The 111,784-nt window shown below is 73.5% G+C and carries 102 protein-coding genes and 1 riboswitch (2 of these 103 cut by a window edge); of the genes, 25 read left to right on the plus strand and 77 right to left on the minus strand.

The genetic code is table 11. From position 1 onward, the window contains the following. Both purH and purN read right to left on the minus strand, forming a co-directional pair. Positions 1-355: the start of a bifunctional phosphoribosylaminoimidazolecarboxamide formyltransferase/IMP cyclohydrolase gene (purH, locus tag ACF08D_RS14440; protein ID WP_392222922.1), read on the minus strand. The gene continues 1,199 nt to the left of window position 1, outside the view; the window shows 355 of its 1,554 coding nt (coding positions 1-355); its start codon is at positions 353-355; its stop codon lies off the left edge, out of view. Then, the gene (gene purN, locus ACF08D_RS14445) at positions 342-968 is read right to left on the minus strand and encodes a phosphoribosylglycinamide formyltransferase (RefSeq protein ID WP_392222923.1); all 627 of its coding nucleotides are present in this window, start codon (positions 966-968) and stop codon (positions 342-344) included. Before purN ends, purH begins: the two co-directional genes overlap by 14 nt. A gap of 250 nt (positions 969-1,218) precedes the next feature. Here purN and ACF08D_RS14450 point away from each other — a divergent pair, with 250 nt between their 5' ends. Beyond that, complete coding sequence (locus ACF08D_RS14450) at positions 1,219-2,022, plus strand: hypothetical protein (RefSeq protein ID WP_392222924.1); 804 nt, start codon at positions 1,219-1,221, stop codon at positions 2,020-2,022. 48 nt (positions 2,023-2,070) lie between these two features. On the opposite strand, the gene ACF08D_RS14455 is transcribed toward ACF08D_RS14450, so the two are convergent. Continuing rightward, positions 2,071-3,759, minus strand: coding sequence for a DUF6350 family protein (locus ACF08D_RS14455; protein ID WP_392222925.1), 1,689 nt, complete (start codon positions 3,757-3,759; stop codon positions 2,071-2,073). Positions 3,760-3,875: 116 nt separating this feature from the next. Between ACF08D_RS14455 and ACF08D_RS14460 the strand changes: the two genes are divergently transcribed. Then, entirely contained in the window at positions 3,876-5,126 is a 1,251-nt protein-coding gene (locus tag ACF08D_RS14460) for a sigma factor-like helix-turn-helix DNA-binding protein (RefSeq protein ID WP_392222926.1), read from the plus strand. Between the two features lie 212 nt (positions 5,127-5,338). Here the strand turns inward: ACF08D_RS14460 and sucD are convergent, their stop codons facing one another. From sucD to ACF08D_RS14490, 6 genes are all read right to left on the minus strand, one after another. Beyond that, complete coding sequence (gene sucD / locus ACF08D_RS14465; protein WP_392222927.1) at positions 5,339-6,223, minus strand: succinate--CoA ligase subunit alpha; 885 nt, start codon at positions 6,221-6,223, stop codon at positions 5,339-5,341. A gap of 20 nt (positions 6,224-6,243) precedes the next feature. Further along, positions 6,244-7,422 (minus strand): ADP-forming succinate--CoA ligase subunit beta, encoded by a 1,179-nt coding sequence (gene sucC / locus ACF08D_RS14470; RefSeq protein ID WP_392222928.1) that lies wholly within the window; start codon positions 7,420-7,422, stop codon positions 6,244-6,246. Positions 7,423-7,738: 316 nt separating this feature from the next. Continuing rightward, a complete protein-coding gene (locus ACF08D_RS14475; protein WP_392222929.1) occupies positions 7,739-8,965 on the minus strand; it encodes a VWA domain-containing protein in 1,227 nt (408 codons plus the stop codon). Further along, positions 8,962-12,009 (minus strand): DUF5682 family protein, encoded by a 3,048-nt coding sequence (locus tag ACF08D_RS14480; RefSeq protein ID WP_392222930.1) that lies wholly within the window; start codon positions 12,007-12,009, stop codon positions 8,962-8,964. Before ACF08D_RS14480 ends, ACF08D_RS14475 begins: the two co-directional genes overlap by 4 nt. Next, positions 12,006-13,139: an AAA family ATPase gene (locus ACF08D_RS14485; protein ID WP_392223199.1), complete on the minus strand. Its 1,134-nt coding sequence runs from the start codon at positions 13,137-13,139 to the stop codon at positions 12,006-12,008. The genes ACF08D_RS14480 and ACF08D_RS14485 overlap by 4 nt, the downstream gene beginning before the upstream one ends. Positions 13,140-13,263: 124 nt before the next feature. After that, positions 13,264-13,686 (minus strand): MmpS family transport accessory protein, encoded by a 423-nt coding sequence (locus ACF08D_RS14490; protein ID WP_392222931.1) that lies wholly within the window; start codon positions 13,684-13,686, stop codon positions 13,264-13,266. A gap of 134 nt (positions 13,687-13,820) precedes the next feature. On the opposite strand from ACF08D_RS14490, the gene ACF08D_RS14495 reads away from it, so the two are divergent. The 4 genes from ACF08D_RS14495 to ACF08D_RS14510 all read left to right on the plus strand — a co-directional run bounded on the left by ACF08D_RS14495 (position 13,821) and on the right by ACF08D_RS14510 (position 20,472). Continuing rightward, complete coding sequence (locus ACF08D_RS14495; protein WP_392222932.1) at positions 13,821-15,197, plus strand: SWIM zinc finger family protein; 1,377 nt, start codon at positions 13,821-13,823, stop codon at positions 15,195-15,197. Positions 15,198-15,213: 16 nt separating this feature from the next. Next, complete coding sequence (locus ACF08D_RS14500; protein WP_392222933.1) at positions 15,214-16,845, plus strand: DUF5691 domain-containing protein; 1,632 nt, start codon at positions 15,214-15,216, stop codon at positions 16,843-16,845. Between the two features lie 1,179 nt (positions 16,846-18,024). After that, positions 18,025-18,843 carry an esterase/lipase family protein gene (locus tag ACF08D_RS14505; protein ID WP_392222934.1) on the plus strand — a complete coding sequence of 273 codons (819 nt, stop codon included), beginning with the start codon at positions 18,025-18,027 and terminating at the stop codon, positions 18,841-18,843. A gap of 222 nt (positions 18,844-19,065) precedes the next feature. Continuing rightward, positions 19,066-20,472, plus strand: a complete 1,407-nt coding sequence (locus ACF08D_RS14510) for a M23 family metallopeptidase (RefSeq protein WP_392222935.1) — start codon at positions 19,066-19,068, stop codon at positions 20,470-20,472. Positions 20,473-20,614: 142 nt separating this feature from the next. Here ACF08D_RS14510 and pcrA read toward each other — a convergent pair whose 3' ends face one another. After that, positions 20,615-23,074 carry a DNA helicase PcrA gene (pcrA, locus tag ACF08D_RS14515; protein WP_392222936.1) on the minus strand — a complete coding sequence of 820 codons (2,460 nt, stop codon included), beginning with the start codon at positions 23,072-23,074 and terminating at the stop codon, positions 20,615-20,617. 210 nt (positions 23,075-23,284) lie between these two features. Further along, a riboswitch (cyclic di-AMP (ydaO/yuaA leader) is annotated at positions 23,285-23,461 on the plus strand. Between the two features lie 7 nt (positions 23,462-23,468). Here pcrA and ACF08D_RS14520 point away from each other — a divergent pair. Next, positions 23,469-24,944: a C40 family peptidase gene (locus ACF08D_RS14520; RefSeq protein ID WP_392222937.1), complete on the plus strand. Its 1,476-nt coding sequence runs from the start codon at positions 23,469-23,471 to the stop codon at positions 24,942-24,944. A gap of 35 nt (positions 24,945-24,979) precedes the next feature. Here ACF08D_RS14520 and ACF08D_RS14525 read toward each other — a convergent pair whose 3' ends face one another. Then, entirely contained in the window at positions 24,980-25,333 is a 354-nt protein-coding gene (locus tag ACF08D_RS14525; protein WP_392222938.1) for a hypothetical protein, read from the minus strand. Between the two features lie 234 nt (positions 25,334-25,567). Here ACF08D_RS14525 and ACF08D_RS14530 point away from each other — a divergent pair, with 234 nt between their 5' ends. Next, a complete protein-coding gene (locus tag ACF08D_RS14530) occupies positions 25,568-26,590 on the plus strand; it encodes an NlpC/P60 family protein (RefSeq protein WP_392222939.1) in 1,023 nt (340 codons plus the stop codon). A 19-nt stretch (positions 26,591-26,609) separates the two neighbouring features. Here ACF08D_RS14530 and ACF08D_RS14535 read toward each other — a convergent pair whose 3' ends face one another. The 3 genes from ACF08D_RS14535 to ACF08D_RS14545 form a co-directional block, all read right to left on the minus strand. Continuing rightward, positions 26,610-27,986, minus strand: coding sequence for an alpha/beta hydrolase (locus tag ACF08D_RS14535; RefSeq protein WP_392222940.1), 1,377 nt, complete (start codon positions 27,984-27,986; stop codon positions 26,610-26,612). A gap of 115 nt (positions 27,987-28,101) precedes the next feature. Beyond that, positions 28,102-28,809, minus strand: coding sequence for a LuxR C-terminal-related transcriptional regulator (locus ACF08D_RS14540; RefSeq protein WP_392222941.1), 708 nt, complete (start codon positions 28,807-28,809; stop codon positions 28,102-28,104). Next, on the minus strand, positions 28,806-30,092 hold the full coding sequence (locus ACF08D_RS14545) for a PspC domain-containing protein (protein ID WP_392222942.1): 1,287 nt from the start codon (positions 30,090-30,092) through the stop codon (positions 28,806-28,808). The genes ACF08D_RS14540 and ACF08D_RS14545 overlap by 4 nt, the downstream gene beginning before the upstream one ends. A 325-nt stretch (positions 30,093-30,417) precedes the next feature. On the opposite strand from ACF08D_RS14545, the gene ACF08D_RS14550 reads away from it, so the two are divergent. Together ACF08D_RS14550 and ACF08D_RS14555 are read left to right on the plus strand one after the other, a co-directional pair. Next, positions 30,418-31,719 (plus strand): PspC domain-containing protein, encoded by a 1,302-nt coding sequence (locus ACF08D_RS14550; protein ID WP_392222943.1) that lies wholly within the window; start codon positions 30,418-30,420, stop codon positions 31,717-31,719. Then, positions 31,706-31,990, plus strand: a complete 285-nt coding sequence (locus tag ACF08D_RS14555; RefSeq protein WP_392222944.1) for a hypothetical protein — start codon at positions 31,706-31,708, stop codon at positions 31,988-31,990. Before ACF08D_RS14550 ends, ACF08D_RS14555 begins: the two co-directional genes overlap by 14 nt. Here the strand turns inward: ACF08D_RS14555 and ACF08D_RS14560 are convergent. The 4 genes from ACF08D_RS14560 to ACF08D_RS14575 form a co-directional block, all read right to left on the minus strand. Next, positions 31,900-32,418, minus strand: coding sequence for a DoxX family membrane protein (locus ACF08D_RS14560; protein WP_392222945.1), 519 nt, complete (start codon positions 32,416-32,418; stop codon positions 31,900-31,902). The genes ACF08D_RS14555 and ACF08D_RS14560 overlap by 91 nt on opposite strands. Before the next feature lie 88 nt (positions 32,419-32,506). Continuing rightward, complete coding sequence (locus tag ACF08D_RS14565) at positions 32,507-36,688, minus strand: hypothetical protein (RefSeq protein WP_392222946.1); 4,182 nt, start codon at positions 36,686-36,688, stop codon at positions 32,507-32,509. A gap of 108 nt (positions 36,689-36,796) precedes the next feature. Then, positions 36,797-37,642 carry a caspase family protein gene (locus tag ACF08D_RS14570; protein ID WP_392222947.1) on the minus strand — a complete coding sequence of 282 codons (846 nt, stop codon included), beginning with the start codon at positions 37,640-37,642 and terminating at the stop codon, positions 36,797-36,799. A gap of 7 nt (positions 37,643-37,649) precedes the next feature. Then, a complete protein-coding gene (locus ACF08D_RS14575) occupies positions 37,650-38,021 on the minus strand; it encodes a hypothetical protein (RefSeq protein ID WP_392222948.1) in 372 nt (123 codons plus the stop codon). A 275-nt stretch (positions 38,022-38,296) separates the two neighbouring features. Between ACF08D_RS14575 and ACF08D_RS14580 the strand changes: the two genes are divergently transcribed. Further along, positions 38,297-38,809, plus strand: coding sequence for a cupin domain-containing protein (locus ACF08D_RS14580; RefSeq protein ID WP_392222949.1), 513 nt, complete (start codon positions 38,297-38,299; stop codon positions 38,807-38,809). A gap of 31 nt (positions 38,810-38,840) precedes the next feature. On the opposite strand, the gene guaA is transcribed toward ACF08D_RS14580, so the two are convergent. Continuing rightward, a complete protein-coding gene (gene guaA / locus ACF08D_RS14585) occupies positions 38,841-40,424 on the minus strand; it encodes a glutamine-hydrolyzing GMP synthase (protein WP_392222950.1) in 1,584 nt (527 codons plus the stop codon). Between the two features lie 316 nt (positions 40,425-40,740). Here guaA and ACF08D_RS14590 point away from each other — a divergent pair, with 316 nt between their 5' ends. Then, positions 40,741-41,028 (plus strand): chorismate mutase, encoded by a 288-nt coding sequence (locus tag ACF08D_RS14590; RefSeq protein WP_392222951.1) that lies wholly within the window; start codon positions 40,741-40,743, stop codon positions 41,026-41,028. A 514-nt stretch (positions 41,029-41,542) separates the two neighbouring features. Here ACF08D_RS14590 and ACF08D_RS14595 read toward each other — a convergent pair. Then, a complete protein-coding gene (locus tag ACF08D_RS14595) occupies positions 41,543-43,252 on the minus strand; it encodes a peptidase (RefSeq protein ID WP_392222952.1) in 1,710 nt (569 codons plus the stop codon). Positions 43,253-43,610: 358 nt separating this feature from the next. Here ACF08D_RS14595 and ACF08D_RS14600 point away from each other — a divergent pair, with 358 nt between their 5' ends. After that, positions 43,611-44,771, plus strand: a complete 1,161-nt coding sequence (locus tag ACF08D_RS14600; RefSeq protein ID WP_392222953.1) for an LAETG motif-containing sortase-dependent surface protein — start codon at positions 43,611-43,613, stop codon at positions 44,769-44,771. Between the two features lie 116 nt (positions 44,772-44,887). On the opposite strand, the gene ACF08D_RS14605 is transcribed toward ACF08D_RS14600, so the two are convergent. The 6 genes from ACF08D_RS14605 to ACF08D_RS14630 form a co-directional block, all read right to left on the minus strand. Further along, entirely contained in the window at positions 44,888-46,702 is a 1,815-nt protein-coding gene (locus ACF08D_RS14605) for a GMC oxidoreductase (protein ID WP_392222954.1), read from the minus strand. 95 nt (positions 46,703-46,797) lie between these two features. After that, positions 46,798-48,495, minus strand: coding sequence for a succinic semialdehyde dehydrogenase (locus ACF08D_RS14610; protein WP_392222955.1), 1,698 nt, complete (start codon positions 48,493-48,495; stop codon positions 46,798-46,800). 103 nt (positions 48,496-48,598) lie between these two features. After that, complete coding sequence (locus tag ACF08D_RS14615) at positions 48,599-50,683, minus strand: protein kinase (RefSeq protein WP_392222956.1); 2,085 nt, start codon at positions 50,681-50,683, stop codon at positions 48,599-48,601. A 30-nt stretch (positions 50,684-50,713) separates the two neighbouring features. Continuing rightward, complete coding sequence (locus ACF08D_RS14620) at positions 50,714-52,615, minus strand: serine/threonine-protein kinase (RefSeq protein ID WP_392222957.1); 1,902 nt, start codon at positions 52,613-52,615, stop codon at positions 50,714-50,716. 147 nt (positions 52,616-52,762) lie between these two features. Further along, entirely contained in the window at positions 52,763-55,810 is a 3,048-nt protein-coding gene (locus ACF08D_RS14625; protein WP_392222958.1) for a protein kinase, read from the minus strand. 138 nt (positions 55,811-55,948) lie between these two features. Then, the gene (locus ACF08D_RS14630) at positions 55,949-58,414 is read right to left on the minus strand and encodes a protein kinase (RefSeq protein ID WP_392222959.1); all 2,466 of its coding nucleotides are present in this window, start codon (positions 58,412-58,414) and stop codon (positions 55,949-55,951) included. A 316-nt stretch (positions 58,415-58,730) separates the two neighbouring features. On the opposite strand from ACF08D_RS14630, the gene ACF08D_RS14635 reads away from it, so the two are divergent. Then, positions 58,731-59,798, plus strand: coding sequence for a serine hydrolase domain-containing protein (locus ACF08D_RS14635; protein WP_392222960.1), 1,068 nt, complete (start codon positions 58,731-58,733; stop codon positions 59,796-59,798). 173 nt (positions 59,799-59,971) lie between these two features. Here the strand turns inward: ACF08D_RS14635 and ACF08D_RS14640 are convergent, their stop codons facing one another. Beyond that, entirely contained in the window at positions 59,972-61,678 is a 1,707-nt protein-coding gene (locus tag ACF08D_RS14640; protein WP_392222961.1) for a glycerol-3-phosphate dehydrogenase/oxidase, read from the minus strand. A gap of 324 nt (positions 61,679-62,002) precedes the next feature. On the opposite strand from ACF08D_RS14640, the gene ACF08D_RS14645 reads away from it, so the two are divergent. Continuing rightward, the gene (locus ACF08D_RS14645) at positions 62,003-63,244 is read left to right on the plus strand and encodes a nucleotide sugar dehydrogenase (RefSeq protein ID WP_392222962.1); all 1,242 of its coding nucleotides are present in this window, start codon (positions 62,003-62,005) and stop codon (positions 63,242-63,244) included. 136 nt (positions 63,245-63,380) lie between these two features. Next, a complete protein-coding gene (locus tag ACF08D_RS14650) occupies positions 63,381-63,884 on the plus strand; it encodes a hypothetical protein (protein ID WP_392222963.1) in 504 nt (167 codons plus the stop codon). 73 nt (positions 63,885-63,957) lie between these two features. Here ACF08D_RS14650 and ACF08D_RS14655 read toward each other — a convergent pair whose 3' ends face one another. The 4 genes from ACF08D_RS14655 to ACF08D_RS14670 all read right to left on the minus strand — a co-directional run bounded on the left by ACF08D_RS14655 (position 63,958) and on the right by ACF08D_RS14670 (position 68,316). After that, on the minus strand, positions 63,958-65,082 hold the full coding sequence (locus ACF08D_RS14655) for a GuaB3 family IMP dehydrogenase-related protein (RefSeq protein ID WP_392222964.1): 1,125 nt from the start codon (positions 65,080-65,082) through the stop codon (positions 63,958-63,960). Positions 65,083-65,231: 149 nt separating this feature from the next. Then, on the minus strand, positions 65,232-66,734 hold the full coding sequence (guaB, locus tag ACF08D_RS14660) for an IMP dehydrogenase (RefSeq protein ID WP_392222965.1): 1,503 nt from the start codon (positions 66,732-66,734) through the stop codon (positions 65,232-65,234). 149 nt (positions 66,735-66,883) lie between these two features. Then, positions 66,884-67,471, minus strand: coding sequence for a sigma-70 family RNA polymerase sigma factor (locus ACF08D_RS14665; RefSeq protein WP_392222966.1), 588 nt, complete (start codon positions 67,469-67,471; stop codon positions 66,884-66,886). Positions 67,472-67,704: 233 nt separating this feature from the next. Beyond that, positions 67,705-68,316: a response regulator transcription factor gene (locus ACF08D_RS14670; RefSeq protein WP_003948568.1), complete on the minus strand. Its 612-nt coding sequence runs from the start codon at positions 68,314-68,316 to the stop codon at positions 67,705-67,707. Between the two features lie 390 nt (positions 68,317-68,706). Between ACF08D_RS14670 and ACF08D_RS14675 the strand changes: the two genes are divergently transcribed. After that, complete coding sequence (locus ACF08D_RS14675) at positions 68,707-69,027, plus strand: WhiB family transcriptional regulator (protein WP_392222967.1); 321 nt, start codon at positions 68,707-68,709, stop codon at positions 69,025-69,027. Between the two features lie 167 nt (positions 69,028-69,194). Here the strand turns inward: ACF08D_RS14675 and ACF08D_RS14680 are convergent, their stop codons facing one another. Continuing rightward, positions 69,195-70,088, minus strand: coding sequence for a LysR family transcriptional regulator (locus tag ACF08D_RS14680; RefSeq protein WP_392222968.1), 894 nt, complete (start codon positions 70,086-70,088; stop codon positions 69,195-69,197). Positions 70,089-70,168: 80 nt separating this feature from the next. Between ACF08D_RS14680 and ACF08D_RS14685 the strand changes: the two genes are divergently transcribed. The 3 genes from ACF08D_RS14685 to ACF08D_RS14695 all read left to right on the plus strand — a co-directional run bounded on the left by ACF08D_RS14685 (position 70,169) and on the right by ACF08D_RS14695 (position 73,133). Continuing rightward, positions 70,169-70,834: an MOSC domain-containing protein gene (locus ACF08D_RS14685; protein ID WP_392222969.1), complete on the plus strand. Its 666-nt coding sequence runs from the start codon at positions 70,169-70,171 to the stop codon at positions 70,832-70,834. Positions 70,835-71,021: 187 nt separating this feature from the next. Further along, positions 71,022-71,795 carry an SDR family NAD(P)-dependent oxidoreductase gene (locus tag ACF08D_RS14690; protein WP_392222970.1) on the plus strand — a complete coding sequence of 258 codons (774 nt, stop codon included), beginning with the start codon at positions 71,022-71,024 and terminating at the stop codon, positions 71,793-71,795. 273 nt (positions 71,796-72,068) lie between these two features. Further along, complete coding sequence (locus tag ACF08D_RS14695) at positions 72,069-73,133, plus strand: hydroxyacid dehydrogenase (RefSeq protein WP_392222971.1); 1,065 nt, start codon at positions 72,069-72,071, stop codon at positions 73,131-73,133. A 154-nt stretch (positions 73,134-73,287) separates the two neighbouring features. On the opposite strand, the gene groL is transcribed toward ACF08D_RS14695, so the two are convergent. The 3 genes from groL to ACF08D_RS14710 form a co-directional block, all read right to left on the minus strand. After that, positions 73,288-74,916, minus strand: a complete 1,629-nt coding sequence (gene groL / locus ACF08D_RS14700; protein WP_392222972.1) for a chaperonin GroEL — start codon at positions 74,914-74,916, stop codon at positions 73,288-73,290. Between the two features lie 117 nt (positions 74,917-75,033). Further along, positions 75,034-75,342: a co-chaperone GroES gene (gene groES, locus ACF08D_RS14705; protein WP_010471835.1), complete on the minus strand. Its 309-nt coding sequence runs from the start codon at positions 75,340-75,342 to the stop codon at positions 75,034-75,036. A gap of 251 nt (positions 75,343-75,593) precedes the next feature. After that, complete coding sequence (locus ACF08D_RS14710; protein ID WP_392222973.1) at positions 75,594-76,541, minus strand: polysaccharide deacetylase family protein; 948 nt, start codon at positions 76,539-76,541, stop codon at positions 75,594-75,596. A gap of 82 nt (positions 76,542-76,623) precedes the next feature. Here ACF08D_RS14710 and ACF08D_RS14715 point away from each other — a divergent pair, with 82 nt between their 5' ends. Next, positions 76,624-77,823, plus strand: coding sequence for an SAM-dependent methyltransferase (locus tag ACF08D_RS14715; RefSeq protein WP_392223200.1), 1,200 nt, complete (start codon positions 76,624-76,626; stop codon positions 77,821-77,823). Here the strand turns inward: ACF08D_RS14715 and ACF08D_RS14720 are convergent. Genes ACF08D_RS14720 through tsaB form a run of 5 tightly spaced genes read right to left on the minus strand, consistent with a single transcriptional unit; the run spans position 77,804 to position 80,997 of the window. Next, entirely contained in the window at positions 77,804-78,439 is a 636-nt protein-coding gene (locus ACF08D_RS14720) for a hypothetical protein (protein WP_392222974.1), read from the minus strand. The genes ACF08D_RS14715 and ACF08D_RS14720 overlap by 20 nt on opposite strands. A 9-nt stretch (positions 78,440-78,448) precedes the next feature. Beyond that, positions 78,449-78,721 carry a hypothetical protein gene (locus ACF08D_RS14725; RefSeq protein ID WP_392222975.1) on the minus strand — a complete coding sequence of 91 codons (273 nt, stop codon included), beginning with the start codon at positions 78,719-78,721 and terminating at the stop codon, positions 78,449-78,451. Next, positions 78,718-79,818, minus strand: coding sequence for a tRNA (adenosine(37)-N6)-threonylcarbamoyltransferase complex transferase subunit TsaD (tsaD, locus tag ACF08D_RS14730; RefSeq protein ID WP_392222976.1), 1,101 nt, complete (start codon positions 79,816-79,818; stop codon positions 78,718-78,720). The genes ACF08D_RS14725 and tsaD overlap by 4 nt, the downstream gene beginning before the upstream one ends. After that, positions 79,811-80,323: a ribosomal protein S18-alanine N-acetyltransferase gene (gene rimI / locus ACF08D_RS14735; RefSeq protein WP_392223201.1), complete on the minus strand. Its 513-nt coding sequence runs from the start codon at positions 80,321-80,323 to the stop codon at positions 79,811-79,813. The genes tsaD and rimI overlap by 8 nt, the downstream gene beginning before the upstream one ends. A 17-nt stretch (positions 80,324-80,340) precedes the next feature. Continuing rightward, positions 80,341-80,997: a tRNA (adenosine(37)-N6)-threonylcarbamoyltransferase complex dimerization subunit type 1 TsaB gene (tsaB, locus tag ACF08D_RS14740; protein WP_392222977.1), complete on the minus strand. Its 657-nt coding sequence runs from the start codon at positions 80,995-80,997 to the stop codon at positions 80,341-80,343. A 106-nt stretch (positions 80,998-81,103) separates the two neighbouring features. Between tsaB and ACF08D_RS14745 the strand changes: the two genes are divergently transcribed. Continuing rightward, a complete protein-coding gene (locus tag ACF08D_RS14745) occupies positions 81,104-81,667 on the plus strand; it encodes a L,D-transpeptidase (protein WP_392222978.1) in 564 nt (187 codons plus the stop codon). 46 nt (positions 81,668-81,713) lie between these two features. Here the strand turns inward: ACF08D_RS14745 and ACF08D_RS14750 are convergent, their stop codons facing one another. From ACF08D_RS14750 to ACF08D_RS14790, 9 genes are all read right to left on the minus strand, one after another. Next, positions 81,714-81,929, minus strand: a complete 216-nt coding sequence (locus tag ACF08D_RS14750) for a hypothetical protein (protein ID WP_392222979.1) — start codon at positions 81,927-81,929, stop codon at positions 81,714-81,716. Between the two features lie 169 nt (positions 81,930-82,098). Continuing rightward, on the minus strand, positions 82,099-82,626 hold the full coding sequence (tsaE, locus tag ACF08D_RS14755) for a tRNA (adenosine(37)-N6)-threonylcarbamoyltransferase complex ATPase subunit type 1 TsaE (RefSeq protein ID WP_392222980.1): 528 nt from the start codon (positions 82,624-82,626) through the stop codon (positions 82,099-82,101). Continuing rightward, a complete protein-coding gene (locus ACF08D_RS14760) occupies positions 82,598-83,824 on the minus strand; it encodes an alpha/beta fold hydrolase (protein WP_392222981.1) in 1,227 nt (408 codons plus the stop codon). The genes tsaE and ACF08D_RS14760 overlap by 29 nt, the downstream gene beginning before the upstream one ends. Before the next feature lie 24 nt (positions 83,825-83,848). Beyond that, positions 83,849-84,994: an alanine racemase gene (alr, locus tag ACF08D_RS14765; RefSeq protein WP_392222982.1), complete on the minus strand. Its 1,146-nt coding sequence runs from the start codon at positions 84,992-84,994 to the stop codon at positions 83,849-83,851. A 102-nt stretch (positions 84,995-85,096) separates the two neighbouring features. Further along, a complete protein-coding gene (locus ACF08D_RS14770; RefSeq protein ID WP_392222983.1) occupies positions 85,097-86,566 on the minus strand; it encodes an NAD(P)H-hydrate dehydratase in 1,470 nt (489 codons plus the stop codon). Positions 86,567-86,631: 65 nt separating this feature from the next. Continuing rightward, on the minus strand, positions 86,632-87,000 hold the full coding sequence (locus ACF08D_RS14775; RefSeq protein WP_392222984.1) for a holo-ACP synthase: 369 nt from the start codon (positions 86,998-87,000) through the stop codon (positions 86,632-86,634). Next, complete coding sequence (glmS, locus tag ACF08D_RS14780) at positions 86,997-88,844, minus strand: glutamine--fructose-6-phosphate transaminase (isomerizing) (protein ID WP_392222985.1); 1,848 nt, start codon at positions 88,842-88,844, stop codon at positions 86,997-86,999. Before glmS ends, ACF08D_RS14775 begins: the two co-directional genes overlap by 4 nt. An 87-nt stretch (positions 88,845-88,931) precedes the next feature. Next, positions 88,932-89,741, minus strand: a complete 810-nt coding sequence (locus tag ACF08D_RS14785; protein ID WP_392222986.1) for an ABC transporter permease — start codon at positions 89,739-89,741, stop codon at positions 88,932-88,934. Continuing rightward, positions 89,738-90,751, minus strand: coding sequence for an ATP-binding cassette domain-containing protein (locus ACF08D_RS14790; RefSeq protein WP_392222987.1), 1,014 nt, complete (start codon positions 90,749-90,751; stop codon positions 89,738-89,740). The genes ACF08D_RS14785 and ACF08D_RS14790 overlap by 4 nt, the downstream gene beginning before the upstream one ends. A 156-nt stretch (positions 90,752-90,907) precedes the next feature. Here ACF08D_RS14790 and coaA point away from each other — a divergent pair, with 156 nt between their 5' ends. Both coaA and ACF08D_RS14800 read left to right on the plus strand, forming a co-directional pair. Further along, a complete protein-coding gene (coaA, locus tag ACF08D_RS14795; protein ID WP_392222988.1) occupies positions 90,908-91,903 on the plus strand; it encodes a type I pantothenate kinase in 996 nt (331 codons plus the stop codon). Between the two features lie 14 nt (positions 91,904-91,917). Continuing rightward, complete coding sequence (locus ACF08D_RS14800; RefSeq protein ID WP_392222989.1) at positions 91,918-92,856, plus strand: DUF389 domain-containing protein; 939 nt, start codon at positions 91,918-91,920, stop codon at positions 92,854-92,856. A 74-nt stretch (positions 92,857-92,930) separates the two neighbouring features. On the opposite strand, the gene glmM is transcribed toward ACF08D_RS14800, so the two are convergent. From glmM to ACF08D_RS14820, 4 genes are all read right to left on the minus strand, one after another. Next, complete coding sequence (glmM, locus tag ACF08D_RS14805; RefSeq protein ID WP_392222990.1) at positions 92,931-94,289, minus strand: phosphoglucosamine mutase; 1,359 nt, start codon at positions 94,287-94,289, stop codon at positions 92,931-92,933. Between the two features lie 112 nt (positions 94,290-94,401). Beyond that, positions 94,402-94,920 carry a 30S ribosomal protein S9 gene (gene rpsI, locus ACF08D_RS14810; protein ID WP_392222991.1) on the minus strand — a complete coding sequence of 173 codons (519 nt, stop codon included), beginning with the start codon at positions 94,918-94,920 and terminating at the stop codon, positions 94,402-94,404. 41 nt (positions 94,921-94,961) lie between these two features. Then, entirely contained in the window at positions 94,962-95,405 is a 444-nt protein-coding gene (gene rplM / locus ACF08D_RS14815; RefSeq protein ID WP_248632495.1) for a 50S ribosomal protein L13, read from the minus strand. Positions 95,406-95,632: 227 nt separating this feature from the next. Further along, on the minus strand, positions 95,633-97,255 hold the full coding sequence (locus tag ACF08D_RS14820; RefSeq protein WP_392222992.1) for an ABC-F family ATP-binding cassette domain-containing protein: 1,623 nt from the start codon (positions 97,253-97,255) through the stop codon (positions 95,633-95,635). A 55-nt stretch (positions 97,256-97,310) separates the two neighbouring features. On the opposite strand from ACF08D_RS14820, the gene ACF08D_RS14825 reads away from it, so the two are divergent. Next, entirely contained in the window at positions 97,311-98,183 is an 873-nt protein-coding gene (locus ACF08D_RS14825) for a hypothetical protein (protein ID WP_392222993.1), read from the plus strand. Here ACF08D_RS14825 and truA read toward each other — a convergent pair. The 24 genes from truA to rpsC form a co-directional block, all read right to left on the minus strand. Next, a complete protein-coding gene (truA, locus tag ACF08D_RS14830; RefSeq protein WP_392222994.1) occupies positions 98,154-99,020 on the minus strand; it encodes a tRNA pseudouridine(38-40) synthase TruA in 867 nt (288 codons plus the stop codon). The genes ACF08D_RS14825 and truA overlap by 30 nt on opposite strands. 80 nt (positions 99,021-99,100) lie before the next feature. Continuing rightward, positions 99,101-99,586 carry a 50S ribosomal protein L17 gene (gene rplQ, locus ACF08D_RS14835; RefSeq protein ID WP_392222995.1) on the minus strand — a complete coding sequence of 162 codons (486 nt, stop codon included), beginning with the start codon at positions 99,584-99,586 and terminating at the stop codon, positions 99,101-99,103. An 80-nt stretch (positions 99,587-99,666) separates the two neighbouring features. Continuing rightward, the gene (locus ACF08D_RS14840) at positions 99,667-100,689 is read right to left on the minus strand and encodes a DNA-directed RNA polymerase subunit alpha (protein WP_003956430.1); all 1,023 of its coding nucleotides are present in this window, start codon (positions 100,687-100,689) and stop codon (positions 99,667-99,669) included. 120 nt (positions 100,690-100,809) lie between these two features. After that, on the minus strand, positions 100,810-101,214 hold the full coding sequence (gene rpsK, locus ACF08D_RS14845; protein WP_003956432.1) for a 30S ribosomal protein S11: 405 nt from the start codon (positions 101,212-101,214) through the stop codon (positions 100,810-100,812). Positions 101,215-101,279: 65 nt separating this feature from the next. Further along, positions 101,280-101,660 (minus strand): 30S ribosomal protein S13, encoded by a 381-nt coding sequence (gene rpsM, locus ACF08D_RS14850; protein ID WP_392222996.1) that lies wholly within the window; start codon positions 101,658-101,660, stop codon positions 101,280-101,282. A gap of 203 nt (positions 101,661-101,863) precedes the next feature. Then, positions 101,864-101,977, minus strand: a complete 114-nt coding sequence (gene rpmJ / locus ACF08D_RS14855) for a 50S ribosomal protein L36 (protein ID WP_003956441.1) — start codon at positions 101,975-101,977, stop codon at positions 101,864-101,866. A 56-nt stretch (positions 101,978-102,033) separates the two neighbouring features. After that, positions 102,034-102,255 (minus strand): translation initiation factor IF-1, encoded by a 222-nt coding sequence (gene infA, locus ACF08D_RS14860; RefSeq protein WP_003956442.1) that lies wholly within the window; start codon positions 102,253-102,255, stop codon positions 102,034-102,036. A 195-nt stretch (positions 102,256-102,450) separates the two neighbouring features. Beyond that, positions 102,451-103,302: a type I methionyl aminopeptidase gene (gene map, locus ACF08D_RS14865; RefSeq protein ID WP_392222997.1), complete on the minus strand. Its 852-nt coding sequence runs from the start codon at positions 103,300-103,302 to the stop codon at positions 102,451-102,453. 118 nt (positions 103,303-103,420) lie between these two features. Beyond that, positions 103,421-104,080: an adenylate kinase gene (locus tag ACF08D_RS14870; protein WP_392222998.1), complete on the minus strand. Its 660-nt coding sequence runs from the start codon at positions 104,078-104,080 to the stop codon at positions 103,421-103,423. After that, the gene (gene secY / locus ACF08D_RS14875; protein WP_392222999.1) at positions 104,080-105,399 is read right to left on the minus strand and encodes a preprotein translocase subunit SecY; all 1,320 of its coding nucleotides are present in this window, start codon (positions 105,397-105,399) and stop codon (positions 104,080-104,082) included. Before secY ends, ACF08D_RS14870 begins: the two co-directional genes overlap by 1 nt. Positions 105,400-105,818: 419 nt before the next feature. Next, positions 105,819-106,274 carry a 50S ribosomal protein L15 gene (gene rplO / locus ACF08D_RS14880; RefSeq protein ID WP_126886732.1) on the minus strand — a complete coding sequence of 152 codons (456 nt, stop codon included), beginning with the start codon at positions 106,272-106,274 and terminating at the stop codon, positions 105,819-105,821. A 1-nt stretch (position 106,275) separates the two neighbouring features. After that, positions 106,276-106,458: a 50S ribosomal protein L30 gene (rpmD, locus tag ACF08D_RS14885; RefSeq protein WP_041130781.1), complete on the minus strand. Its 183-nt coding sequence runs from the start codon at positions 106,456-106,458 to the stop codon at positions 106,276-106,278. Next, on the minus strand, positions 106,458-107,063 hold the full coding sequence (gene rpsE, locus ACF08D_RS14890) for a 30S ribosomal protein S5 (protein ID WP_005313527.1): 606 nt from the start codon (positions 107,061-107,063) through the stop codon (positions 106,458-106,460). The genes rpmD and rpsE overlap by 1 nt, the downstream gene beginning before the upstream one ends. A 43-nt stretch (positions 107,064-107,106) precedes the next feature. Further along, positions 107,107-107,490 (minus strand): 50S ribosomal protein L18, encoded by a 384-nt coding sequence (gene rplR, locus ACF08D_RS14895; RefSeq protein ID WP_031076680.1) that lies wholly within the window; start codon positions 107,488-107,490, stop codon positions 107,107-107,109. A gap of 3 nt (positions 107,491-107,493) precedes the next feature. Continuing rightward, a complete protein-coding gene (gene rplF, locus ACF08D_RS14900) occupies positions 107,494-108,033 on the minus strand; it encodes a 50S ribosomal protein L6 (RefSeq protein ID WP_064069946.1) in 540 nt (179 codons plus the stop codon). Between the two features lie 21 nt (positions 108,034-108,054). Further along, a complete protein-coding gene (gene rpsH, locus ACF08D_RS14905) occupies positions 108,055-108,453 on the minus strand; it encodes a 30S ribosomal protein S8 (protein ID WP_006347222.1) in 399 nt (132 codons plus the stop codon). A 208-nt stretch (positions 108,454-108,661) separates the two neighbouring features. After that, positions 108,662-108,847: a type Z 30S ribosomal protein S14 gene (locus ACF08D_RS14910; RefSeq protein ID WP_003956452.1), complete on the minus strand. Its 186-nt coding sequence runs from the start codon at positions 108,845-108,847 to the stop codon at positions 108,662-108,664. Positions 108,848-108,852: 5 nt separating this feature from the next. Continuing rightward, positions 108,853-109,410 carry a 50S ribosomal protein L5 gene (gene rplE / locus ACF08D_RS14915; protein WP_073753487.1) on the minus strand — a complete coding sequence of 186 codons (558 nt, stop codon included), beginning with the start codon at positions 109,408-109,410 and terminating at the stop codon, positions 108,853-108,855. Next, entirely contained in the window at positions 109,410-109,733 is a 324-nt protein-coding gene (gene rplX / locus ACF08D_RS14920; protein ID WP_019888758.1) for a 50S ribosomal protein L24, read from the minus strand. Before rplX ends, rplE begins: the two co-directional genes overlap by 1 nt. A gap of 2 nt (positions 109,734-109,735) precedes the next feature. Further along, positions 109,736-110,104, minus strand: a complete 369-nt coding sequence (gene rplN / locus ACF08D_RS14925; protein WP_003956455.1) for a 50S ribosomal protein L14 — start codon at positions 110,102-110,104, stop codon at positions 109,736-109,738. 103 nt (positions 110,105-110,207) lie between these two features. Then, on the minus strand, positions 110,208-110,492 hold the full coding sequence (gene rpsQ / locus ACF08D_RS14930) for a 30S ribosomal protein S17 (RefSeq protein WP_392223000.1): 285 nt from the start codon (positions 110,490-110,492) through the stop codon (positions 110,208-110,210). Next, a complete protein-coding gene (gene rpmC / locus ACF08D_RS14935) occupies positions 110,492-110,716 on the minus strand; it encodes a 50S ribosomal protein L29 (protein WP_031076670.1) in 225 nt (74 codons plus the stop codon). The genes rpsQ and rpmC overlap by 1 nt, the downstream gene beginning before the upstream one ends. Beyond that, positions 110,716-111,135 (minus strand): 50S ribosomal protein L16, encoded by a 420-nt coding sequence (rplP, locus tag ACF08D_RS14940; RefSeq protein WP_126886729.1) that lies wholly within the window; start codon positions 111,133-111,135, stop codon positions 110,716-110,718. The genes rpmC and rplP overlap by 1 nt, the downstream gene beginning before the upstream one ends. 5 nt (positions 111,136-111,140) lie before the next feature. Further along, positions 111,141-111,784: the 3' portion of a 30S ribosomal protein S3 gene (rpsC, locus tag ACF08D_RS14945; protein WP_147987684.1), read on the minus strand. Its footprint extends 190 nt past the window's final position; 644 of the gene's 834 nt are visible here — the last part of the coding sequence; its start codon lies beyond the right edge, outside the window; the stop codon is at positions 111,141-111,143.

Consider the following 111,784-nt stretch of genomic DNA (forward strand, 5'->3'; position numbering starts at 1 on the left):
TGGCCCCCGAGGCGACCGTCTCACGGAACGGGTACAGGTTGACGACGACCAGCTCGAAGGGCGCCACGCCCAGCTCCGCGAGCTGCTCGCGGTGGGCGTCCAGGCGCAGGTCGGCGAGGATCCCGGCGTGCACGCGCGGGTGCAGGGTCTTCACCCGGCCGTCCAGGCACTCGGGGAAGCCGGTCAGCTCCTCGACCTTGGTGACCGGGACGCCCGCGGCGGCGATCCTCCCGGCGGTCGAGCCGGTGGAGACCAGCTCGACCCCGTTCTCGTGCAGCCCGCGGGCGAGCTCCTCCAGCCCCGTCTTGTCGTAGACACTGATCAACGCGCGACGGATGGGCTTATTCACCGACATGAACCTTTCGTCCCTCTATGCGGTAGCCGTGCCGGGCCAGGCGCCCCACGACCTCGACGAGCAGCGAGCGCTCGACTTCCTTGATGCGCTCGTGCAGAGCGGCTTCGCCTTCTTCCGTGTCCTCTTCCACCACCTCGACCACGCCCTGGGCGATGATCGGGCCGGTGTCGACGCCGTCGTCGACGAAGTGGACGGTGCATCCGGTGACCTTCACGCCGTGCGCGAGCGCGTCCCGCACGCCGTGGGCACCGGGAAAACTGGGCAGCAGGGCGGGGTGGGTGTTGACCGTCCGGCCGCCGAACCGGGCCAGGAACTCCCGGCCGAGGATCTTCATGAACCCGGCCGAGATCACCAGGTCCGGCTCGTACGCCGCCGTCGCCTCGGTCAGCGCGCGGTCCCAGGCGTCGCGCGTGGGGTGGTCCTTCACCCGGCACACGAAGGTCGGCAGCCCGGCGCGCTCGGCGCGCTCCAGACCCGCGATGCCGTCGCGGTCGGCCCCGACGGCGACGATCTCCGCCCCGAAGCCGTCCGGGTCGCCGGCGATGGCGTCGAGCAGAGCTTGCAGGTTCGTACCCGATCCGGAGACCAGGACGACGAGGCGGGCGGCGGCCACGGGAAAACCCTCTTCGCGTTGCTTTGTACGGTCGTACGAATGAATCGGGCCCCTCGGAATGGGGAACTCTACGAGAGAGCCGACCGTCAGCAACGATACCGGCACACCGAGGCCGCCCCCACGGGACGGGGGCGGGGCCGGGGGGTAGCGTCTGGGGCAGGGCCGTCCCCGACCGGACGGACACGACGACACGAGACCTCCGCCCGCGCGCTCGCGCCGGGCCCGGGTCTGAGGGGAAGACGTTCACCAGATGCCGGACCGACGCCGCCGCACGGCCATCCACCTCCTGCCGCGGGAACGCCAGTCCACGGAGCCCGGGGGCCCCAAGGACCCCACAAGCGAGGACAACCCGTTCGCGCCCCCGCCGGAGGGCAGACCGGACCAGCCCTGGCAGCCGCGCCGCCCGTCGGGCGGCGAGGGCGACCACGGCGGCTCCGGCGACCCGGACGGTTCCTCCGGGGACCGGGGCCAGGGTCAGGGCCGGCCGTCCTGGGGCAGCCAGTGGAGCCCCCGCCAGCCGGGCCGCTCCTCCGGCGGCTTCGGCAACCGCCCCTCCGGCGACCAGCAGGGCGGCGGCCAGGGCGGCCCCGAGAAGACCACCCCGCGCTGGGACGCGACCGACCCGGCACAGCGCCGCGCGCGGTACGCGCTGCTCGCCGGCATGTGGGCCTTCTTCTTCGCGATCTTCGACTTCCCGGAGATCGGTCTGCTGCTCGGCGCCCTGGCGCTGTACTGGGGCATCAGCTCGCTGCGCGCCAAGCCCCGCCCCGCCGCCGACCGCGCCGCGGCCGTGACCGGGGCGCCTCCCGCCGGCGCCCCCGGCACCCCGGCCGCACCGCCGCCCCCGCCGGGCCGGCCGCAGACGACCGCCGCGGTGAGCGGCCTGGTCACGGCGTCGCTCGCCCTGATGATCGTGGCGGCGACGTTCACCATCCAGCTCGTCTACCGCGACTACTACGCGTGCGTGGACGACGCCCTGACCAAGACGGGCCAGCTGTCCTGCAACGAACAGCTCCCGGAGCCGCTGCGCGACGTGTTCGGGGTGCGCGAGTAGGACGTACGGGACGGCGGGGGCGGGGGCGTACGGGGTACGGGGTCCCGCTCAGGCTCCGGGGCCGGCGGGCCCCTCGGCCTCGGTGGCGGTGTCGACCGCCTCCGGGGCCGTCGCGCTTTCCGGAGCCGGTTCGCTGTCGTCGGTGTCGGTGTCGCCGTGGCCGTCGATGTCGGTGTCGCCGTGGCCGTCGTCGGTGTCGGTGTCTTCGGTGGCGGGGTCGGTGACGGCGGGCGGGAAGGCCGCCATCAGCCCGCCGGACGCCTCCTTGAGGGCGCTCCAGCGGGCCTCGCGGGCGACGGGGTCCTCCCAGGTCGCGGGGAGGAAGTCGTACGGCTCGAAGGCTGGGTCGCCCGGGTCGTCCTCCGGCGGCACGGACACCGACAGGGACGGCGCCGAGAGGGAGGCCGCGGCCACCACGGGCGGCAGCGGCGCGGGCGCCGGGGCGGGGGCCGGCAGCGGGGTCCGTACCTCGACGGCAGCCGCCGCCCGCCGCTCACCGCGCCGCCGCCACGCCCGCAGGGCCACCGCCAGCGGTACGCCGAGGCCCGCCGTCCACGCCATGGCCGCCGCGCCGGTCCGCCACCAGACCGGGCCGAACTCCGCAAGGCGCCCCGTCCCCAGCGGCCCGCCCGCCGCCGCCGCGAGCACCGCCACGGCCGCGCCGGTCAGTGCGGCCGCCAGGAGCGCGGCGACCGCGGTGTCCCGCAGGCCCAGGTCGCGGGCGCCGGGGGCGCGGGTCCGCCACCCGGCGCACCGGCCGATCGCGGCCGCCGCAGCGACCGGGACGACCGCGGCCGTCCAGTGCAGCCAGGTCCCGCGCCCGTCCGCCGGTACCGCGGCCAGCAGCGGGAAGGGCGGCAGCCCGGCGGCCCCGGTCACCCCGAGCGGGGTCGCCACCGCGCCCGTACCCAGCGCGAAACCGGGGCCGAGGCCGTAAGCGGCGCCCCACACGGCGGCGTTCGGGACGAGCGCGAGGGCCAGCAGCAGGACCGCCGTACGCCCCGACCAGACGTCGGAGAGCCCCAGCAGGGACGCCCGCGTCGCTCCCGCGTGCCACACCAGCGACACCCCGACCAGCAGCGCTCCCCCGGCGGCCAGCACGCCCAGCCCGGCTCCGGCGGCGCGTACGGCGACGGTCGTACGGGAGCGGGCGAGCGCCACCCGGACCCACCGGGGCACCCGCTCCGGGAGCGGCCCGGTCGGGCGCCCCTTCGCCGTCCAGACCCCGGCCGCCGCCGCGAGCACGACGAGCGGCGGGACGTGCAGGGCGGCACCGAGCGGGTCGGCGGGCAGCGGCCCGCCCGCCGCGTACCCCACCGCCCCGGCCGCGACCAGCAGATACCCGGCCGTCAGCCCGCCCACCGCCGCGGTGGCGCGCGGCCGGGGCAGGGTCCCGCCGGGTTCGGCGCCGTCCCGGGCGGTGCGGTGGACCAGCCACACCGGAAGGGCGACAAGCAGCAGCGGGACCACCCCGACGGGCGCGGGCGCGCCGGAGAGCGTGCCCGGGCGGACCAGTTCGGCACCGTGGGCGAGGAGCCAGAGTCCGGCGGCGACGTGCAGGGCTCCGGCGGGCCCGCTGTCGGGGTACGGGGAGCTGATCCACGCCACCATCACCAGGACGGTGACGGAACCGAGTCCGAGTCCGGCGGCGAGCGCGCCGCGCACACAGGCCCCGGCCAGCGCGGCGGTCCGGCCGCCCTGCACCAGGGCCGGCGGGTGGTCGGTCGCTTCGGTCACGGCGCCATGCTGCCAACGACACGCGCTTGATCCGCGTAACACCGGAAAGGCCGGTGTGGCGCGCAATATACGGTTATGTACTTTTTCGCCACGCGTGGCCCTGCCGGGGGACGGCCATGACCCCGGACACGGCCACCCACAGTGCTCCTCGTTCCGCCTCGCGGTCGGCGTCCCGTCCGGCGCCCCCGCTGCCGTCCCCCAAGGAGCGGCGGCGGCTGCGTGAGGCGATGTCCATGACGGAGGATCAGGTCGCCCAGCACGTCGGGGTGACCCGGGCGACGGTCCGCTCCTGGGAGACGGGGCGCACGACTCCGCGCGGGCGCAAACGGGAGGCGTACGCGCGGCTGCTGAGCGCCGCCCGGGAGGACGCCCCGGCCGACCCGCGCACCCCGGACGCCCCGGTGTCCACGGAGCCTCCGACGTCCCCGGTGTCCCCGGTGGCTCCGGAGCCTCAAGAGGCGGGATGCCCGAAGGCCGAGGCGCCGGAAGCCCCCGAGGCTCCCGAGACGGCCGGCGCGCCGGGGGCGGGGGCCCCGGGGGCGGCGGCCGCGCCCGCGGTGCCCGCGGTGCCCGCGCCCGCCGACGCGTTCGACGCGCTCTACACGTACGCCGCTCCCCTCCTCGTACAGCAGGCGTATCTGCTCACCGGCCGCCGCCGGCTGTCCCGCGAGGCCGTCGAGTACGCCTTCCACCAGGCGTGGCAGCACTGGCCCAGGGTGGCGGTCGACCGCGATCCGGCGGGGTGGGTGCGGGCGGCCGTGCACGACTACGCGCTGTCGCCCTGGCACCGGCTGCGCCCCTCGCACCGGCAGCCCGACGAGCCCCCCACCGACCGGGCGGCGCGGGCGCTGCGCGAGGCGCTGCTGGAGCTGCCGCCCGCGTACCGCCGCACGCTGCTGCTGTACGACGGCCTCGGCCTGGACCTCCCGGAGACGGCCGCCGAGACGGAGGCGAGCACGCCCGCCGCGGGCAACCGCGTCCTGCACGCCCGTGAACTGCTCGCCGCGCGCGTGCCCGAGACCGCCGACCCGGCGGTGCTGCACCGGCGGCTGGCCGCGCTGCTCGACAAGGGCCCCACCATGGTGCTGGCCACGCCCCGGACCGTGCGGGGCGGCAGTGAGCGCCGGGTGCGGGGGTGGACCCGGGCGGCCTTCGGGCTGACGGCGCTCGTCGTCGGCGCGACCGCGTTCACCCTGGCCACCGCGCCCACCGCGTACCACCCGCCCCTCGCGCCCGGCGAGGCGGTCGAGGGCGTCCCGGTCCTCAGCGGTCCCGAGCGGCTCACCCCGCGCGGCGCGGCGCTGCGTGACCGGCTGCGCGACGAACCGGTCACCGGGCCGCCCCGCCTGGTGCCCGACACCCACTGAGGCGGCCGGGGCCGCACGGCGCGGCAGCGCCCGGAACGCCGAGGGGCCCGCCCCGGGACGTCCATGACGTACGTCCGGGGGCGGGCCCCTCGCCTGTGCGGCCTCCGCGCGTCCGCGGGCTTCGCGGTGCTCGCGGCGTTCGCCGTGCTCGCGGAGTCGGCGTCCGCGTCAGCGTCGGCCGATGCCGGGCTGGTGCCGGTGTTGGGCCGGTGTCAGCCGGCCAGGATGGCGCGCGCGAGCTTGGCCGTCTCGGTCGGCGTCTTGCCGACCTTGACGCCCGCGGCCTCCAGGGCCTCCTTCTTCGCCTGCGCGGTGCCGGACGAGCCGGACACGATCGCACCGGCGTGGCCCATCGTCTTGCCCTCGGGGGCGGTGAAGCCCGCGACGTAGCCGACGACCGGCTTGGTGACGTTGGACTTGATGAAGTCGGCCGCCCGCTCCTCCGCGTCGCCGCCGATCTCGCCGATCATCACGATCAGCTCGGTCTCGGGGTCGGCCTCGAAGGCCGCGAGCGCGTCGATGTGGGTGGTGCCGATGACCGGGTCGCCACCGATGCCGACGGCGGACGAGAAGCCGATGTCACGCAGCTCGTACATCATCTGGTAGGTCAGCGTGCCCGACTTGGACACCAGACCGATCTTGCCGGGCTTGGTGATGTCGCCCGGGATGATGCCGGCGTTGGACTGGCCCGGCGTGATCAGGCCGGGGCAGTTGGGGCCGATGATGCGGGTCTTGTTGCCCTTGGCCTTCGCGTACGCCCAGAAGGCGGCGGAGTCGTGGACGGCGATGCCCTCGGTGATGACGACGGCCAGCGGGATCTCGGCGTCGATGGCCTCGATCACGGCGGCCTTGGCGAAGGCCGGCGGCACGAAGAGGACCGAGACGTCGGCGCCGGTCTCCTTCATGGCCTCGGCGACGGTGCCGAAGACCGGGACGGAGGTGCCGTCGAAGTCGACGGACGTGCCGGCCTTGCGCGGGTTGACGCCACCGACGATGTTGGTGCCGTCACCCAGCATGAGCTTGGTGTGCTTCATGCCCGTGGCACCGGTCATGCCCTGGACGATGACCTTGCTTTCCTTGGTCAGGAAGATAGCCATGGTGTTTCCGACCTCGTCCCTTACTTCGCAGCCGCGAGCTCGGCGGCCTTGTCGGCCGCGCCGTCCATGGTGTCCACGCGCTGCACGAGCGGGTGGTTGGCGTCCGACAGGATCTTGCGACCCAGCTCCGCGTTGTTGCCGTCGAGGCGCACGACCAGCGGCTTGGTGACTTCCTCGCCCTTGTCGGCGAGCAGCTTCAGCGCCTGGACGATGCCGTTGGCGACCTCGTCGCAGGCGGTGATGCCACCGAAGACGTTGACGAAGACGGACTTGACGTCCGGGTCGCCCAGGATGATCTCCAGGCCGTTCGCCATGACCTGCGCGGAGGCGCCGCCGCCGATGTCGAGGAAGTTGGCCGGCTTCACGCCGCCGTGCGCCTCACCGGCGTACGCGACGACGTCGAGGGTCGACATGACCAGACCCGCGCCGTTGCCGATGATGCCGACCTCGCCGTCGAGCTTGACGTAGTTGAGGTTCTTGGCCTTGGCGGCAGCCTCGAGCGGGTTGGCTGCGGCCTTGTCCTCGAGCGCCTCGTGCTCCGGCTGGCGGAAGTCGGCGTTGGCGTCCAGCGACACCTTGCCGTCGAGGGCGAGGATCTCGCCCGAGGCGACCTTGGCGAGCGGGTTGACCTCGACGAGGAGGGCGTCCTCGGCGACGAAGGTCTTCCACAGCGTCACCATGACCTCGGCGACCTTCTCGGCCACGTCGGCCGGGAACTGCGCCTGCGCGACGATCTCGCGGGCCTTCTCGATCGTGACGCCGTCGTTGGCGTCGACCGGGACCTTGGCGAGCTTCTCGGGCGTCGTCGCGGCGACTTCCTCGATGTCCATGCCGCCCGCGACCGAGGCCATGGCCAGGAAGGTGCGGTTGGTGCGGTCGAGGAGGTAGGAGACGTAGTACTCCTCCACGATCTCCGGAGCGGTCTCGGCGATCATCACCTTGTGGACCGTGTGGCCCTTGATGTCCATCCCGAGGATGTCCGTCGCGCGGGCGACGGCCTCGTCCGGGGTGGCGGCCAGCTTGACGCCGCCGGCCTTGCCGCGGCCGCCGACCTTCACCTGCGCCTTGACGACCGACTTGCCGCCAAGACGCTCGGTGGCCTCGCGCGCCGCCTCAGGCGTGTCGATGACTTCACCGGCCAGCACCGGTACACCGTGCTTGGCGAAGAGGTCCCTCGCCTGGTACTCGAACAGGTCCACGCGCGTCCGTCCCTTTTCTGGTGATCGCGGTTCGTTGTCTGCGTGGGCGTGCCGCGGAGGGCAACGTGACTGCGCTGTCACAAGGGAGGCGTACACGGTGTCCGTGGACGCGGCATGTCCGTCTCGCAGGTTATCCCCGGGAGACCGGGGCACCTAAATCGAGGCTCACACCCGGGCGGTGATACCTGTCACAAGCATGCGCCTCCCCCGGGCGGCCCCGCGAGGCACGGGACCGCCCGCCACTGCGGATTCCGCAGGGCCGCCACTGCGGATTCCGCAGGGCCGCCACTGCGGATTCCGTACCCGCCGGGCACCTTCAGGCAGAGGTGGCCTCCGGTATGGGCAGAGGGCGCTTCTCCAGCGCCGCCGCCATCACCTCCGGGAAGAGGTCGGGGGTGCAGGCGAAGGCCGGCGCGCCGAGTGCCGCGAGGGCGGCCGCGTGCTGCCGGTCGTAGGCCGGGGCGCCCTCGTCCGACAGCGCCAGCAGCGTCACGAACTGCACGCCCGCCGCCTTCATCGCCGCCACCCGCTTCAGCATCTCGTCGCGTATCCCGCCCTCGTAGAGGTCGCTGATCAGGACGACGACGGTGTCGGCGGGGCGGGTGATCCGCGACTGGCAGTACGCGAGGGCCCGGTTGATGTCCGTCCCGCCGCCGAGCTGCGTGCCGAACAGCACGTCCACCGGGTCGTCGAGCTGGTCCGTGAGGTCGACGACGGCCGTGTCGAACACGACGAGCCGGGTGTCCAGGGACCGCATCGAGGCCAGTACGGCTCCGAACACCGACGCGTACACGACGGAGGCCGCCATCGAACCGGACTGGTCGATGCAGAGCACCACGTCCTTCTTCACGGACCGCGCCGAGCGCCCGTGGCCGATCAGCCGCTCGGGCACGACCGTGCGGTGCTCCGGGAGGTAGTTCTTGAGGTTGGCCCGGACCGTGCGGTCCCAGTCGATGTCCCGGTGGCGCGGCCGGGTGACGCGCGCACTGCGGTCGAGCGCCCCGGTGAGGGTGGCGCGGGTGCGGCCGGCGAGCCGCTTCTCCAGGTCCTCGACGACCTTGCGGACGACGGCCCGCGCGGTCTCCCGGGTGGTCTCGGGCATGGCCTTGTTCAGCGAGAGGAAGGTGCCGACGAGGTGGACGTCCGCCTCGACCGCCTCCAGCATCTCGGGCTCCAGCAGCAGCGCCGACAGCCCGAGCCGGTCGATCGCGTCGCGCTGCATGACCTGGACGACCGAGCTGGGGAAGTAGGTGCGGATGTCGCCGAGCCACCGGGCGACGGACGGTGCCGACCCACCGAGCCCCGCCGCCCGGTCCCGCCCGGTGCGGCCCCGGTCGTTCCGCCCGCCGCCCTGCGCGTCCCCGTAGAGCGCGGCGAGGGTGCCGTCCATGGCGGCGTCGGTCCCGGTGAGGGCCCGGCCGGTGCCGTCGGCCTCTCCCCCGCCCAGCACCAGCCGCCAGCGCCGCAACCGCTCGTCGCCGGCCCCGGTCCCGGTGTCCGTCTCCGCGCCCCGGGTCCCGCCCGGTGTCCGGTCACCGCTCATCGTCCCGCCCCCACAAGATCGTCGTGTCCGGTGCCGGTGTCGTCGCCGGCACTGGTCCCGGTGCCGTCGCCGGTGCTGGTCCCGGTGTCGTCGCCGGTACTGGTCCCGCTGCCGGTGCTTCCGCCGGCGGCTCCGGCGCCGGCTGGGCCGGTGCCGGTCGTGCCCGTGGCGACCGTGCCAATGTCGGCTGGGCCGGTGCCGGTGCTTCCGCCCGCGGCTCCGGTGCCAGCCGGGCCGGTGCCGATCGTGCCCGTGGCGACCGTGCCCGTGGCGACCGTGCCGGTGTCGGCCGTGCCGGTTCCGGCCGTGCCCGGGTCGTCGCCCAGCAGCAGGCTCAGCAGGGGCAGCACCGCGTCGGCCCGCCGCTCGTCCCGCTCCGCCGCGAAGCCGGGCGGCCACCCCTCGCCCCCGCCCGGTGCCGTGCCCGAGGGACCGCGCCGGACCAGCTCGCCCAGGGTGCGCCGGACGCCCGGTTCGTACGCGCCGAACGTGCGCCGCAGCAGCGGCAGGACGTCGGTGAACGCCTCCGCCGGTACGCCGGTGAGCCAGGCGTCGACCAGTCCGAGGAGCCGCTCGTCGTGGACGAGCAGCATGCCTCCGCCCGGGTTGCCCTCGCCCCCGCCGACGAAGCCCTCGATCCAGGCGGCCGCCTCGGCGGGCGGGGTGCCGGGTGACAGCGCGAGGCCCATCAGCCGGGCGGCCTCGTCCTCGCCGAGCCGCCCGTCGTCCAGCAGCAGCCGGGCGGCCCGGCCCCGCAGGACGCCGGGCACCCGGTCGCGGCCGGCGAGCCTGCCGAGGACGCCGGCCCAGCGCGCGGGCAGGTCCTCCGCCGGGTCCGCCGCCTCCGGCAGGAGCCGGATCGCGGTGTGGACGGCGTCGAGGTGGCCGCGCATCTCGGCGGCGCCGTCGGCGTCGAGCGCCGTGCAGGCGGGCGGCAGCCCGACGCAGATCCGGGCGGCGAGGCCACCGGCGACCTCGGCCAGCGCGGCGGTGTCCGTGGACCGTACGTCGCCGTACCGCAGGGACCGGGCCAGCGCGGGCAGGGCCTGGGCGAGGTGGCCGACGTCCGCGTCGAGCGCCGCCCGGTCGGCGAGCGCCCGCATCACCACGGGCAGCGCCTCGGACAGCCCGGCGAGCAGGCAGCGCTCGGCGAGCGCGGTGACCTCGGCGAGCGCGGTCGCCGCGAGGGCGTCCGCCTCGGCCCGGGCGGTGGCGGCCGTGTGGACGGTGGTGCCCCACACCCCGGCCTCGGCGACCCGCACATGCAGCTCGGGCTCCCAGCGCAGCCGCCAGCCCTCCCGGAACGTGCCGGTGCCGGCGCGCTCCGCGGCCGGTTCCCCCCAGCCGATGCCGAGCAGCCGCAGCCGGTGCAGGAGCCGGCTCTTCGCGGCGTCGGTGTCCTTGCGCAGGTCGAGGTCGAGGTCCCGCTCCGACGCCTCCGGCTTGAGGCGCAGGGTGCGCTGGAGCCTGGTGAGGTCGCGCTGCAACGGCACGGCGGGGGCGGTGTCGGGCACCTCGCCGAGGACGTCCCCGATGATCAGCCGGTCCCGGATCAGGTCCAGCGGCACGTCGGAGCCGTCGCACATCACCGCCCGTATCGCGTCGACCGTCTCGGTCAGCCCGGCCAGGGGGCGTCCGCGCAGGGCGGCGAGCGTCCCGGCGAGCCGGACCGCCTCGATGACATGCGCCGTGGAGACCGGCCGGTCCTCCTCCCGGAGCAGTCCGGCGACCTTGGTCATCCAGCGCTCGACGGGCCGGTCGGGCGCCGCGAACAGGTGGCCGTACCAGCCGGGCGAGTCGATTCCGGCGCCGTACCCGCTGCGGCGGGCGAGGCGGCGGTGCGTCCAGGGCACCCAGGTGATCTCCGTTTTCACCTTGGGCAGCCCCTTGAGGAGGGCCCGGTCCGCCGTGACGGTCGTCTTCGCGGCGAGGGCGGGCACGTGCCAGGCGCCGCAGACCACGGCCACGGCGTCGCCGTGCTCCTTGCGCGCGGCGCGGAGCTGGAGGCGCATGTACGCCTCGCGGACCAGGTCGCGCTCGTGCCCGCCGTGCCCGTGCGTCTCGCGGAGGGCCGCCATGGCGTCGGCGAGGCCGGCGAAGACGGCGAGCGGGTCATGGGCGGGGCCGTGTCCTGAGCCGGGCTCGTCGGAGTCGCGCTCGCCGGGGGCGCGGGGGCCGGGGTCGCTGTGGCCGGGGGCGCGGTCGCCCTGGCCGGCGCCATCGGGGGCCTGGCGAAAGGCGGCTCCCGGGGCGATGTCCGGACCGGCTCCCGGGGCGCGGTCGCCGTGGGCGCTGTGCCCGGGGGTGCGGTCGCCCTGGCCGGGGCCACCGGGGGCCTGGCGAGAAGCGGCTCCCGGGGCGATGTCCGGACCGGCTCCCGGGGCGGGGGCGCCGGGGGCGGGGCGAGAGGCGGCCTCCGGGGCGGCGTCCGAGGCGGTGTCCAGTGCGGCGCCGGGAGCCGTGCCCACGGCGGCGCTAGGAGCCGTGCCCGGGGCGGCGCCCGGGGCGGTGTCCGGCGGTGGGCCGTGCGGGTCGGCCCCGGTCGAACGGTGCTCGACCACGTCCTCCCACCAGCGCTCGGGGTCGTCGTACCCGGCGGTCCGGGCGAGCACGGCGAGGGGGTCGATCCGCAGCCCGTGCCGCCGGTCACCGGCCTCGCCGGGCTCGCCGCCGTCCACCTCCTCGCCCTCGCCGTCCGTCCACGTGGGGTCCTGGGCCATGGCGAGCGTGTGCGCCGCCGGCAGGTCGATGAACCGCACCGCCGCACCGTGGTCGAGCGCCCAGCGCAGGGCGACCCACTCCGGGGAGAATTCCGCCATCGGCCAGAACGACGCCCGGCCGGGGTCGTCCACGGCGTGCGCCAGGAGGGCCACGGGCGGGCTCATCGACGGGTCGGCGGCGAGCGGCAGCAGGGCGTCCCCCTCGGGCGGGCCCTCGATCAGTACGGCGGCGGGCTTGGCCGCGTCGAGCGCGGCCCGCACGGCGCGGGCCGAACCGGGCCCGTGGTGGCGGACCCCGAGCAACAGGGGCCCGGCGGCCGTCATGCCGACACCTCGCGGCACGCCCGGTAGAAGTCCTTCCAGCCGTCCCGCTCGCGGACGACGGTCTCCAGATACTCCTGCCAGACGACCCGGTCGGCCGCCGGGTCGCGGACGACCGCGCCGAGGATGCCCGCGGCGACGTCGCCGGGGCGCAGCACGCCGTCGCCGAAGTGCGCGGCGAGGGCGAGGCCGCCCGTGACGACGGAGATGGCCTCGGCCGTGGACAGCGTGCCGGAGGGGGACTTGAGCTTGGTGCGCCCGTCGGTGGTGACCCCGTCGCGCAGTTCGCGGAAGACGGTGACGACCCGGCGGATCTCGTCGATGCCCTCCGGCGCGGCGGGCAGGTCGAGGGCGCGTCCGGTCTGCTCCACGCGGCGGGCGACGATGTCGACCTCCGCCTCGGGTGTCGCGGGCAGCGGCAGCACCACGGTGTTGAAGCGCCGGCGCAGTGCGCTGGACAGGTCGTTGACCCCGCGGTCGCGGTCGTTGGCGGTGGCGATGAGGTTGAACCCGCGGACGGCCTGGACCTCCTGGCCCAGCTCCGGGATGGGCAGGGTCTTCTCGGACAGGATGGTGATGAGGGTGTCCTGCACGTCGGCGGGGATGCGGGTCAGCTCCTCGACGCGGGCGGTCATGCCCTCGGACATCGCGCGCATGACGGGGCTGGGCACGAGGGCGTCGCGGCTGGGCCCGTGGGCGAGGAGCCGCGCGTAGTTCCAGCCGTACCGGATGGCTTCCTCGGGTGTGCCGGCCGTGCCCTGCACCAGCAGGGTGGAGTCGCCGCTGACGGCGGCGGCCAGGTGCTCGGAGACCCAGGTCTTGGCGGTGCCGGGGACGCCGAGGAGCAGCAGGGCGCGGTCGGTGGCGAGGGTGGTGACGGCGACCTCGACGATCCGGCGCGGTCCGACGTACTTCGGTGTGATCACGGTGCCGTCGGGCAGGGTGCCCCCGAGCAGATAGGTGGCCACGGCCCAGGGCGACAGCCGCCAGCGGGCCGGGCGGGGCCGGTCGTCGGCCGCCGCGAGCGCCGTCAGCTCGTGCGCGAACGCGTCCTCCGCGTGCGGGCGCAGGGCCTCGGCGCGTGGCGTGCTCGTGGCTTCCTGGGTGGCTTCGGTGAGTGCGGGCACGGTGATGGATCCCCCTCCAGATCATGTGCGACCGGGTGTGGAATCCACCGTGCACCATGCCACTGACAATCGGCCGCTCCCGCCGTGCAGGACGGGAAGCGACCGCTCGGCGAACCGAGTTGGCGCGGTGTCAGCCGGCGACCGGCGACACGGCGATGCAGCCGGTCGCGGCGGCCATGCCCTTGGCGGTCTGCTCCTGGATGACCTTGCCCTTGTACGTGATCTTGCAGCTCATCTCGACGCCGGCGGGGTCGACGGCGACCGGGAGGACACCGGGCGGCAGCAGGCCGCGGAGCTTGACGGTCTTCTTCCACGGCAGCGCGGGCTTCTTCACGGACTCGATCTTCGGCTTCGTGGCGTCACCGCCGTCGGCGTGGTAGTCGATCGAGTCGATGCCCTTGCCGGTGATCTCGTACGTCACCTCGTACTGCGCGTTGACCTCCTTGTCGACCTGCTTGGCGGCCTCGTCGGCGATCTCGGAGCAGGCGCCGAGGCCGAGGACGAGCCCGCCGGCGACGAGCGCGGACGCGACGGCGCGACCGGTGCGGTTCATGGTTCCCCCCAGGGAGTGAGTTGCGTGGTGTCAGGCAGGAAACAGTAAAGGGGAGGTCAAGTCAACTCGCGGTCGGTCAGGGTGAAACCGCTGGTCAGAGCTGATTGTCAGTGGGGGCACCTACCGTCGGGGACATGAATCAGCAGGGGGTGCGCTGGACGGCGGAACAGGTGCTGGCACTGGCTCCTGACGACGCCTCACGCAGAGCGGGGAGCCGCCTCGGCACGGCCGGGCCGTGGTCGGGCGGCGGGAGCGACGGCTCGGGGGCCGTGTGGGGCCTGTGCAGGGGCAGCGGGAAGACGCCGTACCGGACCGTCGTCGACACCACCGGCCCGGCCTACACGTGCAGTTGCCCCAGCCGGAAGTTCCCGTGCAAGCACGCGCTGGGGCTGCTCCTGGTGTGGGCCGCCGACGAGGAGGCGGTGCGGGGCGGCGAGCCGCCGGACTGGGCGGAGACATGGCTGTCGGGCCGCCGCGCCCGGGAGGCGAAGAAGGAAGAGAGAGAAGGGAGAGGAGGGAGAGACGCGGGGGACAAGGGGGAAGGAGCAGGCTCCGGCGGGGATCCGGTGGCGGCGCGGCGGCGGGCCGAGCAGCGGGCCGCCCGCATCACCGCGGGCGCCGAGGAGCTGGAGCAGCGGCTGGCCGACCTGCTGCGCGGCGGTCTCGCCTCCGCCGACCGGTCGGGGTACGGGCCGTGGGAGGAGACCGCCGCCCGGATGGTCGACGCGCAGGCCCCCGGGCTGGCGGGCCGGGTCAGGGAGCTGGGGGCGATACCGGGCTCGGGGCCCGGCTGGCCGGTGCGGCTGCTGGAGGAGTGCGCGCTGACGCACCTCCTGGACCGGGCCTGGCTGCGCCTCGACCGGCTGCCCGAGCCACTGGCGGCCACGGTCCGCACCCGCGTCGGCCTGACCGGGCCCGCCGAGGGACCGGCGGTGCGCGACCGTTGGTCGGTCCTCGCCCAGTACGACACCTCGGACGGCCGGCTGACCACCCGTCGCGTCTGGCTGTACGGGCGGAGCAGCGGGCGTACGGCCCTGGTGCTGTCGTTCGGCGCGGCCGGGCGGGCACCCGCCCTCGCCCTGCCCGTGGGCGTGGCGCTCGACGCGGACGTGCGGTGGTACGCGGGGGCGGGGCAGCTCCGGGTCGAGCTGGGCGAGCGGTACGCCGACCCGGTCCCCGACTCCGGTCCGCCGCCCGGTGGTTCGGTGGCCGACGCCCTCGCCGCGTACGGATCGGCGCTGCGGGACGACCCGTGGCTGGACTCCTGGCCGGTGACGCTCACCGGTGTCGTCCCCGTGCCGGAGGGGGACGGCGCCTGGCAGGTGGCCGGCGCGGACGGCGGCGGCGCTCTGCCGCTGACCCCGCAGGCCCTCGCCCGGCCGGGCCTGTGGCGGCTGGCCGCCCTGTCCGGGGGCAGGCCGGTCACGGTGTTCGGCGAGTGCGGGCACCGAGGCTTCACCCCGCTGACCGCCTGGTCCGCGGACACCCCCGAGACCGTCGCGCTGACCTGACGCACCGGAGGACACGATGACCACCACCACCTGGGACGACCTGGTCGCCTCCGCACTGCTCGGCACGGACCGCCGCGCGCCCGCCGCCGACGTCCTGGCCGCGGCGCCCGGCCGGGACGCGCCGGTCGCGCTGCTGGGCGCCGCCGCGGCCCGGACCGTGCGGCGCCGGGCGGGCCTGCTGCCCGGGCCCGCCGCCGCGCCGCCGGAGCCGGCGGCCCCCGACGGGCGGCCGGCGCTGCCGGATGCGGCCCGGCGCCGGCTCGCCCACCTGCTGGCCGACCGTTCCGGCGGCTCTGCGGGCGGGGGCCGCCGGGGTGCGGCGCCCGACCTGATGGAGCTGCTGCCGCAGTGGCTGGCGGCGGCCGGGGAGTACGGCTACCGGGCGCCCGCGTCCCTCCTGCCCGCGCTGCTGGACGCGGCCCGGGCCCGTACCGACCTCCGGCCGGCCGCCCTCGCCCTCGCCGGGCCGCGCGGTCTGTGGCTGGCCCGGCTCAACCCGGACTGGCGGTTCGCGCTGCGCGCCGCCCCGGGCGGCACCGCGCTGCCGGACCCGGACGACGAGGCGGCCGTGCGGTGCCTGTGGGAGGAGGGCCTGTTCGCCGAGCGGGTGGCCCTGCTCGGCGCCGTACGGGCCCACGATCCCGCCGCGGCGGGACAGCTGCTGGCCTCGACCTGGTCCGCCGAACGGGCCGAGGACCGGCTGATGTTCCTCGACTCCCTGCGGAGCGGGCTGTCCGGTGACGACGAGCCGTTCCTGGAGGAGGCGCTCTCCGACCGCAGCCGCAATGTCCGCTCCACCGCCGCCGAGTTGCTCTCCGCCCTGCCCCGCTCGGCGTTCGCCCGCCGCATGGCCGAGCGGGCGTCCACCTGCGTGGGGCTGGACCGCACGGGCGGCGAGGCGGTGATCACGGTGGAGGCCCCGCACGAGTGCGACGCGGGCATGCAGCGGGACGGCGTCCTGCCCGATCCGCCCAGCGGCCGGGGCGAGCGGTCCTGGTGGCTGGGCCAGCTCGTCGAGGCGGCGCCGCTGTCCGTGTGGCCGGCCCGACTGGGCGGGCGCACCCCCGCCGCCGTGGTCGCCCTCCCGGTCGCCGACGACTGGCGCGACGAACTGCACGCCGCGTGGTGCCGCGCGGCGGTCCGGCAGCGGGACCCCGACTGGGCCCGCGCCCTGCTCGGGCCGCCGGCCACCCCGCCCGCGTCCGGCCCCGGCACCTCCTCGCTCGCCGAGCGGTCGAAGCTCCTGTCGGTCCTGCCCGGCGAGGAACGGGCCGCCTGGGTCGCCGGGTTCATCGCGGCGCACGGCCTGTCGGAGGCCTTCCAGCTCCTCGGCGTCTGCGCGGTGCCCTGGGCCGAGCCGCTCGGCCGCGCCGTGGTCGACGCGCTGGACATCGCCCGGGACGCGGGGAGCTACCCCTGGAGCTTCAGCGGGGTGATGGGCCTGGCCGAGCGGTGCCTCGACCCCGGCCAGGCGGACCGGCTGGAGGTCCTGACCGCCGTCCCCGACGAGCCCGAGGACGCCTCCCCGGGAGCGGGGGGCTACTGGTCGGAAGCGTTCCAGCGCCTGGTGGCCACCCTGCGCCTACGCTCCACGATGCTGGCGGAGCTCGCAGAACCGCCCGCGCCCCCGGGCGCCCCGCCCGACTAGGACGGACGCCCCCGGCGCCCATCCGGCGCGGAAGGGCGCTCGGCGCTCGGCACGGGCGGGCGCGGGCGCGGCCGGGGCAGGCCCCCGGGGGCGCGCGGCCCCCGTCCGACCGGGACGGGCGCCCCCGGGCACCTCGGCGCTCGGCGCGGGCGGGTGCGGTTGCGGGCGGGGCAGGCCCCGGGGCGCGCGGCCGGGCGGGCACGGCCGGGGGGCAGGCGCGGCGCCTGCTCCCCCGCCTGACCGGAACGGGCGCCTCGGCGCTCGGCGCGGCCGGGTGCGATTGCGGGCGGGGCAGGCCCCGGGGCGCGCGCGGCCCGGGGGCGGGCGCGGTCCCCGGGCCCCGCGCCTGACCGGGACGGGCGTCCCGGTGCTCGGCGCGGAAGGGCGCTCGGCGCGGGCGGGTGCAGCCGGGGTGCCCGCGCGGCCCGGAGGTAGGCCGGCCGGGGGTGGCCCGTGGGCGCCAACTGCCCCGGCTGCCTGGCGCCTTGGTCGCCAGGGTGGTTCGCCCACGTACGGCGCGGCCCGCTCACGGGGCGCACGCCCGCGTGGCCGGGACGACCCCGGGGCCCGGGCGGGCCCGCGGGCCAACGCCCCCCAGCCGTACGCACCGCACACGCTCGCGGGCCCAACGCACCCCAGTCGCACGCACCGCACACGCCCCCGGCACCCCGACGTCCCGCTACGCACCGCACACGCCCCCGGCAGCCCAACGTCCCGCACCCACCAGCCCACCGCCCGCGCAACGCCTCCTCCCACGCCCCGGCCTCCGCCCCGGCGCCCCGGCGCCTCCGCTCCGCACCGCCCACGCCTCCGGCACCCCGACGTCCCGCTACGCATCGCAGACGCCTCCGGCAGCCCGGCGCCCCCCGCGCCCGCCGCCCCGCACCACACACGCCCCCTCCCACGCCCTGGTGCCTCCGCCCCGCACCGCACACGCCCCCGCCTCCGTCCCGGCGTCGTTTCGCTCGGGGCGGCGAAGGGCACATCACCCGTGGGACAAGTTCGTTCGCCACGCGTCGTATCCGCGTCGTACCGCCCCTCAGCCGCGGGGGCGGCCGGGACGGTCGCCTTGGGAGCCGCGACGAGGTCGCCGTACCACCGTGCCGCCGGCCGCGCGGCGCGGCGGTTCGGCCGCAGCGCCACCCCTCCGGGACGGCACCCCCAGTTCGGAGGTCCGCCGTGAGGGTCCTGTTGCCGTGGAAGCTGCTGCCCTTCTTCCCGTCGCGCCTGTCCGCCGCGCTGCTCAAGGCCACCGCCCTGGAGCTGGCGATCCTCGCCGGGCATCTCGTCCTGTACCCGACCGGGATCGCGGCCGAGCGGCCACGGCTTCCGGGCGCGACCGGACTCCCGGGCGGCTCGGCGGCCCGGCCGCCGACGGTGCTGCTGCACGGCTTCGTCGACAACCGCTCCGTCTTCGTGCTGCTGCGCAGGTCCCTCGCCCGCCACGGGCGGCGCCATGTGGAGTCGCTGAACCACTCGCTGCTGACCTGCGACATCCGCGCCGCCGCCGAGCTGCTCGGGCGGCACGTCGAGGAGATCTGCGACCGGACCGGGCACGAGGAGGTCGACGTCGTCGCCCACAGCCTGGGCGGCCTGATCGCCCGCTACTACGTGCAGCGCCTCGGCGGTGACCGCCGGGTGCGCACCCTGGTGACGCTGGGGACACCGCACGGGGGCACCACCGTCGCGCCGCTCGCGGCGGCCCACCCGCTGGTGCGCCAGATGCGTCCCGGTTCGTCCGTCCTGCGGGAGTTGGGCGAGCCGGCGCCGCGGTGCCGTACGCGGTTCGTGGCGTTCTGGAGCGACCTGGACCGGTGGATGGTGCCGGTGGAGACGGCGCGGGTCGAGCACCCGGACCTGATCGCCCGGAACATCCGGGTCAGCGGCATCGGCCACCTCGCCCTGCCGGTGCACCCGGCGGTGGCGGCGCGGGTCCGGGAGGCCCTGGACGAGGACGGGACACCCGCCGGAACGTCTGATTCCGCGTCAGTGGCGTAACCCGAACCGACCACTCTTCGAACACCTGTCGAACGTAAGGCCAAAGCTCTGCCCACACTCCGCCGAAAGGCGGCCGAATGCCCGTTTCCCGCAGAGCCAAAACCCTCGGAAGATTGTCGCTCGCGCATACCGCCGGGTACAGTCGCGCCCACTGCTTTCCCCTCTGGGGGCCTCACCGGCCGTCCCAGACCTGGTTCTGCTGCCGAGGCGAGAGAGAAGTTGGTGGACGACCAGCACCCCCACGCCGGGTACGTCGGAGACGACGCGTATTCCACCGGCAGCTTCGCCACCGATCCTCTCTTCGGTGCCCTTCCCGGCACCTATGAGCACGCATACGAAAGCAGCACCAGCAGCGGCCAGTACGACACCGGCCACTGGACCGCCGCCACCACCACCGCCGCCACCGCCACCCAGGCGTGGGCGACGACGGACACCACCGGGTACGTCGAGTACGCCGGGGGCCACACCGGGCAGTGGGACGCGGGCGCCTGGAACGAGGCGGCCTCCTACGACACCACCGGCCAGTGGAACGTGGCCGCGGCCCCCTTCGAGACCGGCGCGTACGACGCCACGGCCTGGAACCACGCCGCCGCGGCGACCGAGACCTTCACCGTCCCCGAGCAGTACGACTATGCGGCGGCCGACCAGTCGCCCGTGGCCGACGCCGCCCTCCCGGAGCCCGAACTCCTCGGGGACATCGCCCCGGAGGCGCCGGCCGAGCCGCTGCCCGGGGACCTCGCCGGGGCCGACGCCCTGCACGACAGCCTCACCGAGACCGCGATCGCCCCGGTCGTCCCGGCCGCGGCGGCCGCACCGGCCGGCCCCCGGGCCTCGCGCCGCGCGGGAGCCTCGGGCACCGGAGGCGGCGGCAGCCGCGGCCGGCGCCGTACTCCCGCCAAACGGTCCGCGCTTCTCACCGTCGCCGTGCCCTCCGCCTGCGTGATGGGCGTCGCCGGCATCGCGGCGGCCTCCGTCAGCGGCCTCACCAACGGCGCCCCCGGCGAGACCAAGAGCGACGAGAAGGCGGTGACGGCCGCCGACGCGCCCACCGCCGTGAAGCCGGTCGTCGCCAACAGCGAACTCGACACCCAGCTGGCCGCCCTGAGCGCCGACGCCCGCGACTTCGGCGACCGTGCCAACCGCACCCAGGAGCGCATCGACCTCAAGGCGCGCCAGGAGGCGGAGCGCAAGAAGCGCGAGGAGGAGGCGGCCCGCCGCGAGGCGCTGCGCCCCAAGTTCGCCCTCCCCGTGGCCCTGCACCAGCTCAGCGCGCAGTACGGCCAGGCGGGCGTCAACTGGATGTCCCTGCACACCGGTATCGACTTCCCCGTGCAGTACGGCACGCCGGTGATGGCCGCGACCGACGGCACCGTGCGGACGCAGTGGAACAGCGCGTACGGGAACATGGCGATCGTCACCGCCAAGGACGGCACCGAGACCTGGTACTGCCACCTCAGCAGCACCAAGATCCGCTCGGGCGAGGTCAAGGCGGGCGAGGTCATCGCCTACTCCGGGAACTCCGGCAACTCCACCGGACCGCACCTGCACTTCGAGGTACGGCCCGGCGGCGGCGCCGCGATCGACCCGGTGCCGTGGCTGCGCGGCCACGGCCTCAACCCGACCGGCTGAGACCCCGGCCCACGGCCCCCGGCCCCCGGCCCACAGCCCACGGCCACCGGCCCCAGGCCCTTGGCCGGCCCGGAGCCACCAGGCCCGACCGGCATGGCGCCACCGGGCGGTAGCCACCCGGCGGCGCTGAAGCGCTGGAGCGCTAGAGCTTCTCGACCGGCGCGTACCGCAGCAGGAGCCGCTTGGGCTTCTCGTCGCCGAAGTCGATCGTGGCCTGCGCGTCCGCGCCCGCCCCGGTCACCGCCATCACCGTGCCGAGCCCGAACTGGTCGTGCGTCACCCGGTCCCCCACCGCCAGTGAGATCACCGGCTTGTCGGTCGCACGGCGGGTGGCGAACCCGGACGGGCCGCCGGAACGCCCGCGCGACGACAGCGCCGACGCGATCCCGGACGTCGGCCCGGCGGGCTTGGCCGTGGCGCCCGTGCGCTTCCACTCCAGATACGCCCCCGGGATCTCCTCCAGGAAGCGCGACGGCGGGTTGTACGACGGCTGGCCCCAGGCGCTGCGCAGCGTCGACCGCGTCAGGTAGAGCCGCTCACGGGCGCGGGTGATGCCCACGTACGCCAGGCGGCGCTCCTCCTCCAGCTCCTTGGTCTGGCCGAGGGCCCGCATGTGCGGGAAGACGCCGTCCTCCATGCCGGTCAGGAACACCACCGGGAACTCCAGGCCCTTGGCGGTGTGCAGCGTCATCAGCGTGATAACGCCGGAGCCCTCCTCGTCCTCGTCCGGGATCTGGTCGGAGTCGGCGACGAGGGCGACCTGCTCCAGGAACTCGGCGAGGGTGCCCGCGCCCTCGTCCTCGCCGCGGCCCTGCTCGTACTCCAGGGCGACGGCGGCCAGCTCCTGCAGGTTCTCGATGCGGGTCTCGTCCTGCGGGTCGGTGGACGCCTGGAGCTCGGCGAGATACCCGGTGCGCTCCAGGACGGCCTCCAGGACGACCGCCGGTCCGGCGCCGGACTCGACGACGGTGCGCAGCTCGTCCATCAGCGTGTTGAAGCGCTTCACCGCGTTCGCCGAGCGGGCCGCCATGCCGTACGCCTCGTCGACGCGGCGCAGCGCCTGCGGGAAGGTGATCTTCTCGCGCAGGGCGAGGGCGTCGACCATCGCCTCGGCGCGCTCGCCGATGCCGCGCTTGGGGACGTTGAGGATGCGGCGCAGCGGCACGTTGTCCTCGGGGTTGGCGAGGACGCGCAGGTACGCGAGGACGTCGCGGACCTCCTTGCGCTCGTAGAACCGGACACCGCCGACGACCTTGTACGGCAGGCCGACGCGGATGAAGATCTCCTCGAACACACGGGACTGGGCGTTCGTCCGGTAGAAGACGGCGACGTCGCCGGCCTTGGCGTCGCCCGCGTCCGTCAGCCGGTCGATCTCGTCGGCGACGAACTGTGCCTCGTCGTGCTCGGTGTCCGCGACGTACCCGGTGATGCGGGCGCCCTCGCCGGCGTTGGTCCACAGGTTCTTGGGGCGGCGGCTCTCATTGCGCTCGATGACCGCGTTGGCGGCGGACAGGATGGTCTGCGTCGAGCGGTAGTTCTGTTCGAGGAGGATCGTGGTGGCGTCCGGGTAGTCCTCCTCGAACTGGAGGATGTTGCGGATGGTGGCGCCGCGGAAGGCGTAGATCGACTGGTCGGCGTCGCCCACCACGCACAGCTCGGCCGGGCCCAGGTCCTCGTACCCGGTGCCGACCAGCTCGCGGACGAGGGTGTACTGGGCGTGGTTGGTGTCCTGGTACTCGTCGACGAGGACGTGCCGGAAGCGGCGGCGGTAGTGCTCGGCGACGTCCGGGAACGCCTGGAGCAGGTGGACCGTCGTCATGATGATGTCGTCGAAGTCCAGGGCGTTGGCCTCGCGCAGCCGCGCCTGGTACATCCGGTACGCCTCGGCGAGGGTCTTCTCGAAACCGTCGGCGGCCTGGTCGGCGAAGGTCTCCTCGTCGATCAGCTCGTTCTTCAGGTTGGAGATCTTGGCGCTGAACGACTTGGGCGGGAACTTCTTCGGGTCCAGGTCCAGGTCGCGGCAGACCAGCGCCATCAGCCGCTTGGAGTCGGCGGCGTCGTAGATCGAGAAGGACGAGGTGAAGCCGAGCTTCTTCGACTCGCGGCGCAGGATGCGGACGCACGCGCTGTGGAAGGTCATGACCCACATCGCGTTGGCGCGCGGGCCGACGAGCTGCTCGACGCGCTCCTTCATCTCGCCGGCGGCCTTGTTGGTGAAGGTGATCGCCAGTATCTGGCCGGGGTGGACGTGCCGGGTGGCCAGCAGGTGGGCGATCCGGTGGGTGAGCACCCGGGTCTTGCCCGACCCGGCACCGGCGACGATGAGCAGCGGGGACCCGGTGTGCACGACGGCGGCGCGCTGCTGGTCGTTCAGCCCGTCCAGGAGGGCGGCGGCGTCGACGACCGGACGCGGGGCGCCGTCGCGGTAGTGGCTGTCCCGGGCCGGGGGCACGTCGAAGTGACCGCCGAAGAGGTCGTGCGGGACCTCCTCCGGGGCCGGGCCGTGCCCGGGGCCCTCCCGGTCCTCGGGGGGCGGCGGGGGCTCCTCGGAGGCGTGGTTCCGGAGGTCCGCCAGGAAGCTGTCGTCAAAGAGGCTGCTCATCGCCTATCGAGTCTAGGCGGCCCCACTGACAGCCGTGGACGAACCGGCAAGAGGCCCGAATCGTCACGCTCCGCACCGGCCCGGCGACATCACGCCAAGGTCACGAAAACGTATCGGGCATATCGAACATCATCCTTCACAGCACCACCACAGTTTGGCTAGCGTGCTCGCCCAAGCGGTCCGTTTTCGCATCGGCGAACCACGCCGGTCGGACCGCTTACGCCGAATTCGTGCTGCCCTCCGGGGCAGTTCGGAACCGGGGACCCACCACGTACGACTCGTACGACCGAGGTGAATCGGCCCGCCGCCCTCGGGCACGGCCGTAGGGCACCTTCCGTTCCGCCCGAACCTGACAGCTGACCCGGTAGGCGGTCCACGGAAGGAGATGCCGGCCTTGGCGTCGCATCGCAAGCCGCGCGCAACGCGCACCTTGCACACCCTGCATGCCCACTCGCCCGCCGTCGGGGTCACGACGGCCGCCGCGCTGGCCTCGGTCACGCTCCTGTCGTCACAGGGCGCGACCGCCGCCACCGCCGCTCCGGGCGATCCGGACCGGGGGCCGACGGTCGAGGAGGTACAGAGAAAGGTCGACGACCTCTACCGGCAGGCGGGTACGGCGGCGACGCAGCCCGCGCGGACCGCGCCCCCGCCGCCGCGGGCCGTCCCGCGGCAGCGCACGGGCGGCGGAGGCGGTGACCGGACCGGCGGGGAGGCGCCCCGGGGCGGCGGCGAGAGGCTCGGCGGCCTGCCGGTCGGAAGCGGCCTGGGCGGCCGGAGCGACGTGAGCGGCCTGAGCGACCTGAGCGACCTGAGTGACACGGGCGACCTGAGCAGGACGGGCGGGAGCGGGACGGCCGGGGCCTTCGCGGGCGGGAGCGGGACGGCCGGGGCCGGGACCGGGGTGTACGCGGAGGGTCCCACCCTGGACAGGGCTTTCGCAGACGGGGCTTTCGCGGACGGAACCTTCGGCGACGGGGCGTTCGCGGACTTCGGGGGCGGGCCGCTCACGGACGCGACGCCCGCGGGCGGCACGCTCGTCGCGGGGGCGCCGGGGGACGTCCTGGAGGGCGCCCCGGAGGCGCCCGCGCCCGGCGCGCCGGCGTACGACCCGCTCACCGGCCTGGCGCCGGTACCGCCGATGCCGCCGGCGCCGACCCTGCCGCTCCTGCCCTCGCAGCCCGGGGCCGGGCCGGTGGACGAGCACCTGCCCCCGCCCGTGGCGAGCGAGCGGGTGCCCGAGGCCGACTGGGCGGCACCCGCCACGCACGCGGCGCCCGCCACGCATACGGCGCCCGGGCCCGAGGCGGACGCGGCGTCCGAGGCGCAAGAGTCGCTCCGTACCACCAAGCAGACCACGCAGCGGAAGCTCGCCGAGGCCCGCGCGGTGCTGGCCCGTGCGACGGCCGGGTCCGCACCGGCCCGGCGAACCGAGCCGTGCCACCCCGAACCGAACCGGGCCGAGCCGACCCCGACCGAGCCGAACCGGGCCGAGCCGTGCCGCCCCGGCGCGGAGGCGGGCCGCACCAGCAAGGCCCGCGAGGTGCTGGCCTTCGCCGAGGCGCAGATCGGCAAGCCGTACGTGTGGGGCGCGACCGGCCCCAGCTCGTACGACTGCTCGGGGCTCACCCAGGCCGCGTGGCGGGCGGCCGGGGTCGACCTGCCCCGTACGACGTGGGACCAGGCGATGGCGGGCACCCGGGTCGGCATCGAGGACCTGCGCCCGGGCGACCTGGTCTTCTACGACGAGCTCCGGCACGTGGCCGTGTACAAGGGCGACGGCCGGATCATCCACGCCCCGAGGCCCGGCGGACACGTCTGCGAGGAGGATCTCCACTCGATGCCGGTCGCCGGAGGGGTCCGCCCGGTCTGAGGCACCAAGAACAGGCTCGCCGCCGTTCGGATCTGTCAGGTCCAGAGGGTGGCGATGAAGATGTTCGCCATGGTCAGGCCGCCGACGGCTCCGAAGACGGCCTTGTCGACGCGCTCCTCGTCCCGCTTGACGTAGACCAGACCGAGGAGGACGACCAGGATCGCCAGCTTCACGCCGATCTTGACGTTGTTCACGGTCTGGTCGTCGGCCTGGTTGAGGCCGACGAGGACGACTCCCGTGATCAGCATGGTCAGCGCGCCGTGCAGCATCGCCGGACCGAAGCGCGCCGTACCCTCGCCCATCGCCTTCATCTGGGTCAGGAACCCGCCGAGCAGGCTGGCGATACCGATCACGTGCAGCGCGACGAAGACATTGATGAGTACGTCCATGGGGCGGAGCCTAGCCAGGGCGATACCACCGTTCGGCGGTAAGGGTCACCTCATTCGGCCCATCGGTCACGGCCGATACGGAAGGCGAGATTCCGTACGTGCGCGCCCCGTCGCTTCCGGTCGTGAACCGCCAGTCGCGGCCAATAGCGGTCATGCCCCCGCTCGGCCGTGACCGCCCGGCCTAGCGTCCTCCCCCAGGCCGACCGACCCCCGCCGAAGGAAGTGACCACCCCCGTGGCAGCGCACCGGAGACCCAAGCAGCACCCGCTGAGCGGCCGCGCGGCCGTCACCCTGGCGCTCGCCGGGGCGGCCACGGCGACCGCCTTCGAGGGTTCCGGGCACGCCGAGCCCCGGCAGACCGCCGCCCAGGTCGAGGCCCAGGCCGACCGGCTGTACCGGGAGGCGGAGGTGGCGACCGAGCGGTACAACGGCGCCCGCGAGGAGGTGCGGCGAACCACGGCGGCCCTGGGCGCCCTCCAGGACGAGGCCGCCCGCCGGACCGCCCGCCTCAACGCCGCCCGCGACGCGCTCGGGTCGGTGGCGGCCGCCCAGTACCGCAGCGGCGGCCTCGGCCCCTCCGCCCAGCTCGCCCTGTCCAGCGACCCCGACTCCTACCTGCGGGGCGCCGCCCTCGCGGACCGGGTCGGCGACCGCCATGCGACGGCCGTGACCGCCGCCCAGCGGCAGGCCACCGAGCTGGCCAGGCTGCGGGCCGAGGCGGTGGGCCGACTGCGCGACCTGACGGCCCGGCAGGCGGAGCTGGCCCGGCACAAGGCGACCGTGCGGAGCAGGATCGCCGCGGCGGACAAGCTCCTCACCCGGCTCACCGCCGCCGAGCGCGCCGCCTACGAGGCGCCGTCCACCGCGGCGGCCTCCGCCCCGGCGCCGGGCCCCGTCCGGGCGGGCAGCGCGCGGGCGGCGCGGGCGGTGGCCTTCGCGCACGGGGCCCTCGGCAAGCCGTACGTGTGGGGCGCCACCGGCCCGTCGGCCTACGACTGCTCGGGACTCACCCAGGCCGCTTGGCGCGCGGCGGGGGTGTCGCTGCCGCGCACCACGTACACCCAGATCGACGCCGGGCGGCGGGTGTCCCGCTCCGAGCTGGCCCCGGGCGACCTGGTCTTCTTCTACGCGGGCGTCAGCCACGTGGGGCTCTACATCGGCGACGGCCGGATGATCCACGCCCCGCGCCCGGGCGCCCCGGTCCGGATCGCGCCGATCGACGAAATGCCCTGGGCGGGCGCGACGCGGGTGGCCTGAGCCCGGGGCGCCCGGGCGGTCACGGCTGCCGTACGGGCAGCGCCCCCGGCACCGGCCCCGTACCCGTCCCCGTACCGGAACCGTCCCCCGGCCCCGTACCCGTACCGGAACCGTCCCCCGGCCCCGTACCCGTACCGGAACCGCCCCCCGCGCCCGACTCCGTACGACCGCCGGCACCCGACCCCGCACCGGCACCCGGCCCCGTACCCGAACCGGAACCGACCCCCGACCCCGCACCGGCACCCGGCTCCGCACCGCCATCGGGTCCCGCGCCCGCGCCCGGGGCGCTCTCCGCGCGGTACTGCTGCGTCAGCCACCGGAAGACCGACGGCACCTCGCGCACCCAGGTGCTGACGCGGTGACCGCCGTAGACCTGCTGGACGTCGACGCGCGTCGGGGCCTTGGCGACCCGGCGCAGGGCGAGGCCCTGCTGGTAGCCGTCGCCCCCGTCGCCGGTAAGAAGCAGGGTCACCCGGGGCGGGACGGCGGCGGACCGGAGCATGGTGACCGGGTTGTGGGCGCGCCGCAGCGCGGGGTCCTTGCCGGTGAGGGAGGAGGGCTCGGCGGCCGGGTCGTTGTAGCCGGACATGCTCACACCGAACCGGTAGCGGTCGGGGTGGGCGATGGCCAGCTTCGTGGCGCAGTGGGCGCCCGACGAGAAGCCGGCGACGGCCCAGCCGCCGGCGGTGTCCAGGGCGCGGAAGGAGTCGGTGACCGCCTTGCGCACGTCGACGCTGAGCCAGGTGTCGGCGTTGATCCGGCCGGGCACGTTGGCGCAACCGGTGTCGGTGTGGCCGAGGAGCTGGGTGCGCGGCGCGACGAGGATGAACGGCTCGACCGTGCCGTCGCGCATCAGCGGTTCCAGCTGGGTGTTGGCGTGCATGCCGACGAACCAGGACTTCGGCGAGCCGGGGAAGCCGGAGAGCAGCTGGACGACGGGGAACTTCCGGTTCTTGTACGCCGGGTCGTCGTACTGCGGCGGCAGCCACACGTACACCTCGGCCTTCACCCCGGACAGGCCGCCCTTGAGGCTGGTGCGCAGGACGCCGGGGCCGAGGGCCGGGTCGTCGGCGGGGGTGAAGGTGTGCCGGGCCCTGGGCAGGTCGGCGACGCGCCGGCCGCCGAGGCCGTCGGGCCCGAGGTCGATGGCGGTGTCGACGTGGTCGCTGGTGCCCAGCAGGTCGTCCCAGCTGTCGTAGAGGCCGTTGACGTTGTTCACGGCGACGAAGACCACGACGATCGCGGTGAGCTGAGCGAAGGCCACCATGCCCAGCCGCACGGCGCCCCGGACGACGGCGGGGCCGCGCACCCGGCTCCACAGCGCCAGCGGCAGCAGGACGGCGACCACGGCCAGGACGACCGCGGTCACGAGGAAGGGAGTACCTGTCAGGCTCATCACGGTGAGTAGGAGGGGCCGGCCGGCCGTACGGTTGCCGCTCCTTTGTACCGGTTGCCTCACATACTCCTGTGCCGGTTGCCTCACGCACTCCCGCCGCCCGCGCGGGCGGGGGTCACACCAGGCGGCGGGCCGTGGCCCAGCGGGTCAGCTCGTGGCGGTTGGAGAGCTGGAGCTTCCGCAGCACCGCCGAGACGTGCGACTCGACCGTCTTCACCGAGATGAACAGCTGCTTGGCGATCTCCTTGTACGCGTAACCGCGCGCGATCAGCCGGAGCACCTCGCGCTCCCGCTGGGTGAGCCGGTCCAGGTCCTCGTCCACGGGCGGGGCGTCGGTCGAGGCGAACGCGTCCAGGACGAAGCCGGCCAGCCGGGGCGAGAACACGGCGTCGCCCTCCTGCACCCGGAAGATCGAGTCGACCAGGTCCGTGCCGGTGATCGTCTTGGTGACATAGCCGCGCGCCCCGCCCCGGATGACCCCGATGACGTCCTCGGCGGCGTCCGAGACGGACAGCGCCAGGAACCGCACCGGCCGCTCGGGGGCGGACATCAGGCTCGCGCAGCGGCGCAGCACCTCGACCCCGCCGCCGCCGGGCAGGTGCACGTCGAGGAGCACCACCTCGGGGCGGGTGGCGGTGATCACGGTGACCGCCTGGTCGACGTCGGCGGCCTCGCCCACCACCTCGACGCCGGTCGTCTCGGTCCGCCCGATCTCGGCCTGGACGCCGGTGCGGAACATCCGGTGGTCGTCCACCAGCACGACCCGCACCCGGCGCCCCGCGTCCGCCCCGTCCGTGCCGGGGGTCGTCGTCTCGTCGGTCATCCGTCCGCCCTCTCCATCGCCCTCTCCATCTCCAGCTCCACCTCGGTGCCGCCGCCGGGCACCGACCGCAGCCGCGCGGTGCCGCCGTTGCGCCGCATCCGGCCGATGATCGATTCTCGTACGCCCATGCGGTCGGCGGGTACGGCGTCGAGGTCGAAGCCCGGCCCCCGGTCCCGTACGGACACGAAGACGGTGCGGCCCTCGACCTCCGCGTACACCTGCACCGCCCCTCCCCCGCCACCGTACTTGGCGGCGTTCACCATGGCCTCGCGCGCGGCCTGCATCTGCGCCGACAGCGCCTCGTCGAGCGGGCAGTCGCCGACGACGACCACCTCCAGGGGGACGCCGTGCTTGTCCTCGACCTCGGCGGCGGTGCGCTTGACCGCCTCGGCGAGGGTGCCGGGCTCCTGGTCCTCGTCCTTGCCGGTGCCCTCGGGGCGGTACAGCCAGTTGCGCAGCTCGCGCTCCTGGGCGCGGGCGAGCCGACGGACCTCGCCGGGGTCGGCGGCGTTGCGCTGGATCAGGGTGAGGGTGTGCAGTACGGAGTCGTGGACGTGGGCGGCGACCTCGGCGCGCTCCTGGGCGCGGATGCGCATGGTGCGCTCCTCGGACAGGTCCTGCGACATCCGCACCAGCCACGGCCCGGCGAGCAGGGCGATGCCGGCGAGCACCGCTATCGAGGCGGTGAGCGCGGTGCCGAGCTGGGCGGCCGAGCCGCGCACCACCATGAAGACGGTGATGCCCATGCCGACGAGCGCGACCCCGGCGAGGCCGCGCACCAGCTGGAGGATGCGTCTGCGGCGGCCCGGCTCGGTCCAGCTGGCCCGGCGGGAGTTGTCGACCTGCCGCCACACCAGGACGACGCCGACGCCGACGAGGAGCGTGGGCCACACGTACCGGTTGGCGTCGCTGCCGAGGTCGACGCTGGTGACGAACCCGATCGCCCCGACGGTGAGCGCGACGAGCGCCACCACCTGCCCCTTGTCCGGCTTGCGCAGCCGGCGCCGCCCGTCGGGCGCCGTGGCGAAGAGGGAGCGCGGTTCGGCGGAGCGCCCGCCGACCCCGAGGGGGACGACGATCCAGAAGACGGCGTAGACCAGCACGCCGAGACCGTCGGCGAGGAACAGGGCGAGGAAGACCAGCCGCACCCAAATGACGGGCAGCCCGAGGTGCCCGGCGAGACCGCGCGCGACGCCGCCGAGCATGCGCCCGTCGGCGCTGCGGTAGAACCGGCGCGCGGGCGGGTCGTCGGTCGTCTCGGGCGGGCGGGTGGCGGCGGGCATGCCCCGATCGTCACACGCCCGGCCGCGCGCGGGCATCAGGGCGATCCCCCACCCCGCCCCGGACCCGACCCCGACCCGCCGGGGCGGACCGGAGGCCCACCCCGCCCGGACAGGCCCCGGACCCGGTCCCGTACCGGCCCCGGGGTCGCAGCCACACGCCGGGCCCCGGCCCCGACCCCCGCACCGGACAGGCCCCCGGGCTTCAGCCACACGCCGAGCCCCGGCCCCGCCCCGACGGCCACGCACCCGGCCCGGGGGCGATATCAGGGTTCGGCCAGGGTCGTCCCCGGTCCCGGTGGGGCGCGGGGGCCGTCACCATGGTCGTATGACGCAGACGACCCCCGCTCCCGCCGCCGAGGCCGACGGAGCGCCGCCCCACCCGCCGCTGCGGCGCACCCGGCGGCGCAAGGTGGTGGCCGGGGTGTGTGGCGGGCTGGGCCGGCACTACGACATGGACCCGGTGATCTTCCGGGTGGTGATCGGGGTGCTCGCGGTGACCGGCGGTCTGGGCCTGCTCTTCTACGGCTTCGCGTGGCTGCTGGTGACGGCGGACGGCGACGACGAGAACGAGGCGCGGCGGCTGGTGTCGGGCCGGGTGGACGGCGCCTCGCTGATCGCGCTGCTGATGGCGCTGGTGGGCTGCGGGCTGTTCCTGTCGATGCTCGGCAACAGCAACACCGTCTCCTTCTCGCTGCTGCTGATCATCGCGGTGAGCGGGGCGGCGGTCTGGTCGCAGCGGCGCCGGCTGACGGACGGGCACGAGGCGGTGGCGGCCGCGGCGACGGCGCACACGGCGGCGGAGGCCCCGCCGGAGACCAAGGCCCCGCCGCCGCCCGAGTCGCCGTCGTGGTGGCGGGAGCCGATCGTCAAGGACGGTACGTCGGGGCCGGTGCCGCTCGGCTACCTGTGGGGCCCGGAGGACGGCGCCGGGGTGGAGGACGCGATCCTGCGGCGGCCCGCGCGGAGCGCCGCGCCGGCGGCCACCGGGGCGCGCGGCCCCCGTTCCCTGGGCGGGCCGGTCTTCCTGCTGGCGCTGGTGGCGGGCGGGCTGGGCACCGGGCTGTCCTGGGGTGCGCGGCCGCTGGGCACCGCGCTGCAGACCGGTCTGGTGAGCGCGCTGGTGGTGTTCGCGCTGGCCCTGGTGGTCAGCGCGTTCCGGGGCCGGACGGGCGCCGGGACGATCGTCATGACGGTCCTCACCTCGGTGCTCCTGGCGGGCGCGTCGCTGATCCCCCGGCAGATCGGTACGGAGTGGGTGCGTACGGACTGGCGGCCGGCCGCCACGGCGGAGCTGCGCCCGCACTACGAGCTGGGCACCGGGGTCGGCACCCTGGACCTGTCGCGCCTGGACGTCCCGGCGAAGGGCACGGCCCGCACCTCGGCCGAGGTCGGCGCGGGCCGCCTGCATGTGATCGTCCCGAGGGACGCGACCGTGCGTGTGAACGCCCAGGTGGGCTTCGGCGACCTGCGGCTGCCGACCGAGGCGGCCGACGACGTCGACATCGCCCCGGACGTCGAGGCGGTCCGGACGATCGCCCCGCCCCGGGGCACCGCCCCCGCGGGCACCCTGGACCTCGTCCTGGAGGTCTCGGTCGGACAGGTGGAGGTCACCCGTGCCACGTCCTGAGTCCCGCGGCGCCTGGCGCCACCCGTTCCTGCCCGGCCGGCTGATCATGGGCCTCACCGGGCTGGCGGTCGCCGCGCTGTACGCCGGTGACGCGGCCGGCGCCTGGCACGCCCCCTGGTACGCCCTGCCGCCGCTGCTGTGCTCGGGGCTGGCCCTCGCGGGCGTGGCGGGCTGGATCGGCTACCGCGCCCGGCGCCGCGCCGCCAGGGCCGCGTCGGCCGACAGCACCGGGGCGCCGGCCAGCACCAGCGGCAGCCACGCCATCAGGTAGGCGAGGTCGTTGCCGTAGTAGTACGGGTCGGACTGCCAGCTCACGGTCAGCCACAGGCTCAGCGAGATGAGCGCCCCGCCCGCCGCCGCGAGGCGCGCCAGCAGCCCCAGCAGGGTCCCGATCCCGACGGCCACCTCGCCCAGGGCGATGGCGTACCCGAAGCCCTCCGGGTTCTTCAGCGCCAGGTCCACCAGCCACGGCACGGCGGAGGAGTCGCGCACGGCCCGCATGGTCTCGCCGATCGACCCGGTGCCGGAGGCGGCCAGGAACCGGTCGTCGGTGAGCTTGTCCAGCCCGGCGTAGACGAAGGTGACCCCGAGGAAGATCCGCAGCGGCAGCAGCGCGTACCGCGCGGCGCTCCCCCGCCACCCGGGCGGCCCGCCACCGTTCCTGTGGCCGCCCGCTGTCGTCCGGTAGGTGTGCGTCATCGCCGGCCTGCCTCTCCACAGGGCTGTCCCCGGGACCGATTGTCCCCGGCGTCTCCGCCCTTGGATACGCGAGCGGCACCCGCCCGGCTCAGTCGCTCAGCGGTACGCGCGCCCAGGCCTCCCTCACCGTCTCCTCGACCGGCGCCACCGTGAGTCCGAGAGCACGCAGCCGGTCCGCCACCTCGGAGACGGTGGTGCACAGCCGGTGCGCGGCGACCAGCAGGTGTTCGAGGTCGACCGGCCTGTCGAGCGGCAGCCAGCTGCCGGTCGACGAGGCGTGCTCCCGCAGCACGATCACGTCCTGCTCGCTGGCGTACTCGTCCGGGTAGTCGGCCTCCTGCACGGCGATGCCGGCGGCCCTCAGCCGCTGCGCGATCCGGTGGACGGTTTCGGCGCCCATGCTCGCCACCATCCAGGCGTAGGCGGCCGGCAGCGGGGTGCCGGCCTCCACCATGCGGGCGAGCCCCTCGACCTCCCGCCGGGCGGCCTGGTCCAGGGGCCTGAACAGCGGGTCGTCGAGGCTGGACGTGTGCCTGTTGCCCCACCCCGACACCGTCACGCCCAGTTCCAGCAGCCCGGCTCTGGCCTCGGTCACCGGAATCTCCAGCGCCTGTGCCGCCTCCACCACCTGGACCGTGTTGACCGGTCCGTAGAAGGACAGCCACGGCGCCTGGCCGTCGCGCCGTGAGCTGAGCAGGACGCGGTCCCGCTCGGTGGGCGTGGGCCACACTCCCCCGTCGGGCTCCGCGAGGAGCATCCCGCGCAGCCGGAGCCGCTCGGCCGCCTCGGCGGTGCTCCACCCGTAGTCGATGGCCAGGCACATCACGTACGCGAGCGGGACCTTCCGGGATGCGGGCCCTTCGTACGGGATCCACGAGCGGGCGAGGCGCTGCTCGTCGGCCAGGTCGAGCCACTCGTACCCCTCTTCGGGAAGAGGGCCGACGGTCATGCCCAGCCGGGCCAGGCGCGCGTGCGCGTCCTCCACCGCGATGCCGTTCTGGAAGGCCGCGACGATGACATGGGCCAGGGGTACCGGATGGCGGGGGTCGAGCCCCTGAGCCAGGCCGGAGCGGGGGTGGCGCGACAGGAGAGCGAGGTCCACGGCGTCCAGCCCGTCGTCCGGCAGCTCCTCGTAGGGCACGTCGACCGCGAGCGACCTGAGCCGGTCACGGGCCTCGGTGAGGGTGAGGGCGAAGCGCTGGGCCAGCCGGTGCAGGTCGAGCAGGGTCACCGGAGCGCGCAGGGGGAGCAGCCTCCCGTCGGCCACCTGCGCGGTCAGCATCTCGGCATGCGGTGGGGCGGGCCGGTCGTCACCGGGATCGCGCACGTCGAAGCCGTACGCCGCGAGGCGCAGGGCGGCATCGCGGGTGGTGCTCCCGTTCAGGTGGGCGAGCCGGTACATGTGGGGCAGCCCGGCGAGTGCCTCGCGGGTGTCGCCCAGCACCCATTGCCGATTCTGTGCGTGCAGGTCGGTGCGGTCCGGGAGGATGAAGCCCTGTTCCAGCAGGACGGCCCGGATCTCGGCGACTGCCACGCCGGTCTTCTGCGCGGCGTCGACGATGTGGGACACATAGGCCACCTTGTTCCTCCGGAGCCAGGGCGCGCTGCCGTCCAGGCGGGAACTGAGCAGGACGCGCAGCAGCTCGCCTCTCGGTCCGGGCTCCAGCAGGTCGGCACACCGGCCGGTGTCGTATCCCAGCTCCGCCGCCCGCCGGACGACGTGCTCGACCGTCAGCGCGGAGCCTTCGGCGGCCGTCAGCACGTTGAGTGCGGACACCGGGTCCTCCCCGGGGCGGAGCCAGGGTCCGTCGCCGTCCGCGTCGAGACTCGTCAGGATCAGCAGCGCGGTGACCGGCAGATCGGTGACCGCGCCGTCCGCCGTCGGGCGGAGGCCGAGTTCCGTGAGGCGCCGCACCACCCAGCCGTAGGTCATGTGCAGAGCGCGGGCACGGGAGTGCAGCGCCCCGACGGGCGGGTCGAGAGCCCAGGGCAGGTCGTGCCGGTACACCAGACCTTGGTCCAGCAGGAGATTGAGGTCGGAGGGTCTCGCCGGCAGCAGCGCCGCGCTTTCCAGGTCGTCCGGGCAGAGCCGGCCCAGCGCCCTGCGCACGTCCTCGGGGAAGTGCGCCGCCAGCCGCCAGAGAGCCAGGTGTGCGGGAAGCCGCAGCAGTGGCAGCTGGTCCTCCGGAGCCCCCGCGCCGGGGGCGCTGCGCCGCAGCCAGCTGGTCCGCATCTGGCGGTCGACATAGTTGAAGCAGCCCGTGCGTGCCATGTCGGCGGTGCCGTTGCCATGGTCCAGCTCGGCCCCCCGGCCGGCCAGGCCGCGCACGACCGCGTCGGCGAGCAGGGGCTCATGGTCCGCCATGTCGGCCAGCCACTGCTCGGTGAGCAGCCCGCTCGCGGCCAGCCGGAGCACCGCCTTCTTCTTCCTGAGCAGACCGAAGATGGTGTCGGTGACGTCGTCGACGACGTGACTGCGGTCCACCGAGAGCCTGGGGGCCGCCTTCTCCTCCCCGGCGACCTTGACGACCCTGCCCTTGAGGTTGACCACGGCGCCCCGGAGCTGCATGGCGTCCGCCGGCCGGCGTTCCCCGGTCCGTTCGTCGGTGGTGAACCAGCGCCCCTCGACGAGGATGCCGTCGACGAGCAGCGCTCCGCCGTGCTCGCACCAGAAGACCTCTCCGGCCGGATCCTGGACGATGGTGCCCCCGGCGTCGATGCTCCTGCCGCCTCCGGTGTGCGGGCGGCTGCGGTACTCGTCCGGTTCCCACACGTCATGGTCGGAGCCGTCGGACGCGGTGGTCCGGAACTGGGCGACTCCCAGCACGGAACGGAGTGCGTGGACGCAGGAGAAGTCCGGCAGGTCGTCGCGGAGCCACCAGCGGACACGCGTGCCGCACGCCTCGCCGAGGAAGTCGATGTCCCGCTCGTACGGCATGACCTGGAAGAGGTGGTCGGGCCCGGCGATGGTGACCCGCAGCGCGTCGCCCTCGGTACCGTCGGGCTTGAACTTCCGGGTGATGACCTCGATCTCGTCGGCGAGCATGAAATAGCTCAGCACTCCGATCCCGAAGCGGCTGTTCTCCTGGAACGGGATGCCCCGGCGCAGCCACTCGATCTTCTCCTCCTGGAACGACGTCAGGTGGGCGAGCCTGACTCCGCCCTGGGCGAAGGAGTAGAGGAGTTCGCCGCGCCCCATGCCCGAGCCGTTGTCGAAGCAGTCCAGGTACCGCCGGTTGCCCTGGACCCCCTGGCGCAGCTCGATGCGGCCCGCCCACTGCTCGCCCGTGTCCGCCGAGGTGAGGACCGCCTCGCGGGCGCGCCGCACCTGGCAGGCGTCCATGGCGTTCTGGTACAGCTCCCGGACGGCCAGGTGCCGGTCCTCGTAGAGCTGTTCGCCGACGAGCAGCTCACGCACCCGCGTCCCGTCGAGGCCGAAGCGGGTGGCCACGGGGAAGAACTTGTCCTTGCCGGTGACCGGGTCCCTCTCCGGCCGCACCTCCACTCCGGAGGCCCTGCTGGGCAGCCGGGACAGGCCGGGTACGGCGAGATCGCTGCACAGCAGCCCGTCGAGCGACTTCGTCCGCTCCTGGAGGGCGACCATCAGTGCCTGGTGCCCGCACTCGGCGACCAGGCGCAGCGTGCCACCGGCCTTGTCGCCGGCGGGGATCTCCCACCGGGCGTTCTCGATCGTCCGCCGTACGTGGGCGAGGCCGATCCGGTCGCTCCCGCCGATGTGCTCCACCAGCACGGCGGGCAGCTCGTACCGGTCGAGCGCCATGATCTGCGCGACGCAGAGCAGGAGCCCCACGGTCTCCGGCCGGACGTCCGGCGCGGCGCCCGGGCGGCCGGTGAGCCACGGCGGGTCGGCGAGCACCCCGCCTCCGTGCTGCATGGCACGGAACAGCCAGCCGACCAGGTTCATGCCGAACACGTCGGTCAGCTCGTCGGTCCCGACCAGCAGGGTGTTGAGGAAGCGCTGCAGCTCGTGCGGGTACTTGTGGGCGTCGCCCGGCTGGGCCCTGGTCCGGTGCAGCACCCAGCCCTCGACGACACGGCGGTCGCGCAGCCGGCGCCGGGGGTCGGTCGCCGTGTCGGTCTGCCTGCGCAACCGCGGGTAGTGCACCCACTCGGCGCCCAGGTCCCGGTCGGCCCGCGACAGCAGTCGCACCCGGAAACCGTGGAAGAGAGCCGGTGACAGGGCGAGGACCGCCGCCTCGGCGGGCGTGAACCGGATGTCCTCCGGCAGTCCGGCGACGAGTGCGGACACATGCGTCGCGGCCCGCTGATCTGCCTCCCGGTCGAGCCAGGGATCGTCACGCAGATCGCGCTCGGCCTTGACGAGCCAGGCATCGAGGGTGGCCAGGACCGTTTCGGCCTACTCGAGCAGTTCGGTCGCCTCCGCGCGGTCGGTCGTCCGCGACCAGACCGCATGGTCCCGCAGCCGGTTCCGGCGTTCCCCGCCCGGCTCGGGACGCGCCGGCAGCACGTCGAACCGCGGTCCGCCCTCATCGCCACTGAGCCGGGGCACCTGCGAACGCGGGGGTTTCGCCTGCCGCGTCCGCAGGTCCTCCATGGCGCTCTCCAGCAGGTCGCGGAGCCGGTCGGCCGACAGGGCCGTCTGCGTGTCCGCGAGCACCTCCCGCAGAGCCTGGGTGAACAGGCTGTACCGCCCGTCCGGGGCCTCGGCGTGGCCGGCGACGGCTGCCGGGCGGTCCGGCTCGCAGGCCATGAGGAAGCTGAGCCGGTCGTTGCCGACCGGTGGGGTGAGCGGGGACCCCAGCTCTCCCCGGCCCTCCGGGACGAGCCGGTCCCGGCAGGCGTCCACGACGAACATGGCCTGCTCCACCGCGCTCCGGTCCACCTGGCGGGCCCAGTCGCTGCCGAGCTCCACATTCGTGGCCTGCAGCGTCTGCGCGCCGAGCAGCCCCACGTCGGAGTCCGCTCCGGCGAACCAGTGACGCCCGTCGTGGTGGAAGCCGTGGCCGCTGAGGTAGACGAGCTGCCGTTCGCCCCGGCCGGCGTCGGCGATGAACCGGCTCATCCGCTTGAGCAGTTCCGCGGCGGTGTACGTGTCGCAGCCGCTGGAACCGTCGATTTCGTACCCCTGGTCGGCCAGTGTGGCGCGGACCTCGCGGTACTCGTCCCGGAGATACTCCAGGTCCGGCCAGTCCTCCGACGCGTAGGCCGGGACGAAGAGCAGCAGAGCGCGGTGGGCTCCCATGCGCCGGTCAGTCCGATGCCGGTCCGGGCGCACCGAAGGTCAGCGTGATCGCCCCCTTGCCCTGCACCTCGCTGGTCCCGATGAGCTGGATACCGCCCTTGGCGGAGATCTCGAACGACACCTGCGCCTCGCGCAGGGGGAAGGCGGATCCGGCCGCCGCCGCCCGCTCGAAGACCGACTGGAGAGCCGCGACGGCCCCCTCGACGCTGCGCCCGAATTCTTCGGTGGGGACGAAGACGGAGGTCACCGCGTCGCGCGCCGCCCGCCGGCCACGGCCCTTCGTCTCGGTGCCGTCCGCCTCGACCACGCTGTCGGCGTCCACGAGGATCTCCAGCCCGGGCGCGGGAAGGACCGGCCGGCCATGGTTCTGCAGTGTCATCGCTTCTCCCACGCCCGTCATCTCTGCTGCGCCGTACGGGTGTTGGCCGTACGGGTGTTGATCGTACGGAACGAGCGGGGGCGGCGTTCGGGAATCGGCACAAGTCCCGCTCGGGCCTGCCGGCACCGGTCCGGGCGCGGCCGCCCGGGCCGGCCGCCGGGGCCTCACGGTGGACCGCCAGGAGTTTTCCCCCGGGCGGCCGGGGAACCCGTCGCGGCGCCCCCGGGCTCGTACGGCCCTGGGCGGGGGTCTCGTACCGGCTGGAGGTGCGGCGCATGGACGACGAGCGCGGGGACGGCGAGCGGGTGGACCGCGAGCGCGGGGACGGCGGCGCCGGGCGGGGGGAGGTCTCGCCGCTCGTGGGGCTCCTCGGGCTGGAGCCGCACGCCGAGGGCGGGTGGTACCGGCAGACCTGGCGCACGGCGGGGGTGTTCACGCCGCGCGGCTACCCCGGGCCCCGTACGTACGCGACCGGTATCTACTTCCTGCTGCATCCGGGCGAGCGGTCCCGCTGGCACCGGGTGCGGTCGGACGAGCTGTGGCTCTGGCACCGCGGCGGGCCGCTGCTGCTCCTGCTGGGCGGTGAGGGCGCCGGGCCGTCGGAGCCGTGGGAGCTGGTGCTCGGGCCGTCCGTGGAGACCGGGGAGCAGCCCCAGCTGCTGGTCCCGGCAGGGACCTGGCAGGCGGCGGAGCCGGCCGGGGACGAGCCGGTCCTCGTCACCTGTGTCGTCGCGCCCGGCTTCCACTACGACGACTTCACGCTCGGAGCCGCCGCCCACGGGTCGTAGACGGCGGCTCCGGGTCACTGCCCTCGCGGGGTCACTCCCACTCGATGGTGCCCGGCGGCTTCGACGTGACATCGAGCACGACCCGGTTGACGTCCTTCACCTCGTTGGTGATGCGCGTGGAGATCTTGGCCAGCACGTCGTACGGCATGCGCGTCCAGTCCGCCGTCATGGCGTCCTCGGACGAGACGGGCCGCAGCACGATGGGGTGCCCGTACGTCCGGCCGTCGCCCTGGACGCCCACCGAGCGGACGTCGGCGAGCAGGACCACCGGGCACTGCCAGATCTCGGTGTCCAGACCGGCCGCCGTCAGCTCCTCACGGGCGATGGCGTCGGCCTCGCGCAGCAGGTCCAGGCGCTCCTTGGTGACCTCGCCGACGATGCGGATGCCGAGGCCGGGGCCCGGGAAGGGCTGGCGCTGGACGATCTCCTCGGGCAGGCCCAGCTCCTGGCCGACCATCCGGACCTCGTCCTTGAACAGCTTGCGCAGCGGCTCGATCAGCTGGAACTCGAGGTCCTCGGGGAGGCCGCCCACATTGTGGTGGGACTTGATGTTGGCCGTGCCCGTACCGCCGCCGGACTCCACCACGTCCGGGTAGAGGGTGCCCTGCACCAGGAACTCGACGGGGTGGTCGCCCGGCGCCTCGGCGACGATCTCCGCCTGGGCCTGCTCGAAGACCCGGATGAACTCCCGGCCGATGATCTTCCGCTTCTCCTCGGGGTCGGAGACCCCGGCGAGCGCCGCCAGGAACCGCTCCTGGGCGTCGACGACCTTCAGCTGGACGCCGGTGGCGGCCACGAAGTCCTTCTCGACCTGCTCGGTCTCGCCCTTGCGCATCAGGCCGTGGTCCACGTACACGCAGGTCAGCTGCGAGCCGATGGCCTTCTGGACGAGGGCGGCGGCGACGGCCGAGTCCACGCCGCCGGACAGGCCGCAGATGGCGCGCTTCTCGCCGACCTGGGCGCGGATCGCCTCGATCTGCTCCTCGATGACATTGCCGGTGGTCCAGTCGGGACGCAGACCGGCGCCGCGGTAGAGGAAGTGCTCCAGGATCTGCTGGCCGTGCGTGGAGTGCATCACCTCGGGGTGGTACTGCACGCCGTACAGCTTCTTCTCGTCGTTCTCGAAGGCGGCGACCGGCACCACGTCGGTGGACGCGGTGACGGTGAAGCCCTCGGGGGCGGCGGAGCAGGCGTCGCCGTGCGACATCCACACCGGCTGCTCCGCGGGGGTGCCCTCGAAGAGGGTGGACGACGCCCGGGAGACGTGCAGCGGCGTCCGGCCGTACTCGCGCGCCCCGGTGTTGTCCACGGTGCCGCCCAGCGTGGTGGCCATCAGCTGGAAGCCGTAGCACATGCCGAAGACGGGCACACCGGCCTCGAAGATCGCGCGGTCGAGCTGGGGGGCGCCCTCCTCGTACACGGAGGACGGCCCGCCGGAGAGGATGATCGCCTTGGGGTTCTTGGCCAGCATCTCGGCCACCGGCATGGTGGACGGGACGATCTCGCTGTAGACCCGGGCCTCACGGACGCGGCGGGCGATGAGCTGGGCGTACTGCGCGCCGAAGTCGACGACGAGTACGGCGTCGGGCGCGGCAGCGGGATTCGCTGATGACACTACGGCGGCCTTCCGGCGGGGAGGGGGGGACGTCTGTATGCCGATTCTACCGGCGCGGCCGGGCGCACCTTCGTCTCACCATCCGAACCCGGGGCGGCCCGGCTCGGCCGATGGTCCATACTGGCCGCATGCGCAAGCTTCCGACCTTCGTCTTTACCTATGGCACCGGGCCCGTCCGGCTGCCATGGTCGTGCTGCTTGAGCCACTGACAAGCGACTTCCCCAGGCGCCCCGGGCCGACAAGGTCCGGGGCGCCTGTCGTTTCCGTCCCGGACCGGCAGTCGCCCGGGGCCCTCCCACCACGAGGAGCCCCCGCCATGACCACACCGCTCACCGACCGCACCGGCGCCCGCACCGACGAGGCCGCGGGCGTGATCACGGGTGCGCGCGAGCGCATCGACGCGCTGGACGACCGGATCATCGGTCTCATCCAGGAACGGATGGCCGTGTCGGCCGTCATCCAGGAGGCCCGGATCTCCTCCGGCGGCCGGCGCGTGAACCTGGCGCGCGAGATGGAGGTGCTGGCGCACTACCGGGACGCGCTGGGCCGGCCCGGTACGGCGCTGGCGATGACGATGCTGGAGCTGTGCCGGGGCCGGATCTGAGTTCGGGCGCGCTCTCACCCGTACGGCGCGTGACCGCTCCGGGACGGCTTCGTTGGTCGTGTTGTCCGTGTCAGCCAGGGGCGGGCCGAAGAAACCACGCGTGGCTCCGCCGGGGCGTGTGGCGCACCTCATGGGTGCGTCGTGGGACCTCGTCCCGGCGTGCGTGACCGGACGGCAGGGGACAGCAGCCCGGTCACCCCAAAGGCGGTCGGCTCCGGGGACGCCCGGAGCCGACCGCATCAGGTCCGGTCCCGCTCCCCCGTCCCGACGACGTTCCCGACGACGTTCCCGACGACGTTCCCGATGACGTTCCTGATGATGTCCCCCATGGCGTTCCCGGTGGCGCTCCTGATGACGCTCCCGAGGACGTTCTCTCCACCGAACCACTGCCACTGAGCGGCGTTACCCCCCGGCGCCGCCTTCCTCGGCCCCGGCGCTGCCCTGACGCCGGTGCCGACGGCCAGGGGCCCCGCGGAAGCGTTTCCGCGGGGCCCCTGTCGTTGTCTCGCCGTCCTCACACGTGGGTACGCGGCTGCGCCGGGCGCCGCCGCCGTGCCACGAGGAACGCCGCGGCGCCCGCCCCGGTCAGCGCGGCGGCGCCGGCCGCGAGCGGGACGGCGGCCGAGCCGGTGGAGGCGAGGTTCCCGCCGCCGGCCGCGGTGGACGTGCCCGTCCCCGCCCCGGCCGCTCCCCCGCCGGTGACCCCGCTCGCGGTCGCCCCGCCGGTCGCGGCCCCGCTCGTGGACGTGCCGCCGGTCGCCGCCGTGCCGCCCGCGGACGTGGTCCCGCCGGAGGTGGACGCGCCGCCGGTGCTGTCCGTGCCGGGGCCCTCCGGGTTCAGCACGAGCCGGGCCGTGTTGTTGCCGGGCTCAGGGTCGAAGGCGAGCGCCGGGCGGTCCGGTGAGCCGTTCCGCACGGTCACGGCACCCTGGGCGCCGGGCACCACCCGGTCGATCCGCAGCTCGAAGGGCAGGGCGAAGTCCTCGTCCTCGAAGACCTGGACGGGGGTGTCGCAGACGTAGCGCGGCGCGCCGAGCGGCTCCGCGCGGTACTCGCCCGCGGCGGTGCGCGCCGCGCACCCGGCCGGCTTCGCCGTGACCGTGGCCCCGGCCGGGACGGTCACGTCCACGGTGGCGACGGACTCGCCGGAGCGGAGGTGGGCGATCCAGGCGGGGCCGTCGTTGCGGAAGCCCACCCGCGCCTCGGCCGTCCGGCCCGCCGGGGCGGTGACGACATCGGCGTACGCGGCGAAGTCGGCGGTGTTGCGGACCCGGAGGTCGGACTCCTGCTGGTTGTCGCCGGGGTCGAGGTCCTGCGCGCGGGCGGCGGCGGGGGCCTTCCTCAGGGTGAGCCGGGGGCCGTCCGCCCTGGTGGCCACGGTGCCGCCGCGCTCCTCGACGCGGTGGACGAAGCTCTCGGTGTACGCGTGGCCGGTGGCCCGCAGCCCGATGGGCTCGGCCAGCGTGTACGTCGCGCCGGGCTCGTACGTCCCGGGGAAGTCGCAGACCGTCCGCGTCCAGGCGCCGTCCTCGGAGTCCTCGTAGGCGCAGTTGGCGTACCGGCGGGTGTAGTCCAGGCCGTGCGAGGCGGTCAGGGTGAGGCGTACGCCGTCGGCCGGGGCCGTGCCGGTGTTGGTGAAGGTCAGCGGGGCGTCCTGCACCCGGCCGGGCGCCACCTCGTGCTCCAGGTCCAGCGGGTGCATCACCAGGTCGGGGCCGCCGACGGTGACCCCGGCCCGGTACGGCGCGAAGGCCGCCCCGTCCGAGGCGCCGGTCACCTCGAAGGTCCCGGTGGCGCCGGGCGCGCTGCCCGGGGCGGCGCTGATCTCCAGCTCGGCGACCTCGTTGAGGCCCGGCGGGATGCCGAACGCGTCGGTGCAGGTCCCGGTCGTACCGGTGAGGGTGCAGTGGGAGCTGCCCGTCTCGCCGAACCGGACGTCGGCCACGCCCGCGAGGCCGCTCAGGTCGAAGGTGACGGTGTAGTCGCCGCTCCGCTCCTCCGCGCCGGGGTTCTCCACGGTGACGCCGACGGTGGTGGCCCGGGGCTCGCCGGTGGCCGGGTGGGGCCGCAGGGCCACCTCGGCGGGGCCGCCGAGCACGAGGACGGGGGCCGCCTCGGCGGCGTACGAGGCGGGAGCGGCGGCCAGGGCTGCGGTGCCGGTGGCCAGGGCGGCTCCGGCGAGCAGCCCGGCGGCGGCGAGGGAGGCGGAGAGACGTCTCGTCACAGGTCGTACCCCTGGTGGCGGCGGAAGAAGGGCGGCGGAAAGCGAGTGGGACGGCCTCGGCGGCCGGTCCTGGGTTCGACCTCGGGGCGGGACGGATGGTTGCGCCGCGCGTGATCACGGATCGGGAACGACCAGGGCGCCGGGCGAGCGGCAGGGGCGGAGACGGGGACGGGGGAGCCGATATGCGCGCGGCATGTGACGGGCGACACATAAAGTTTTCGTCAATCGGCGTGCAACCATTCCCGGCCGCCACGGGTCATGCATGGCGAATCAACGGCCACGCCCGTGACACCGGACCGGGCCGGCCCCCACGACCGTGCCGCGTCCCGCGGCACGCCTGGACTTCACTGAGGTCTTCATGAAGCTTCGCCGCGCCATGGCGGTCGCCGCCGCGACCGCCGTCATAGCCCCTGCCGCCTTCCTGGCGGCTCCGGCCGCGTACGCGACGGACGGCACCACCGGTACGACCTCCACCTCGGGCGCCGCGGGCGAGACCGGGAACACCGCGAACGACGGCACGGCGACGACGGACGAGGCCCCGAAGCCGGGCGACGACACGGCCACGACCGAGGACGGCACGAAGACCGAGGACGGCAAGACCCCGGCCGACACGGAGAAGCCGGGCGACACCGAGAAGCCGGGCGACACGGACAAGCCCGGTGACACCGAGAAGCCCGGCGAGAAGCCCGGTGACACGGAGAAGCCGGGCGACACGGAGAAGCCCGGCGAGAAGCCGGGTGACACCGAGGAGCCGGGCGAGAAGCCCGGCGAGGACGAGACGGGCGAGGACGAGGAAGAGCCCGTCGAGGAGGACGAGATCCTCGACGAGGAGCTGTGCAAGCAGGCCGCCGTGGACGTGCGGCTCTCCGGTCTCCCCAGCAAGATCACCGCCGGCAGCGGCTGGAAGAACTTCCAGTTCAACGTCAAGAACAACAGCAAGGACAAGATCGACGAGGTCGTCCTCGCGGCGTACGCGGCCTATGAGGCCGACCTGCCCGGCATGGAGGAGGACCCGGAGATGATGGGTCGCCTCGTCGAGAAGTACACCAAGATCGAGTACAAGAAGCCCAACGGCCAGTGGGAGAGCGGCGCCAACCTCTCCGGCCAGAACATCGGCTTCTTCTTCGACGTGGTCGACCTGAAGAAGGGTGAGAACCGCACCCTGCCGATGCGGATCTCCATCGACAAGGCCGCCCCGGCCGGTGCCGCCGTCGGTGTCGCGATCAGCTCGTACTTCACCGAGGACGACTGCTACGACGACGTCGAGACCTACCCGTTCGAGATCCTGGCGGCCGGCAGCAGCGCCGGTGGCGGCGGCGAGGCCAAGCCGTCCGAGCAGAAGCCGGCCGACCTCAAGCCGCAGGGCGGCTCGACCCCGATCAAGGTCGAGGGTGAGCTGGCCGAGACCGGTTCCTCCTCGATGCTGCCCGTCATCGGGATCGCCGGTGGCGTGACCATCGTCGCGGGCGCGGGTGTCGTCTTCGCCCTGCGCCGTCGCACCGGCGGCGCCGCCGCGTAACGGCGCACCACGAGCAAGAGAGGCGCTGCACTCGGAGGGGGGTGCAGCGCCTCTCTGTCGTACGCGGCCGGCCGCCCGTCCCGGGGCCCCGCGGGCCGACTCCCGGGCGTCCGGGGTCACTTCTTCGGCGGGACCGCCGGCATGCCGAGGAACGGCAGCTTCAGCGCGCCGAAGGCGTGCTCCGGCACCGCGGGGGACTTCGGGGCGACCGGGGCGAGCCGGGCGTACCCCTCGCCCTGCCGTGGACGGGGGTCCTCCTCGCCCTTGTTGGGCCAGAACGACATGGCGCGCTCCGCCTGGGCGGTGATGGTCAGGGACGGGTTCACGCCGAGGTTCGCGGAGACCGCCGCCCCGTCGACCACCGAGATGCCCGGGTGGCCGTAGAGCCGGTGGTACGGGTCGATCACGCCCTCCTCCGGCGTCGCGCCGATCACACAGCCGCCCAGGAAGTGCGCGGTGAGCGGGGTGCCCATCAGCTCGCCCACGTTGGAGCCGGCGAAGCCGTTGATCTCCTCCGCGAGGAGCGTCGCGGCGCGCGTGCCCTCGGCGATCTGCTTGGGGTTGGGCGCGCCGTGGCCCTGACGGGCGGTCAGCAGGCCCTTGCCGACGCCGTCCGGCTTGCGGTACGTGGTCAGGGAGTTGTCCAGCGACTGCATGACCAGGCCGATGATGGTCCGCTCCGACCAGCGGCGGTTGGACAGCGAGCGCAGGGCCATCACCGGGTGGCGGGCCACATTGCCGAGCCAGGCCCGCACCCGGCGCTCGGCGTAGGGGACCTGGAGAATGGAGAGCGACCCCATGGCGTTGGAGCCCTTGCCGTAGCGGACCGGCTCGATGTGGGTGCTGGCGTCCGGGTGGATGGACGACGTGATGGCGACGCCCCGGGTGAAGTCCACGCGCGCGTGGCCGTGCCGCTTGCGGTAGCGGCGGTCGGTGGTCTGGGAGCCCACCAGCGCCTCGGAGTTGGTGCGGGTCAGCTCGCCCAGGCGGGCGGAGACGCGGGGCAGCGCGCCCTCGTCCTTCATCCGGTGCAGCAGGGTCTGGGTGCCGTACGTGCCGGCGGCGATCACGACGTACCGGCAGCGCAGTCGGCGCGGGGCGGCCTTGCGGCGGCGCCGGGTGGGGACGGTCGAGACCACGTATCCCTCGCCGGACGGGTCCTCGGTGACGGCGGTGACCGTCGTCATGGGGTGGACGACGGCCCCCGCCCGCTCGGCGAGGTGGAGGTAGTTCTGCGTGAGGTTGTTCTTGGCGCCGTGCCGGCAGCCCGTCATGCACTCGCCGCACTCGGTGCAGGCGCGGCGGGCGGGTCCGGCGCCGCCGAAGTACGGGTCCTCGACCTGCCCGCCCGGCTCGGCCTTCGCGGTGCCGTCGGCGTCCCGGCCGTCCCCGAAGAAGACGCCGACCGGGGCCAGGTGGAACGTGTCGCCGACCCCCATCGCCTGCGCGGTGGCCTTGAGGTGCACGTCGGAGGGCGTCATCGTCGGGTTGAGCCGGACCCCCAGCATGCGCTTGGCCTGGTCGTAGTACGGGGCCAGCTCCGCCTGCCAGTCGGTGATGGACGCCCACTGCCTGTCGGTGAAGAACGGCTCCGGCGGTACGTAGAGGGTGTTGGCGTAGTTGAGGGAGCCTCCGCCCACCCCGGCTCCGGCCAGCACCATCACATTGCCCAGCAGGTGCACGCGCTGGAGCCCGTAGAGGCCCAGGGCGGGCGCCCACAGGTAGTTGCGCAGGTCCCAGGAGCTCTTCGGCAGGGTGGCCGGGGTGAAGCGGCGCCCGGCCTCCAGGACGCCGACCCGGTAGCCCTTCTCGGTCAGCCGGAGTGCCGAGACCGAGCCGCCGAAGCCGGAGCCGACCACGACGACGTCGTAGTCGTACCCGTCGGGCGCGTCGTTCCGCTTCCGGTTCCGGGCAGGCGGGACCTGGGGCATGGTGCTCTCCTCGTACCGAAGGGGGCGTGGGGACGTCGTGGGGGCGTGTGGGCGTGCGGGCGTGGGGGGTGCGGGTTCCGCGGCCGTCGCGCCGGTCAGCGGAGGCGGAACGCCTTCATCAGGCGCAGCCCGCGGGTCATCAGCGCCGCGTACCGCTCGTCGTCCATCCCGAAGGAGGGCGCGAGCGGAAGGACCCGCTGCTGCGCCACCGTCTGGGCCTCCGTGTACTTGAGGATGCCCTCGGAGCCGTGGCGCCGCCCGAGACCGGAGTCCTTCATGCCGCCCATGGGCGACTGGACGCTGCCGTACGCCGGGGCGTACCCCTCGTTGATGTTGACCGTGCCGGTGCGCAGCCGCGCGGCGACGGCGTGGCCCCGGCGGCCGTCCTTCGTCCAGACGCTCGCGTTGAGGCCGTACGCGGTGGCGTTGGCGCGCTCGACGACCTCGTCCTCGTCGGTGAAGCGGTAGACCGAGACCACCGGGCCGAAGGTCTCCTCGGAGCACACCGCCATCGGCTCCTGGACCCCCTCCAGGATCGTCGGCTCGTAGAAGAGCGGCCCGATGTCCGGGCGGGCCACCCCGCCCGCGACCAGCCGGGCGCCCTTGGCGACGGCCTCGTCCACGTGCCGGGTGACGGTCTCCAGCTGCCGCTCGCCGACCAGAGAGCCCATGTCGGCCCCGTACGCGAGGGAGTTGCCGAGCCGCATGGCCCGGGTGCGGGTGGCGAAGCGCTCCAGGAACTCGTCGGCGATCGACTCGTGGACGTACAGCCGCTCGATGGAGATGCAGAGCTGGCCGGCCGACGAGAAGCAGGCGCGCACGGCCCCGGCGGCGGCCTTCTCCACGTCCGCGTCGTGCAGGACGAGCATGGCGTTCTTGCCGCCCAGTTCGAGGGAGACGCCGACGAGCCGGTCCGCCGCACCCCGCGCGACCTCGCGCCCGGTGCGGGTGGAGCCGGTGAACGAGACGTAGTCGGCGTGCCGGACGACCTCGGGGCCGATGACCGGGCCCTCGCCCAGGACGACCTGGAAGACCTCGGCGGGCAGCCCCGCCTCGACGAGCAGGTCCCGGGCCCACAGCGCGGTGAGCGCGGTCTCCGTGTCGGGCTTCATGACGACCGCGTTGCCGGCCACGAAGGCGGGCAGGGCGTCGCCGACGGACAGTTCGAGCGGGTAGTTCCAGGGCGCGATCTGTCCCACGACCCCGCGCGGCTGGCGCAGTTCGGTCACCTTGGTGAGGGTCGGCACGACGCCGGTGTGGCGCTTCGGCCCGAGGTACGCGGCAGCGCGGCGGCCGTAGTGGCGGGCGGCGACGGCGACGGCCTGGACCTCCTCGTGGGCGTGCAGCCGCGCCTTGCCCGTCTCCAGCTGGATCAGGTCGAGGACCTCGGCCTGCCGCTCCAGCACCAGGTCGTGGAAGCGGAGGAGGACGGCGGCACGCGCGCGTACCGGCCAGGCGGCCCAGACCGGCTGGGCGGCGCGGGCGCGCTCGAACGCCTCGGCGACGTCCTCGGGGGTGGACTCGGGCAGTTCGGCCAGCCGCTCCCCGGTGAAGGGGGTGTGGTTGGCGGTGCGTCCGGACCCGGTGACCCCGCGCGAGAGCTGGGCGACCACCTCGGGCGTGACCACGTCGGCGGCGGTGCGGGCACCGGCCGGCGCGGGGGCCACGGGGTTGGCGCCGGGGGTGGCCGCGGCGGGAGCGGTCCCCGTGCCGGCCCCTGTGGAACCGGCCGCGGGGGCGGCCGCGGGGGCGGTCGAAGTCGTGGAGTCGGTCGGGTCGGTCGAGTCCGTCATGGACGCGAGGGTATTCCGGATGCGGCCCGTTCGGTACCCGCCGGTAACAGCTTTTCTCCGGGGCCGTGGACCATGCCAGCGTTCACTGGCACATAAGCCCTGATCAGGGGCGCCGCACCCGGAACGAATCCAGAACGGTGTCGACATGGCGCTCCAGCTCGTCCCGCCGCACCACCGGCGCCGAGACCCACAGGTCGTACATGCCGCCGCCCTCCTCCCAGCAGATGTCGTACACCCGGCGGGCACCCTCCGCGCGGGAGAAACCGTTCCAGGTGAACTCCCGGAGCGCGGCCGGCAGCCCGTTGTGCGTCGTGGACGTCACCCGCGCGTCGCGGTACCCGGGGTGGACCGCCGGACCGTCGGCGTGGGCGCGGCGGAGGTACCCGAGCGGCCCCCCGGCGGCGGCCGGGGCGCGCAGCCGGATGCCGATGCGCAGCGCCCGGTCGGCCGAGGTGTAGAAGACCCGGCGGTCGTCGGTCGACCGGACGAACCCGGCCGGCACGGTGAGCGAGAACCCCCGGGGGTCGGAGACGGACCGGTAGCCGCTCGGCACCCGGGGCTCCGGGGGGTTCGTGCCGGGGATGTTGGTGCCGGGGGTGTTCGGCCCGGTGGGTCTCGGCCCGGTGGGTCTGGGCCCGCTCGGTGCCGGCGCGGTGGGTGTCGGCGCGGGCGTGGCGCGGGGCGGGGTGACGGTGGCCGTCGGCCGGTCGTCGCCCCCGCTGCCGCTTCCGGCACTTCGGCTGAGCAGCACGCCCGCGGCGCCCGCCCCGGCGAGGGCGATCAGCAGCGCGGCGGCCACCAGGGGCGTACGGAGGCGGGAGCGCCGCCGCGCGGCCGGGCCGGGGCGGTCCGGGGCGGGGCGGCCGTAGACGGGACGGTGACCGGGGACGGGGCCGGGGGTGCGGTTGGGGTGGTCGGGGCTGTGCGGGTGGTCGGGGCTGTGGAGGTGGGGGGTGCGGTCGGGGCCGGTGGGGTGCGGGGTGTGGTCGCGGCTGTGGGGACGGTCGGGGCGGTCGGGACGAGGGTGGTCCGGCGGTACGGCGTCCTCGCGGGCGGGGCGGGGCGCCGGGGCCGGCTCCCCCGGGCGGTCGCGGTCCCGGTGTGCGCCGTCGCCGGGGCGGTCCTGCTCGCGGGGGCGGTCCCGGGCCTCGTCGCGCCGGGCCTCGTCGCGCTCGCGGTGCCGGTCGTGCAGGCGGGCGCGGGCACGGGCGCGTACGCCCTCCGGGACGGCGTCGGACGGCGCCCCGTCGCGGGAGGAGGAGCGGGAGGAGGAGCGGGAGGAGGGACGGGACGGCGAGCGGGGCGACGGACGGGGCACGTCGGCGGGCACCGCGTCCGTGTACGGGCCGGCGGCGGCGCCCGGACCGGTGGCGTACGGCGGCGGCGCCGCCGCGTACGCCCGCAGCAGCCGTTCGGCCTCGACCGCGCCCATCCGGCGCGCCGGGTCCCGGCGCAGCAGGCCCCGGACGACGGGCAGCAGCGGCCCCGCCGCGGCGGGCGGGCGGAAGTCCTCCTCGACCACCGCGTGCAGCACCCCGCCGAGCGAGTCCCGGTGGAAGGGCGACTGACCGGTCAGCGTCGCGCACAGCAGCGCCCCCAGCGACCACAGGTCCGTCTCGGGACCCGCCTGCGCGCCCTGCATCCGCTCGGGCGCGGTGTACTCGGGCGAGCCGACGAACATGCCCGCCTCCGTGATCGTGGTCGACCCGGCGAGCTGGGCGATGCCGAAGTCGGTGAGCACGACCCGGCCGGTGCCCTCCTCCACCAGGACATTGGCGGGTTTCAGATCCCGGTGGAGGACACCGAGGGCGTGCGCGGCGCGCAGGGCGCTCAGCAGCGCGAGCCCGATCCTGGCCGCCTCGCGGACCTCGAGCGGGCCGCCGAGCGCGATCCGCTCGGCCAGCGACCGGCCCTCGACCAGCTCCATGACGATGTACGGGACGCCGTCCTCCTCGACGACGTCGTGGACGCACACGATGTGCGGGTGGTGCACGCGCGCGATGGCGCGGGCCTCACGGAGCGTGGGGTGCACGGCGGTACCGACGTCGACGTGCAGCTCCTTGACGGCGACACGGCGGCCGAGGAGCTCGTCGTACGCCCGCCAGACCGTGCCCATGCCTCCCCGTCCGAGCCGGGCCTCCAGCCGGTAGCGTCCGACGATCCGCCGCTGCTGCCCCGATCCGGACACGGCACATCCCCTCTGCTCGACGCCGAGGGGCTACTCCTCGGCGGGACGCCAGCCGCGCAGCACCATGTCGAACTGCTCCCGGGTCACCGGCCAGTCGGCCGCGGGCGCGGACATGAACAGCGCGTACTCGGTTCCGTCGTCCGCGTAGTACACCTGGTCGATCGCACGCCGTTCGCCCGCGTTCGCGTTCTTCTCGACCCAGGTGAACTCCCACAGACAGGATTCCAGTTGATCACGGAACGTGTTCGTGTGCAGCACCTTCCGCTCATAGCGGGGGAGCCGCTTCTTCAGCCCTTTCTCGATATCGAGCATGTGGAGGCAGGGATTTTCGAAGTCCGGTGAGGCGTCGACGCTGATACGGATGAGGTGGCGGCCATTGTCGGGTGTGTAGTCGATCTGCCCGTCCTGCGTCCGGCGCTTCCAGCCCTTCGGCACGAGAAGGCTGAAACCCGTCGGGTCCTCCACCCGCTCCCAGCCGTCCGGAACCGTGGCGGCCGGGCCGTTCAGGTCGGTCGAGGCGGCGCGGGCCGTGTCGTCGTTCCCGTACCGCATGACGGCGAAACCCGCCGCGCTGCCCACGACGGCGGCGAGGAGCGTCACGAGGACGGCCGTACGCCAGGCCGCGCGGCGAGGCGGTGCCGCCCCCGGGCCTCCGGGGCCAGCGGGGCCGCCGGGGCCGCCGGGGTCACGGGGAGTCCCGGCGGCGGGAGTTCGCGGGGCGGGTGTTCCCGGGGCGGGGGTTCCCGCGGCTGTGGCTTTTGAGACGGGCGTTCCTGCGGCGGGCGTTCCTGCGGCGGGGGCGCGACCGGCGACAACGTCGTCATCGCCCGGCGGGGCGGCGTCCGGCCGCCGGGCCGCGGGCACGGTGCCCGCCTCGTTCGTGTCCGTCTCTGCGGTGCCGTCGGTCCCGTCAGTCCCGTTGGTGGCATCCGTCCCGGCGGTCCCGTCCGTGCGGGCGGCGGAGGCGGCGGCGAGCGTCGCCGGGAGCGGCGCGGTCCGCCGCTCGGTGGCCGGGGGCCGCTCCGTCGCGGCCGTCAGCTCCTCGCGGCTCATCACCCGCGTGGGGACGTACGCCTGGGCGGCGTCCGGGGTGCGGCCCTCCCTCGCCTCCATCAGCATGCGTTCCGCCTCGGCGGCGTCCGGCCGGTCCGCCGGGTCCTTGCGCAGCAGGGCGACGATGACGGGCCCGAGGGCGCCGGCGTACTCGGTGGGCGGCGGCTCCTGGGTCACCACCGCCTGCATCACGCTGATCGGGGAGGTGTCGTGGAAGGGCGACCGGCCCTCGACGGCGGTGTAGAGCGTCACGCCGAGTGACCAGAGGTCGGAGGCGGGACCCGGGTCGCCGCCCCGTACCCGCTCGGGAGCCAGGTACTCGATGGAGCCCACCAGTTCTCCCGTACGGGTGATGGTGGAGTCGCCCTCGATGGCGGCGATCCCGAAGTCGGTGAGGAGGACCCGGCCGTCGCGGGCGAGCAGGACGTTGCCGGGCTTGACGTCCCGGTGCAGCACCCCGGCGGCGTGCGCGGCGCGCAGCGCGCCGAGGACGTGCAGCCCTATCCGGGCGGCCTCGGTGGCCTCGATCCGGCGGCCGTCGGCGGCCTTGGCGGCGTCGGCGAGCGAGGGCCCGTCGACGTACTGCATCACGATCCAGGGGCGGGCGTCGTGCTCCAGCACGTCGTGGACGGTGACCACTCCGGGGTGGGAGATGCGGGCGGCGGCGCGCGCCTCCTTCTGCGTACGGGCGTGGAGGACGGCCCGGTCAGCCTCGGAGACGTACTTGCCGGCCGTCAGCTCCTTGACGGCGACGGTGCGGTGCAGCACTTCGTCGTGGGCGCGCCAGACCTTGCCCATCCCGCCCCGGCCGATGGCCTCGCTCAGCCGATAGCGCCCGGCGAGCACGAGTCCGGCGCCGCTGCCTTGAGAGTGTTCCACTGTCCCCCGCTCGTTCCTTCGGCGACCAGGTTACGGAGGGTGGTGCTGTGGCCGAAACCTCGGGGTTGCCAAGGAGACCGCTCTGTGATGCGGAGTTGGGCTTTCGGCCGCATTTGAACCGTGTGACGCACGGTAACTGGCGGCCCGTCAGCGGGTGGAGCGGTATGCGCCGACGGCCTGCTGGTAGATCTCGGATACCTTGTCACGCTCACTCTCCGGTCCGATGACCTGGACGACGTGGTACCGGTCGCCGACGACGAGGGCCAGGTTCCGCACGTACACCTCCCGGCCGTTGACGTCGGACCAGGTGAACTGGCCCTCCGCCATGACCTGCCGGCCCACCTCCATCCGGCGCAGCCCGGAGGCGGTGGCCCAGCTGCTGTCGCGCCAGGGCTGGAGCTCCCGCTCCTTGGTGCGCTGGTACTCCAGGGGGTCGCTGCCCCCGGCGCGGACGGTGTCCCGGCCCGGGACCACGATCAGGGTGAAGTCGCCGCCGGTGTAGCGGACCTGGCCCACGTCGTTGATCGGGCTGCGCTGCCAGCTCTTGTCGACGGCGATCCGGAAGCCCTCCGGGTCGTCCCGCACGGCATAGCCGGGGGCGGTGTCCGGGGAGCCGGGCGGGACGGTGTTGGTGGAGGGCGCGGGTCCGCTGGGCGTGGGCTGCGACCCCGGAGCCTCCGACGGCGGGGACTGCTGCGGCTGCTGGGGCTCCTGCGGGTCCTGGGGCTGCTGCGACGTCTGCGGGGCCGGGGCGCCGCTGTCCCGCGGCTCGCCGGCCTTGGGCATGAACATCACGGCGTACGCGATCGCGGCGGCGAGCGCGAGCAGGATGCCGAGCAGCAGGATGCGTCCGAGGGCCCGGGGGGCGCGGCCCGGGCGGGCGGCGCGGGCCGCCTCCGGGTCCGGGCCGGGCGGCCGGGTGGTGCGGGCGGGGCTCCTGGCGGGCCGGGCCTTCTTGTGGTGGCGGTGGCGGCCGTGGGCGGCGCCGGCCGCGCCGGGGCGGCGCCGGCGCACCAGCTCGCCCCTACGGCGCACGATGGGCAGGCGGGTGGCGTCGGGGGACGGCATCGGCACCACCGCCGTGCCCGCGTCGGGCTCCGGCGCCGACCGGACGAGCGAGCGCAGCCAGCCGCGCAGCTCCTCGAAGTCGGGGCGCTCGGTCGGGTCCTGACGCAGCAGCGACTCGACGACCGGGCGCAGCGGGCCGCACTCCTCGGCGAAGGCGGGCGGCTCGGCGCACACCATCTGGACCAGCTCGGCGGCGTTGTCCTCGGGGTAGGGGGCGTGGCCCTGGACGGCGCGGTAGAGCAGCGCGCCGAGCGCCCACAGGTCGGTGGCCGGGCCGATGGGCGGGGCCAGCTGCCAGGTGTCGTGGACCGGTCCGGCCTGCTCCGGCGCCCAGCGCTCGGTCACGGCGCCGACGAGGGCGATCCTGGTCTGGCGCGCCCGCTCGGCGGCGAGGGGCGTGGCGGGCCCCCGGTAGGTCTCGCCGCCGGCGCGGGGCCCGGCCGCCTCGTCCCACCGGCCCTGCGCCTGGCCGCCGGTGCCTCCGGCGCCGGGACCTCCGGCTCCGGGCGTGAGGGCCGCCGGGGAGGCGGCTCCGGGGTGCGTCCCGCGCCGGGCGTCCGCCCGCAGGGCGTCCCGGCTGCCGTAGGGGGAACTGCCGTACGGGGATGCCCGGTACGGGGACACGCCGCCGCCCGCGGGCACCGCGCCGCGGCCCGGCTCGCCCCGGTGGCCCGGCCCGTCGTTCCAGGTCCCGGCCAGGAGCGCCCGGCGCGGGGCGCCACCTGCCGAGCCGCCCTCGCCGCCCTCGCGGGGCGTTCCGTCCTGACCGCCCGTGCCGTTCTCGCCGGGCGTCGCTTCCTGGGCACCGCGCCCGTGGTGCGGCTCGTGCGGCTCGTGCGGGTCGTGCGGGTCGTGCGGGTCGTCGTAGTCGTCGTGGGCGTCATCGTCGTCGAGGTCGGCGCCCGACCACCACTGCGGCTCGTAGTCACCGGGCGACCCGCCCGCGGGAGCCGCGCGGCCGGTGGGCGGCGGCGGCAGGGACAGGGCCGCGCCCGCCTCCTCCGCGCGGGCGGCCGCGCGTGCCCCGGCGTGGTACGCGGCGATGGCGCCGGCCCGGGCAGCGCGGTCTCCGGGTGCGGCGGGGCCGGGGAGCACGGGGGTCTCCGGCAGCGCGGGCACGGCGGGTTCGTACCCGGGCGCGAGCGCGGGCAGGGGGCTCGGGCCCGAGGACGGCCGGGAAACGCCCGGGACGAAGCGGGCGCCCGGGGCCTCCGGGAGGCCCCGGCCGCCGTCCGGACCGGCGTACGGACCGCCGTCCCGACCGCCGTACGGACCACCGTCCGGACCGCCGTCCCGACCGCCGTCCCAACCGCCGTCCGAACCGGGGTACGCACCGCCGTCCGAACCCGGGTACGCACCGCCGTCCGGACCGAAGCCGGAGTCCGGGCCGGGATCGGCGTCCGCGTGCGGAACGGGTCCCGGGCCGAAGTCCGGCTCCGCGTCGGGATCCGCGTCGGGGTCCGGCACCGGGGCGTACCCGCACAGTGCCTCTTCCGCCGCTCCCGCCGCCAGCCCCGTCAGCATGACGCGGCCGTCGTCGCAGACGAGCACCGTGCGTGCCGTGATGTTCCGGTGGACCCAGCCGTGCGCGTGCAGCGCGCGCAGCGCGGTGAGGACGTCCGAACCGATCTCCGCCGCCCGGTACGGGCTCAGCGGGGCCTCCGCGAGCAGCGCGGCGAGGGGCCTGGCCGCGACCAGTTCACTCACTATCCACAGCGACCCGGCCTCGGCGAACACGTCGAAGACCTGGTCGAGCCGGGGGTGGTCGGGGATCTGCGCCGCCGCCTGCGCCGCCTCGATGGCCCGCCGCACGGCCGGGTCGCCGGAACGCCGGACCGCCCGGCCGCCGGACGCGCCGCGCGGCACGCCCCAGGCGCCGCCGGACCCGTACGAGCCGCCGGCTCCGTGCCCCGCCCCGTACCCGGCGCCGTCCTCACTCCCGTACCCGGGGCCGTCCGCGTCCAGGACCTCCGCCTCGACGACCTCCGGCAACGGAAGCTGACGGATCAGGACTTCCTGTCCGCTGTAGGTGTCGAAGGCCCGCGTTTCGACAAGTTCGTACTCGTCGGAGGGCGGCAACGGCAGGCGGTAGCGGTCGGCGAGCACCCTTCCCGCATAGTCGTCCACGACGCCGCCTCCCCACGAGCGCGCTGTCCCCCGGCCTCAGAAACCGTACGAAACCATCAAATCCGGTCGTCCTGCGTGCAGTTACCCGCCGTTTCCGGCTGCGTACGGTTCACGAGCTCTCACGATACGTGGCCTTGGTCAGTTCTTGGGGCTGAACGTCGCGAACGCCGTGTTCCGCAGGGTGGTGCACTCCTTCCCGTCCCACTCGGCGGCCTTGCAGGTGATCATGATCGAGTAGCCGCGCCGGGCGTCGACCTTGAAGCCGCGGTTGAGCACCCGGACCCGCTCACCGCTCTGCTCGCGCTCGAACTGCCAGTCGGCGACCGTCGGATAACCCTTGTAGTCGACCTTGTCGATTCCATGATGCTTGTAGCCACTGACAGTGGCCTTCAGACCGGCCACGGCGGCGGCCCAGGCGGCTGCCGCGTCCTCGCCGGGGCTGCCGGTGAAGTCGACCTGGACGCGCGGGAAGCCGCCGCTCTCGCTGTATATGCCGCCCGAGTTCTGGCCCGCTATGGCGGTCCGCCGGAAGCCCTGCGGCATGGCCATCGAGAAGTGGAACCGGTCGTCGGTGACCGTCACGTACCCGGCCGGCACCGCCGCCGAGCCGCTGCCCGCGCCACCCGGGTCGCCGGACGGCTTCGTACCGCCCTCGCCGTCCCCGGTACCCGCGCCGGTTCCCGTGCCCGGTGTTCCGCCACCGGGCTTGCCGGCGCTCTCCTCCGTGCCGGGCTCTCCGTCCGGCTTCTGCTCGTTGCCGCCCGTGCCCGTCCCGGTCCCGGAACCGGCCGACGCGGTCCGGTCGGTGGATGGCATGCCCTGGCTCCCGTTGCCCTTCTCGTCGCCCCCGAGGGCGATGGCCAGCACGGTGGCGAGCACGGCCAGCGCGACCACGACCGCGACGATCACCAGCGTGCGCCGCGACACCACGTCCGTGAGCGGCGCGCGCGCCGGCGGCACCGGCGCGGAACGCTCGGAGGTCTGCGGCCCGCCCGCCGGCTCCGCCTTGGCGAACGCCGCCGCGTTGCGCACGGAACGCAGCGCGCCGCGCATCCGCTCCGCCGACGCGTCGGTCTCCGCCTTCGGCTTGGTGCGCGCCTCCTCCTCCGGCAGCGGGAGCAGGGGTACGAGCCGGGTGGTCTCCGGCGACGGCTCGGGCGCCGCCGCGGTCACCGCCTCCGGCGCGTGGATCACGTCATTGAGCAGGACGCGGGCGCCGGCGTCGTCGAGGCGCTTGGCCGGGTCCTTGTGGAGGAGCCCGTAGATGACCTCCTCCAGCGGGCCCGCGTTCTTCGGCGGGTCGAGCTGCTCGGTCATCACGGCCGTCAGCGTCGCGATGGCGGAACCCTTGTCGTACGGCGGGCAGCCCTCCACGCACGCGTAGAGCAGGCCGCCGAGGGACCACATGTCCGCCGCCGGGCCGGGCTTGTGCCCCCTGGCCCGCTCCGGCGAGATGTACGACGGGGCGCCGACGAGCATGCCGGTCGAGGTGATGGACGGGTCGCCCTCGACCTGGGCGATGCCGAAGTCGGTGAGGACGACCCGGCCGTCGTCCGCGATCAGGACGTTGGACGGCTTCACGTCCCGGTGCAGGATGCCCTCGCGGTGCGCGGAGCGCAGGACGTCGAGGATCGCGAGGCCCACCTCCGCGGCGCGCCGGGGCGTGAGGACGCCGTCCTCGCGGATGGCGTCGGCGAGGGACTTGCCCTCGACCAGCTCCATCACGATCCAGGGGCGGTCGTCCTCGTCCACGACGTCGTACACCGTCACGGCGCCGTTGTTGCGGATCCGGGCGATCGCCTTGGCCTCGCGGAGCGTACGCGTGATGAGGCGGCGCTTCTCGTCCTCGTCGATGCTGCTGGGGAAGCGGAGTTCCTTGACGGCGACGGTGCGCCCGAGCGTCTCGTCGACGGCCCGCCAGACGGTGCCCATGCCGCCGCGGCCCAGGACGCCGCCGAGCCGGTAGCGCCCGGCGAGGAGCCGTCCTTCGCCGGTCGGCCGCGCCGCGGACGCCGCACCCGTCCGGCCCCCGGCACGCCCACCGGCCGAGGCCGCCGGGGCCGCTGCCGCGGGCTTGGTGTCCGAGACCGGCTTGGCGTCCGGCGCCGGGGCCGCGGGGGCCGCGGGCTTCCCGGCCCCCTTCGGCTCCTTGGCGCCCTTCGCGGCCTGTACGTCCTTCGAGTCCTGCGCACTCTTCGCGCCCTGCGCGTCCCGGGCGTCCCGGACGTTCTTGGGCTGCTCCGGCTCCTTGGGCGCCTCCGAGCCCGGGGTCGCCTTCCGCACCTCCGGGTCCTTCGCACCGGCGGCCTCGGCGGAGCCGGCCGACCCGGTGCCCTGGGCGTTCGCCGCGCTCGCCCCGGCCTCCTTGGGCCCCTTCGGGTCCTTGGCGTCCGCGGTGGAGCCGGACCGCGCGGCCGGTACCGCGCCCGACGCCCCGTCACTCTTCTCCGTACGCGGTGAGGGCACGGCACCGCCCGTCGCGGCGCCCTTGCTCCCGGCGTCCCGTGAACCGTCCGCACCGCCCGTACCGTCGGCGCCGTCCGCGCCCCCGTCCGAGGGTGCGCCGTCACCGGCCGCCCGGGGCCGTCCGGCGCCCAGTTTCATGGTCGCGTCCTTGGCCTGCCCGGGCTCCCGCGTGGCGGGGGCGTCCTCAGTCGCTCGGCCCTCCGGCTCCGTGTCCGGTCCGGCCGCTCCGGCGCCCGGCCGTGCCGCGTCCCGCTGAGGTGTCCGAGCCGCGTTCCGCGACTGCTCCGCTCCCGACATGCGTCCCCTCTGCGATCCCTGATCCTCGCCCGCGCCTGCCGCTTCCGCGCGATGCGGTAACCCGCCCTGGAAGAGCGTCCATTGTCTCTCACTCCGGGACTGGTGAATCTCCCGGGTCCTCCGTCGGCCAGGATGGCACCGGAAGGAGGTACCCACGATGCCACTGCCCCGCGCCAGGCTCGCCTTCGTGCTGGTCACCGCCCTGCTCGGGCTGGGCGCCGGCCCGCTGTCGGGGGAACCCTCCCCCACCCCTCCCTCCGCCGTTCTACCGCGCCTCGTCTCCGAAGGCCATGCCCCCGCCGCCGCGATGCTCTCCGTGTCGCCCTCGGCGTCGCAGTTCCAGGCGGCCGGTTCCGGCATCCGGCGGGCCGACCGGTTCCGCGCGGGCAGCGTCACCAAGACGTTCGTGGCGACCGTCGTCCTGCAACTGGCCGCCGAGGGCCGGCTGCACCTCGACGACCCGGTCGGCCGCCATCTGCCCGGCACGGTGCCGCCCCGCGCCGGACGCACCGTCACCCTCCGCGCCCTGCTGACCCACACCAGCGGCCTGCCCGACTACACCACCGGCAGCAGCCTCCACACGGCGTCCGCCCCCACCGCACGGGAGGCCGTCCGCCGCGCCCTGGCCACCCGCGCGTACGGGCCGCCGGGGCACTACCGATACGCCAACACCAACTACGTCCTCCTCGGCCTCGTCATCGAACGGGTCACCGGCCGCCCGTACGCCGTGGAGGCCGGCCGGCGCGTCATCGACCGCCTGCGGCTCACCGGCACCTCCTTCCCGGGCGCCCGCACCACCCTGCCCCCGCCGCACGGCCGGGCGTACGACGCCGCCGGGCGGGACGTCACGGCGCTCGACCCACGCACCGCCTGGGCGGCGGGCGAGCTGATCAGCACCATGGACGACCTCAACCGCTTCTACGCCGCCCTCCTCTCGGGGCGCCTCCTCCCTCCGCCGCAGCTCCGCCAACTCCTCGACACCCGCCCGGCGAACGGCCGCTACGCCATGGGCGTCTATCCGCGCCGGCTGTCCTGCGGCACCACGGTCTGGGGCCACAACGGGCACATCACCGGCAGCTACGTCCGCACCGCCACCACCTCCGACGGCCGGCGAACCGTCACCTTCCGGGTCAACACCAACGCCGTCCCCCTCGGCACGCTCCGCACCCTCGAACCGGCCCTCCTGGAAGCCGAGTTCTGCCGCACGAACCGCCTGTCCCCCTAGGCCGCCCAGCGCCTCGGAGCACCGTCCGCCTGGGCACCCCGGAGACCCGGCCGTCCGAACTATCCAGCCGCCCAGCGCCTCGGAGCACCGTCCGCCCGGGCACCCCGGAGACCCGGCCGTCCGGCCGTCCGACTGTCCCGGCCGCCCGGGGCCCCGGGGCCCGTACGCTCCGGCTACAGCGGCACGATGTCCGGTGCACCGAGGCGTGCCGCGTCCGCCGTCAGGTCGTCGGGCTGGCGCTGCGACTCCCGCTCCGCCTCGACCCGCTTCTCGTAGTGCTCCACCTCCCTCTCGATGTGCGCCCGGTCCCAGCCGAGCACCGGCGCCATCAGCTCGGCGCACTCGCGGGCGCTGCGGGTGCCCCGGTCGAAGGTCTCGATGGAGATGCGGGTCCGCCGGGTGAGGACGTCGTCCAGGTGCCGGGCGCCCTCGTGGGAGGCGGCGTAGACGACCTCGGCCCGCAGGTAGTCCTCGGCGCCGCCCAGCGGCTCGCCCAGCCCGGGGTCGGCGACGATCAGCTCCAGCACCTCCTCCACCAGGGAGCCGTACCGGTTCAACAGGTGCTCGACGCGGGCGACGTGAAGCCCCGTCCGGGCGGCGATCCTGGCGCGGGCGTTCCACAGGGCGCGGTACCCCTCGGCGCCCAGCAGCGGCACGTCCTCGGTGACGCAGGCGGCCACCCGCAGGTCGAGGCCGTGCACCGCCTCGTCCACCGCGTCCTTGGCCATCACCCGGTAGGTGGTGTACTTGCCGCCCGCCACGACGACCAGGCCGGGCACCGGGTGGGCCACGGTGTGCTCGCGGGACAGCTTGCTCGTGGCGTCCGACTCGCCGGCCAGCAGCGGCCGGAGGCCGGCGTAGACGCCCTGGACGTCGTCGCGGGTGAGCGGGACGGCCAGCACGCTGTTCACATGCTCCAGCAGGTAGTCGATGTCGGCGCTGGAGGCCGCCGGGTGGGCCTTGTCGAGGTCCCAGTCGGTGTCGGTGGTGCCCACGATCCAGTGGCGGCCCCACGGGATGACGAAGAGGACCGACTTCTCGGTGCGCAGGATCAGGCCGGTGCTGGAGTGGATGCGGTCCTTGGGCACCACCAGGTGGATGCCCTTGGACGCCCGGACGTGGAACTGCCCGCGCTCGCCGATCAGCGCCTGGGTGTCGTCGGTCCACACCCCGGTGGCGTTGACGACCTGCTTGGCGCGGACCTCGTACTCGCCGCCCGCCTCGACGTCCCGCACCCGGACGCCGACGACCCGCTCCCCCTCGCGGAGGAAGCCGACGACCCGCGCCCGGTTGGCGACGTGCGCGCCGTAGCTCGCGGCGGTGCGCACCAGGGCCGCCACGAACCGCGCGTCGTCCATCTGGGCGTCGTAGTACTGCAACGCGCCGACCAGCGCGTCCTTCTTCAGCGCGGGCGCCACCCGCAGCGCGTGCCGCCGGGACAGGTGGCGGTGCACGGGCAGTCCCCGGCCGTGGCCGGAGGAGACGGACATGGCGTCGTACAGGGCGACGCCGGAGCCGGCGTAGAGGCGCTCCCAGCCCTTGTGCTGGAGCGGGTAGAGGAACGGCACCGGTTTCACCAGGTGGGGGGCGAGCCGCTCCAGGAGCAGTCCGCGCTCCTTGAGCGCCTCGCGGACGAGCGCGAAGTCCAGCATCTCCAGATAGCGCAGGCCGCCGTGGATCAGCTTGCTCGACCGGCTGGAGGTGCCGGAGGCCCAGTCGCGTGCCTCGACCAGACCGGTCGCGAGACCGCGTGTCGCCGCGTCGAGGGCCGTCCCGGCGCCGACCACTCCGGCGCCCACGACCAGCACGTCCAGCTCCCGCTCGGCCATCGCCGCCAGCGCCTCCGCGCGCTCGGCGGGTCCCAGTGTCGCTGTCCTCACCGCTGCCTCCCGTCGCCCCCGTGTGTGGCCCCGCGGGTGTCCGCGGGGGTGCCCGCCCGGGGTCCCGTGTGGTCTTCCTGGGGTACCCCGGAGGACCCGGGGTGTGATCCCCGCACGACCCCGTGTGGCCGGGCTCACAGACTCGATTCTGTCCCGGGCCTCCGACTTCAGCCACCGCCTGTGGACAACACTCGGCGGAACCGCCGCCCGCAATACCGCATAACGGTCATATTTACGCCTAGTCTGACATTGCGCTGCGCTCGTTCTGTCCACAGGACTTGCGTGTCTCGTCCCCTCCGGCTACTGGGAAGGACGGCATCCTCCATGCCCGCAGACCTCGCCGTCATCGGACTCGGCCACCTCGGCCTGCCCCTCGCCCACGCCGCCATCGCCGCCGGAATCGACACCATCGGTTACGACACCGACCCGCGCCCCGTGGCGGAGCTGGCGGCCGGCCGGCCCCCGGTCGACGGCTCGCTCACCCCCTCGGAGATCCGCCGGATGCTCTCGGGGGGCTTCCGGCCGACCACCGACCCCCGTGAGCTGGGCCGGGTCCGTACCGCCGTGATCTGCGCGCCCACCCCGCCGGGCGCCGGACACGGCCCGGACCTGACGGCCGTCACCGGGGCCGCCCGGGCGCTCGCCGCCCGGCTGCGCCCCCACACCACGGTCCTGCTGGAGTCGCCCGTCCACCCCGGCACCACCGAGGACGTCCTGCGCCCACTACTGGAGGAGGGCTCCGGCCTCACCGCCGGCCGCGACTTCCACCTCGCGTACTCGCCCAGCCGCCTCGACCCCGGCAACCGCGCCCACGGCCTCGCCCACGCCCCCAAGGTCATCGGCGGGCTCACCCCCGCCTGCACCGAGGCCGCCGCCGCCTTCTACGGCCGCCTCACCGACAAGGTGGTCCGGGCCCGGGGCACCCGCGAGGCGGAGACCGTCAAGGTGCTGGAAACCAACTTCCGCCACGTGAACATCGCCCTGGTCAACGAGATGGCGGTGCTCTGCCACGACCTCGGCGTCGACCTGTGGGACGTCATCCGGTGCGCCGAGACCAAACCGTTCGGCTTCCAGGCCTTCCGCCCCGGCCCCGGGGTCGGCGGGCACGGCGTCCCCGTGGACACCATCGGCCCGCACCGCCCGCTGCGCCTGGTCGAGCTGGCGGGCCAGGTCAACGAGCGCATGCCGCAGTACGTCATCCAGCGCTGCGCCACCCTCCTCAACGAGCACGGCAAGTCCGCGCGCGGCGCCCGCGTCCTGCTGCTGGGCGTCACCTACAAGCCGGACCTGGCCGACCGGGAGGGCTCCCCCGCCGCCGAGATCGGGCGCCGCCTGATGGACCTCGGCGCGGCGGTCAGCTACCACGACCCGTACGTCGCCGACTGGCGCGTACGCGACCGGCCGGTCCCCCGGGCGGACTCCCTGTACGAGGCGGCGGCCGCCGCCGACCTGACGGTGCTGCTCCAGCACCACCGCACCTACGACCTCCAGGGGCTGTCGGTGAAGGCCCAGCTCCTGCTGGACACCCGCGGGGTCACCCCGGCCGGCGCGGCGCACCGCCTGTAACCCCTGGCAGCGGGCGGCCGGGATATCGGCTGCGCGCCCGTCAGTGCGGCCTGTTAGTCTCCGGGCCTCACTTACGCAGGCTTTATGTGCCCAGGTGGCCATGGGTCTGTACCGTTTTCAGGGGGGATTTCCCAGCATGAGCCAGCCCGTTCAGCCGCCGCCCGGCAACCCGTTCGCCGGTGGCCCGGCCGGTGGTCCGGCCGCCCCGTACCAGCCCGCCCCGGCGCCGGCCCCCGCGCGGAACAACGTCGCGCTCGGCCTGGTGGCGGCGCTCGTGGCCGCCCTGGTCGCCGCCGTCGCGTACGGCGCGATCGGCGGCGCCATCGAGCGCGAGATCGGGTACGCGGCGATCGGCGTCGGCTTCCTCGTGGGCTTCGCCGCCGCCAAGGCCGGCGGCCGCAACCCGGCCCTGCCCTTCGTCGCCGCGGCCCTGTCCGTCGGCGCCGTCTACCTCGGCCAGCTCATCGCCGTCGCGGTCATCATCAGCAACACCCTCGGCGGGTCCGCGCCCGAGATCCTCATGGAGGACTTCGGCTCGCTGACCGACCTGTGGAAGGAGACCGCGGACGGCATGTCCTACGTCTTCCTCGCCATCGGCGCCGTCGCCGCCTTCGGTGGCGCCAAGAAGGCCAACGGCTGACGCCCCGCCGCCACGCACGCGTGAAGGGCCCGCACCGTCACCGGTGCGGGCCCTTCTCGTGGACGGCGGCGCGTCAGCGCTTGTGCGTGGCGTCCGCGACCGTGACCTCGACGCGCTGGAACTCCTTGAGCTCGCTGTAGCCCGTGGTGGCCATCGCCCGGCGCAGCGCGCCGAAGAAGTTCATCGACCCGTCCGGCGACTGCGACGGGCCGGTCAGGATCTCCTCGGTCGTCCCGACCATGCCGAGGTCGACCAGCTTGCCGCGCGGCACGTCCTCGTGGACGGCCTCCATGCCCCAGTGGTGGCCCTTGCCCGGCGCGTCGGTCGCCCGCGCGAGCGGCGAGCCCACCATCACCGAGTCGGCGCCGCAGGCGATGGCCTTGGGCAGGTCGCCGGACCAGCCCACGCCGCCGTCCGCGATCACGTGCACGTACCGGCCGCCGGACTCGTCCATGTAGTCCCGGCGGGCGGCGGCGACGTCCGCCACGGCGGTCGCCATCGGCACCTGGATGCCCAGGACGTTACGGGTGGTGTGCGCGGCGCCGCCGCCGAAGCCGACCAGGACACCGGCCGCGCCCGTACGCATCAGGTGCAGGGCGGCCGTGTAGGTGGCGCAGCCGCCGACGATGACCGGGACGTCCAGCTCGTAGATGAACTGCTTCAGGTTCAGCGGCTCGGCCGCGCCCGAGACGTGCTCGGCGGAGACGGTGGTGCCGCGGATGACGAAGATGTCCACCCCGGCGTCGACCACGGCCTTGGAGAACTGGGCGGTGCGCTGCGGGGAGAGCGCGGCGGCGGTGACCACGCCCGAGTCGCGCACCTCCTTGATGCGCTGCCCGATCAGCTCCTCCTGGATCGGGGCGGCGTAGATCTCCTGCAGACGGCGGGTGGCGTTCGCCTCGTCCAGCTCGGCGATCTCGTCCAGCAGCGGCTGCGGGTCCTCGTACCGCGTCCACAGACCTTCGAGGTTCAGCACGCCGAGGCCGCCGAGCTGCCCGATGCGGATGGCGGTCGCCGGGGAGACCACCGAGTCCATCGGAGCGGCCAGGAACGGCAGCTCGAACCGGTAGGCGTCGATCTGCCAGGCGATCGAGACCTCCTTCGGGTCCCGGGTGCGCCGGCTCGGTACGACGGCGATGTCGTCGAACGCGTACGCCCTGCGGCCGCGCTTGCCGCGCCCGATCTCGATCTCAGTCACGATGTGTGGCCTTTCCCTCTACGTCTGCGCCTACCAGTATCCCCGACACACGCGGGAGGGGCGGTCCCGTCCGAATACGGGACCGCCCCTCCACGCGCGCGTGGGCCGCTTCCTGCCGTGCCGCCGGCCCTGCTGCCGGCTGCTCGCGGCTACTTGCGGCTGTAGTTGGGCGCCTCGACGGTCATCTGGATGTCGTGCGGGTGGCTCTCCTTGAGGCCCGCGGAGGTGATCCGGACGAACCGGCCCTTGGCCTCCATGTCCGCGACGGTGGCCGCGCCCACGTAGCCCATGGTCTGGCGCAGGCCGCCGACGAGCTGGTGCAGGACGTTGGCCAGCGGGCCGCGGTAGGGCACCTGGCCCTCGATGCCCTCGGGCACGAGCTTGTCGTCGGAGGCGACCTCGGCCTGGAAGTAGCGGTCCTTCGAGTACGACCGGCCCTGGCCGCGCGACTGCATGGCGCCGAGCGAGCCCATGCCGCGGTACGACTTGAACTGCTTGCCGTTGATGAAGAGCAGCTCGCCGGGCGACTCCTCGCAGCCCGCGAGGAGGCTGCCGAGCATCACGGTGTCGGCGCCGGCGGCCAGCGCCTTGCCGATGTCGCCCGAGTACTGCAGCCCGCCGTCGCCGATCAGCGGGATGCCGGCGGGCCTGGCCGCGAGCGAGGCTTCGTAGATGGCGGTGACCTGCGGGACGCCGATGCCGGCGACGACGCGGGTGGTGCAGATGGAGCCGGGGCCGACGCCGACCTTGATGCCGTCGACACCGGCGTCGATCAGGGCCTGGGCGCCGTCACGGGTGGCGACGTTGCCGCCGATCACGTCGACGTCCACGCTGGACTTGATCTTCGCCATCCAGCCGAGGGCGTTGCTGCTGTGGCCGTGCGAGGTGTCGACGACCAGGAAGTCCACTCCCGCGCCGGCCAGCGCCTGGGCCCGCTCCAGGGCCTCGGGGCTGGCGCCGACGGCGGCGCCGACGAGGAGGCGGCCCTCCTTGTCCTTGGCGGCGTTGGGGTACTTCTCCGCCTTGACGAAGTCCTTGACGGTGATGAGGCCCTTGAGGATGCCGGCGTCGTCGACCAGCGGCAGCTTCTCGATCTTGTGGCGGCGCAGCAGCTCCATGGCGTCCACGCCGGAGATGCCGACCTTGCCGGTGACCAGCGGCATCGGCGTCATGACCTCGCGGACCTGGCGGGTGCGGTCGCTCTCGAAGGCCATGTCGCGGTTGGTCACGATGCCGAGGAGCTTGCCCGCGGGGTCGGTCACGGGGACGCCGCTGATGCGGAACTTGGCGCAGAGGGCGTCGGCCTCGGCGAGCGTCGCGTCCGGGTGGACGGTGATGGGGTCGGTGACCATGCCGGACTCGGAGCGCTTGACCAGGTCGACCTGGTTGACCTGGTCCTCGACGGAGAGGTTCCGGTGCAGCACGCCGACACCGCCGAGGCGGGCCATCGCGATCGCCATGCGGGACTCGGTGACCTTGTCCATCGCCGCCGAGAGCAGCGGGATGTTCACCCGTACGTTGCGCGAGATGCGGGACGAGGTGTCGACCGCGTTGGGGAGCACCTCGGAGGCCCCCGGCAGCAGCAGCACGTCGTCGTAGGTCAGCCCGAGTGTCGCGAACTTCTCGGGCACTCCGTCGACGTTTGCAGTCATGACACCTTCCCCATATGGCCTTGATCGGTGCGGATGTCCATGCTAACGGCCTGCGGGCGTGTCTCATTCCACGAGCAAGATCACCCGGAAGTTTTGGACGTTCACACGGACGGCCCACACCGTCCCGCGCCGGCCGGGACCGGCCGGGCTCACTGCTCGGCGAGCGCCCGCAGCCGGCTGAGCGCGCGATGCTGGGCGACCCGGACCGCGCCCGGCGACATGCCCAGCATCTGGCCGGTCTCCTCGGCCGTGAGGCCCACGGCCACCCGCAGCACCAGCAGCTCGCGCTGGTTCTCCGGGAGGTTGGCGAGGAGGCGCTTGGCCCACTCGGCGTCGTCGCTGAGCAGGGCCCGCTCCTCGGGGCCCAGCGAGTCGTCGGGCCGCTCGGGCATCTCGTCCGAGGGCACGGCGGTGGAGCCGGGGTGGCGCATCGCGGCCCGCTGGAGGTCGGCGACCTTGTGGCCGGCGATGGCGAAGACGAACGCCTCGAACGGGCGGCCGGTGTCCCGGTAGCGCGGCAGGGCCATCAGCACGGCGACGCAGACCTCCTGGGCGAGGTCCTCGACGAAGTGGCGCGCGTCGCCGGGCAGGCGGTTCAGCCGGGTGCGGCAGTAGCGCAGGGCGAGCGGGTGGACATGGGCCAGGAGGTCGTGCGTGGCCTGCTCGTCGCCGTCGACCGCACGGTGGACGAGTGCGCCGATGGCCCCATGGGCCCGGTCCGCCTCGTTGTCGCGCATCGGTCCATGGTGCCTTGGCGGTCGCTCGTCCGCGGCACCGCGTCCACTCTTGTGCACCGAAGCGTTATGAGCAGGTGCGCCGGACGTCATCTCCTGCGCCCTCCCCTCCCGCTCGATCGACTCGTCCCCGAGGAACTCCACCCTTCAAGGATGCGGCATCCGCGGGGAAACGGATATCGGGCCTCCACCGCCCCGTCCGCCGGCCGGCGGACGGGATCGGTACGGTCATGCTCCTAGCGCACCAGGCCCCAGCGGAATCCGAGCGCGACGGCGTGCGCCCGGTCCGAAGCGCCCAGCTTCTTGAAGAGCCTCCTGGCGTGCGTCTTGACCGTGTCCTCGGAGAGGAACAGCTCACGGCCGATCTCCGCGTTGGAACGGCCGTGGCTCATGCCCTCCAGCACCTGGATCTCGCGTGCGGTGAGGGTGGGGGCGGCGCCCATCTCGGCCGAGCGCAGCCGGCGCGGGGCGAGCCGCCAGGTCGGGTCGGCGAGGGCCTGGGTGACCGTGGCCCGCAGCTCGGCGCGCGAGGCGTCCTTGTGCAGGTAGCCACGGGCACCGGCGGCGACGGCGAGCGCCACGCCGTCCAGGTCCTCGGCGACGGTGAGCATGATGATGCGGGCGCCGGGGTCCGCCGAGAGCAGCCGGCGCACGGTCTCCACGCCGCCCAGTCCGGGCATGCGTACGTCCATCAGAATCAGGTCCGAGCGGTCCGCGCCCCAGCGGCGGAGGACTTCCTCGCCGTTGGCCGCGGTCGTCACGCGCTCGACGCCGGGCACCGTCGCGACGGCGCGGCGGAGCGCTTCTCGGGCAAGCGGGGAGTCGTCGCAGACGAGGACGGATGTCATGGCCGTCCTCCGCAGCTGATGCGCGTCACCTTGAGCCTCCAGGCTGGTTACGAATCGTCACCTGTGCGGTTGACGCCCCCGGACACCTGCCCGAGCGCTTGTTCTCTCAACCGCCTCCGCACTCTCAACGACGGTCACTCGAAAGAGTTACGGGCTCGACCTCCCCCTTCGGCACTCTACGTGAGGGAGCGCGTACGGAGGAGAGCGGCGCCGGTCACCGCACCTTCACCCAGAGCTATGCCCCATTTAGCGGCTTTTCCTTCACTTTGTCGGTGTCTGTGGCTAGATTCGCAATGAGTCATATTTACATCTACTTAGACAGTAGTTGTACGGTCGTGGCTGTATCAGCCCACTCACCCGCTCAGTACCGGAACCAAGGGGACATGCGCCATGGCAGATTTCTCCCGCCTTCCCGGACCCAACGCCGACCTGTGGGACTGGCAGCTGCTCGCGGCCTGCCGGGGGGTCGACAGTTCGCTCTTCTTCCACCCCGAGGGGGAGCGTGGCGCGGCGCGGAGTGCGCGCGAGAACTCGGCGAAAGAGGTCTGCATGCGGTGCCCGGTCCGCGCGGAGTGCGCGGCCCACGCACTGGCCGTGCGGGAGCCCTACGGCGTATGGGGCGGCCTCACCGAGGACGAGCGCGAGGAGTTGATGGGACGAGCCCGCAACCGTCTCGTCACGGCGTCGTCGGGGAGCCCGGCCCGCACCTGAGGGACAGACCCGAAGCCATCTGAAGGAACGTTTCTTCACAGATGTTTCCGCGCGCGGAACGGTGGCCACGCGTGCGTGGCCACGGACCGGGGGGGCGGGAGAACACGGACCGGGTGCGCGGGAGGGCACGGCCCGGGGCCCTCGGGGGCGGCCGAGGGCCCCGGCGGTCAGGCCAGGGCGGCGGCGCGGGTGAGCTGGTCGAGGGTGGCCTCGACGGCCGGCACCTTGGCGAGGTCCGGAAGGGTGAGGGCGACGATCTCCCGCTCGACGGCCGGTTCCAGCGCGACCGTACGGGCACCCCGGGGGCGCACCGAACGGATGGCCAGTTCGGGCAGGACCGCGACCCCGAGGCCGGCGCCGACCAGGCCGACCACCGCCGGGTAGTCGTCGGTCGCGAAGTCGATGCGCGGGGCGAACCCGGCGGTCTCGCACACCTCGACCAGCTGGCGGCGGCAGCGGGGGCAGCCGGCGATCCAGGACTCCTCGGCCAGCTCGCCGATGGCGACGGCCTCGGCGTCCGCGAGCCGGTGCCCCTCCGGGACGAGGCCGATCAGGCGGTCGGCGAGCAGCGGGCGGACGACCAGGTCGTCCCACTCCGCGACGGCCGGGCGGTAGCGGAAGGCGAGCGCCACGTCGCAGTCGCCGTCGCGCAGCATGCCGACCGACCGGGGCGGCTCGGCCTCCACCAGGGAGACCCGGGTGCCGGGGTGGGCCGCGCGGAGGGCGGCGAGCGCGGTGGGGACCAGCGTCGAGCTGCCGCTGGGGAAGGACGCGAGCCGCACCCGGCCGGCCCGCAGGCCCGCGATGGCGGCGATCTCCTCCTCGGCGGCGGTGAGGCCCGCGAGGATGCCCGAGGCGTGCCGGACGAGGGCCTCGCCGGCCTGCGTGAGGCGCATCTCCCGGCCCGTACGGATCAGCAGCGGGGTGCCGGCGGACGTTTCGAGCGCCTTCATCTGCTGGCTCACGGCGGGCTGGGTGCAGCCCAGTTCGCGCGCGGCGGCGGAGAAGGAGCCGGTGGCGGCGACGGCGCGGAGGACACGCAGGTGTCGGGCTTCGATCACCCTTCGACTATAAGGCTCGCTTGGAGCGGGCGCGAAATATCAGGTGGTCGCTTTGAGCGTACGCCCGTTAGCGTGACGTCATGCGAGTTCTCACCGTCAATCTGGGCCGGCCGAAGGCCGCCGATTTCACCGACGCGCCGGGTGGCACGACCGGTATCGACAAACGTCCGGCCGAAGGGCCCGTACGGGTGGCCGATCCGGGGCCGAAGGGCGAGGGCGGGAGCGGCGTGGCCGGGGACGCGGTGTGCGACCTGCGCCACCACGGCGGGACCCATCAGGCGGTGTACGCGTTCGCGCGCGAGGACCTGGATGTCTGGGAGGCCGAGCTGGGGCGCCCGCTGGCCAACGGCTCCTTCGGGGAGAACCTCACCACCGCCGGGCTGGACGTGAACGCGGCGCTCGTCGGCGAGCGCTGGCGGATCGGCGGCGCGGTGCTGGAGGTGGCCTCCGGACGGATCCCGTGCCGGACGTTCGGGGGATGGCTGGCCGAGCGGGGCTGGGTGAAGCGGTTCATCCGGCAGGCCGCGCCGGGCGCGTACCTGCGGGTGGTCGAGCCGGGCGAGGTGTGCGCCGGGGACGCCGTGGAGGTGGTGCACCGGCCGGACCACGAGGTGACGGTCGGGCTGGCCTTCCGGGCGGTGACGCTGGAGCGGGAGCTGCTGCCGGGCGTCCTGGCGGCGGGTGACGCGCTGGACCCGGAGTGGCGGGAGACGGCGCTGAAGTACGCGGCCCGGCAGGCTTCCTGACGGGCGGCCGACGGCGGACCGGGCGCCGGACCGGCGCCGGACCGGGGGCGGACCGGGGGCGGACCGGCGCCGGACCTGTCGCCGGACCGGGGGCGGATCCTGACACTCCGTACATGTACGGTCGTCCGCCTCCCCCTCCCTGTGGACCGCGCACGGGGTTGTCCGCGCGGGGCACTACCGTGCGCGTATGACGACTGCACTGATCACAGGCGCGACGGCGGGAATCGGGGCCGCCTTCGCGCGGCGGCTGGCGGCGGACGGCCACGACGTGGTGCTGGTGGCCCGGGACGTGAAGCGGCTGCGGGACCAGGCGACCGAGCTGCACGACCGGCACGGGATCGAGGCGGAGGTGCTGGCCGCCGACCTGTCCGGGGAGGACGGCATCGCGGCCGTGGAGGCCCGGCTCTCCGACCCCCGGCGGCCGGTCGATCTGCTCGTCAACAACGCCGGGTTCGGCAACAAGGGCCGGTTCCTGGACGTGTCGATGGCCGACGAGCTGAAGATGCTGAAGGTGCACTGCGAGGCGGTGCTGCGGCTGACGTCCGCCGCGACCGCGTCGATGCGGAAGCGCGGCCGGGGCGGTGTGGTCAATGTGGCGTCCGTGGCGGCGTTCGTGCCGCGCGGCACCTACGGGGCGTCGAAGGCGTGGGTGGTGCAGTTCACCCAGGGCGCCGCGCGCGACCTGGCGGGCAGCGGTGTGCGGCTGATGGCGCTGTGCCCGGGCTTCGTCCGGACCGAGTTCCACGAGCGGGCCGGGATGGGCACGGACAACATCCCGGGCTGGATGTGGCTGGACGCCGACAAGCTGGTCGCCGCCGCGCTGGCCGACCTGTCCCGGGGCCGGACGCTGTCGGTGCCCGACCCGCGCTACAAGGCGCTGATGGGCGTGGTGAAGCTGGCGCCGCGCAGCCTGCTCGGCGGGGTCAGCTCCCGCGCGGGCCGGAAGTACGGGCCTCAGTGATGACACGGTGACACCACGGTGACGAGGACGGCCCGCCGAGCGGCGTACCCGCCCGGCCCGGCCGCCGCACCGGCCGCCGGCCGGACGGCACGGCCCGGCCACCGCACCGGCCACCGCACCAGCGGGCGGACGCGGGCCGCGCCGGGCGGCTCGCGCCCTTGACTTCGCCCGGGGGCGGCTCGATCATCGCGGCCACACCCTCCGCCGGCGCGGGGCGGCCCGCCCGCCGGCAGCGCCGGGCGAGGCCCGTACGTGAGGAGCGCAGGTTCCGCCATGCACCACGCCACCGATCGTGCCCCCGGTACCCCGCCCTCCGGGCGCCCCTCCGGGCGTCCCGCCGTGCTCCTGGCCATGGGGCCGGGCATCGCGGGGCGCCTGCTCACCGACGACCACCGCGCCCGCCTCGCCGCGCTGGCGCGCACCGATCCGCACCTGGTCGCCCACGACCTGGCCGCCCCCTCCCCCGTGGTCGCGGCGGCGCTCGCCGAGGCGGAGGTGCTGCTCACCTGCTGGGGCGCGACGCCGCTGACCCCGGACGTCCTGGACCGGGCGCCCCGCCTGCGCGCCGTCGTCCACGCCGCCGGATCGGTCAAGCACCATGTCACGGACGCCTGTTGGGAGCGCGGGATCAGGGTGGCGTCGGCCGCCGGGGCCAATGCCCTGCCGGTCGCCGAGTACACCCTCGCCGCCGTCCTGATGGCGGGCAAGCGCGCCTTCCGCGCCGCACGGCGGTACGCGGAGCTGCGCGCCGGCCACGACTGGCTGCGGGAGCTGGCGGACAGCGGCAACCACCGCCGTACGGTCGGCATCGTGGGCGCCTCCCGGATCGGCCGCCGGGTGATCGAGCTGCTGCGCCCCTTCGACCTGCGGGTGCTGCTGTACGACCCGTACGTCACCCCCGCCGACGCCTCCGCGCTCGGGGCCGTGCCCGCCGCCCTGGACGAGTTGTGCGCCCACGCGGACATCGTGTCCGTACACGCCCCGCAGCTTCCGTCGACCCGCCATCTGATCGGCGCCCCGCAGCTGGCGCTGATGCGGGACGGCGCGACGCTCATCAACACCTCGCGCGGCTCGCTGGTCGACGAGGCCGCCCTGCTCCCGCACCTCGTCTCGGGCCGTCTCGACGCCGTGCTGGACGTCACCGACCCCGAGGTGCCGGCGGCCGACTCGCCGCTCTACCGCCTGCCCAACGTGCTGCTGACCCCGCACATCGCGGGCTCCCTCGGCAGTGAGCTGCACCGGGTGGCGGACCACGCGCTGGACGAGCTGGAGCGGTACGCGAAGGGGGCGCCGTTCGCCGAGCCGGTGCTGCCGCAGGAGCTGGGCCGCTCCGCGTAACCGCTCCCCGGCCGGACCGGCACCCCGGCCGCGTAGGAGCACCGGCCGCCGGACCGGCACCCCGGCCGGACCGGGACCCGGGCCGACGTCGTACAACACCGAGGCCCGGTGCCCCCGCGACGGGGGCACCGGGCCTCGGAACGCTCGGCAGGCGTCAGTGGGAGTGGCCGTGACCGTGGCCGTGGCCCGCGTCCGCCGGCTCCTCCTCCTTCTTCTCCACGACCAGGGTCTCGGTCGTGAGCAGCAGGGAGGCGATGGAGGCGGCGTTCTCCAGGGCGGAGCGCGTGACCTTGACCGGGTCGATGACGCCGGCCTTGATCAGGTCGCCGTACTCGCCGGTGGCGGCGTTGAAGCCCTGGCCCTTGTCGAGCTCGGCGACCTTGGAGGTGATGACGTAGCCCTCCAGGCCGGCGTTCTCGGCGATCCAGCGCAGCGGCTCGACGGCGGCGCGGCGGACGACCGCGACACCGGTGGCCTCGTCGCCGGTCTTGTCCAGGTTGCCGTCGAGGATCTTGACGGCGTGGACCAGAGCGGAGCCACCACCGGAGACGATGCCCTCCTCGACCGCGGCGCGGGTCGCGGAGATGGCGTCCTCCAGACGGTGCTTCTTCTCCTTCAGCTCCACCTCGGTGGCGGCGCCGACCTTGATCACGCACACGCCGCCGGCCAGCTTCGCGAGGCGCTCCTGGAGCTTCTCGCGGTCCCAGTCGGAGTCCGTGGTCTCGATCTCGGACTTGATCTGCGCGACGCGGCCCTGCACGTCCTCGGACTTGCCACCGCCGTCGACGATGGTGGTGTCGTCCTTGGTGACGGTGACGCGGCGGGCGGTGCCGAGCACGTCCAGACCGGCCTGGTCGAGCTTGAGGCCGACCTCCTCGGCGATGACGGTGGCGCCGGTGAGGGCGGCCATGTCGCCGAGCATCGCCTTGCGGCGGTCGCCGAAGCCGGGGGCCTTGACCGCGACGGCGTTGAACGTGCCGCGGATCTTGTTGACGACCAGGGTCGACAGGGCCTCGCCCTCGACGTCCTCGGCGATGATCAGGAGCGGCTTGGAGGAGCCGGCCTGGATGACCTTCTCCAGCAGCGGGAGCAGGTCGGTGATCGCGGAGATCTTGCCCTGGTGGATCAGGATGTACGGGTCGTCGAGGACGGCCTCCATACGCTCCTGGTCGGTGACCATGTACGGGGACAGGTAGCCCTTGTCGAAGGCCATGCCCTCGGTGAAGTCGAGCTCCAGGCCGAAGGTGTTGGACTCCTCGACGGTGATGACACCGTCCTTGCCGACCTTGTCCATCGCCTCGGCGATGAGCTCGCCGACCTGCTGGTCCTGCGCGGAGAGCGCGGCCACGGCGGCGATGTCGGCCTTGTCGTCGATCGGGCGGGCCGTGGCGAGCAGGTCGTCGGAGACGGCCTTGACCGCGGCGTCGATGCCCTTCTTCAGGGCGGCCGGGGAGGCGCCGGCGGCGACGTTGCGCAGACCCTCGCGGACCAGGGCCTGGGCCAGGACGGTGGCGGTGGTGGTGCCGTCACCCGCGATGTCGTTGGTCTTGGTCGCCACCTCCTTCACCAGCTGGGCGCCCAGGTTCTCGTACGGGTCCTCGATCTCGACCTCGCGGGCGATCGTGACACCGTCGTTGGTGATGGTCGGCGCGCCGAACTTCTTGTCGATGACGACGTTGCGGCCCTTGGGGCCGATCGTCACCTTGACGGTGTCGGCAAGCTTGTTGACGCCGCGCTCAAGGGCGCGACGGGCGTCCTCGTCGAACTTCAGGATCTTCGCCATGGGAGCGATTCAGCCCTCTCGAAAACTCTGGTTGACGAACCGCGCCCCTCGCCGCCCGGCAATGTGTCATCAGCGGGGGCCAGGGGCGCGGCTCAGAAAAGCATTCTGCTCAGTGAATTACTTCTCGACGATCGCGAGCACGTCGCGAGCCGAGAGGACGAGGTACTCCTCGCCGCTGTACTTCACCTCGGTGCCGCCGTACTTGCTGTACAGCACGATGTCGCCGGTCTTGACGTCGAGCGGCAGGCGCTCGCCGTTCTCGAAGCGGCCCGGGCCAACGGCCAGGACGACGCCCTCCTGGGGCTTCTCCTTGGCGGTGTCCGGGATGACCAGGCCAGAGGCGGTGGTCTGCTCGGCGTCGAGCGGCTGGACCACAATGCGGTCCTCGAGCGGCTTGATGGCAACCTTGGAGCTGGTGGTCGTCACGATCCGACCTCCCCCTTCGGAGATCTCACGGGGTCATGTTGTCTGAGGTGGCGACCAGGTCGATCCGTCGTCGCGGGTGCCGGACCTGCCCGTCGCTGTGTTGGCACTCTCCTGCGGGGAGTGCCAGAGCCGAGACTATGACCGCGATTAGCACTCGGTCAAGCGGAGTGCCAATTCACCGCCCGGTCGTGGCGTCCGCGAGCCGTCCGCCGGCCGTCCGGCGGCCGTCCGGCGGGGGCCGATGGAGGTGCTCAGACGTAGTCCTCCAGCTTGGCCACGGCGTATCCCTTGGCCGTGACGACGTCCATCACCTGCCGGATCATGTCCGCCATGGAGCCGTTCCAGTCCTGCCGGCCGCGGAAGTGGGTCAGGATGATGTCGCCGGGGTGCAGGTCCCGGTCCCACTCCCGCCACTCCATGTGGTCGGGGAACGCCTCGGCCGCCCACAGGGGCACCGCCTTCACCCCGCACGACCGGGCGGCGCGCAGGGTGTCGGCGTTGTAGTTGCCGTAGGGCGGGCGGAAGAGCGGGGGCCGCTTGCCGTACCGCTTCTCGATGACGTCCTGCTGGCCGCAGATCTCGCGCTTCTGCTCCGCGTACGAGAGGGCGGGCATGTAGCGGTGGTTGAGGGTGTGGTTGTGCAGGGCCACGCCCCGGTCCTGCATCCGCTTGAAGTAGCCGTAGTCCTCCTTGACCAGGTAGTCGCTGAGGAAGGCGCTGTAGGGGATGCCGAGTTCGTCCATCATCCGCAGCAGCTCGGGGTCCTTGTCCGCGCCGTCGTCGATCGTGAGGAACACGATCCGGTCCTTGGTCGGCACGGTGGTGAAGACGGGCGGCAGGGTGGGGTCGCCGACCCCGAAGCCCTTGCGGAAGGTGATGTGCGGCTTCTCGGCGGCGGCCGGGGGCGGGGGCGCGGCGAGCGGGGTGGCGCGCAGGCCCCACTTCTTCGCGGCGAGGGCGCGGGCGGCCTGGGCGCGCCGGACCTTCTCCACGTACGCGGTGAGGGCCGCGGCGGCGTCGGGGGGCCGCTGGGGCTGCTGTCCCGCCGCGGGCCCGGCCGCGCCGCCGCCCGCTCCGGCCGGTCCGTCCCGGTCGCCGTCCGCGGCGCAGCCGGAGCCGATCGCCGCGACCACCAGGGCGGCGAGGAGGACCCGCGCCCGCTTGCTTACCGTTTGACCTTTTTGTCGTACTAGCTGCATGGCGCCGCATCCTGTCAGCGCGCCGCCCCGTCCCCCGGGCGACACCGCCGCCGGGCGCGCACCATCCCCCGGCTGGCCCACAATGGGCCGGGTGACCGATCTCGCCGCCTTCTCCGCGCTCCTCACCGACGAGGGCCAGGCCCTGCTCACCACCCTGCGCGACCACACCCCCGCGCAGGAGCTGGCGGTGGTCTCCCGGCTCCGCCGCGACCACCCGGCCGAGCTGGTCACGGCGGCGGCCGGGCAGGCCCGGCTGCGGCAGCGGGCGGTGGCCAAGTTCGGCGAGCGGGACGCGCACCGCATGTACTTCACGCCCGGCGGGGTCGAGCAGTCCACCCGCCGGGCGGTCGCCGAGCACCGCGCCGCCGCCTTCGCCCGCCTCGGCGTGCGCAGCGTGGCGGACCTGTGCGGCGGGGTCGGCGGCGACGCGATCGCCTTCGCCCGCGCCGGCATCCGGGTGCTGGCGGTGGACCGCGACCCGCTGACCGCCGAGGCGGCCCGCGCGAACGCCGCCGCGCTGGACCTGGCCGGCCTGATCGAGGTGCGCTGCGCCGATGTGACCGAGGTGGACACCTCCGGGTACGACGCCGTCTTCGTGGACCCGGCGCGGCGCGGCGGCCGGGGGCGGATCTTCGACCCGGAGGCGTACTCCCCGCCGCTGTCCTGGGCCGTGGAGGCGGCCCGCCGGGCGCCGGTCGCCGCGCTGAAGATCGCCCCGGGCATCCCGCACGAGACGGTCCCCCGGGACGCGGCGGCCGAGTGGGTCTCGGACGGCGGCGACGTGAAGGAGGCCGTGCTGTGGTTCGGCACCCGCCCCGGCACGGTCACCGCCACCCTCCTGCCCGGCCCGCACACCCTCACCGGGCGCGGACTGCCCGACCCCCCGGTCCGCCCGGTCGGCCGCTACCTGTACGAGCCGGACGGCGCCGTGGTCCGGGCGCACCTGGTCGCGGAGGCCGCCGAGGAGCTGGGCGGCGGCCTGATCGACGGGACGATCGCGTACGTCACGGCCGACGAGCCGCGCTCCACCCCGTACGCCACCGGCTACGAGATCACCGACGAGCTGCCGTTCAACCTCAAGAAGCTGAAGGCCCTGCTGCGTGAGCGGGAGGTGGGCACCCTCACCGTGAAGAAGCGGGGCTCGGCGGTCGAACCGGAGGAGCTGCGCCGGAAGCTGAAGCCGAAGGGGCCGAACGCGGCGACGGTCTTCCTCACCCGGGTGGCCGGAGCGCCGGCGATGCTGGTCGGCCGGCCGCTGCCCGTCAGCCCCGCCGGGGCGTGACCGGCGGCGCCAGGGCCAGCACCAGGCGCCGGTGGCCGACGGCCGTGAAGGCCCCGATCAGACCGCTGATCCAGAGGACGAGCCCGTCGCCCATGGCCAGGGCCACCTCGGCGTAGGTGGTCTCCCCGGGGCGGGCCGAGGCCGGGACGGCGAACGACAGCCACAGGCCGCCCGCGCACTGCGCGAACGCGAGCAGCAGCCACGCCAGGCTCAGGCCCGGCGCCCGCAGCCCCGGGTCGCGGACCGGCGCGGGGTCGAGGGCCGCCCACGCGCGCGCCCGGTCGCGGGCCGTGCGGTCGTGGCGCACGCCCAGCACGACGGCGACGACGAGCGGGGCCAGGACGGCCAGCCCCAGGCAGACCAGCAGGGCGGCGGCGACCACCGTCAGCGGGTCCTGCGGCTGCTGGAACCAGCCGACGCTCCCGGTGACCATGCGCACGCCCACCACCAGTCCGGCCAGGGTCAGCAGCCAGTACGCCAGCCTCCGGCCCCCGATGACGCTCCGGCTCAGCTCCACCAGCGCCCGGGCCCGGTCGGCGAGCAGCGCCTCGCGGTGGGGCCAGGTGCGCAGATGGACGGGCGGCGGCGGGGGCGGCAGGGCATCGCGGCTGGGCATGGCCCGAGGCTACCCGTGCGACTCGAAGCGCCAGCGGTGGACCGGGCGGGTGACCAACGCCGGGGGCGGGTCGGGCAGTTCGGGGAGGGGCGCGTCGTACGGGGCGGCGTCCGGGGCCTCCCACCAGGTGAGGACCAGCACCCGGTCGCCGGGGGCCGTGAAGGTCTCGCGGCGGAGGGGTGCGGCGGGGCCGGGGAGCCGCTGGGCGCGGGCCCAGGACAGGAGGTCCGGCCCGTGGCCCTCCGCCGCGCGGGCCTCCCACATCAGGGTGACCACGGTCATGAGTAGAGGTTGTCCTTGCTGATCTCGTGCACATGGTCGTGGTCGTGACCGTGGTTCCCCGGCACATGCGGGTCGGTCACCGGCAGCGACGAGTCCGCCGACAGCTCCAGGTCGGAGGACGGCCGGTTGCGGGCGACCATCTCGGCGCCCAGGGCGGCGACCATCGCGCCGTTGTCGGTGCACAGGCCCGGCCGGGGGACGCGCAGCCGGATGCCTGCGCGTGAGCAGCGCTCCTCGGCCAGCGCCCGCAGCCGGGAGTTGGCGGCCACGCCGCCGCCGATCATCAGGTGGTCGACGCCCTCGTCCTTGCAGGCCCGCACGGCCTTGCGGGTCAGGACGTCCACGACGGCCTCCTGGAACGACGCCGCCACGTCCCGTACCGGCACCTCCTCGCCCGCCGCCCGCCGGGCCTCGATCCAGCGGGCCACGGCGGTCTTGAGGCCGGAGAAGGAGAAGTCGTACGCGGGGTCCCGGGGGCCGCTCAGCCCGCGCGGGAACGCGATCGCGGCCGGGTCGCCCTCCTTGGCCAGCCGGTCGATCACCGGCCCGCCGGGGAAGCCCAGGTCCAGCACGCGCGCGATCTTGTCGAACGCCTCGCCCGCCGCGTCGTCGATCGTCGCGCCCATCGGCCGGACGTCGGAGGTGATGTCCGGGGCGAGCAGCAGCGAGGAGTGGCCGCCGGACACCAGCAGCGCCATCGTCGGCTCGGGCAGCGGCCCGTGCTCCAGCTGGTCCACGCAGATGTGGGAGGCCAGGTGGTTCACCCCGTAGAGCGGCTTGTCCAGCGCGAAGGCGTACGCCTTGGCCGCCGAGACGCCCACCAGCAGCGCGCCGGCGAGGCCGGGTCCGGCGGTGACCGCGATGCCGTCGAGGTCACGGGCGGTCACCCCCGCCTGCGCCAGGGCGCGCTCGATGGTCGGGACCATCGCCTCCAGGTGCGCCCGGGAGGCGATCTCGGGCACCACGCCGCCGTACCGGGCGTGCGTGTCCACACTGGACGCGACGGCGTCCGCCAGCAGGGTCGTGCCGCGGACGATGCCGACGCCGGTCTCGTCGCAGGAGGTCTCGATGCCGAGGACGAGGGGTTCGTCAGCCATGACTCTCAGTTCCTTGTACGTCCGGGACGCCGGGTGCGTCCGCTGCGCCGGGGGCGTCCGGCGCGTCCTGTACGCGCAGGCGCATCACGAGCGCGTCGATGTTGCCGGGCTGGTAGTAGCCGCGGCGGAAGCCGATCGGTTCGAAGCCGAAGCGCTCGTACAGCTTCTGCGCCCTGGTGTTGTCCACCCGCACTTCGAGCAGCACTTCCTCGCACTCGAAGGCGGTGGCGTGCTGGAGCAGGTCGGTCAGCAGCCGCGCGCCGAGCCCGGTGCCCCACTGGTCGCGGGCGGCGGCGATGGTCTGCACGTCGCCGAGCCCGCCGGCCGCCGCGAACCCCGCGTACCCCACCAGCCGCCCGTCCGCCTCCGCCACCACATAGCGGCGGGTGGCACCCGGGCCGCGCGCGTGCGCCAGCTCCGACCAGAACATGCCCTCCGACCAGGCGTCGTCGGGGAACAGCTCCCGTTCCAGCTCCAGCACCGGCGGGATGTCCCACCAGCGCATCTCACGCAGGAGCGCCGTCACTTCGGGGTGACCACCTTGTAGTTCTTCGGCACCTGGGCGTCGGGGCGCCGCAGGTACAGCGGCAGCGGGTCCTCGAACGTCCCGCCCGTCCGCAGCCGCTCGGCGGCCAGCGCGGCGAGCGCGGCGGCGGACTGGTGCTCGGGGTCGCGGGCGTCCGGGAACACCTCGCCGTAGAGCCGCGCGCCCGCGCCGACCGCGGGCAGCCCCGCCACCCGGCCGGCGATCTCGGCGGGCCGGTCGACGGCCGGGTCCGACACCCGGGTGCGGCGGTCGTCGTACCGCGCCCAGTAGACCTCCTTGCGGCGCGCGTCGGTCGCCACCACGAACGGCTCGTCGAGCCCGGAGGCGTACGCGAGCCCGTCCAGCGTGCACAGCCCGTGCACCGGTACGCCGCCGAGGGCGGAGGCGAACGTCGCGGCCGTCACCAGGCCCACCCGCAGCCCGGTGTACGGGCCGGGGCCGACGCCGACGACGATGCCGGTCACGGCGTCCAGCTTCAGGCCGGCCTCCCGGAGCACCCGGTGGACGGAGGGCAGCAGCAGTTCCCCGTGGCGGCGCGCGTCGACCTGGGTGGAGGAGGCGACGACGGATTCCCCGTCGTGCAGGGCGACGGTCACGGCGGGTGTGGCGGTATCCATGGCGAGCAAGAGCACGCAAACAGCCTACGGCTCCGCGGCGGCGCGCACGGCGCCCCGGGTCGGCCCGCGTGATCCTGCTACGGTCACACCGCAAACGTACCGGGGAGAGGTGGGCAGCAACGTGGCAAGGAGCAGCTCGGGATTCGTGGCCGGGCTCACCGCGGCGGCTCTGGCCGCGGTCGGTTTCCTCGCCTACCAGGCGTCGGCCACCGCCCCCGCCGACCTGTCGGCCGGCGCGCCCGCCCCGGCCGTCTCGCCGTCGGCGCCCGCGGCGGGCGGGGCCCCGAAGCCGGCCGCGTCCGCGCTCGCGCTGCCGAAGCAGTCGGGCTCTGGGCAGCGGGTGGTGTACGCGCTCGGCGAGCGGCGGGTGTGGCTGGTGGGCGAGAAGGACGCGGTCGCCCGGACCTTCCCGGTGATGCCCAGCACGGTCAACCCCGCGCCCGGGACCTACGCGGTGACGTCCCGCTCGGGCACCGTGTCCGGTTCCGACGGGGTGAAGATCGAGCACGTGGTGCGGTTCGCCACCGTGGAGGGCGTCACGATCGGCTTCAGCGCCGCCGTGGACGGCACGATGGCCACCCCGGACCCGGCGCGCCGGACGGGCGGCATCCGGATGAAGCGGGCCGACGGCGACGCGATGTGGACGTTCGCCACGGTCAACTCGAAGGTGGTCGTGGTCCCGTAGGACCCCGCAGAACCCGCAGGTCCCGTGGAACGCCGTACGGGGCGGCTCAGGCGGCCCTGCGGTCGTCCCCGGCGGGGAGTGGTGCCCCGTCCCGCTCGGCGCCGGTGCCCCGCTCCTCGTGGACGCGCGGCACGCGCTCCGTACCCTCCGTGCCGTCCGCGGGAGAGGACGTGGTGGACGCGGGCGGGGTCGAGACGGCGCTCGCCGCCGCGCACGACGCCAGCAGATCACCCATCGACAGATCCTGCTTCGACGTCCGCATCGTCGCCTCCTCGGGCCCCGGGGGCAGGGTTAGGCGTACCTAACCAGGTGCTCGGTTCCCATGGGACCACGCCTCGGACGTGCGACGCAACATCATGCCGACGTCTTGTCGGAAACTACGGCGCCCCGCCGCCCCGGCCGCGCACCGCCGCGCCCCGTACCGCCGCGCCTCAGGCGCCCGGCAGGCCGACTCCGGCCCAGCGCGGCCCGTACCCGGTCAGCGTGATCACCCGCCGCTCGTCGTCCGTCGCCCCGACGACCCGGTCGATGACGACGTGCAGCCGGTCCTCCGTGAGGTCCTCGACCTTGCCCTCGCCCCACTCCACGACCACCACGGACTCGGGCAGCGAGACGTCGAGGTCCAGGTCCTCCATCTCGTCCAGCCCGCCGCCCAGGCGGTACGCGTCGACATGGACGAGCGCGGGGCCGCCGACCAGGGACGGGTGGACGCGCGCGATGACGAAGGTCGGGGAGGTGACCGCGCCGCGCACCCCCAGGCCCTCGCCGAGCCCTCGCGTGAGGGTCGTCTTCCCGGCGCCCAGCTCGCCGGTGAGCATCACCAGGTCGCCCGGGCGCAGCAGCTTGGCGAGCGTCCGGCCGAGGTCCTGCGTCTCCTCGGGCGCGTGGAGGGTGAGGCGGGCGGTGGCGGTGACCCCCTCGGGCGCCCCCTCAGGGGCCGGGTTCTGCGGTGCTTCCATAGGTGTCCACGTTAGTCGCTGCCGGTACGGCGCCGATCCGCACCAGCAGCTCCGCCAGCCGGCCGCTGACCGTCTCGGGGTGCTCCAGCATCACCAGGTGCCCCGCGTCGGGCACCAGGACCAGCTCGGCGTCCGGGAGCAGCGCGGCGATGGCCTCGGTGTGCGAGCTGGGCGTGACCAGGTCCTGCGCGCCGGCCAGCGCCAGCACCGGCACCTCGGCGAACACGCCCAGCGCGTCGGCCTTGTCGTGCTCGCTGAACGCCGGGTAGAACTCGGCGACCACGTCGATCGGGGTGCCCTCGATCATCCGCTCGGCGAACCGGGCGATGGCCGGGTCCACGTCCCGCGACGAGAACGAATAGCGCTTGATGAGCCCCGCGAACAGGTCCGCGGTGGCCCGCCGGCCCCGCTCCACCAGCTCCGCCTGGGAGCCGAGCGCCCGCAGTATCCCCGGCAGCACCCGGCGGACGGCGTTGACGCCCGCGACCGGCAGGCCGTAGTTGACCTCGCCGAGGTTGCCGCAGGAGGTGCCGACGAAGGCGACGCCGACGACCCGCTCCCGGATCAGCTCCGGGTACTGATCGGCCAGCGCCATCACCGTCATGCCGCCCATCGAGTGCCCCACCAGCACCAGGGGCCCCTCGGGGGCGGCGGCGTCGATCACCGCCCGGAGGTCGCGCCCGAGCTGGTCGATGGAGACCGGCACCCGGTCCGGCCCCTGCTGGGCGGCGCCGCGTCCGGACCGGCCGTGGCTGCGCTGGTCCCAGTGCACGGTGCGGACCCGGCCGCGCAGGGCGGCGCGCTGGAAGTGCCAGGAGTCCTGGTTGAGGCAGTAGCCGTGGCTGAAGACGACCGTGACGGGCGCGGTCGCGCCCGCGCCGCGCCCGAACAGCCGGCGGCGGCGCTGCGGGGCGGTGTCCGCCTCCACCTCGTCGACCTCGTAGTAGAGCTCGGTGCCGTCGTCCGCCGGGGCGCGGCCGGGGACGCCGCGCAGCGAGCCGTACGGCCCGGCGGCGTCCAGCGCGAGCCGCGCCTTGCGGCGCATGCCGCGGCCCACGGTGAGCCGCTCGACGGCCACACCGGCCGCGGCGCCGGCCGCGAGCACTCCTATGGCGGCCCCGGCGAAACCGGCGCGGCGCCAGTTGCCGGCCGCGGCGGACACCGTCTCCGCCGCGGCCACCGGACTGGTCTCACTCACTGCGGCTGCTCCTTCAGGCTCCTGTCACCCGTCCAGGTAGACGCGTGGTACCCGTGAACCGATGCGCGTCACGATCTCGTACGCGATCGTGCCCGCCGCCCGCGCCCAGTCCTCGGCACTCGGCTCACCGTCATCACCTGCCCCGAACAGCACGGCCTGCGCACCCGGTTCGACCTCGTCGCCCTGGAGGTCGACCACGAACTGGTCCATCGCCACCCGCCCGGCCACCGTGCGCACCCGCCCGCCGACCAGCACCGGGCCGGTGCCGGACGCGTGGCGCGGGACGCCGTCGGCGTACCCCAGCGGAACGAGCCCCAGGGTGGTGGCCCGCTCGGTGACGTAGTGGTGGCCGTAGCTGACGCCCTGGCCGGGCGGGACGTCCTTGACCAGCGCGACGCTGCCGGCCAGCCGCATCACGGGCCGCAGGCCGAAGTCGGCCGGCGTGCCCACCTGGGGGACCGGCGAGACGCCGTACATCGCGATGCCCGGCCGTACGAGGTCGAAGTGGGCCTCGGGGAGGGTGAGCACGGCCGGGGAGTTGGCCATGTGCCGCACCTCCGGCTCGGCGCCGGCCTTCTCCGCGTACGCCAGCATCTCGTGGAAGGTCTCCAGCTGGGCGCGGATCGAGGGGTGGCCGGGCTCGTCGGCGCAGGCGAAGTGCGACCAGACGCCGGTGACCTTGAGCAGTCCCCGGGCCTGGGCGGCGAGCGCCTCGCCGACCAGGCGGGGCCAGTCGGCGGGCGGGCAGCCGTTGCGGCCCAGCCCGGTGTCGGCCTTGAGCTGCACGCGCGCCGGCTGTGCGGTCCGGCGCGCGGCCTCGGTGACCTCCTCCAGGGCCCACATCCCGCTGACGCCCACGTCCACTCCGGCCCGGACGGCGTCGTCCCAGGGGCCGCCGGGCGTCCACAGCCAGCACAGGACGGGGGCGTCGATCCCGGCGGCGCGCAGGGCGAGCGCCTCGTCCGGGGTGGCGGTGCCCAGCCAGGTCGCCCCGGCCTCCAGCGCCGCCCGCGCGCAGGGCACGGCCCCGTGCCCGTACGCGTCGGCCTTGACGACGCCCATCACCCGGACGTCCGGCCCCACACGGCCCCGCAGGGCACGCACGTTGGCGCGCAGCGCCCCGAGGTCGATCTCGGCGCGGGCGCGAAGGGTCTGCGGTGTCTCACTCATCGCGCCCAGTCTCTCAGGTGCGCGCCGCGCCTCCCCCGTGTCCCCGCCCACGCGTCGGCGGGCCCGGCGGCGGGCCGGGGGCGGTCGCGGACCGCGGGTGGCTCAGCCGTGCACGTCGCGCCAGGCCCCGGGCAGCGCCTCCGCCACGTCGTACGCGGCGACGGGGGCGCCGTGGGCGGCGCGGCGGGCCGCCAGGCCGTGCAGGTAGGCCCCGGCGGAGGCGGCGTCGTGCGGGGCGAGGCCCGCCGCGAGCAGGGAGCCGGTCAGGCCGGACAGCACGTCGCCGCTGCCGGCGGTGGCGAGCCAGGGCGTACCGGTCGGGTTGACGCGCACCGGGCCGGCGGGCCGGGCCACCAGCGTGGTGGAGCCCTTGAGCAGGACCACCGCCCCGAACCGCCCGGCCAGCTCCCGCACCGCCTCCAGCCGCCGGGCCTCCACGTCCTCGCGGGCGGTGCCCAGCAGCGCCGCCGCCTCGCCCGCGTGCGGGGTGAGCACGGTGGGCGCCGGGCGGGCGCGCACCGCGGCGGGGTCGAGGTGCCGCAGGCCGTCGGCGTCCACCAGGACCGGGACGTCCGAGCCGAGCACGTCGGCCACCCCGGGCGTGTCACCCAGGCCCGGGCCGATCACCCACGCCTGGACGCGGCCCGCCCGGGCGGGGGGCCCGGCGTGGACCAGGGTCTCCGGGTGGCGGGCGAGCACCGCGTCGGCGGCCGGCCCGACGTACCGGACCGCGCCCGCGCCGCCCCGCAGCGCGCCGGACACCGCGAGGACGGCCGCGCCGGGGTAGCGGGCGGAACCGGCGACGATGCCGACGACGCCGCGCCGGTACTTGTCGCTCTCCGCCGCCGGGACGGGCAGCAGCCGGGCCACGTCCCGGTGCTGGAGGGCCTCCAGGTCCGGTTCCGGGGGCAGGTCGAGCCCGATGCCGACGAGCCGCAGGGCGCCGGTGCGCTCCCGGCCCGGGTCGATCAGCAGGCCGGGCTTGTACGCCCCGAAGGTGACGGTGGCGTCGGCCCGTACCGCTTCCCCGGCGACCTCCCCGGTGTCGGCGTCCACCCCGCTCGGCAGGTCGACGGCCACCAGGGGGACGCCCGCCTCCCGGGCCGCGCGCACCAGCCGGGCCGCGCCGGGCCGCAGCCCGCCGCGCCCGCCGATGCCGGTGATGCCGTCCACCACGAGGTCGGCCCGGCGCACCGCCTCGCCGGCACCGTCGGGGGCGGCGGCATCCCCGGGGGCGGCGGGGTCCCCGGGGTCCTCGGGGGCGGCGAGCACCCGGCCGCCCGCGCCCGCCAGGGCCGCGAGACCGCCCTCGTGGGCGCGCCGGCCGAGGGGCACGGCGGTGACGCCCGCGCCCCGGCGGGCGAGCAGTGCGCCCGCGTACAGCGCGTCGCCCCCGTTGTCGCCGCTGCCGACCAGCAGCACCACCCGGGCCCCGTACACCCGGTCCAGCAGCCCGGCGCAGGCGACGGCCAGCCCGGCCGCGGCCCGCCGCATCAGGGTGCCCTCCGGCAGCCTCGCCATCGCCTCGGCCTCGGCGGCCCGTACGGTCTCCACACGGTAAGCGGTACGCATGGCCCCACCCTCCGCGATCACCCCGGCCGGCGCCACCCCCGGGCCGCCCCCGGGCCGCCCCCGGATCACCCCTCCGCGATCACCACCGCCGACGCGACCCCCGCGTCATGACTGAGCGACACGTGCCAGTGCCGGACGCCCAGTTGCTCCGCGCGGGCCGCGACCGTGCCGCGCACCCGCAGCCGCGGCCTGCCGCTGTCCTCGACGTACACCTCGGCGTCCGTCCACAGCAGCCCCGCCGGGGCGCCGAGCGCCTTGGCGATGGCCTCCTTCGCGGCGAACCGCGCGGCGAGCGACGCGACACCGCGCCGCTCCCCGCTCGGCAGCAGCAGTTCCCCCTCCGTGAAGAGCCGGTCCGCCATGTGCGGCGTCCGCTCCAGCGCCGCGGCGAACCGGTCGATCTCCGCCACGTCGATCCCCACCCCGATGATCATTCGACGGTGACCGACTTCGCCAGGTTGCGCGGCTGGTCCACCTCGTTGCCCCGGGCCGTCGCCAGCTCGCAGGCGAAGACCTGGAGCGGGACGGTGGCGACCATCGGCTGGAGCAGCGGGGGCGTGGCCGGGACGCGGATCAGGTGGTCCGCGTAGGGCGTGACCGTCTCGTCGCCCTCCTCGGCGATGACGATGGTGCGGGCGCCGCGCGCCCGGATCTCCTGGATGTTGGAGACGATCTTGTCGTGCAGCACGGAGCCGCCGCGCGGGGAGGGCACCACGACGACGACCGGGAGGTCCTGGTCGATCAGCGCGATCGGCCCGTGCTTCAGCTCGCCGGCCGCGAAGCCCTCGGCGTGCATGTACGCCAGCTCCTTGAGCTTCAGCGCGCCCTCCAGGGCCACCGGGTAGCCCACGTGGCGGCCGAGGAACAGCACGGTGTCCTTGTCCACCAGCGACCGCGCCAGCTCCCGCACCGGCTCCATGGTGTCCAGGACCGCGTCCACGTCGTCCGCGATCCGCGCCAGGTCCCTGACGACCTCCGCGATCTCCTCGCCGCCGCTGGTGCCGCGCACCTGCCCCAGGTGGAGGGCGAGCAGGTAGACCGCCACGAGCTGGGTGAGGAACGCCTTGGTGGACGCGACCGCGACCTCGGGCCCGGCGTGGGTGTAGAGCACGCCGTCCGACTCGCGCGGGATGGTCGAGCCGTTGGTGTTGCAGACGGCCAGCACCCGGGCGCCCTGGGCGCGGGCGTGGCGCAGCGCCATCAGCGTGTCCATGGTCTCGCCGGACTGGGAGACGGCGATGACCAGCGTCCGGGAGTCGAGGATCGGGTCCCGGTAGCGGAACTCGCTGGCCAGCTCGACCTCGCAGGGGATGCGGGTCCAGTGCTCGATGGCGTACTTGGCGATCAGCCCGGCGTGGAACGCCGTCCCGCACGCCACCACGACCACCTTGCTGGTCTCGCGGATCACCTCGTCGGGCAGCCGCAGCTCGTCCAGCGTCAGCGCGCCGGAGGCGTCGACGCGGCCCAGCAGGGTGTCGGCGACGGCCTTGGGCTGCTCGGCGATCTCCTTCAGCATGAAGTAGTCGTAGCCGCCCTTCTCGGCCGCCGAGGCGTCCCAGTCGACGTGGTAGGCGCGCACCTCGGCGGGCGCCCCGTCGAAGTCGGTGACCGTCACCCCGTCCCGGCGCAGCTCCACCACCTGGTCCTGGCCCAGCTCGATCGCCGAGCGGGTGTGGTCGATGAACGCGGCCACGTCGGAGGCGAGGAACGCCTCGCCCTGGCCGACGCCCACCACCAGCGGCGAGTTGCGCCGGGCGCCGACGACCACGTCCGGCTGGTCGGCGTGCACGGCGACCAGGGTGAAGGCGCCCTCCAGCCGCCGGCACACCATCCGCATCGCCTCCGCGAGGTCGCCGCACGACGAGAACGACTCGGCCAGCAGGTGCGAGACGACCTCGGTGTCCGTCTCCGACTCCAGGGCGTGGCCCCGGCCGGCCAGCTCGGCGCGCAGCGGTGCGAAGTTCTCGATGATGCCGTTGTGGACGACGGCGACCCGCCCGGCGTTGTCCAGGTGCGGGTGCGCGTTGGCGTCGGTCGGCCCGCCGTGCGTCGCCCACCGGGTGTGCCCGATCCCGGCGCCGGCGGTCGGCAGCGGCCGGCCGTCCAGCTCCTTCTCCAGGTTGACGAGCTTGCCCGCCTTCTTCGCCGCCGCCAGCGACCCGTCGGCGAGCACCGCGACACCGGCCGAGTCGTAGCCCCGGTACTCGAGCCGCTTGAGGCCCGCGATCACCACATCCAGCGCCGACTGCCCGCCGACGTAACCCACGATTCCGCACATGCCGAGCAGCCTAGAACGGACCGTGCGCTCCGGGCGGCAGCGCCGCCCGGGGCGGGGCCCGCCCCCGGGCCCGTCACCGGTGCCGCGTCAGGTCTTGGCGCGGTACGCCCGCATGGCGAGGGGGCAGAAGACGAGGGCGATACCGACCGCCCAGACCAGCGACCACATCACCGGCCGGCCGATCTCGCCGCCCAGCAGCAGCCCGCGGAAGGCGTCCGACAGATGGGTGACCGGATTGACGTTCACCCACGCCTGGAGCCAGCCCGGCATGGTGTCCACGACGACGAACGCGCTGCTGGTGAAGGTGATCGGGAAGATCAGCGTGAACCCGAACGCCTGGACCTTCTCCGCGTCGCCGGCGAGCATCCCGATCAGGACCGCGCACCAGGACACGGCCGCCGCGAACACGATGACCAGCAGCACCCCGAGCAGGAACCCGCCGAGGCCGCCGGTGATCCGGAAGCCCAGCGCCAGCCCGAGCGCGATCATCAGCACGATGGCCCAGACGTGCTTGGCCAGGTCGGCGGTGATCCGGCCGATCAGCGGCGCGGAGCGGGCTATCGGCAGGCTCCGCAGCCGGTCGAAGACGCCCTTGGTCAGGTCGGTGTTGAGGGCCATCGCCGTGTAGATCGTCATGAACAGGGTGTTCTGCACGATGATCCCCGGCAGGGCGTACTTCAGGTACGCGTCCGGCGACCCGGCCATCTGCCCGCCCATCACATAGGTGAAGAGCAGCACGAACATGATCGGCGTGATGCTGTAGTCGACCAGCTCCAGCGGATTGTGCTTGACGGCCACCAGGCTGCGCCACGCCATGGTGGCGGTCTGCCGCACCCCCGCGCCCGGCTTCACCCGGCCGCTCGCGGTGACCGGGGCGGTGATCGTCGTGGCGGTCATGCCGAACTCACCACCTTCTCGATGTCGCTGTCGTCGGGCTCGGGCCGCTCCCCGTCGCCGCCCGGCCCCCCGTCGCCGTCCTCCGCGCGGTGGCCGGTGAGGGCCAGGAAGACCTCGTCCAGCGAGGAGCGGCGCAGGGTCAGCTCGCCCACCGCGATGCCCGCGCCGTCCAGCCGGCGCACCACGGTGGGCATCAGCTCCGGGTCGTTCACCGGCACGGTGATCACGTCGCCCTCGATCTGGGTGGCCCGGCCGGCCGCCTCGGCCACCAGGGCGTCGGCGCCCGCCAGGTCGTGCGGCCGCACCGGCCGCACCTGGAGGACCTGGCCGCCCACCTGCGACTTCAGCTCGTCGGGGGTGCCCTCGGCGATGACCCGGCCCTTGTCGATCACCACGATGTTGTCGGCGAGCATGTCCGCCTCGTTGAGGTACTGCGTGGTCAGCAGGGCGGTGACCCCCTCGGCGACCAGGCCGCGCAGCATGTCCCACAGCTCGCCGCGGCTGCGCGGGTCGAGGCCGGTGGTCGGCTCGTCGAGGAAGAGGATGCGGGGCCGGCCCACCAGGCTCGCCGCCAGGTCCAGCCGGCGCCGCATGCCGCCGGAGTACGTCTTGACGGCGCGCCCGGCCGCGTCGGTGAGCCCGAAGTGCTCCAGCAGCTCCGCCGCCCGGGCCCTGGCCTCCCGCCGCGGTATGCCCAGCAGCCGCCCGATCAGCAGCAGGTTCTCCGTGCCGGTCAGATTCTCGTCGACCGCCGCGTACTGCCCGGTGAGGCCCACCATGGACCGCACCAGACCGGCCTCGCGCACCACGTCGTGCCCGGCCACCACGGCCCGCCCGGCGTCGGGCTCCAGCAGCGTGGCGAAGATCCGTACGGCGGTGGTCTTGCCCGCCCCGTTGGGCCCCAGCAGCCCCAGCACCGTGCCGGTGCGGGCGGCCAGGTCCACCCCGTCCAGCGCCCGGGTCTCCTTGAACCGCTTGGCCAGGCCCTCGGCCTGGATCGCGTACGTCATGGGATCGGTCCCCTCGGTTCGAGGTCGTACGGCGCGAACGCCGGAGCCCGGCGCCCACCTCTTCCACAACTGTGACGCACGCCACTGACATTCCGGCCCGGCGAGGGTGACCGAGCCCACGGCCCACAAGCTCCCCGCAAGCACGACAATGTCCGTGTGATCACTTCGCCGCCACGAAGCACCGCCGCCCACCGCCGTGCGGAGGCCACTCCGTACGTCGACCTCACCCGCGACGAGTGGAGCGCGCTGCGCGACAAGACGCCGCTGCCGCTCACCGCCGAGGAGGTCGAGCGGCTGCGCGGACTCGGCGACGTCATCGACCTCGACGAGGTCCGCGACATCTACCTGCCGCTGTCCCGCCTGCTCAACCTGTACGTCGGCGCCACCGCCAACCTGCGCGGCGCGCTCAACACCTTCCTGGGCGACGTCGGCGGCGAGAAGAGCGCCCAGCGCGGCACCCCCTTCGTCATAGGGGTGGCCGGCTCCGTGGCCGTCGGCAAGTCCACCGTCGCCCGCCTCCTCCAGGCGCTGCTGGCCCGCTGGCCCGAGCACCCGCGCGTGGAGCTGGTCACCACGGACGGCTTCCTGCTGCCGATGAAGGAGCTCCAGGCGCGCGGCCTGATGTCCCGCAAGGGCTTCCCCGAGTCCTACGACAGGCGCGCCCTGACCCGGTTCGTCGCCGACATCAAGGCGGGCAAGGACGAGGTCAGCGCGCCCGTCTACTCGCACCTGATCTACGACATCGTGCCCGGCCGGCGCCTGACCGTCCGCCGCCCCGACATCCTGATCGTCGAGGGGCTCAACGTCCTCCAGCCCGCCCTGCCCGGCAAGGACGGCCGCACCCGGGTCGGCCTCGCCGACTACTTCGACTTCTCGGTCTACGTCGACGCCCGCCCCGAGGACATCGAGTCCTGGTACCTGAACCGGTTCCGCAAGCTGCGCGCCACCGCCTTCCAGGACCCCTCCTCGTACTTCCGCAAGTACACACAGGTCGGCGAGGAGGAGGCGCTGGACTACGCCCGTACCATGTGGCGGACCATCAACAAGGTGAATCTGCTGGAGAACGTGGCGCCGACCCGCGGCCGTGCCACCCTCGTCGTACGCAAGGGGCCGGACCACAAGGTCCAGCGCCTCTCCCTGCGCAAACTCTGAAGGGACCCGCGGCCGTGCTGCACCTGCGCCTGATCGTCCCGGCCGACCGCACCGACGAGGTCGTCGCCACCATCGAGAAGACGGTCGGCACCACGCACCTGGCCGTCGTCCCCGGCGCGGCCCGCGACCCGGCCGGCGACCTGGTGCTCTGCGACGTGGCGCGGGAGGCCGGCGACGGGCTGATCTCCGACCTGTGCGCCCTGGGCCTGGACCGGGACGGTTCGATCGCCGTCGAGGACATCGGCCTGTCGCTGTCGCGGCACGCCGACCGGGCCGAGAAGGACGCGCCCGGCGAGGGCGCCGACGCCGTGCTGTGGGACCAGCTCCAGGAGGCCACGCACGAGGAGTCCACGCTCAGCGTGACCTACGTGGCGTTCCTGACGCTCGCCACCATGATCGCGGCCTGCGGGGTGGTGCTGGACAACGCCATCCTGATCGTGGGCGCCATGGCGGTGGGCCCCGAGTTCGGCCCGCTGGCCGGGATCTGCACGGCGCTGGTGCAGCGACGGCCGCGCCTGGCCGGGCGGTCCCTGGTGGCGCTGCTGGTGGGCTTCGCGGCCGCCATGGGCCTGACGGTGCTGTTCAGCCTGGGGATGGACGCGACGGGCCTGTTCACCGAGGACATGCTGCACGGGGAGCGCCCGAACACCGGGTTCGTCTACGCCCCCGACTGGTTCTCCTTCGTGGTGGGCCTGCTCGCGGGCGCCGCCGGCACCCTGTCGCTCACCTCGGCGAAGTCCGGGGCGCTGGTGGGCGTGGCCATCTCGGTCACCACCGTCCCGGCCGCGGCCAACGCGGCGGTGGCCCTGGCGTACGGGGACCTCACGCAGACCAAGGGGTCCGTCGAGCAGCTGCTGCTGAACCTGCTGGCGATCGTGCTGGCCGGCACGCTGACGCTGCTGGCGCAGAAGGGCTTCTGGGCGTGGCACCGCCGGGGCCCGGCCAGGACCTGAGCCGGACGTACGAGGAGGGGCGCCCCGCCGGTGACCGGTGGGGCGCCCCTCCTCGTACGCGTACGGGCCGCGGCTCAGCCCAGCGCGGACTTCACCACGTCGGCCAGCTCACCGGCGACCGAGCGGGCCTGCTCGATGTCGGCGGCCTCCACCATCACCCGCACCAGCGGCTCGGTGCCCGAGGGGCGCAGCAGGACGCGGCCGGTGGTGCCGAGCCGGCGCTCGGCGTCCGCGACGGCGTTACCCAGCTCGGCGGAGGTCTTCACCCGCGACTTGTCGACGTCCTTGACGTTGATCAGCACCTGCGGCAGCCGCTCCATCACCCCGGCCAGCTCGGCCAGCGACCGTCCGGTGGCCGCCACCCGCGCGGCCAGCAGCAGACCGGTCAGGGTGCCGTCGCCGGTGGTGGCGTGGTCCAGCACGATGACGTGCCCGGACTGCTCGCCGCCCAGCGCGTAGCCGTGCTCCTTCATCGACTCCAGCACATAGCGGTCGCCGACCGCGGTCTGGACGAGCTGGAGGCCCTCGCGCTCCATGGCGAGCTTGAAGCCCAGGTTCGACATGACGGTGGCGACGACGGTGTCGCCGCGCAGCGTCCCCGCCTCGCGCATGGCGAGCGCCAGCACGGCGAGGATCTGGTCGCCGTCGACCTCGGCACCGGTGTGGTCCACGGCCAGGCAGCGGTCGGCGTCGCCGTCGTGGGCGATGCCGAGGTCGGCGCCGTGCTCGACGACGGCGGCCTTGAGCAGCCCCAGGTGCGTGGAGCCGCACCCGTCGTTGATGTTGAGCCCGTCCGGGGTGGCGCCGATGGTGACGACCTCGGCCCCGGCCCGCTCGAACGCGGCGGGCGAAACGCCGGCCGCCGCGCCGTGCGCCTCGTCCAGGACGATCTTCAGCCCGTCGAGCCGGTTCGGCAGGACGCCCAGCAGGTGGGCGACGTACTGGTCGAAGCCCTCCTGGTAGTCGGCGACCCGGCCGACACCGGCGCCGGTCGGCCGGTCCCACGGCTCACCGGTGCGGTGCTGCTCGTACACCGACTCGATACGGTCCTCCAGCTCGTCGGCCAGCTTGTGGCCGCCGCGCGCGAAGAACTTGATGCCGTTGTCCGGCATGGCGTTGTGGCTGGCGGAGAGCATCACGCCCAGGTCCGCGCCGAGCGCGGCCGTCAGGTGCGCCACGGCGGGCGTCGGCAGCACGCCGACCCGCATGACGTCGACGCCGGCGCTCGCGAGGCCCGCCACCACGGCGGCCTCCAGGAACTCTCCCGACGCACGGGGGTCGCGGCCGACCACGGCGGTCGGCCGGTGTCCTTCAAAGGTCCCCGCTTCGGCGAGCACGTGCGCCGCCGCGACCGAGAGGCCGAGCGCCAGCTCCGCCGTCAGATCGGCGTTGGCGACACCGCGTACACCGTCCGTGCCGAAGAGTCGTCCCACAGCTGTCCTCCGAGTTACTCCGAAAAAAGCAAGGTGAAGCGTATAGACGTACGCCCCGGCAGCACGAAAGGTGCCGCCGGGGCGTACGTACGAGCAGACCGAGCAGGCGTGATTAACGCTTGCTGTACTGCGGGGCCTTACGGGCCTTCTTGAGACCGGCCTTCTTGCGCTCGACCGCGCGGTCGTCGCGGCTCAGGAAGCCGGCCTTCTTCAGCGGGCCGCGGTTGTTGTCCACGTCCGCCTCGTTCAGCGCGCGGGCCACACCGAGGCGCAGGGCGCCGGCCTGGCCGGAGACGCCGCCACCCGAGATGCGGGCGATGACGTCGTAGCGGTTGTCGAGCTCGAGCACCTTGAAGGGCTCGTTGACTTCCTGCTGGTGCACCTTGTTCGGGAAGTAGTCCTCGAGGGTGCGACCGTTGATCTTCCACTTGCCGGTGCCCGGGACGATCCGGACGCGGGCGATGGCGTTCTTGCGGCGGCCCAGGCCGGCGGCCGGCTGCGGCTCGCCGAAGCGGGACGCGAGGGACTCCGAGGTGTACTCGCCCTCGACGGGCGTCTCGGACTCGAAGGTGGTGACCTCGGCGTAGGTCTCCTCGCCCTCGACGGGGTTCTCAACAGTGGTCTCGGCCACGATGCTCCTCAGATTCTTTTCGTCTTAGGGGGTGGCCGGACTTACTGCGCGACCTGGGTGATCTCGAACGGGACCGGCTGCTGGGCAGCGTGCGGGTGGTTCTCGCCCGCGTAGACCTTCAGCTTCGAGAGCATCTGACGGCCGAGGGAGTTCTTGGGGATCATGCCCTTGATGGCCTTCTCGACGGCCTTCTCGGGGTTCTTGTCCAGCAGCTCGTCGTAGCGGACGGAGCGCAGACCACCCGGGAAGCCGGAGTGGCGGTACGCCAGCTTCTGGGTCCGCTTGTTGCCGGACAGGTGCACCTTGTCGGCGTTGATGATGATGACGAAGTCACCCATGTCCATGTGCGGCGCGTAGACGGGCTTGTGCTTACCCCGCAGGAGGTTCGCAGCCGTCGTCGCCAGACGGCCCAGGACAACGTCCCGCGCGTCGATGATGTGCCACTGGCGAGTCACGTCGCCGGGCTTGGGGCTGTACGTACGCACTTCGTAGCCTTCGCTTCTTCAGTGGATGGAATCCAGACACACCTGAAGCGATCATGCAGCTGGGGCCCACACTGCCGGGTACACCGCCCGTATGCGAGCCACTGGTAACTGCTCCAGGGAACGTGCGCAGGGGATTCTCGCGAAGAACGCGGCGAAGCCCATACGCATAACAAACGGCAACAGTACCCGCGCCGCCCCCGGCGGGTCAAAACGCCGGGGATCCCGGGTCAGCGCCTCCGCTCCACCCGCCGCTCGTCCCACACCGGCTCCGGGGTCTCCCGCACCACACCGTCCGCGCCGAAGACCAGGTACCGGTCGAAGGAGCGGGCGAACCAGCGGTCGTGCGTCACCGCCAGCACCGTGCCCTCGTACGCCTCCAGCCCCACCTGGAGGGCCTCCGCCGACTCCAGGTCCAGGTTGTCCGTCGGCTCGTCCAGCAGCAGCGCCGTGGTGCCCGCCAGCTCCAGCAGCAGGATCTGGAACCGGGCCTGCTGCCCGCCCGACAGCCGGTCGAAGACCTGGTCGCCCTGGCCCTCCAGCTCGTACCGCCGCAGCACCGACATCGCACCGCCCCGGTCCCGGGCGTGCTCGGTCCACAGGATGTCCACCAGCGTCCGGCCCAGCAGCTCGGGGTGCGCGTGGGTCTGCGCGAAGTGACCGGGCACCACCCGCGCGCCCAGCCGGTACACCCCCCGGTGCGCCACCGAGGTGTCCCCCGCCAGCAGCCGCAGGAAGTGCGACTTCCCGGAGCCGTTCGACCCCAGCACCGCGACCCGCTCGCCGTAGAACACCTCCAGCGAGAACGGCTTCATCAGCCCGGTCAGCTCCAGCCCCTCGCAGGTCACCGCCCGCACCCCGGTCCGGCCGCCGCGCAGCCGCATCCGGATGTCCTGCTCGCGCGGCGGCTCCGGCGGCGGACCGGCCTCCTCGAACTTCCGCAGCCGGGTCTGGGCCGCCGCGTACCGCGACGCCATCTCATGGCTGATCGACGCCGCCTGCCGCAGGTTCACCACCAGCTTCTTCAGCTGGGCGTGCTTCTCCTCCCACCGGCGCTTCAGCTCCTCGAAGCGGGCGAACCGCTCGCGCCGCGCCTCGTGGAAGGTGGCGAAGCCGCCGCCGTGCACCCACACGTCCGACCCCGCCGGGCCCGGCTCCACCGCCACGATCTTCTCCGCCGCCCGCGCCAGCAGCTCCCGGTCGTGCGAGACGAACAGGACCGTCTTGCGGGTCTCCGCCAGCCGCTCCTCCAGCCACCGCTTGCCCGGGACGTCCAGATAGTTGTCCGGCTCGTCCAGCAGCAGGACCTCCTCGGGGCCGCGCAGCAGCGCCTCCAGGACCAGCCGCTTCTGCTCCCCGCCGCTGAGCGTGCGCACCTCGCGGAACTGCGCCTTCTCGTACGGCACGCCCAGCGCCGCCATGGTGCACATGTCCCAGACGGTCTCGGCCTCGTACCCCCGCGCCTCCGCCCAGTCGCTGAGGGCCTGCGCGTACGCCATCTGCGCGGCCTCGTCGTCCACGGTCAGGATCGCGTGCTCGGCGGCGTCCACCGCCGCCGCGGCCTCCCGGATCCGGGCCGGCGCCACCGACACCAGCAGGTCCCGCACGCTCCGCTCGTCCCGGACCGATCCCACGAACTGCGGCATCACGCCCAGCCCGCCCGAGACGGTCACCGAGCCGCCGTGCGGCTGGGCCTCCCCGGCGATCAGCCGCAGGAGCGTCGTCTTGCCCGCCCCGTTGGCCCCGACCAGCGCCACCACGGCGCCCTCGCCGACCCGGAACGACACATCACCGAGCAGGACCCGGCCGTCCGGCAGGTGGTACTCCAGATGCGCGACCTCTACATGTCCCATGACCGCATTGTCTCCGGGGGCCGACGCCCGGCCCAAGCGGTTTAGGATGCGCGCCATGAGCTTTGGGGGACCCCAGTGGCCGCAGCAGCCGCACGATCCGTACCAGCAGGGCCGCCCGGCCGTGGATTCCACGCCCGACTGGAGCGCCCTCGCCGAGGCGTCGGAGCGGCGTACGCGCCGTAGGCGCCTGATGCTGGCCGGCGGGGCGGTGCTGGCGACCGCCCTGGTGGGCACGGTCATCGCCGCCGCCATCGTCTCCACCCACACGAAGGACGACGGCGCCAACCTCGCGGACACCACCAGCGGCGCCCCGGTGCTGCCCACCGACACCGCCAAGCCGCAGCCGTCCTTCTCCTCGGTCGCTCCCCCGCCCCCGCCGGACCCGATGGACTTCATCTCCACCGCCCAGAAGGACCGGGCGCCGCTGTCCGCCGATTCCCTCTTCCCCGGCAAGAAGCTGACCATGGGCGACCGCGTCCACCGCAAGGGTGCCACCGCGTCCACCACGAACTGCGCGGCGGGGGCCGAGGACGGCCTCGGCGCGGTCCTGGAGCGCAACGGCTGCGAGCGGCTCATTCGCGCCACCTACGAGCGCGACGGCGTCGCCGTCACCGTCGGCGTGGCCGTGTTCGACTCCAAGGCGGCGGCGCTGAAGGCCAAGGACCAGGCGGTGGGCAGCGTCGCCCCGCTCGCGGGCTCCGGCGTCGGCGGCTTCTGCCAGGCGCAGACCGTCTGCCTGCGCCGGACCAACGCCCTCGGCCGCTACGCGTACTTCACCCAGGCCGGCTTCACCAGCGGCAAGAAGGTCACCCGCGGTGACGAGGCCGTCTTCAAGGCCAGCGACGACCTCGCCACCTTCACCTTCAACCAGATCTACGCCCGGGGCCGCGCCCAGGCGTCAGCAGCAGCCACCGCCCCCGCCGCCTGAGACCAGGGACCGCTTGTTGCGGGCCTCCAGGTTCCGGGCGGCCAGCAGCTCGTCGGCCGGGTACCCGACCTCCTCCAGCGTCAGCCCGTGCGGCCGTACGACATGGACGGCGGAGTCCCGCACGCCCGCCGCCAGGACCTTCCCGGGCCAGTCCGCCGGACGGTGCCCGTCGCCGACGAACAGCAGCGCGCCGACCAGCGAGCGGACCATGTTGTGGCAGAAGGCGTCGGCCTTGACGGTGGCCTCCAGGACGCCCGAGGGCAGCCGCTCCCAGCGCAGCTCCTGGAGGGTGCGGATGGTGGTCGCCCCCTCGCGGCGCTTGCAGTACGCGGCGAAGTCGTGCTCGCCCACCAGCCGCTCGGCGGCGGCGTTCATCGCGTCCACGTCCAGCGGCCAGTCGTGCCACAGGACGTGCCCGCGCAGCAGCGGGTCGACCCCGCCCGGGGCGTCGGTCACGCGGTAGGCGTAGCGGCGCCAGATCGCCGAGAAGCGGGCGTTGAAGCCGCCCGGTGCCTCCTCGGCCCGCCAGATCCGGACGTCGTGCGCCAGGCGCCCGGCCAGGCGGCGCAGCAGCTTGTCCCGGTGCTCGGCCCACAGGGCCTCGGGCAGGTCGACATGGGCGACCTGGCCGCGCGCGTGGACCCCCGCGTCGGTGCGGCCGGCGACGGTCAGCTCGTACGTCTCGGACGACCGGGTCACGGTACGGAGGGCGTCCTCGATGTCGCCCTGGACGGTCCGCTGCCCGCCGGCCTGCTTGGCCCAGCCGTGGAAGTCCCTGCCGTCGTACGACAGGTCCAGCCGCACCCGGACGAAGCCGGGCCTCACGTCATCGCTCACGTCACCTTGTTCCTCTCCAACGAGAACGGGCCCGCCCCCACGAGGGGGACGGGCCCGTCCGTACAGCCTTCAGAACGCGGTCAGGCGTCCTTGGACTCTTCGGCCGGAGCCTCGTCGGCCTTGGTCTCCTCGACCTTGGCCTCGTCGGCCTCCTTGACCGCGCGCTTGGTCGCGGCCTCGGCCTCGGCGACGGTCGCCTTCTTGGCGATCTCGCCCTCGACCAGCTCGATGACCGCCATCGGGGCGTTGTCGCCACGACGGTTGCCGATCTTGGTGATGCGGGTGTAGCCACCCGGGCGCTCGGCGTAGCGCGGGGCGATCTCGGTGAAGAGCGTGTGGACGATGCCCTTGTCCGTGATCGTCTGCAGCACCAGGCGACGGTTGTGAATGTCGCCCTTCTTGGCCTTGGTGATCAGGCGCTCGGCGACCGGACGCAGGCGGCGGGCCTTGGCCTCGGTCGTCGTGATGCGGCCGTGCTCGAAGAGCGACTTCGCGAGGTTCGCGAGGAGCAGCTTCTCGTGCGCGGCGCTGCCGCCCAGACGGGCACCCTTGGTGGGCTTCGGCATGGTGTTTCTCCTTGTGATCTGCCCCGGCCGTGTCAGGTACCGGGGTCAGGGCCCCGCAGGCGGGTGCCTGCGGGCAGCAATCAGTACTGCTCGGTCTCGACGAAACCGGCGTCCGCGTCGTCGTCGGCGCCGAAGGCGTCGGCGGCGGCGGTCGGGTCGAATCCGGGCGGGCTGTCCTTCAGGGCCAGGCCCATGCCGGCCAGCTTCGCCTTGACCTCGTCGATCGACTTCGCACCGAAGTTGCGGATGTCGAGCAGGTCGGCCTCGGAGCGCGCCACGAGCTCACCCACGGAGTGGATGCCCTCGCGCTTGAGGCAGTTGTACGAACGAACGGTGAGCTCGAGCTCCTCGATCGGCAGCGCCAGGTCGGCGGCCAGGGCGGCGTCCGTGGGGGACGGGCCCATGTCGATGCCCTCGGCGTCGATGTTCAGCTCGCGGGCCAGGCCGAACAGCTCGACCAGGGTCTTGCCGGCGGACGCCATGGCGTCGCGCGGGCGCATGGCCTGCTTGGTCTCGACGTCGACGATCAGCTTGTCGAAGTCGGTGCGCTGCTCGACACGGGTCGCCTCGACCTTGTACGTGACCTTGAGCACCGGCGAGTAGATGGAGTCGACCGGGATGCGGCCGATCTCCTGGCCCACCTGCTTGTTCTGGACGGCGGAGACGTAGCCGCGACCGCGCTCGACGGTCAGCTCCATCTCCAGCTTGCCCTTGCCGTTCAGCGTGGCGAGCACCAGGTCGGGGTTGTGCACCTCGACACCGGCCGGCGGGGCGATGTCGGCGGCGGTGACCAGGCCGGGGCCCTGCTTGCGCAGGTACATCACGACCGGCTCGTCGTGCTCGCTGGAGACGACCAGCTGCTTGATGTTGAGGATGAGGTCGGTGACGTCCTCCTTGACACCCGGCACGGTGGTGAACTCGTGCAGCACGCCGTCGATCCGGATGGACGTGACAGCGGCGCCCGGGATCGAGGAGAGGAGGGTCCGGCGGAGGGAGTTGCCGAGCGTGTAGCCGAAGCCCGGCTCCAGGGGCTCGATGACGAACCGCGAGCGGTACTCGTCGACGACCTCTTCGGTCAGCGAGGGACGCTGAGCGATAAGCATGGTGTGTGTCCTTCAGTCGTGGACGCCCGCTATTTGACGTCCTCGGATACTGCAAGGGTACGGGCGGTACGCCCCCGAGGGGCCGTACCGCCCGAAACCGTGCGGCTGAGCGGCCGTGCGTCAGACGCGGCGGCGCTTCGGCGGACGGCAGCCGTTGTGCGGGGTGGGGGTGACGTCCTGGATGGAGCCGACCTCGAGGCCCGTGGCCTGGAGGGAGCGGATCGCGGTCTCACGGCCGGAGCCGGGACCCTTGACGAAGACGTCGACCTTGCGCATGCCGTGCTCCTGCGCGCGGCGGGCGGCCGACTCGGCGGCCATCTGCGCGGCGAAGGGGGTGGACTTGCGCGAGCCCTTGAAGCCGACGTGGCCGGCGGAGGCCCAGGAGATCACGTTGCCCGAGGGGTCCGTGATCGAGACGATCGTGTTGTTGAACGTGCTCTTGATGTGCGCGTGGCCGTGAGCGACGTTCTTCTTTTCCTTGCGGCGCACCTTCTTGGCAGCGCCCTGACGACCCTTGGGGGGCATGTCTTAACTCCTACGGGAGGTGGTCGGTCCTACAGCGAAGACCGTGGACAGTCGTCCGCTGCGGACTACTTCTTGCCCGGCTTCTTCTTGCCGGCGATCGCGCGACGCGGGCCCTTGCGGGTACGGGCGTTCGTGCTGGTGCGCTGGCCGTGGACCGGCAGACCGCGACGGTGGCGCAGACCCTGGTAGCAGCCGATCTCGACCTTGCGGCGGATGTCGGCCTGGATCTCGCGGCGGAGGTCACCCTCGGTCTTGAGGTTGGCGTCCACGTACTCGCGGATCTTGACCAGGTCCTCCTCGGACAGGTCACGAACGCGGGTGTTCGGGTCCACACCGGTGGAGGCGAGGGTCTCCTTCGCCAGGGTGCGGCCGATACCGAAGACGTAGGTGAGTGCGACCTCCACACGCTTGTCGCGCGGGATGTCAACACCGGAAACGCGTGCCATTCAATGGCTCCTGTGTGTTCGGGGGTCTTCCGCAGTACCGCTCCATGGCCGCCGACTCCTTTGGATCAAAGGAAGTGGTACGTCCAGGTCCCCGGCCCCCACCGGAGGTGTCGTCAGCCCTGTGAGGGGCTTGGACGGGCACTGCGTATGTACGAATTTGCTCGCGTCGCGCGAAGAACTGCTCAGGTGCAGGTCGGCGTGCGTCAGCCCTGGCGCTGCTTGTGGCGCAGGTTGTCGCAGATGACCATGACCCGGCCGTGACGGCGGATCACCTTGCACTTGTCGCAGATCTTCTTGACGCTCGGCTTGACCTTCATGGGATGTGAGGTTCTCCGGGTCAGTGCCACCGCCCCGAGGAGGGGCGCGACAAGATCTACTTGTATCGGTAGACGATCCGCCCACGCGTCAGGTCGTACGGAGACAGCTCCACGACGACCCGGTCGTCCGGGAGGATACGGATGTAGTGCATCCGCATCTTGCCGGAGATGTGCGCGAGGACCTTGTGACCGTTCTGGAGCTCCACCTTGAACATGGCGTTCGGCAGGGACTCGATCACGGTGCCCTCAATCTCGATGGCACCTTGCTTCTTGGCCACGCTTCGCCCTTCGAATCGGCTACCTTGATCGACTCCCGGTACCCGTGTGCGGACACACGGGTACACGAGAGCCGACGCATCAGTCTACGTCAGGCCCCTGGAAAAGACGAATCCGAGAAGGATGCCCAGGAGCGGTGATCCTTACCCCCGCGCGCGGGAGCGCGCGCACCGGCGGGACGGCCGGCACCGGGCCGGTCAGGCCAGCGGATCGGGGGCGGCCGTCACGCCCAGCTCGGCGAGCTTGGCCTTGCCGCCGTCCGGGGCCGTGAGGACCAGGGGGCCCTCCTCGGTGAGGGCCACCGAGTGCTCCCAGTGCGAGGACCAGGTGCCGTCCGTGGTGATCACGGTCCAGTCGTCCTCCAGCACCTCGGTGCGGGGCGTGCCCAGCGACACCATGGGCTCGATCGCCAGGCAGAAGCCGGGCACCAGCTTGGGGCCCTTGCCGCGCTTGCGGGCGACGTAGTTCAGCAGGTGCGGGTCCATGTGCATCTCGGTGCCGATGCCGTGGCCGCCGTAGTCCTCGATGATCCCGAACTTGCCCAGGCTGTGCTCGCCCGTCGAGGGGCGGGGCTGGCGGCGGATGTAGGACTCGATCGCCCGGGAGATGTCGACCAGCCGGTTGCCGTTCCGCATGGCCGCGATCCCGGCCCACATCGACTCCTCGGTCACCCGGGACAGCTCGATCAGCTCCGGGGCGTGGCCGGAGCCCACGAAGGCCGTGTAGGCGGCGTCGCCGTGCCAGCCGTCGATGATCGCCCCGCAGTCGATGGAGATGATGTCGCCGTCCTTGAGGACGACCTCGTCGCTGGGGATGCCGTGGACGACGACCTCGTTCACCGAGGTGCAGATGGTGGCGGGGAAGCCGCCGTACCCGAGGAAGTTCGACTTCGCCCCGTGGTCCGCGATCACCTTCCGGGCGACCTCGTCCAGGTCCTTGGTCGTCGCGCCCGGCACCGCCGCCTCGCGGGTCGCCGCGTGGATGGCGGCGACGACAAGCCCCGCCTCGCGCATCTTCGCGATCTGCTCGGGAGTCTTGATCTGCACCATGACGGCTGACGCCTTTCGGGAGGGAGAACGGGGTGACCTCACCACGATACGGCGGTACGACACCGGCCGCGGCGCCCCGAAGGGCACCGCGGCCGGCTCGTACGACGCGTACCTCGGGCTACGCGGCCCGCTCGCCCCGCAGCGCGGTCATCGCGCGCTCGGTGACGTCCTCGACCTTGCCGAGCGCCGAGATGGTGACGACCAGGCCCTGGGCCTTGTAGTAGTCGATGATCGGCTCGGTCTGCGTGTGGTAGACCTCCAGCCGCTTGCGGACGGTCTCCTCGGAGTCGTCGTCGCGCTGGTACAGCTCGCCACCGCACTGGTCGCAGACGCCCTCGGTCTTCGGCGGCGCGTAGGTCACGTGGAAGACGTGCGCGCTGTCGTTGCGGCAGATGCGGCGGCCCGCGATCCGCTTGACCACCTCGTCCTCCTCGACCTCCAGGTCGAGGACGGCGTCCAGCTTCATGCCCTCGCCGTCGAGCATGGCGTCCAGCGCCTCGGCCTGGGCCACGTTCCGCGGGAAGCCGTCCAGCAGGAAGCCGTTCTCGGCGTCCGCCTGCTCCATGCGGTCCTTGGCCATGCCGATGGTGACCTCGTCCGGTACGAGGTTGCCGGCGTCCATGTACGCCTTGGCCTGCTTGCCCAGCTCCGTGCCCTGACTGATGTTGGCGCGGAACAGGTCGCCCGTGGAGATGTGCGGGATCGACAGGTTCCTGGCAAGGAACGCGGCCTGCGTTCCCTTGCCGGCACCGGGCGGTCCGACGAGGACGATTCGCATCAGCGGAGGAACCCTTCGTAATTGCGCTGCTGGAGCTGGCTCTCGATCTGCTTCACGGTCTCCAGCCCCACACCCACGATGATGAGGATGCTCGTCCCGCCGAACGGGAAGTTGGCATTGGCGCCACCGAAGCCTGCCAACGCCATCGTCGGCACAAGAGCGATCAGACCCAGATACAGCGAGCCCGGCCAGGTGATCCGGTTGAGCACGTAGCTCAAGTACTCGGCAGTAGGTCGACCAGCCCGGATGCCCGGGATGAAGCCACCATACTTCTTCATGTTGTCCGCGACTTCCTCGGGGTTGAACGAGATCGCCACGTAGAAGAAGGCGAAGAACACGATCAACAGGAAGTACACGGTGATGTAGTACGGGTGGTCACCCTTGACGAAGTGCGCTTCGATCCAGGTCTTCCAGCCGGAGGTGCCGCTCGAGAACTGCGCGACCAGGGCCGGGATGTAGAGCAGCGACGAGGCGAAGATGACAGGAATCACACCTGCCTGGTTCACCTTGAGCGGGATGTAGGTGGACGTACCGCCGTACGACCGGCGGCCGATCATGCGCTTCGCGTACTGCACCGGGATGCGGCGCTGGGCCTGCTCGACGAAGACCACCAGGGCCACCATCACGAAGCCGATCAGGATCACGGTGCCGAACTCGATCCAGCCCTGGGCGAGCTTGCCGCTGACCTTGATGGCCCAGAGCGCGCCGGGGAAGCCGGCGGCGATCGAGATGAACATCAGGATCGACATGCCGTTGCCGATGCCGCGGTCGGTGACGAGCTCACCGAGCCACATCACGACGGCGGTGCCCGCGGTCATGGTGATGACCATCAGGATGGTGACGAAGATCGACCGGTCCGGGACGACCTGGCCGGCCACCGTGCAGCCGCTGAACAGCGCACCGGTGCGGGCGGTCGCCACCAGGCCGGTGCCCTGGAGGATGGCGAGGGCGATCGTCAGGTACCGCGTGTACTGCGTGATCTTCGCCGTCCCCGACTGCCCCTCCTTCTTGAGGGCCTCCAGACGCGGGATGACGACGGTCAGCAGCTGCAGGATGATGCTCGCCGTGATGTACGGCATGATGCCGAGCGCGAAGATGGTGATCTGCAGAAGCGCCCCACCGCTGAACAGGTTCACCAGGCCGAGCAGGCTGTTGCCGCCCTTGGAGGCCTCGTCCACGCACTGCTGGACGGACTGGTAGTCGACCCCGGGCACGGGGATGTGCGCCCCGAGCCGGTAGATCACGATGATGCCCAGCGTGAAGAGCAGCTTCTTGCGCAGGTCGGGCGTCTTGAACGCCCGGGCGAACGCGGTGAGCACGGTGCCTCCTGCGACCCCCGCGTTACGCGCGTGAGGGTGACGGTTAGGTAAGTGAGTGGATACAAACACGGCAGCCTCACGCCACGGGGGCAGACTGCCGGGACACTAACAGCGGCTACCATACCCGGCCGCCATGCCCGCGTGAAACGTCGCTGAGGCACGTCAACCGCGGGGTGAGGCCGAACACCTCGGGCGGCCGGCCGGGGTGGCCCCTCCAGGGCCAACGACCGAGCGGCCCCGATCGACACCCGGTGGGCCAAGGCTCCGGCCAACATGTCCGAAAGCCGCCCTTGGGCGGTGCTCCGGAGGCGGCCGGGCCGGTACGCGAAAGAGCCCGGCCGGCGCCCACGAGGGAGCGCCGGCCGGGCTCTTCGCCGTCAGCGTGCGTCAGCGCACGCCGCGGTACAGCCGTTCCGGACTCAGACGAGCTCGGTGACCGTGCCGCCGGCGGCGGTGATCTTCTCCTTGGCGGAGCCGGAGACGGCGTCCACCGTCACCTGCAGCGCCACGGAGATCTCGCCCTGGCCCAGGACCTTGACGAGGCTGTTTTTGCGCACGGCACCCTTGTCGACCAGGTCGGCAACGGTGACCTCGCCACCCTGCGGGTACAGGGCCGCGAGCTTGTCCAGGTTCACGACCTGGTACTCGGTGCGGAACGGGTTCTTGAAGCCCTTGAGCTTCGGGAGGCGCATGTGGAGGGGCATCTGCCCACCCTCGAAGCGCTCCGGAACCTGGTAACGGGCCTTGGTGCCCTTGGTACCACGACCGGCCGTCTTACCCTTCGACGCCTCACCACGACCCACACGGGTCTTGGCGGTCTTGGCGCCCGGGGCGGGACGGAGGTTGTGGACCTTCAGCGGGTTCTGCTCCGCCATGTCAGTCGACCTCCTCGACCGTCACGAGGTGGCGGACGGTGTGCACCATGCCGCGGAACTCGGGACGGTCCTCCTTGACAACCACGTCACCCAGGCGCTTGAGGCCCAGGGAACGCAGGGTGTCGCGGTGGTTCTGCTTGCTGCCGATGTACGACTTCGTCTGCGTGACCTTGAGGCGAGCCATTACGCACCCGCCCCGGCACGCGCACGGAGGAGAGCCGCGGGGGCGACGTCCTCGAGGGGCAGACCGCGGCGGGCCGCGATCTCCTCGGGACGCTGCAGGCCCTTGAGGGCCGCCACGGTCGCGTGCACGATGTTGATCGCGTTGTCGGAGCCGAGCGACTTCGACAGGATGTCGTGAACGCCGGCGCACTCGAGCACGGCACGCACCGGGCCACCGGCGATCACACCGGTACCGGGGGAAGCCGGCTTGAGCAGGACGACGCCCGCGGCCTTCTCACCCTGGATGGGGTGCGGGATGGTGCCCTGGATACGGGGGACCTTGAAGAAGTGCTTCTTGGCCTCCTCCACACCCTTGGCGATGGCGGCCGGCACCTCCTTCGCCTTGCCGTAACCGACACCCACGGTGCCGTCACCGTCGCCCACCACGACCAGCGCGGTGAAGCTGAAGCGACGACCACCCTTCACAACCTTGGCGACGCGGTTGATCGCGACAACGCGCTCAACGTACGCGGTCTTCTCGGCGGCAGCAGCGCCGCCGTCACGGCCCTTCCGGTCCCGCCGCTCGCCGCCACCGGCACCGCTTCCGCGGCGCTGGGGTCCAGCCATTGGAATTACCTCTCTTCGTTTTCCGCTGAGCTACGGAACCGGCTCAGAACTTGAGACCGGCTTCGCGGGCGGCGTCCGCCAGGGCGGCGATGCGCCCGGCGTACTGGTTGCCGCCACGGTCGAACACGACAGCCTCGATGCCGGCGGCCTTGGCACGCTCGGCCACGAGCTGGCCGACCTGCTTCGCCTTCGCCGACTTGTCGCCTTCGCCGCCGCGGATGGACGCGTCCAGGGTGGACGCCGACGCGAGGGTGTGACCCGCGATGTCGTCGATGACCTGAGCGGTGATGCCGCGGTTGGAACGCGTGACGACCAGGCGCGGACGCTCGGTCGTACCCGCGATCTTCTTGCGGATGCGGATGTGGCGACGCTTCAGAGCAGCGCCCTTGTAGGCCTTGCCCTTGGCAATCTTCACGCCGTATGCCATGGCTTACTTACCAGCCTTTCCGACCTTGCGGCGGATGACCTCACCCGCGTACTTCACGCCCTTGGCCTTGTAGGGGTCGGGCTTGCGAAGCTTGCGGATGTTCGCGGCGACCTCGCCGACCTTCTGCTTGTCGATGCCCTCGACCGAGAACTTGGTCGGCGACTCGACCTTGAAGGAGATCCCCTCGGGGGCCTCCACCAGGATCGGGTGGCTGTAGCCGAGCTGGAACTCCAGGTTGGAGCCCTTCGCGGCCACGCGGTAACCGACACCGCTGATCTCGAGCGCCTTCGTGTACCCCTGGGTCACACCGGTGATCATGTTGGCCACCAGCGTGCGGGACAGGCCGTGCAGGGCCTTGTTCTGACGCTCGTCGTTCGGACGGGTGACGTTGAGAACGCCGTCCTCGCCCTTGACGATCTCGATCGGCGCGGCGACGGTGTGGCTCAGGGTGCCCTTGGAACCCTTCACCGTGACCGTGCGGCCCTCGATGGTGACGTCCACGCCGGCGGGAACCGTGATGGGGAGCTTGCCGATACGCGACATTGGCTTTTCCTCCGTTCCCGACTACCAGACGTAGGCGAGGACTTCCCCACCCACGCCCTTCTTCTGCGCCTGCTGACCGGTCAGGAGGCCGTGGGACGTGGAGATGATCGCCACGCCCAGACCGCCGAGGACCTTCGGCAGGTTGGTGGACTTCGCGTAAACCCGCAGACCCGGCTTCGAGATCCGCTTGATGCCCGCGATGGAGCGCTCACGGTTCGGACCGAACTTCAGCTCGAGGACGAGGTTCTTGCCGACCTCGGCGTCCTCGACCTTCCAGCCGGTGATGAAGCCCTCCTGCTGGAGGATTTCCGCGATGTGAGACTTGATCTTGCTGTGCGGCATCGTCACGGAGTCGTGGTACGCCGAGTTCGCGTTCCGCAGACGCGTAAGCATGTCTGCGATCGGATCAGTCATGGTCATGAATTGGCCTTCGGCCTCTCTCGCCGGGGTTTCCTGTATGCGCCATCCCTCTCCCCGCTCATGGGCGGGACGGGTGCGGTGCGGGGACCTACGGCGTAGTAAGTCGTACGGGCGGCAGGCGCCCAACCCCACAAGCCTACGACATGTGGGGAAGGGCTCCTGCCGACCAGATGCTTACCGAGAGACTCCGGTCATCCCAAGTGAGGGATTACCAGGAGCTCTTGGTCACGCCCGGCAGCTCGCCACGGTGAGCCATCTCACGGAGGCACACGCGGCACAGGCCGAACTTGCGGTAGACGGAGTGCGGACGACCGCAGCGCTGGCAGCGGGTGTACGCGCGCACGCCGAACTTGGGCTTGCGAGCAGCCTTTGCGATGAGAGCCTTCTTCGCCATCTCGCTCACGCCTCCTTGAACGGGAAGCCGAGGTGACGGAGGAGCGCGCGGCCCTCTTCGTCGTTGGTCGCCGTGGTCACCACGGTGATGTCCATACCCCGGACACGGTCGATCTTGTCCTGGTCGATCTCGTGGAACATGACCTGCTCCGTGAGACCGAAGGTGTAGTTGCCACGGCCGTCGAACTGCTTGGGGGACAGGCCGCGGAAGTCGCGGATGCGCGGGAGCGCGAGCGACAGGGTGCGGTCCAGGAACTCCCACATGCGGTCGCCACGGAGCGTGACGTGGGCACCGATCGGCTGACCCTCACGCAGCTTGAACTGCGCGATGGACTTGCGGGCCTTGGTGACGGCCGGCTTCTGACCGGTGATCGTGGTGAGGTCCTTGATGGCGCCCTCGATCAGCTTGGAGTCGCGGGCGGCGTCGCCCACACCCATGTTGACCACGATCTTGACGAGGCCGGGAACCTGCATGACGTTCTCGTACGAGAACTCCTCACGCAGCTTGCCCGCGATCTCCTCGCGGTACTTCGTCTTGAGACGCGGAGTGGTGGTGGTAGCCATCAGATGTCCTCACCCGTCCGCTTGGCAACGCGGATCTTGTTGCCCTCGTCGTCGAAGCGGTAACCGACGCGCGTGACGACCTTGTTGCCGTCCTTCTCCACGACGAGCTGAACATTGCTCACGTGGATGGGGGCCTCGGTCGTGACGATGCCACCGGTCTGGGAACCGCGAGCGGTCTGACCGGCCTTGGTGTGCTTCTTGACCCGGTTGACACCCTCGACCAGGACACGGTCCTCGCGGGGGAAGGCCGCGATGACCTTGCCCTGCTTGCCCTTGTCCTTGCCGGTGATGACCTGGACCAGGTCGCCCTTCTTGATCTTCATGCTTACAGCACCTCCGGCGCGAGCGAGATGATCTTCATGAACTTCTTCTCGCGCAGCTCACGGCCCACCGGGCCGAAGATACGGGTGCCGCGAGGGTCGCCGTCGTTCTTCAGAATGACGGCGGCGTTCTCGTCGAAGCGGATGTACGAGCCGTCCTGGCGGCGGCGCTCCTTGACGGTGCGAACGATGACCGCCTTGACGACGTCACCCTTCTTCACGTTGCCACCGGGGATCGCGTCCTTGACGGTGGCGACGATGACGTCACCGATGCCCGCGTAGCGGCGACCGGAACCACCGAGAACACGGATGCAAAGGATCTCCTTGGCACCAGTGTTGTCGGCGACACGCAGTCGCGACTCCTGCTGGATCACGTCTATCTCCTGATTGTCTGCCGGTTCCCGGCAGGGGCGCCTCCGAAGAGGTCAGCCCCTGCCGAGCCTGGCGGAACGAACTCGGGGGAAACCCCCCGAGCGATTACTTGGCCTTCTCGAGGATCTCGACGACGCGCCAGCGCTTGCTCGCGGACAGCGGCCGGGTCTCCATGAGGAGGACACGGTCGCCGACACCCGCGGCGTTCTGCTCGTCGTGCGCCTTGAGCTTGTTCGTACGGCGGATGACCTTGCCGTACAGCGCGTGCTTGACGCGGTCCTCGACGGCGACGACGACGGTCTTGTCCATCTTGTCGCTGACGACCAGACCCTCACGGGTCTTGCGGAAACCGCGCGCTTCCTTGTTCTCAGTCACGTTGCTCTCGCTCATCAGGCGCTCTCCACCGTCTCGATGCCCAGCTCGCGCTCGCGCATCAGGGTGTAGATCCGGGCGATGTCCTTACGGACGGACTTGAGCCGACCGTGGTTCTCGAGCTGCCCGGTCGCCGCCTGGAAGCGGAGGTTGAACAGCTCTTCCTTGGCCTCGCGGAGCTTGGCGACAAGCTCCTCGTTGCCCAGCTCGCGCAGCTCGGACGCCTTGGTACCGGCCGACATCACAGCTCACCTGCCTCGCGCTTGACGATCTTGCACTTCATCGGCAGCTTGTGGGCGGCACGAGTCAGAGCCTCACGCGCGATCTTCTCGTTCGGGTAGGACAGCTCGAACATCACCCGACCGGGCTTGACGTTCGCGATCCACCACTCCGGGGAACCCTTACCGGAACCCATGCGGGTCTCGGCCGGCTTCTTCGTGAGCGGGCGGTCCGGGTAAATGTTGATCCAGACCTTGCCGCCACGCTTGATGTGGCGGGTCATCGCGATACGCGCGGCCTCGATCTGGCGGTTGGTCACGTAGGCCGGGGTGAGGGCCTGAATGCCGTACTCGCCGAACGCAACCTGCGTGCCACCCTTGGCCATGCCGTTGCGCTTGGGGTGGTGCTGCTTGCGGTGCTTGACCCTACGGGGGATCAGCATGTCGGTCAGGCCTCCGTTCCGGTGCTCTCAGCAGCCGGAGCGGCGGCGGGAGCCTCGGCCTTGGGGGCCTCGGCAGCCTGAGCCTGCTGCGGCTTGCGACCGCGACCGCCACGCTCGCCACCGCGGCCACCGCGGCCGGCCGGGCGGTCAGCGCCACCACGGGCCGGGCGGTTGCCCGCACGGGCAGCGGCGTTCTCGGCGCGGACCTCGGCGATGTTCTTGACGTCGCCCTTGTAGATCCAGACCTTCACGCCGATGCGGCCGAAGGTCGTCTTGGCCTCGAAGAAGCCGTACTCGACGTTCGCGCGCAGCGTGTGCAGCGGCACACGACCCTCGCGGTAGAACTCCGAGCGGGACATCTCGGCGCCGCCGAGACGGCCACCACACTGGATCTTGATGCCCTTGGCGCCCGCCTTCATCGCCGACTGCATGCTCTTGCGCATGGCGCGGCGGAAGGAGACGCGGGAGGACAGCTGCTCGGCCACGGCCTGGGCCACCAGCTGAGCGTCCACCTCGGGGTTCTTGACCTCGAGGATGTTCAGCTGGACCTGCTTGCCCGTGAGCTTCTCGAGGTCGCCGCGGATGCGGTCGGCCTCGGCGCCACGGCGGCCGATGACGATGCCGGGACGAGCGGTGTGGATGTCCACGC

Source organism: Streptomyces sp. NPDC015131 (genome assembly GCF_043079975.1).
Classification (GTDB): domain Bacteria; phylum Actinomycetota; class Actinomycetes; order Streptomycetales; family Streptomycetaceae; genus Streptomyces.

What these genes read in the sequence shown, in the direction of transcription:
- ACF08D_RS14450 (WP_392222924.1), top strand. Translation starts at nt 1,219, where the DNA reads ATGCCGGACCGACGCCGCCGCACGGCCATCCACCTCCTGCCGCGGGAA.
- ACF08D_RS14460 (WP_392222926.1), top strand. Translation starts at nt 3,876, where the DNA reads ATGACCCCGGACACGGCCACCCACAGTGCTCCTCGTTCCGCCTCGCGG.
- sucD (WP_392222927.1), bottom strand. Translation starts at nt 6,223, where the DNA reads ATGGCTATCTTCCTGACCAAGGAAAGCAAGGTCATCGTCCAGGGCATG.
- ACF08D_RS14475 (WP_392222929.1), bottom strand. Translation starts at nt 8,965, where the DNA reads ATGAGCGGTGACCGGACACCGGGCGGGACCCGGGGCGCGGAGACGGAC.
- ACF08D_RS14480 (WP_392222930.1), bottom strand. Translation starts at nt 12,009, where the DNA reads ATGACGGCCGCCGGGCCCCTGTTGCTCGGGGTCCGCCACCACGGGCCC.
- ACF08D_RS14490 (WP_392222931.1), bottom strand. Translation starts at nt 13,686, where the DNA reads ATGAACCGCACCGGTCGCGCCGTCGCGTCCGCGCTCGTCGCCGGCGGG.
- ACF08D_RS14495 (WP_392222932.1), top strand. Translation starts at nt 13,821, where the DNA reads ATGAATCAGCAGGGGGTGCGCTGGACGGCGGAACAGGTGCTGGCACTG.
- ACF08D_RS14500 (WP_392222933.1), top strand. Translation starts at nt 15,214, where the DNA reads ATGACCACCACCACCTGGGACGACCTGGTCGCCTCCGCACTGCTCGGC.
- pcrA (WP_392222936.1), bottom strand. Translation starts at nt 23,074, where the DNA reads ATGAGCAGCCTCTTTGACGACAGCTTCCTGGCGGACCTCCGGAACCAC.
- ACF08D_RS14525 (WP_392222938.1), bottom strand. Translation starts at nt 25,333, where the DNA reads ATGGACGTACTCATCAATGTCTTCGTCGCGCTGCACGTGATCGGTATC.
- ACF08D_RS14535 (WP_392222940.1), bottom strand. Translation starts at nt 27,986, where the DNA reads ATGAGCCTGACAGGTACTCCCTTCCTCGTGACCGCGGTCGTCCTGGCC.
- ACF08D_RS14540 (WP_392222941.1), bottom strand. Translation starts at nt 28,809, where the DNA reads ATGACCGACGAGACGACGACCCCCGGCACGGACGGGGCGGACGCGGGG.
- ACF08D_RS14545 (WP_392222942.1), bottom strand. Translation starts at nt 30,092, where the DNA reads ATGCCCGCCGCCACCCGCCCGCCCGAGACGACCGACGACCCGCCCGCG.
- ACF08D_RS14550 (WP_392222943.1), top strand. Translation starts at nt 30,418, where the DNA reads ATGACGCAGACGACCCCCGCTCCCGCCGCCGAGGCCGACGGAGCGCCG.
- ACF08D_RS14560 (WP_392222945.1), bottom strand. Translation starts at nt 32,418, where the DNA reads ATGACGCACACCTACCGGACGACAGCGGGCGGCCACAGGAACGGTGGC.
- ACF08D_RS14570 (WP_392222947.1), bottom strand. Translation starts at nt 37,642, where the DNA reads ATGGGAGCCCACCGCGCTCTGCTGCTCTTCGTCCCGGCCTACGCGTCG.
- ACF08D_RS14575 (WP_392222948.1), bottom strand. Translation starts at nt 38,021, where the DNA reads ATGACACTGCAGAACCATGGCCGGCCGGTCCTTCCCGCGCCCGGGCTG.
- ACF08D_RS14580 (WP_392222949.1), top strand. Translation starts at nt 38,297, where the DNA reads ATGGACGACGAGCGCGGGGACGGCGAGCGGGTGGACCGCGAGCGCGGG.
- ACF08D_RS14590 (WP_392222951.1), top strand. Translation starts at nt 40,741, where the DNA reads ATGACCACACCGCTCACCGACCGCACCGGCGCCCGCACCGACGAGGCC.
- ACF08D_RS14600 (WP_392222953.1), top strand. Translation starts at nt 43,611, where the DNA reads ATGAAGCTTCGCCGCGCCATGGCGGTCGCCGCCGCGACCGCCGTCATA.
- ACF08D_RS14605 (WP_392222954.1), bottom strand. Translation starts at nt 46,702, where the DNA reads ATGCCCCAGGTCCCGCCTGCCCGGAACCGGAAGCGGAACGACGCGCCC.
- ACF08D_RS14610 (WP_392222955.1), bottom strand. Translation starts at nt 48,495, where the DNA reads ATGACGGACTCGACCGACCCGACCGACTCCACGACTTCGACCGCCCCC.
- ACF08D_RS14630 (WP_392222959.1), bottom strand. Translation starts at nt 58,414, where the DNA reads ATGAAACTGGGCGCCGGACGGCCCCGGGCGGCCGGTGACGGCGCACCC.
- ACF08D_RS14635 (WP_392222960.1), top strand. Translation starts at nt 58,731, where the DNA reads ATGCCACTGCCCCGCGCCAGGCTCGCCTTCGTGCTGGTCACCGCCCTG.
- ACF08D_RS14645 (WP_392222962.1), top strand. Translation starts at nt 62,003, where the DNA reads ATGCCCGCAGACCTCGCCGTCATCGGACTCGGCCACCTCGGCCTGCCC.
- ACF08D_RS14650 (WP_392222963.1), top strand. Translation starts at nt 63,381, where the DNA reads ATGAGCCAGCCCGTTCAGCCGCCGCCCGGCAACCCGTTCGCCGGTGGC.
- guaB (WP_392222965.1), bottom strand. Translation starts at nt 66,734, where the DNA reads ATGACTGCAAACGTCGACGGAGTGCCCGAGAAGTTCGCGACACTCGGG.
- ACF08D_RS14665 (WP_392222966.1), bottom strand. Translation starts at nt 67,471, where the DNA reads ATGCGCGACAACGAGGCGGACCGGGCCCATGGGGCCATCGGCGCACTC.
- ACF08D_RS14670 (WP_003948568.1), bottom strand. Translation starts at nt 68,316, where the DNA reads ATGACATCCGTCCTCGTCTGCGACGACTCCCCGCTTGCCCGAGAAGCG.
- ACF08D_RS14675 (WP_392222967.1), top strand. Translation starts at nt 68,707, where the DNA reads ATGGCAGATTTCTCCCGCCTTCCCGGACCCAACGCCGACCTGTGGGAC.
- ACF08D_RS14685 (WP_392222969.1), top strand. Translation starts at nt 70,169, where the DNA reads ATGCGAGTTCTCACCGTCAATCTGGGCCGGCCGAAGGCCGCCGATTTC.
- ACF08D_RS14690 (WP_392222970.1), top strand. Translation starts at nt 71,022, where the DNA reads ATGACGACTGCACTGATCACAGGCGCGACGGCGGGAATCGGGGCCGCC.
- ACF08D_RS14695 (WP_392222971.1), top strand. Translation starts at nt 72,069, where the DNA reads ATGCACCACGCCACCGATCGTGCCCCCGGTACCCCGCCCTCCGGGCGC.
- groL (WP_392222972.1), bottom strand. Translation starts at nt 74,916, where the DNA reads ATGGCGAAGATCCTGAAGTTCGACGAGGACGCCCGTCGCGCCCTTGAG.
- ACF08D_RS14710 (WP_392222973.1), bottom strand. Translation starts at nt 76,541, where the DNA reads ATGCAGCTAGTACGACAAAAAGGTCAAACGGTAAGCAAGCGGGCGCGG.
- ACF08D_RS14715 (WP_392223200.1), top strand. Translation starts at nt 76,624, where the DNA reads ATGGGCCGGGTGACCGATCTCGCCGCCTTCTCCGCGCTCCTCACCGAC.
- ACF08D_RS14720 (WP_392222974.1), bottom strand. Translation starts at nt 78,439, where the DNA reads ATGCCCAGCCGCGATGCCCTGCCGCCCCCGCCGCCGCCCGTCCATCTG.
- ACF08D_RS14725 (WP_392222975.1), bottom strand. Translation starts at nt 78,721, where the DNA reads ATGACCGTGGTCACCCTGATGTGGGAGGCCCGCGCGGCGGAGGGCCAC.
- tsaD (WP_392222976.1), bottom strand. Translation starts at nt 79,818, where the DNA reads ATGGCTGACGAACCCCTCGTCCTCGGCATCGAGACCTCCTGCGACGAG.
- rimI (WP_392223201.1), bottom strand. Translation starts at nt 80,323, where the DNA reads ATGCGCTGGTGGGACATCCCGCCGGTGCTGGAGCTGGAACGGGAGCTG.
- ACF08D_RS14750 (WP_392222979.1), bottom strand. Translation starts at nt 81,929, where the DNA reads ATGCGGACGTCGAAGCAGGATCTGTCGATGGGTGATCTGCTGGCGTCG.
- tsaE (WP_392222980.1), bottom strand. Translation starts at nt 82,626, where the DNA reads ATGGAAGCACCGCAGAACCCGGCCCCTGAGGGGGCGCCCGAGGGGGTC.
- alr (WP_392222982.1), bottom strand. Translation starts at nt 84,994, where the DNA reads ATGAGTGAGACACCGCAGACCCTTCGCGCCCGCGCCGAGATCGACCTC.
- ACF08D_RS14770 (WP_392222983.1), bottom strand. Translation starts at nt 86,566, where the DNA reads ATGCGTACCGCTTACCGTGTGGAGACCGTACGGGCCGCCGAGGCCGAG.
- ACF08D_RS14775 (WP_392222984.1), bottom strand. Translation starts at nt 87,000, where the DNA reads ATGATCATCGGGGTGGGGATCGACGTGGCGGAGATCGACCGGTTCGCC.
- glmS (WP_392222985.1), bottom strand. Translation starts at nt 88,844, where the DNA reads ATGTGCGGAATCGTGGGTTACGTCGGCGGGCAGTCGGCGCTGGATGTG.
- ACF08D_RS14785 (WP_392222986.1), bottom strand. Translation starts at nt 89,741, where the DNA reads ATGACCGCCACGACGATCACCGCCCCGGTCACCGCGAGCGGCCGGGTG.
- ACF08D_RS14790 (WP_392222987.1), bottom strand. Translation starts at nt 90,751, where the DNA reads ATGACGTACGCGATCCAGGCCGAGGGCCTGGCCAAGCGGTTCAAGGAG.
- ACF08D_RS14820 (WP_392222992.1), bottom strand. Translation starts at nt 97,255, where the DNA reads ATGGGACATGTAGAGGTCGCGCATCTGGAGTACCACCTGCCGGACGGC.
- ACF08D_RS14825 (WP_392222993.1), top strand. Translation starts at nt 97,311, where the DNA reads ATGAGCTTTGGGGGACCCCAGTGGCCGCAGCAGCCGCACGATCCGTAC.
- rplQ (WP_392222995.1), bottom strand. Translation starts at nt 99,586, where the DNA reads ATGCCGAAGCCCACCAAGGGTGCCCGTCTGGGCGGCAGCGCCGCGCAC.
- ACF08D_RS14840 (WP_003956430.1), bottom strand. Translation starts at nt 100,689, where the DNA reads ATGCTTATCGCTCAGCGTCCCTCGCTGACCGAAGAGGTCGTCGACGAG.
- rpsK (WP_003956432.1), bottom strand. Translation starts at nt 101,214, where the DNA reads ATGCCCCCCAAGGGTCGTCAGGGCGCTGCCAAGAAGGTGCGCCGCAAG.
- rpsM (WP_392222996.1), bottom strand. Translation starts at nt 101,660, where the DNA reads ATGGCACGCGTTTCCGGTGTTGACATCCCGCGCGACAAGCGTGTGGAG.
- rpmJ (WP_003956441.1), bottom strand. Translation starts at nt 101,977, where the DNA reads ATGAAGGTCAAGCCGAGCGTCAAGAAGATCTGCGACAAGTGCAAGGTG.
- map (WP_392222997.1), bottom strand. Translation starts at nt 103,302, where the DNA reads ATGGTGCAGATCAAGACTCCCGAGCAGATCGCGAAGATGCGCGAGGCG.
- ACF08D_RS14870 (WP_392222998.1), bottom strand. Translation starts at nt 104,080, where the DNA reads ATGCGAATCGTCCTCGTCGGACCGCCCGGTGCCGGCAAGGGAACGCAG.
- rplO (WP_126886732.1), bottom strand. Translation starts at nt 106,274, where the DNA reads ATGGCGGAGCAGAACCCGCTGAAGGTCCACAACCTCCGTCCCGCCCCG.
- rpmD (WP_041130781.1), bottom strand. Translation starts at nt 106,458, where the DNA reads ATGGCTCGCCTCAAGGTCACGCAGACGAAGTCGTACATCGGCAGCAAG.
- rpsE (WP_005313527.1), bottom strand. Translation starts at nt 107,063, where the DNA reads ATGGCTGGACCCCAGCGCCGCGGAAGCGGTGCCGGTGGCGGCGAGCGG.
- rplR (WP_031076680.1), bottom strand. Translation starts at nt 107,490, where the DNA reads ATGGCATACGGCGTGAAGATTGCCAAGGGCAAGGCCTACAAGGGCGCT.
- rplF (WP_064069946.1), bottom strand. Translation starts at nt 108,033, where the DNA reads ATGTCGCGTATCGGCAAGCTCCCCATCACGGTTCCCGCCGGCGTGGAC.
- rpsH (WP_006347222.1), bottom strand. Translation starts at nt 108,453, where the DNA reads ATGACCATGACTGATCCGATCGCAGACATGCTTACGCGTCTGCGGAAC.
- ACF08D_RS14910 (WP_003956452.1), bottom strand. Translation starts at nt 108,847, where the DNA reads ATGGCGAAGAAGGCTCTCATCGCAAAGGCTGCTCGCAAGCCCAAGTTC.
- rplE (WP_073753487.1), bottom strand. Translation starts at nt 109,410, where the DNA reads ATGGCTACCACCACCACTCCGCGTCTCAAGACGAAGTACCGCGAGGAG.
- rplX (WP_019888758.1), bottom strand. Translation starts at nt 109,733, where the DNA reads ATGAAGATCAAGAAGGGCGACCTGGTCCAGGTCATCACCGGCAAGGAC.
- rpsQ (WP_392223000.1), bottom strand. Translation starts at nt 110,492, where the DNA reads ATGAGCGAGAGCAACGTGACTGAGAACAAGGAAGCGCGCGGTTTCCGC.
- rpmC (WP_031076670.1), bottom strand. Translation starts at nt 110,716, where the DNA reads ATGTCGGCCGGTACCAAGGCGTCCGAGCTGCGCGAGCTGGGCAACGAG.
- rplP (WP_126886729.1), bottom strand. Translation starts at nt 111,135, where the DNA reads ATGCTGATCCCCCGTAGGGTCAAGCACCGCAAGCAGCACCACCCCAAG.